Origin of the sequence: Xanthomonas sp. 3793 (genome assembly GCF_024806835.1) — a bacterium.
In the GTDB taxonomy this organism is placed as follows: Bacteria; Pseudomonadota; Gammaproteobacteria; order Xanthomonadales; family Xanthomonadaceae; genus Xanthomonas; species Xanthomonas arboricola_F.
The window spans coordinates 288,356-403,698 of record NZ_JANTYU010000004.1 but is presented as its reverse complement, the minus strand read 5'-3'; the positions used below and the strand labels follow the sequence as shown (position 1 = coordinate 403,698).

At 63.9% G+C, this 115,343-nt stretch carries 96 protein-coding genes and 1 other RNA gene (1 of these 97 cut by a window edge); 44 read left to right on the top strand and 53 right to left on the bottom strand.

The annotated features are described in order from the left end of the window. Window positions 1-48 precede the first annotated feature (48 nt). The 9 genes from FHY18_RS15220 to FHY18_RS15180 all read left to right on the top strand — a co-directional run bounded on the left by FHY18_RS15220 (window position 49) and on the right by FHY18_RS15180 (window position 13,738). Complete coding sequence (locus FHY18_RS15220) at window positions 49-1,419, top strand: pyridoxal-phosphate dependent enzyme (protein WP_259156539.1); 1,371 nt, start codon at window positions 49-51, stop codon at window positions 1,417-1,419. An 89-nt stretch (window positions 1,420-1,508) separates the two neighbouring features. Then, window positions 1,509-2,696: a cystathionine gamma-synthase gene (locus FHY18_RS15215; protein WP_259156537.1), complete on the top strand. Its 1,188-nt coding sequence runs from the start codon at window positions 1,509-1,511 to the stop codon at window positions 2,694-2,696. A 47-nt stretch (window positions 2,697-2,743) separates the two neighbouring features. Then, window positions 2,744-3,538, top strand: coding sequence for an ABC transporter permease (locus FHY18_RS15210; RefSeq protein WP_259156535.1), 795 nt, complete (start codon window positions 2,744-2,746; stop codon window positions 3,536-3,538). Continuing rightward, the gene (locus FHY18_RS15205; RefSeq protein ID WP_259156534.1) at window positions 3,535-4,755 is read left to right on the top strand and encodes an ABC transporter ATP-binding protein; all 1,221 of its coding nucleotides are present in this window, start codon (window positions 3,535-3,537) and stop codon (window positions 4,753-4,755) included. Before FHY18_RS15210 ends, FHY18_RS15205 begins: the two co-directional genes overlap by 4 nt. After that, window positions 4,755-6,041 carry an FkbM family methyltransferase gene (locus FHY18_RS15200; RefSeq protein ID WP_259156533.1) on the top strand — a complete coding sequence of 429 codons (1,287 nt, stop codon included), beginning with the start codon at window positions 4,755-4,757 and terminating at the stop codon, window positions 6,039-6,041. The genes FHY18_RS15205 and FHY18_RS15200 overlap by 1 nt, the downstream gene beginning before the upstream one ends. After that, complete coding sequence (locus FHY18_RS15195) at window positions 6,041-9,697, top strand: glycosyltransferase (protein WP_259156531.1); 3,657 nt, start codon at window positions 6,041-6,043, stop codon at window positions 9,695-9,697. The genes FHY18_RS15200 and FHY18_RS15195 overlap by 1 nt, the downstream gene beginning before the upstream one ends. 43 nt (window positions 9,698-9,740) lie before the next feature. Beyond that, on the top strand, window positions 9,741-10,775 hold the full coding sequence (gene gmd, locus FHY18_RS15190) for a GDP-mannose 4,6-dehydratase (RefSeq protein ID WP_259156529.1): 1,035 nt from the start codon (window positions 9,741-9,743) through the stop codon (window positions 10,773-10,775). Beyond that, window positions 10,753-11,673 carry an NAD-dependent epimerase/dehydratase family protein gene (locus FHY18_RS15185; RefSeq protein ID WP_259156526.1) on the top strand — a complete coding sequence of 307 codons (921 nt, stop codon included), beginning with the start codon at window positions 10,753-10,755 and terminating at the stop codon, window positions 11,671-11,673. Before gmd ends, FHY18_RS15185 begins: the two co-directional genes overlap by 23 nt. Before the next feature lies 1 nt (window position 11,674). Continuing rightward, entirely contained in the window at window positions 11,675-13,738 is a 2,064-nt protein-coding gene (locus tag FHY18_RS15180) for a hypothetical protein (RefSeq protein WP_259156524.1), read from the top strand. Window positions 13,739-13,823: 85 nt separating this feature from the next. Here the strand turns inward: FHY18_RS15180 and rffA are convergent, their stop codons facing one another. The 7 genes from rffA to FHY18_RS15145 all read right to left on the bottom strand — a co-directional run bounded on the left by rffA (window position 13,824) and on the right by FHY18_RS15145 (window position 19,536). After that, window positions 13,824-14,954 (bottom strand): dTDP-4-amino-4,6-dideoxygalactose transaminase, encoded by a 1,131-nt coding sequence (gene rffA / locus FHY18_RS15175; RefSeq protein WP_259156521.1) that lies wholly within the window; start codon window positions 14,952-14,954, stop codon window positions 13,824-13,826. 18 nt (window positions 14,955-14,972) lie between these two features. Beyond that, window positions 14,973-15,596 carry a class I SAM-dependent methyltransferase gene (locus tag FHY18_RS15170; protein WP_259156519.1) on the bottom strand — a complete coding sequence of 208 codons (624 nt, stop codon included), beginning with the start codon at window positions 15,594-15,596 and terminating at the stop codon, window positions 14,973-14,975. Between the two features lies 1 nt (window position 15,597). Next, on the bottom strand, window positions 15,598-15,966 hold the full coding sequence (locus tag FHY18_RS15165; RefSeq protein ID WP_115555341.1) for an EamA family transporter: 369 nt from the start codon (window positions 15,964-15,966) through the stop codon (window positions 15,598-15,600). A gap of 4 nt (window positions 15,967-15,970) precedes the next feature. Further along, a complete protein-coding gene (locus tag FHY18_RS15160; RefSeq protein WP_259156518.1) occupies window positions 15,971-16,765 on the bottom strand; it encodes a GNAT family N-acetyltransferase in 795 nt (264 codons plus the stop codon). Continuing rightward, window positions 16,762-17,673, bottom strand: coding sequence for a glycosyltransferase family 2 protein (locus tag FHY18_RS15155; protein ID WP_259156517.1), 912 nt, complete (start codon window positions 17,671-17,673; stop codon window positions 16,762-16,764). Before FHY18_RS15155 ends, FHY18_RS15160 begins: the two co-directional genes overlap by 4 nt. A 175-nt stretch (window positions 17,674-17,848) precedes the next feature. Then, window positions 17,849-18,790: an electron transfer flavoprotein subunit alpha/FixB family protein gene (locus tag FHY18_RS15150; RefSeq protein WP_259156516.1), complete on the bottom strand. Its 942-nt coding sequence runs from the start codon at window positions 18,788-18,790 to the stop codon at window positions 17,849-17,851. Further along, on the bottom strand, window positions 18,790-19,536 hold the full coding sequence (locus tag FHY18_RS15145; protein ID WP_104615412.1) for an electron transfer flavoprotein subunit beta/FixA family protein: 747 nt from the start codon (window positions 19,534-19,536) through the stop codon (window positions 18,790-18,792). Before FHY18_RS15145 ends, FHY18_RS15150 begins: the two co-directional genes overlap by 1 nt. Window positions 19,537-19,766: 230 nt before the next feature. Between FHY18_RS15145 and rfbB the strand changes: the two genes are divergently transcribed. The 4 genes from rfbB to rfbD are packed head-to-tail and all read left to right on the top strand — an operon-like array spanning window position 19,767 to window position 23,214. Next, window positions 19,767-20,834 (top strand): dTDP-glucose 4,6-dehydratase, encoded by a 1,068-nt coding sequence (rfbB, locus tag FHY18_RS15140; RefSeq protein ID WP_259156515.1) that lies wholly within the window; start codon window positions 19,767-19,769, stop codon window positions 20,832-20,834. 30 nt (window positions 20,835-20,864) lie between these two features. Next, window positions 20,865-21,752 (top strand): glucose-1-phosphate thymidylyltransferase RfbA, encoded by an 888-nt coding sequence (rfbA, locus tag FHY18_RS15135; protein WP_259156514.1) that lies wholly within the window; start codon window positions 20,865-20,867, stop codon window positions 21,750-21,752. Further along, on the top strand, window positions 21,749-22,309 hold the full coding sequence (rfbC, locus tag FHY18_RS15130; protein ID WP_259156513.1) for a dTDP-4-dehydrorhamnose 3,5-epimerase: 561 nt from the start codon (window positions 21,749-21,751) through the stop codon (window positions 22,307-22,309). Before rfbA ends, rfbC begins: the two co-directional genes overlap by 4 nt. Beyond that, complete coding sequence (rfbD, locus tag FHY18_RS15125; protein WP_259156512.1) at window positions 22,306-23,214, top strand: dTDP-4-dehydrorhamnose reductase; 909 nt, start codon at window positions 22,306-22,308, stop codon at window positions 23,212-23,214. The genes rfbC and rfbD overlap by 4 nt, the downstream gene beginning before the upstream one ends. Window positions 23,215-23,318: 104 nt before the next feature. Here the strand turns inward: rfbD and FHY18_RS15120 are convergent, their stop codons facing one another. Together FHY18_RS15120 and FHY18_RS15115 are read right to left on the bottom strand one after the other, a co-directional pair. Next, window positions 23,319-24,722: a mannose-1-phosphate guanylyltransferase/mannose-6-phosphate isomerase gene (locus tag FHY18_RS15120; RefSeq protein ID WP_259156510.1), complete on the bottom strand. Its 1,404-nt coding sequence runs from the start codon at window positions 24,720-24,722 to the stop codon at window positions 23,319-23,321. Window positions 24,723-24,771: 49 nt separating this feature from the next. Continuing rightward, entirely contained in the window at window positions 24,772-26,118 is a 1,347-nt protein-coding gene (locus FHY18_RS15115; RefSeq protein ID WP_259156509.1) for a phosphomannomutase, read from the bottom strand. 133 nt (window positions 26,119-26,251) lie between these two features. Here FHY18_RS15115 and FHY18_RS15110 point away from each other — a divergent pair, with 133 nt between their 5' ends. Together FHY18_RS15110 and FHY18_RS15105 are read left to right on the top strand one after the other, a co-directional pair. Continuing rightward, window positions 26,252-26,983: a CoA transferase subunit A gene (locus tag FHY18_RS15110; protein WP_259156987.1), complete on the top strand. Its 732-nt coding sequence runs from the start codon at window positions 26,252-26,254 to the stop codon at window positions 26,981-26,983. Beyond that, window positions 26,983-27,618, top strand: coding sequence for a CoA transferase subunit B (locus tag FHY18_RS15105; RefSeq protein ID WP_259156508.1), 636 nt, complete (start codon window positions 26,983-26,985; stop codon window positions 27,616-27,618). The genes FHY18_RS15110 and FHY18_RS15105 overlap by 1 nt, the downstream gene beginning before the upstream one ends. A 32-nt stretch (window positions 27,619-27,650) precedes the next feature. On the opposite strand, the gene FHY18_RS15100 is transcribed toward FHY18_RS15105, so the two are convergent. Both FHY18_RS15100 and FHY18_RS15095 read right to left on the bottom strand, forming a co-directional pair. Beyond that, window positions 27,651-29,738 carry a glycoside hydrolase family 99-like domain-containing protein gene (locus tag FHY18_RS15100; RefSeq protein ID WP_259156506.1) on the bottom strand — a complete coding sequence of 696 codons (2,088 nt, stop codon included), beginning with the start codon at window positions 29,736-29,738 and terminating at the stop codon, window positions 27,651-27,653. Then, window positions 29,735-31,384 (bottom strand): electron transfer flavoprotein-ubiquinone oxidoreductase, encoded by a 1,650-nt coding sequence (locus FHY18_RS15095; protein WP_259156505.1) that lies wholly within the window; start codon window positions 31,382-31,384, stop codon window positions 29,735-29,737. Before FHY18_RS15095 ends, FHY18_RS15100 begins: the two co-directional genes overlap by 4 nt. A 125-nt stretch (window positions 31,385-31,509) precedes the next feature. Between FHY18_RS15095 and FHY18_RS15090 the strand changes: the two genes are divergently transcribed. Both FHY18_RS15090 and FHY18_RS15085 read left to right on the top strand, forming a co-directional pair. Continuing rightward, a complete protein-coding gene (locus FHY18_RS15090) occupies window positions 31,510-32,109 on the top strand; it encodes an alpha-ketoglutarate-dependent dioxygenase AlkB (RefSeq protein WP_259156504.1) in 600 nt (199 codons plus the stop codon). 451 nt (window positions 32,110-32,560) lie between these two features. After that, window positions 32,561-32,636: non-coding RNA, sX9 sRNA (locus FHY18_RS15085), on the top strand. 22 nt (window positions 32,637-32,658) lie between these two features. Here FHY18_RS15085 and FHY18_RS15080 read toward each other — a convergent pair. The 4 genes from FHY18_RS15080 to FHY18_RS15065 all read right to left on the bottom strand — a co-directional run bounded on the left by FHY18_RS15080 (window position 32,659) and on the right by FHY18_RS15065 (window position 36,380). Then, window positions 32,659-33,303 (bottom strand): ABC-type transport auxiliary lipoprotein family protein, encoded by a 645-nt coding sequence (locus FHY18_RS15080; protein ID WP_259156501.1) that lies wholly within the window; start codon window positions 33,301-33,303, stop codon window positions 32,659-32,661. Then, a complete protein-coding gene (locus FHY18_RS15075) occupies window positions 33,300-34,226 on the bottom strand; it encodes an MlaD family protein (RefSeq protein WP_005991785.1) in 927 nt (308 codons plus the stop codon). The genes FHY18_RS15080 and FHY18_RS15075 overlap by 4 nt, the downstream gene beginning before the upstream one ends. Window positions 34,227-34,228: 2 nt before the next feature. Beyond that, on the bottom strand, window positions 34,229-35,065 hold the full coding sequence (locus FHY18_RS15070; RefSeq protein ID WP_259156499.1) for an ABC transporter ATP-binding protein: 837 nt from the start codon (window positions 35,063-35,065) through the stop codon (window positions 34,229-34,231). A gap of 85 nt (window positions 35,066-35,150) precedes the next feature. Next, on the bottom strand, window positions 35,151-36,380 hold the full coding sequence (locus tag FHY18_RS15065) for an ABC transporter permease (protein ID WP_259156496.1): 1,230 nt from the start codon (window positions 36,378-36,380) through the stop codon (window positions 35,151-35,153). A 49-nt stretch (window positions 36,381-36,429) separates the two neighbouring features. On the opposite strand from FHY18_RS15065, the gene FHY18_RS15060 reads away from it, so the two are divergent. After that, window positions 36,430-37,689, top strand: a complete 1,260-nt coding sequence (locus FHY18_RS15060) for a threonine/serine exporter family protein (protein ID WP_259156494.1) — start codon at window positions 36,430-36,432, stop codon at window positions 37,687-37,689. Between the two features lie 58 nt (window positions 37,690-37,747). Here the strand turns inward: FHY18_RS15060 and FHY18_RS15055 are convergent, their stop codons facing one another. The 3 genes from FHY18_RS15055 to FHY18_RS15045 form a co-directional block, all read right to left on the bottom strand. Beyond that, entirely contained in the window at window positions 37,748-38,212 is a 465-nt protein-coding gene (locus FHY18_RS15055; RefSeq protein WP_259156493.1) for an H-NS family nucleoid-associated regulatory protein, read from the bottom strand. Between the two features lie 143 nt (window positions 38,213-38,355). Beyond that, window positions 38,356-40,050: a proline--tRNA ligase gene (locus FHY18_RS15050; RefSeq protein ID WP_259156491.1), complete on the bottom strand. Its 1,695-nt coding sequence runs from the start codon at window positions 40,048-40,050 to the stop codon at window positions 38,356-38,358. A 273-nt stretch (window positions 40,051-40,323) separates the two neighbouring features. Beyond that, window positions 40,324-40,722, bottom strand: coding sequence for a DUF4124 domain-containing protein (locus tag FHY18_RS15045; RefSeq protein ID WP_259156490.1), 399 nt, complete (start codon window positions 40,720-40,722; stop codon window positions 40,324-40,326). A gap of 123 nt (window positions 40,723-40,845) precedes the next feature. Here FHY18_RS15045 and pssA point away from each other — a divergent pair, with 123 nt between their 5' ends. The 5 genes from pssA to FHY18_RS15020 all read left to right on the top strand — a co-directional run bounded on the left by pssA (window position 40,846) and on the right by FHY18_RS15020 (window position 45,913). Then, window positions 40,846-41,619: a CDP-diacylglycerol--serine O-phosphatidyltransferase gene (gene pssA / locus FHY18_RS15040; protein WP_259156489.1), complete on the top strand. Its 774-nt coding sequence runs from the start codon at window positions 40,846-40,848 to the stop codon at window positions 41,617-41,619. Between the two features lie 10 nt (window positions 41,620-41,629). Continuing rightward, the gene (locus tag FHY18_RS15035) at window positions 41,630-42,094 is read left to right on the top strand and encodes a DNA polymerase III subunit psi (protein WP_259156487.1); all 465 of its coding nucleotides are present in this window, start codon (window positions 41,630-41,632) and stop codon (window positions 42,092-42,094) included. Next, window positions 42,091-42,573, top strand: a complete 483-nt coding sequence (rimI, locus tag FHY18_RS15030) for a ribosomal protein S18-alanine N-acetyltransferase (protein ID WP_259156485.1) — start codon at window positions 42,091-42,093, stop codon at window positions 42,571-42,573. The genes FHY18_RS15035 and rimI overlap by 4 nt, the downstream gene beginning before the upstream one ends. A gap of 822 nt (window positions 42,574-43,395) precedes the next feature. Next, on the top strand, window positions 43,396-44,529 hold the full coding sequence (locus FHY18_RS15025; protein ID WP_259156483.1) for a pectate lyase: 1,134 nt from the start codon (window positions 43,396-43,398) through the stop codon (window positions 44,527-44,529). Window positions 44,530-44,815: 286 nt separating this feature from the next. Continuing rightward, complete coding sequence (locus FHY18_RS15020; protein WP_259156984.1) at window positions 44,816-45,913, top strand: pectate lyase; 1,098 nt, start codon at window positions 44,816-44,818, stop codon at window positions 45,911-45,913. 280 nt (window positions 45,914-46,193) lie between these two features. Here FHY18_RS15020 and FHY18_RS15015 read toward each other — a convergent pair whose 3' ends face one another. Further along, a complete protein-coding gene (locus tag FHY18_RS15015; protein WP_259156482.1) occupies window positions 46,194-48,167 on the bottom strand; it encodes a transglycosylase SLT domain-containing protein in 1,974 nt (657 codons plus the stop codon). Window positions 48,168-48,439: 272 nt separating this feature from the next. On the opposite strand from FHY18_RS15015, the gene FHY18_RS15010 reads away from it, so the two are divergent. Continuing rightward, window positions 48,440-51,316: a TonB-dependent receptor gene (locus FHY18_RS15010; protein WP_259156481.1), complete on the top strand. Its 2,877-nt coding sequence runs from the start codon at window positions 48,440-48,442 to the stop codon at window positions 51,314-51,316. Between the two features lie 201 nt (window positions 51,317-51,517). Here FHY18_RS15010 and FHY18_RS15005 read toward each other — a convergent pair whose 3' ends face one another. The 9 genes from FHY18_RS15005 to FHY18_RS14965 all read right to left on the bottom strand — a co-directional run bounded on the left by FHY18_RS15005 (window position 51,518) and on the right by FHY18_RS14965 (window position 62,105). After that, entirely contained in the window at window positions 51,518-52,720 is a 1,203-nt protein-coding gene (locus FHY18_RS15005) for an FAD-dependent monooxygenase (RefSeq protein WP_259156480.1), read from the bottom strand. A 58-nt stretch (window positions 52,721-52,778) separates the two neighbouring features. Next, window positions 52,779-53,231, bottom strand: coding sequence for a MarR family winged helix-turn-helix transcriptional regulator (locus FHY18_RS15000; RefSeq protein WP_259156479.1), 453 nt, complete (start codon window positions 53,229-53,231; stop codon window positions 52,779-52,781). A gap of 192 nt (window positions 53,232-53,423) precedes the next feature. Next, the gene (gene betA / locus FHY18_RS14995) at window positions 53,424-55,094 is read right to left on the bottom strand and encodes a choline dehydrogenase (protein WP_259156477.1); all 1,671 of its coding nucleotides are present in this window, start codon (window positions 55,092-55,094) and stop codon (window positions 53,424-53,426) included. A 148-nt stretch (window positions 55,095-55,242) separates the two neighbouring features. Beyond that, entirely contained in the window at window positions 55,243-56,715 is a 1,473-nt protein-coding gene (gene betB, locus FHY18_RS14990; RefSeq protein WP_259156476.1) for a betaine-aldehyde dehydrogenase, read from the bottom strand. A gap of 38 nt (window positions 56,716-56,753) precedes the next feature. Further along, window positions 56,754-58,733, bottom strand: a complete 1,980-nt coding sequence (gene betT / locus FHY18_RS14985; RefSeq protein ID WP_259156475.1) for a choline BCCT transporter BetT — start codon at window positions 58,731-58,733, stop codon at window positions 56,754-56,756. Window positions 58,734-58,867: 134 nt separating this feature from the next. Then, window positions 58,868-59,605, bottom strand: a complete 738-nt coding sequence (locus FHY18_RS14980) for an endonuclease/exonuclease/phosphatase family protein (RefSeq protein WP_046963281.1) — start codon at window positions 59,603-59,605, stop codon at window positions 58,868-58,870. Window positions 59,606-59,654: 49 nt separating this feature from the next. Continuing rightward, a complete protein-coding gene (locus tag FHY18_RS14975) occupies window positions 59,655-60,470 on the bottom strand; it encodes a thiol:disulfide interchange protein DsbA/DsbL (protein ID WP_259156473.1) in 816 nt (271 codons plus the stop codon). A gap of 90 nt (window positions 60,471-60,560) precedes the next feature. Further along, a complete protein-coding gene (locus tag FHY18_RS14970; protein ID WP_259156472.1) occupies window positions 60,561-61,211 on the bottom strand; it encodes a thiol:disulfide interchange protein DsbA/DsbL in 651 nt (216 codons plus the stop codon). A gap of 96 nt (window positions 61,212-61,307) precedes the next feature. After that, the gene (locus FHY18_RS14965) at window positions 61,308-62,105 is read right to left on the bottom strand and encodes a c-type cytochrome (RefSeq protein ID WP_259156471.1); all 798 of its coding nucleotides are present in this window, start codon (window positions 62,103-62,105) and stop codon (window positions 61,308-61,310) included. Between the two features lie 143 nt (window positions 62,106-62,248). On the opposite strand from FHY18_RS14965, the gene yihA reads away from it, so the two are divergent. Continuing rightward, on the top strand, window positions 62,249-62,872 hold the full coding sequence (gene yihA / locus FHY18_RS14960; RefSeq protein WP_259156470.1) for a ribosome biogenesis GTP-binding protein YihA/YsxC: 624 nt from the start codon (window positions 62,249-62,251) through the stop codon (window positions 62,870-62,872). Between the two features lie 154 nt (window positions 62,873-63,026). Here the strand turns inward: yihA and FHY18_RS14955 are convergent, their stop codons facing one another. Next, the gene (locus FHY18_RS14955; RefSeq protein WP_259156469.1) at window positions 63,027-63,722 is read right to left on the bottom strand and encodes a VIT family protein; all 696 of its coding nucleotides are present in this window, start codon (window positions 63,720-63,722) and stop codon (window positions 63,027-63,029) included. Window positions 63,723-63,937: 215 nt separating this feature from the next. On the opposite strand from FHY18_RS14955, the gene FHY18_RS14950 reads away from it, so the two are divergent. Continuing rightward, window positions 63,938-65,302 (top strand): glutamate--cysteine ligase, encoded by a 1,365-nt coding sequence (locus tag FHY18_RS14950; protein WP_259156468.1) that lies wholly within the window; start codon window positions 63,938-63,940, stop codon window positions 65,300-65,302. Between the two features lie 288 nt (window positions 65,303-65,590). On the opposite strand, the gene FHY18_RS14945 is transcribed toward FHY18_RS14950, so the two are convergent. Both FHY18_RS14945 and FHY18_RS14940 read right to left on the bottom strand, forming a co-directional pair. Then, window positions 65,591-67,075 (bottom strand): ATP-binding protein, encoded by a 1,485-nt coding sequence (locus FHY18_RS14945; RefSeq protein ID WP_259156467.1) that lies wholly within the window; start codon window positions 67,073-67,075, stop codon window positions 65,591-65,593. Continuing rightward, window positions 67,072-67,791, bottom strand: a complete 720-nt coding sequence (locus tag FHY18_RS14940) for a response regulator transcription factor (protein WP_326521217.1) — start codon at window positions 67,789-67,791, stop codon at window positions 67,072-67,074. Before FHY18_RS14940 ends, FHY18_RS14945 begins: the two co-directional genes overlap by 4 nt. Window positions 67,792-67,928: 137 nt before the next feature. On the opposite strand from FHY18_RS14940, the gene FHY18_RS14935 reads away from it, so the two are divergent. After that, window positions 67,929-69,029, top strand: a complete 1,101-nt coding sequence (locus FHY18_RS14935; protein ID WP_259156465.1) for a glycosyltransferase — start codon at window positions 67,929-67,931, stop codon at window positions 69,027-69,029. A gap of 298 nt (window positions 69,030-69,327) precedes the next feature. Here the strand turns inward: FHY18_RS14935 and FHY18_RS14930 are convergent, their stop codons facing one another. Next, window positions 69,328-70,500: a TDT family transporter gene (locus tag FHY18_RS14930; protein WP_259156464.1), complete on the bottom strand. Its 1,173-nt coding sequence runs from the start codon at window positions 70,498-70,500 to the stop codon at window positions 69,328-69,330. A gap of 107 nt (window positions 70,501-70,607) precedes the next feature. Between FHY18_RS14930 and FHY18_RS14925 the strand changes: the two genes are divergently transcribed. The 5 genes from FHY18_RS14925 to fghA all read left to right on the top strand — a co-directional run bounded on the left by FHY18_RS14925 (window position 70,608) and on the right by fghA (window position 74,724). Next, a complete protein-coding gene (locus tag FHY18_RS14925) occupies window positions 70,608-71,522 on the top strand; it encodes a LysR family transcriptional regulator (RefSeq protein ID WP_259156463.1) in 915 nt (304 codons plus the stop codon). Between the two features lie 219 nt (window positions 71,523-71,741). Beyond that, the gene (locus FHY18_RS14920) at window positions 71,742-72,017 is read left to right on the top strand and encodes a metal/formaldehyde-sensitive transcriptional repressor (protein ID WP_046963271.1); all 276 of its coding nucleotides are present in this window, start codon (window positions 71,742-71,744) and stop codon (window positions 72,015-72,017) included. 64 nt (window positions 72,018-72,081) lie between these two features. After that, entirely contained in the window at window positions 72,082-73,191 is a 1,110-nt protein-coding gene (locus FHY18_RS14915; RefSeq protein ID WP_259156462.1) for an S-(hydroxymethyl)glutathione dehydrogenase/class III alcohol dehydrogenase, read from the top strand. A 67-nt stretch (window positions 73,192-73,258) separates the two neighbouring features. After that, a complete protein-coding gene (gene gfa, locus FHY18_RS14910) occupies window positions 73,259-73,834 on the top strand; it encodes an S-(hydroxymethyl)glutathione synthase (protein WP_259156981.1) in 576 nt (191 codons plus the stop codon). Window positions 73,835-73,893: 59 nt separating this feature from the next. Further along, window positions 73,894-74,724: an S-formylglutathione hydrolase gene (gene fghA, locus FHY18_RS14905; protein WP_259156461.1), complete on the top strand. Its 831-nt coding sequence runs from the start codon at window positions 73,894-73,896 to the stop codon at window positions 74,722-74,724. 439 nt (window positions 74,725-75,163) lie between these two features. On the opposite strand, the gene FHY18_RS14900 is transcribed toward fghA, so the two are convergent. Next, window positions 75,164-76,573, bottom strand: coding sequence for a PLP-dependent aminotransferase family protein (locus tag FHY18_RS14900; protein WP_259156460.1), 1,410 nt, complete (start codon window positions 76,571-76,573; stop codon window positions 75,164-75,166). 284 nt (window positions 76,574-76,857) lie between these two features. Between FHY18_RS14900 and FHY18_RS14895 the strand changes: the two genes are divergently transcribed. Next, window positions 76,858-77,778, top strand: coding sequence for a DMT family transporter (locus FHY18_RS14895; protein ID WP_259156459.1), 921 nt, complete (start codon window positions 76,858-76,860; stop codon window positions 77,776-77,778). Window positions 77,779-77,817: 39 nt separating this feature from the next. Here FHY18_RS14895 and FHY18_RS14890 read toward each other — a convergent pair whose 3' ends face one another. Beyond that, entirely contained in the window at window positions 77,818-78,156 is a 339-nt protein-coding gene (locus tag FHY18_RS14890) for a hypothetical protein (protein WP_259156458.1), read from the bottom strand. A gap of 86 nt (window positions 78,157-78,242) precedes the next feature. Next, on the bottom strand, window positions 78,243-79,187 hold the full coding sequence (locus FHY18_RS14885; RefSeq protein ID WP_259156457.1) for a DegV family protein: 945 nt from the start codon (window positions 79,185-79,187) through the stop codon (window positions 78,243-78,245). Between the two features lie 485 nt (window positions 79,188-79,672). On the opposite strand from FHY18_RS14885, the gene FHY18_RS14880 reads away from it, so the two are divergent. Together FHY18_RS14880 and FHY18_RS14875 are read left to right on the top strand one after the other, a co-directional pair. Continuing rightward, complete coding sequence (locus tag FHY18_RS14880) at window positions 79,673-80,488, top strand: cellulase (protein ID WP_259156456.1); 816 nt, start codon at window positions 79,673-79,675, stop codon at window positions 80,486-80,488. Between the two features lie 390 nt (window positions 80,489-80,878). After that, on the top strand, window positions 80,879-81,625 hold the full coding sequence (locus tag FHY18_RS14875) for a cellulase (RefSeq protein WP_259156979.1): 747 nt from the start codon (window positions 80,879-80,881) through the stop codon (window positions 81,623-81,625). Between the two features lie 186 nt (window positions 81,626-81,811). Here FHY18_RS14875 and FHY18_RS14870 read toward each other — a convergent pair whose 3' ends face one another. The 7 genes from FHY18_RS14870 to FHY18_RS14840 all read right to left on the bottom strand — a co-directional run bounded on the left by FHY18_RS14870 (window position 81,812) and on the right by FHY18_RS14840 (window position 88,701). Beyond that, window positions 81,812-83,413 (bottom strand): rhamnogalacturonan lyase B N-terminal domain-containing protein, encoded by a 1,602-nt coding sequence (locus FHY18_RS14870; RefSeq protein ID WP_259156455.1) that lies wholly within the window; start codon window positions 83,411-83,413, stop codon window positions 81,812-81,814. A gap of 211 nt (window positions 83,414-83,624) precedes the next feature. Continuing rightward, a complete protein-coding gene (locus tag FHY18_RS14865; RefSeq protein ID WP_259156977.1) occupies window positions 83,625-83,966 on the bottom strand; it encodes a hypothetical protein in 342 nt (113 codons plus the stop codon). 22 nt (window positions 83,967-83,988) lie between these two features. Beyond that, window positions 83,989-84,744, bottom strand: coding sequence for a hypothetical protein (locus FHY18_RS14860; protein ID WP_259156454.1), 756 nt, complete (start codon window positions 84,742-84,744; stop codon window positions 83,989-83,991). Between the two features lie 21 nt (window positions 84,745-84,765). Further along, a complete protein-coding gene (locus FHY18_RS14855) occupies window positions 84,766-85,185 on the bottom strand; it encodes a DUF2809 domain-containing protein (RefSeq protein WP_259156453.1) in 420 nt (139 codons plus the stop codon). Further along, the gene (locus FHY18_RS14850) at window positions 85,182-85,763 is read right to left on the bottom strand and encodes a hypothetical protein (protein WP_259156452.1); all 582 of its coding nucleotides are present in this window, start codon (window positions 85,761-85,763) and stop codon (window positions 85,182-85,184) included. Before FHY18_RS14850 ends, FHY18_RS14855 begins: the two co-directional genes overlap by 4 nt. A gap of 260 nt (window positions 85,764-86,023) precedes the next feature. Next, window positions 86,024-87,304 carry an amidohydrolase family protein gene (locus FHY18_RS14845; protein ID WP_259156451.1) on the bottom strand — a complete coding sequence of 427 codons (1,281 nt, stop codon included), beginning with the start codon at window positions 87,302-87,304 and terminating at the stop codon, window positions 86,024-86,026. After that, entirely contained in the window at window positions 87,301-88,701 is a 1,401-nt protein-coding gene (locus FHY18_RS14840) for an amidohydrolase (RefSeq protein WP_259156450.1), read from the bottom strand. The genes FHY18_RS14845 and FHY18_RS14840 overlap by 4 nt, the downstream gene beginning before the upstream one ends. A 140-nt stretch (window positions 88,702-88,841) precedes the next feature. Here FHY18_RS14840 and FHY18_RS14835 point away from each other — a divergent pair, with 140 nt between their 5' ends. Then, complete coding sequence (locus tag FHY18_RS14835; protein ID WP_259156449.1) at window positions 88,842-89,402, top strand: DUF924 family protein; 561 nt, start codon at window positions 88,842-88,844, stop codon at window positions 89,400-89,402. A gap of 94 nt (window positions 89,403-89,496) precedes the next feature. Here FHY18_RS14835 and FHY18_RS14830 read toward each other — a convergent pair whose 3' ends face one another. Both FHY18_RS14830 and grxD read right to left on the bottom strand, forming a co-directional pair. Further along, window positions 89,497-90,366 (bottom strand): hypothetical protein, encoded by an 870-nt coding sequence (locus FHY18_RS14830; protein ID WP_259156448.1) that lies wholly within the window; start codon window positions 90,364-90,366, stop codon window positions 89,497-89,499. Between the two features lie 97 nt (window positions 90,367-90,463). Further along, the gene (gene grxD, locus FHY18_RS14825; RefSeq protein ID WP_259156447.1) at window positions 90,464-91,390 is read right to left on the bottom strand and encodes a Grx4 family monothiol glutaredoxin; all 927 of its coding nucleotides are present in this window, start codon (window positions 91,388-91,390) and stop codon (window positions 90,464-90,466) included. A gap of 45 nt (window positions 91,391-91,435) precedes the next feature. On the opposite strand from grxD, the gene FHY18_RS14820 reads away from it, so the two are divergent. Then, window positions 91,436-92,233, top strand: coding sequence for a polysaccharide deacetylase family protein (locus FHY18_RS14820; RefSeq protein ID WP_259156446.1), 798 nt, complete (start codon window positions 91,436-91,438; stop codon window positions 92,231-92,233). A 483-nt stretch (window positions 92,234-92,716) separates the two neighbouring features. Next, window positions 92,717-94,834 (top strand): TonB-dependent siderophore receptor, encoded by a 2,118-nt coding sequence (locus tag FHY18_RS14815; RefSeq protein ID WP_259156445.1) that lies wholly within the window; start codon window positions 92,717-92,719, stop codon window positions 94,832-94,834. 721 nt (window positions 94,835-95,555) lie between these two features. Here the strand turns inward: FHY18_RS14815 and FHY18_RS14810 are convergent. From FHY18_RS14810 to FHY18_RS14800, 3 genes are read right to left on the bottom strand one after another with little or no spacing between them, the layout of a single operon-like run. Beyond that, window positions 95,556-96,227 (bottom strand): class I SAM-dependent methyltransferase, encoded by a 672-nt coding sequence (locus tag FHY18_RS14810; RefSeq protein WP_259156974.1) that lies wholly within the window; start codon window positions 96,225-96,227, stop codon window positions 95,556-95,558. A 57-nt stretch (window positions 96,228-96,284) separates the two neighbouring features. Further along, window positions 96,285-96,908, bottom strand: coding sequence for an SGNH/GDSL hydrolase family protein (locus FHY18_RS14805; protein WP_259156444.1), 624 nt, complete (start codon window positions 96,906-96,908; stop codon window positions 96,285-96,287). Continuing rightward, complete coding sequence (locus FHY18_RS14800) at window positions 96,908-98,179, bottom strand: pyridoxal phosphate-dependent aminotransferase (protein ID WP_259156443.1); 1,272 nt, start codon at window positions 98,177-98,179, stop codon at window positions 96,908-96,910. The genes FHY18_RS14805 and FHY18_RS14800 overlap by 1 nt, the downstream gene beginning before the upstream one ends. Before the next feature lie 153 nt (window positions 98,180-98,332). Between FHY18_RS14800 and rsgA the strand changes: the two genes are divergently transcribed. The 3 genes from rsgA to FHY18_RS14785 all read left to right on the top strand — a co-directional run bounded on the left by rsgA (window position 98,333) and on the right by FHY18_RS14785 (window position 101,526). Further along, entirely contained in the window at window positions 98,333-99,424 is a 1,092-nt protein-coding gene (gene rsgA, locus FHY18_RS14795) for a ribosome small subunit-dependent GTPase A (protein ID WP_259156441.1), read from the top strand. Beyond that, window positions 99,424-100,686 carry a flavohemoglobin expression-modulating QEGLA motif protein gene (locus FHY18_RS14790; protein ID WP_104621870.1) on the top strand — a complete coding sequence of 421 codons (1,263 nt, stop codon included), beginning with the start codon at window positions 99,424-99,426 and terminating at the stop codon, window positions 100,684-100,686. The genes rsgA and FHY18_RS14790 overlap by 1 nt, the downstream gene beginning before the upstream one ends. Window positions 100,687-100,845: 159 nt before the next feature. Continuing rightward, the gene (locus tag FHY18_RS14785; RefSeq protein WP_259156436.1) at window positions 100,846-101,526 is read left to right on the top strand and encodes a type 1 glutamine amidotransferase domain-containing protein; all 681 of its coding nucleotides are present in this window, start codon (window positions 100,846-100,848) and stop codon (window positions 101,524-101,526) included. Between the two features lie 580 nt (window positions 101,527-102,106). On the opposite strand, the gene FHY18_RS14780 is transcribed toward FHY18_RS14785, so the two are convergent. Both FHY18_RS14780 and FHY18_RS14775 read right to left on the bottom strand, forming a co-directional pair. Then, window positions 102,107-104,026, bottom strand: a complete 1,920-nt coding sequence (locus FHY18_RS14780; protein ID WP_259156435.1) for an amylosucrase — start codon at window positions 104,024-104,026, stop codon at window positions 102,107-102,109. A gap of 35 nt (window positions 104,027-104,061) precedes the next feature. Beyond that, the gene (locus tag FHY18_RS14775; RefSeq protein WP_259156434.1) at window positions 104,062-106,515 is read right to left on the bottom strand and encodes a TonB-dependent receptor; all 2,454 of its coding nucleotides are present in this window, start codon (window positions 106,513-106,515) and stop codon (window positions 104,062-104,064) included. Between the two features lie 267 nt (window positions 106,516-106,782). On the opposite strand from FHY18_RS14775, the gene FHY18_RS14770 reads away from it, so the two are divergent. Next, the gene (locus FHY18_RS14770; RefSeq protein ID WP_259156432.1) at window positions 106,783-108,108 is read left to right on the top strand and encodes an MFS transporter; all 1,326 of its coding nucleotides are present in this window, start codon (window positions 106,783-106,785) and stop codon (window positions 108,106-108,108) included. A gap of 230 nt (window positions 108,109-108,338) precedes the next feature. Here FHY18_RS14770 and FHY18_RS14765 read toward each other — a convergent pair whose 3' ends face one another. The 4 genes from FHY18_RS14765 to FHY18_RS14750 form a co-directional block, all read right to left on the bottom strand. Beyond that, window positions 108,339-109,370 (bottom strand): LacI family DNA-binding transcriptional regulator, encoded by a 1,032-nt coding sequence (locus tag FHY18_RS14765; RefSeq protein ID WP_259156431.1) that lies wholly within the window; start codon window positions 109,368-109,370, stop codon window positions 108,339-108,341. Between the two features lie 384 nt (window positions 109,371-109,754). Beyond that, window positions 109,755-110,495, bottom strand: coding sequence for an acetoacetyl-CoA reductase (gene phbB, locus FHY18_RS14760; protein WP_259156430.1), 741 nt, complete (start codon window positions 110,493-110,495; stop codon window positions 109,755-109,757). Between the two features lie 128 nt (window positions 110,496-110,623). Beyond that, entirely contained in the window at window positions 110,624-111,952 is a 1,329-nt protein-coding gene (locus tag FHY18_RS14755; RefSeq protein WP_039519049.1) for a CitMHS family transporter, read from the bottom strand. Window positions 111,953-112,166: 214 nt separating this feature from the next. Further along, window positions 112,167-113,360, bottom strand: a complete 1,194-nt coding sequence (locus tag FHY18_RS14750; protein ID WP_259156428.1) for an OprO/OprP family phosphate-selective porin — start codon at window positions 113,358-113,360, stop codon at window positions 112,167-112,169. Window positions 113,361-113,603: 243 nt separating this feature from the next. Between FHY18_RS14750 and FHY18_RS14745 the strand changes: the two genes are divergently transcribed. Both FHY18_RS14745 and FHY18_RS14740 read left to right on the top strand, forming a co-directional pair. Beyond that, on the top strand, window positions 113,604-114,305 hold the full coding sequence (locus FHY18_RS14745; RefSeq protein ID WP_205393770.1) for a response regulator transcription factor: 702 nt from the start codon (window positions 113,604-113,606) through the stop codon (window positions 114,303-114,305). After that, window positions 114,298-115,343, top strand: the 5' portion of a protein-coding gene (locus tag FHY18_RS14740) for a sensor histidine kinase (RefSeq protein ID WP_259156423.1). 340 nt of this gene lie beyond the right edge of the window; the window shows 1,046 of its 1,386 coding nt (coding positions 1-1,046); the start codon lies at window positions 114,298-114,300; its stop codon lies beyond the right edge, outside the window. Before FHY18_RS14745 ends, FHY18_RS14740 begins: the two co-directional genes overlap by 8 nt.

Below are 115,343 nucleotides of genomic sequence, written 5' to 3'. Positions count from 1 at the left end.
GTCGGATAATGACCGGTCTAGCCCGCGCGGCGCAGCGACGATATCCCGATGGCGATTCATTCCTCCGTACTCGAACTGATTGGCAACACGCCGATCGTCAAGGCCCAGCGCCTGGACACCGGTGTCTGCGAGCTGTTCCTCAAGCTGGAGGCGAACAATCCCGGCGGATCGATCAAGGATCGCATCGGGCTGTCGATGATCGAAGCGGCCGAACGGCGCGGCGATCTCAAGCCCGGCGCCACGCTCGTGGAAGGCACCGCCGGCAACACCGGCCTGGGTCTGGCCCTGGTGGCGCAGCAGAAGGGCTACCAGCTGATCCTGGTGGTGCCGGACAAGATGAGCCGCGAGAAGATCTTCAATCTCAAGGCCATGGGCGCCAATGTGGTGCTGACCCGGTCGGACGTGGCCAAGGGCCACCCGGAGTACTACCAGGACCTGGCCGCCAGGATCGCCGCCGAGACCCCCGGCGCATATTTCATCAATCAGTTCGGCAACCCGGACAACCCGGCCGCGCACGAATTCGGGACCGGTCCGGAAATCCTGGCGCAAATGGACGGCCAGCTGGACGCGATCGTGTTCGGCTGCGGCAGTTCCGGCACCATGACCGGCCTGTCGCGCGCCTTCGCCACCGCTTCGCCGCACACCGAGCTGGTACTGGCCGACCCGGTGGGTTCGATCCTGACCCAGTACATCGAAGAGGGCACGGTCAGCGAGAAGTCCGGCAGCTGGCTGGTCGAAGGCATCGGCGAAGATTTTCTGCCGGACATCTCCGACTTCACCCGGGTCAAGAAGGCCTATTCGATCAGCGATGCCGAAAGCTTCCACACCGCGCGCGAGCTGCTGGCCAAGGAGGGCGTCCTCGGCGGCTCGTCCACCGGTACCTTGCTGGCTGCGGCGCTGAAGTACTGCCGCGAGCAGACAACGCCCAAGCGCGTGCTCGTGTTCGTCTGCGATACCGGCAACAAGTATCTGTCGAAGATGTACAACGACTACTGGATGCTCGACAACGGCTTCCTGGAACGCCCGCAACACGGCGACCTGCGCGACCTGATCCTGCGCCCGTACAACAAGCGCGACACCGTGGTGGTGGGCCCGAAGGACCTGCTGACCACCGCCTATCAGCGCATGAAGCTGTATGACGTGTCGCAGCTGCCGGTGATCGACGACGGCGAACTGGTCGGCATCGTCGACGAGAGCGACGTGCTGCTGCATGTGTATGGCGATGAAGCGCGTTTTCGCGACCCGATTTCCACCGCAATGGTCAGCAAGCTCGACCGCCTGGATGTGGCCTCGCCGATCGAGGCGCTGCTGCCGGTGTTCGACCGCGGCCAGGTCGCCATCGTCATGGACGGCAAGCAGTTCCTCGGCCTGATCACCCGCATCGACCTGCTCAACTACCTGCGCCGCCGCGTGCAGTGACCGCGCAATGCCGCGCGCGCTGGTGAGGCGCGCGGCATTGGCCGTTCAGACCTGCTTGCTACAATCGCCCACTTTTTCCGGGAACCTCCATGTCCAACAGCACGACCAAAGGCCACGATGGCGAGCGCGCATTGGCGCTTGCAACGCTGGCGATCCATGGAGGGCAGTCGCCAGATCCCAGCACCGGCGCAGTGATGCCGCCGATCTATGCGACGTCCACCTACGCGCAGTCCAGCCCGGGCGAACATCAGGGCTTCGAGTACTCGCGCACCCATAACCCGACGCGCTTCGCCTACGAGCGCTGCGTTGCCGCGCTGGAAGGCGGCACGCGCGCATTCGCGTTTGCTTCGGGCATGGCCGCCACCTCCACCGTGATGGAGCTGCTGGATGCCGGCAGCCACGTCGTGGCGATGGACGACCTGTATGGCGGTACCTTCCGCCTGTTCGAGCGTGTGCGTCGTCGCACCGCCGGCCTGGATTTCAGCTTCGTCGACCTGACCGACCCGGCCGCCTTCGAAGCCGCAATTGGTCCCGACACCAAGATGGTCTGGATCGAAACCCCGACCAACCCGATGCTCAAGCTGGTCGACATTGCGGCGATTGCCGCCATCGCCCGCAAGCACGGCCTGCTGATCGTGGTCGACAACACCTTCGCCTCGCCGATGCTGCAGCGCCCGCTCGGCCTTGGTGCGGACATTGTCGTGCATTCGGCCACCAAGTACCTCAACGGCCACTCGGACATGGTGGGCGGCATTGCGGTCGTTGGCGACAACGCCGAACTTGCCGAACAGATGGCGTTCCTGCAGAACTCCATCGGTGGCGTGCAAGGCCCGTTCGACAGCTTCCTTGCGCTACGCGGATTGAAGACCTTGCCGCTGCGTATGCGTGCGCACTGCGAGAACGCCCTGGCGCTGGCGCAGTGGCTGGAAACCCACCCCGCCATCGAGAAGGTGATCTATCCCGGCCTGGCCTCGCACCCGCAGCACGCACTGGCCAAGCGCCAGATGTCCGGCTTCGGCGGCATCGTCTCCATCGTGCTCAAAGGCGGGTTTGAGGCAGCCAAGCGCTTCTGCGAAAAGACCGAACTGTTCACCCTGGCCGAATCGCTCGGCGGTGTGGAAAGCCTGGTGAACCATCCCGCCGTCATGACCCACGCCTCGATCCCTGTGGCCCGCCGCGAGCAGCTTGGTATCAGCGATGCGCTGGTGCGGTTGAGTGTGGGGGTTGAGGAGCTAGCGGATTTGCGGATGGATTTGGAGCGGGCTTTGAGTTTCTGACCGCGCGCAGACACCGCTTGCCTCATCTGTAACGAACGGACATCCAAGTGAAAAACATGCTTCTGGCGCTCTGGCGCTACCGCTTCTTCGTATTCTCCTCGATCGGCAACGAATTGCGGTTGCGCTTCATTCGCAGCAAGCTCGGCGGGCTATGGATGATTATCCATCCTCTGGCGCAGGTGTTGATCTTTGCGCTGATCCTGTCGGAGGTGCTGGCGGCGAAGCTGCCCGGCATCGATAACAAATATGCCTACGCTCTCTACTTGATGGCGGGCACGCTTGGCTGGACGTTGTTCGCCGAGATACTTGGAAAATGCCTCAACCTCTTCATTGAAAGCGGTAACCTGATGAAGAAAATGGCATTTCCGAGAATCTGTCTGCCCTTCATCGCAGGAGGGAGTGTGCTTGTAAATAATGCACTCCTGGGTGTTGCGATATTTGGCGTATTTGCCGTGCTGGGGCATGTACCCGATATTCAGGCCCTATGGCTGCCTGTGCTGATGCTAATAACCCTTTGCTTGGGTCTAGGTATTGGCATGGTTCTGGGAATATTGAACGTCTTTATGCGTGATGTGGGGCAAGTTGTTCCAGTAGTGTTGCAAGCGCTTTTCTGGCTTACTCCTGTGGTCTACAACGTAAACATCCTGCCGCCTTCGGTGCAGCACTTCTTTAAGTTGAACCCGCTTTATCCACTGATCACGAGCTACCAGAATGTTCTGGTATTTGGTAAGCCGCCAGAGTGGGCGGGTTTAGGGTGGTTGGTGATTGCCGCCCTGCTCTTGATGAGTTTTGCTTTACTAATGTTTAGAAAGGCAAGTCCTGAAATGGTGGATGTCTTATGAGTGGCATGTTGACCGTAGATGGCATTGGAAAGGCATATCGACGGTGGGGTAGCGAGTGGGCGCGTGTCGCGTCGTGGTTAGGTGTGCCGACGCGACCAGCGGAGGAGCATTGGGTATTGCGCGGTGTGAGTTTTTCGATTGCTTCCGGCGAGACCGTTGGCATCGTCGGTCATAACGGTGCAGGAAAGAGCACGTTGCTCAAGTTGATTACCGGAACAACTAGGCCAACCGAAGGTTCAGTTGTCTGTACCGGCAAGATTGCGGCAATTCTGGAACTGGGGATGGGGTTCAATGCTGACCTGACAGGCCGGGAAAATGCTTATCACTCTGCAGGGTTGATGGGCTATGGTCATGCTGAAATCGAAGCTGCCATGCCTGCGATCGAAGAATTTGCCGAGGTTGGCGAATATTTCGATCAGCCGATGCGCACTTACTCTAGCGGTATGCAAATGCGGGTGTCTTTCAGCGTCGCAACGGCGTTCCGACCAGACATACTCATTGTGGATGAGGCGCTTTCGGTAGGCGATTCTTACTTCCAGCACAAGTCGTTCAAGCGGATTCGCGAGTTCCGTGACCTCGGCACCACGTTGCTGCTGGTCTCCCATGATAGCTCGGCGATTCAGGCGATTTGTGACCGCGCCATTCTGCTCGATTCTGGAAAAGTGCTATTGGATGCAGCGCCGGACGACGTCATGGATTACTACAACGCCCTGATTGCCGAACGGGAGAATGCCTCGCTGGTAGTGAATAAGCATGCGTCCGGGCGAGAGCAAGTGGTGTCGGGCTCGCGCGAGGCGACGGTCGATTCGATCGCGCTTTTCAACGAAGCCGGAATGCCTGTGGAGGTCGTCGAGGTTGGACAGCAGGTATCGCTGCGCGTAGGCGTCAGAGTGCATGCGGACATTGAGCGTCTTGTGCTCGGATACATGATAAAGGATCGTCTGGGGCAAGCGGTTTTCGGTACGAACACGCACTATACGGAACAGCCACTTGGGCAACTGCGCGCAGGGGAGCTCGTCGAGTACGAGGTTCGTTTCAGCGCTGCGTTGGGTCCTGGCAGCTATTCTGTCGCCACTGCCTTGGTCAGCACCGAAACCCATTTGGTCAACAACTACGAATGGCGGGAACTGGCGTTGACATTTTCGGTAATCAATGCAAATAGCCCAAACTTTGTCGGTGTTGCTTGGATTCCTCCCGTAATCGAGGTGCTGCGCTGATGTCAACGTTTATCAGCTACGCGCAGAACTTTGAAGACGTTATTCTCCACCGTGCTTTTTCCGGGGTGGAGAGCGGAGTCTATGTCGATGTAGGAGCCCAGCATCCAATCCACGACTCTGTCACGCGAGCGTTTTATGAACGGGGGTGGCGCGGAATCAACATTGAGCCCGTGGAGGAGTGGCATGCGCTGTTGGCCGTGGATCGTCCCGACGACATCAACCTTCCGGTTGTAGTCGGTGCAAGCTCAGGCGAAGTGACATTTTATCGGGTGCTCGACAGCGGTCTGTCCACGATGGACGCCGCCATGGCGCGAGACTATGCCGCCCAAGGAGCGCGGGTGTCCGAAACCGCCGTGCCTATGCGGACCTTGACCGATGTCATTGAGCAGGCTGCGCTGAGCACGGTTCAATTTCTAAAGATCGATGTGGAGGGTGCCGAAGGCGAGGTGCTGCGTGGGATGGATTTTTCGAAAATCAGGCCATGGGTGGTGGTCATCGAATCAACGATGCCAAACACCCAGACCGACGTGTCGCACGAGTGGTCCCACCTCGTGCTGGATGCGGGATATGACGAAGTCTATTTCGACGGTTTGAACCGTTTCTATCTTGCGCGGGAACATGCCGATCTTTCCGAACGCTTTGCGGTGCCGCCCAATTGCTTCGATTTATTTGTCAGGTACGCCGATTGGGAGCGCGGCGAGCAAGCCAGGAAGCTCGCGCTGGAACTCGATGCCACACGTGACCGAATTACCGAGCTCGGTGAAAAAATCGCTAGCGTCAACGATCAATTGGTTTTCGCTCAGCGTGAGGTAGCTTCATCGCGCATCGCCTTGGCCGAGACGAGAGACACGTTGCGCGAAAGCGAGCGAGTGGCGCATTACTGGTGGCATACGGCGGAAGAGATGCGGTCTGAAATTTCCCTGATCAAGTCCAGCCGGAGCTGGAGATTGACTGTGCCTTTGCGTGTTGGTTTGCGCCAAAGCGCCCAGCTGTTGGTCAGTGCATCTAAGCGCAGGACGCGGCGCTTGCTTATGCGCGCGATACGCTTCGCTCTGATCCGCCCCGCGATCAAAAAGCCGCTCGCGGCCGTTCTGCGAAAGCAGCCTGCACTGATGTTGCGATTGAAGCGGTTCGCCGTTCGCGCCGGGCTTGCGGTCGAGATGGGGCCCTCAGCGGTTTCTGTCGACGGTCTGCCTGCGAATGCCCTCAAGCGAGCGCAGCTCTCGCCCCGTGCCAATCGGATCCTTATCCAACTTGAGCAGGCGATGGCGGAGAGGAAGCGCTGATGCGTATCGTCATCGACATGCAGGGCGTGCAGAGCGAGAGTCGCTTTAGGGGAATTGGGCGGTACTCTGCCGCATTGGCTCAGGCCATGGTGCGCAACGGCAAGGGTCACGAGTTCTGGCTTGCCGTAAATGGGCACATGCCTGGGATTGACGAGTTGCGCGAGGTGTTCGACGGACTGCTTCCGCAGTCGCGGATAGTCTCCTTCACTACCCCAGCCCCTACCCATTGGCAGGAGGGTTGCAATACCTGGCGGCGAGAGGCTGCTGAACGTGTGCGTGAAGCATTTTTGCGCGACCTGCTGCCGGATATGGTGCATGTATCGAGCATGATCGAAGGAGCTCAGGATCAGGTGGTGACGTCGATCGGTCATCAGTCTGGGGTCAGGACTGCTGCCACGCTTTACGATCTGATCCCTTTGCACAATCCCGAGTATCTTGCAGCCGAATGGGTCAAAGACTGGTACAGCTCCAAGATCGCCTCATTGAAGCGGGCCGACCTTTTGCTCGCGATCTCCGAGCACGCACGTGCCGAGGCAATCGAGTCACTGGGACTGGACGTGCAGCGTGTTGTCAATATTTCGTCCGCTGCCTCCGAAATATTTCGTCCACACGTCTTGTCGAATGAAGAGCGGGCAGCGCTCCTATCGCGCCACGGGATCCAGGATCGCTATGTAATGTACAGCGGCGCGATGGATAGCCGTAAGAACGCCGGTCGGCTTGTCGAGGCATTTGCCGGATTTCCTGCCGAAAAGCTCCGCGCCTGCCAATTGGTGATAGCCGGCAAGCTTCCCCCGCTCGAACAGGAGCGGCTACAGCTGCTTGCGCGCCGTTATGGACTTTCCGAAGATCGCATCGTGTTTGCCGGTTACGTTTCTGACAAGGAGCTGGTGCTCCTGTATGCGGCAGCCGAGCTATACGTGTTTCCTTCGCTTTATGAAGGGTTCGGGTTGCCGGCGCTCGAGGCTATGGCCTGCGGTACCGCGACCATAGGGTCGTCCTTGACCAGTGTGCCCGAGGTAATTGGTCGCAGCGATGCGTTGTTCGACCCATGCGATGTGCAAGCCATCAGGAGCAGCATGTTGCGCGTCTTGTCTGACGAAGCTTTTGCGCAGAGCCTCCGTGAGCATGCCGCGGTGCAAGCCGGCAAGTTTTCTTGGGATGCCAGTGCGCGCCGCGCGTTGGAGGCCTTCGAGTCCAGGCACGAAGCGCTGGTACACACACCGCTGTGGCCAGTTGCGGTACAGACAGTGGAGCGTGGTGAGGCGGAGTTGGTTAAAGAGATCGCGGCGCTTGGCAGCGACGCTGCAACACCGGCTCAGCAAGATCTGGTCGATGTCGCTGCAGCGATTGCAGAGAATCAGGTCACTGCGTTGCAAGCGCATCGCTACCACGGCGATCTTCCCCTCCGGTTGCGGTGGCGTGTCGAGGGGCCATTTGACAGCAGTTACAGCTTGGCTCTGGTCAATCGTGAATTGGCATTGGCGCTGAGAGAGCGTGGTAACGACGTCGCTCTACATTCGACCGAAGGGCCGGGCGACTTCGCGGCGGATGCCCAGTTTCTCGCTTCCAGGCAGGATGTCGCGCAACTGCACGCGCGCGAGCCTGCTTTGCCGCCGGCAGAGGCGGATGTCAGCAGCAGGTTGTTGTATCCGCCCCGCGTTGCGGACATGCGCTCGCGGTTCAATCTGCTCCACGACTACGCGTGGGAAGAATCCGAGTTCCCTTGGGAGTGGGCCGACGCCTTCAACGACGCACTGCAAGGGATAAGCGCACTGTCGCACCATGTCGAAAAGATCCTGATCGACAGCGGAGTAAGCATCCCCATCTCTGTGGGCGAAGCAGGGGTCGATCATTGGACGCGCGTGCATAGTGATAAATCATATCCGTGCGAGGGCAAGAAATTTCGTTTCCTGCATGTCTCTTCGTGTTTCCCGCGTAAGGGTGCGGATGTGTTGCTAAAGGCATTCGGTGATGCGTTCAATAGCAGTGATGACGTAACGCTGGTAATTAAAACCTTCGCGAATCCGCATAACGAAATTAGGCGTTGGGTAGAAGAGGCGCGTGGAGCGCGTGAGGATTTTCCCGATGTTCGCATCATCGAAGAAGATCTTTCTGAGCCTCGCTTGAAAAGATTATATGAGACATCGCATGTCCTGGTTGCGCCAAGTCGGGCGGAAGGATTCGGGCTGCCGATGGCGGAAGCCATGATGTCGGGTCTAGGGGTGATTACGACTGGTTGGGGGGGGCAGCTGGATTTTTGCAACGAACAAACCGCTTGGCTAGTGGACTACTCGTTTGAAAGGGCGCAGAGCCATTTCGGGATGTTCAACTCAGTGTGGGCGGAGCCTGATCGCGACCATCTTGCAGAGATCATGCGAGAGCTTCACCGATTGCCTGACGAACAGCGAATGTTTAAGGTTAAAAAAGCTCAGGCGTTGCTTTTAGAGCGGTTCCAATGGGAAAACGTCGCTGCGCGGACCGAAAACCTTGTGCGCCAGATTGCCGCCAGCCCGCCTCGACGTAGCGCGCCAGTGACAGCTTGGGTCAGCTCGTGGAAAACGAAGTGCGGCATTGCAAGCTACTCCGAGCATCTCATCGGCAATCTCGGTTACGGAGTACATATCCTTTCTCCTCATGCAACTGATCAGCTTGAGCCCGATGCAATGAATGTCCACCGCTGCTGGGATTCCTCGGCCCCAGATGACTTGTTGGGACTCGAGGCTTCACTCCACGCAGTCAATGCCGAGGTTGTGGTAATTCAGTTTCAGTACGGCTTCTTCGAGTTCAAGGCGCTGAGTCGTCTCCTGCAAGCACAGAAACGAGCGGGACGCGCCATTGTAGTCATGATGCATGCGACACAGGATCCTGTGCACGTTCCAGAGCGTAAGTTAGCCATGTTGGTTGATGCGTTACGTCTGTGTGACAGAATCTTGGTGCATTCGGTAAGTGATCTCAATCGACTTAAAGTGCTTGGGCTTGTGGATAATGTTGCAATTTTCCCGCATGGAATCGTTGATCTACCCGTCGTGCCGGCCGGGACAAAAAAAACGACCGGGCGTCGATTCCGTTTGGGGTCATACGGATTCTGCCTTCCACATAAGGGGCTGCCGCAGCTAATTGAGGCGGTCGCATTGCTGGTGGCGCGGGGTCACGACGTAAGTTTGAGAATGGTTAATGCCATATATCCAGTCGGTGAATCTGAGAAGCTTGCCGTGGAATTACGTGACTTAGTTTCCCGTCTAGATCTGGCTGAAAGAGTGGAATTTCACATGGACTATCTGCCGGAAGCGCTTTCGTTTGAATTGTTACATGACACTGACCTGATTGTATTCCCGTATCAGGGCACTGCGGAATCATCGAGCGCCGCAGTGCGTTACGGTTTGGCGACCACCCGGCCAGTCGCAGTTACACCAATTGCCATCTTTGACGATGTTGGCGACGCGGTCGTTCGCTTGCCAGGCACGGACCCGGCGCACCTGGCTTCAGGGCTTGCAGCGATAGTAGAGAATTCCAGGCTGTTGGACGAGAGCAACCAGGTAGCGCTGAAATGGCGCGAAGCGCATCGATACTCGCGGTTGGGGCGACGGCTGTCGAATATAATTCGTGCATTGTGCTCCCAGAGAGTTGACGCTTCCTTCCTGTCTCGGTCCAGTTAAATAATATCCAAAAAATGAGTTTTTACTTTAAGAGAGTATGTAAATGAAAAAAGCGATCGTTACCGGTATCAGTGGTCAAGATGGCGCTTACCTGGCGCAGTTGCTATTGGAGAAGGGTTATGAGGTGTACGGCACTTTCCGTAGAACGAGTTCGGTAAACTTCTGGCGAATGGAGGAGCTGGGGGTCGCGTCCCATGCAAATCTACACTTGGTTGAGTACGATTTGACCGACCAAGGTGCAACGTTTGCATTGGTTAGTAAGGTGCGGCCGGATGAAATCTATAACCTGGCGGCTCAAAGTTTTGTCGGTGTGAGCTTCGAGCAGCCTGCCACGACCGCGCAAATCACCGGTGTGGGAGCACTGCATCTACTGGAGGCGATTCGGCTCATTGATCCTTCGATTCGTTTTTATCAGGCATCTACCTCGGAGATGTTTGGTAAGGTGCAGGCTATTCCGCAGGTTGAAGAAACTCCCTTCTATCCCCGTAGTCCATATGGTGTGGCCAAGCTATATGCGCATTGGTTGACGGTGAACTATAGGGAAAGCTACGACATCTTTGGCTCCAGTGGAATACTGTTTAACCACGAAAGTCCGTTGCGTGGACGCGAATTCGTGACTCGCAAAATTACAGACTCGGTTGCCAAGATTAAGCTTGGAAAACTGGAGTGTATGGAGCTTGGAAACCTGGATGCAAAGCGTGACTGGGGGTTTGCAAAGGAGTACGTCGAAGGGATGTGGCGAATGCTGCAAGCGGATCAGCCGGACACATTTGTACTGGCAACCAATCGTACTGAAACTGTGCGAGATTTTGTACGAATGGCTTTCAAGGGCGCAGGAATGCACGTCGAGTTTCGTGGCAACGACGAAAATGAAGTTGCCATTGATCAGTCCAATGGGAAAGTCGTGATGCGCATCAACCCGCGCTTCCATCGCCCGGCGGAAGTCGATCTGTTGGTCGGCGACGCAAGCAAAGCTCGGGCGGTGCTGGGTTGGACTCCCAAGACGACGTTGGAAGAACTGTGTCAGATGATGGTCGAAGCGGATTTGCGAAGGAATGAGCGTGGCTTCTCTTTCTAGTTCTCCACTCAGGGTCTTAGTGACCGGTGCATCGGGGTTTACCGGACGATATGCGTGTGCCGCACTTGAGGATGCCGGTTATCGGGTAGTCGGCTGGGGGAAAGGACTGGATGCCGACGTTGACCTTACCCAAAAGCAACAAGTACTCGAGGCTGCGCTTATGGCGCAGCCGCATTACGTTCTGCATCTAGCAGCTAAGGCGTTTGTTGCGCACGATGACGTTGATGAAATTTACAACATCAACGTATTGGGTACGCGAAACATTCTGAGCGCCCTTGCTACTCTCGCTCATCGTCCGAAACACACCGTATTGGCAAGCAGCGCCAATGTGTATGGAAACGTCGAGGGTAATGTCGACGAGAGCTTTGCTGTCAATCCTCAGAATGACTACGCTGTCAGCAAGTTATCGATGGAATACATGGCTAAGTTATGGGGCGGGCAACTAGCGATGACCATCGTGCGCCCATTCAATTACACAGGCAGAGGGCAGGACGAAAAGTACCTGCTGCCAAAGATTGTTTCGCATTTTCAACGGAGATCAGATTTCATTGAGCTTGGAAATCTGGACGTCATACGTGATTTCAACGACGTAAGGAATGTGGTTGACACGTATGTTGCATTGTTGCCAATGGTTGGAAATGGCGACGTGTTCAACGTTTGCTCGGGGGTCGAGACATCCTTGAATGACGTGGTTCTGACGTTGGAGAGTCTATCCGGACACTCTTTAGATGTTCGGGTGAATCCGAGCTTTATTCGTCCAAACGATGTCCGCCGTTTGGTGGGTGATGGCGGCAAGCTGAAGAAAGTGATTGGTGCGATAGCAGCAAGACCCCTGAAGGAAACTCTGCGATGGATGCTCGAAGCGCCCAATGGAGATCAGGATATGAGGGAGGGGTAGTATGGAAATTGAGAAATTTTGTCGGAGCATGTCTGCATATGTGCAGAGGCCGAAGTCTCAAAGGCTGCTGACTGGGGCTGCATCGGCCTTTTTGGTCTTCAATTTATTAGTTTTGATAGGTTACCTGTTCTTCGGTTATCAAAATACTTTCCACACTGACGCGTCGACCAAGAATCTCCTGGCGCAGGAAATGCTTGAAACTGGCCGCTTTTTTCCTCCTGAGTGGAACTATGCCAATAGAGACCTGATGATTGTTTTTGGTCAGGTCCTGATACTGCCGCTACTTCTTTTTTTCAAGAACGGCTTTGTACTTCACGCTGTTTCCGGTCTGTGCTTCTCGCTTGCAATATTGATTGCCTTGTGGAAGCTGACCGCGCTCCTTTCAACGGTCAAGTGGCAGCGCATTGCTACGATCGCCGTCATAGTGGGCGGTGTTTCACTTTCTTTCTCCGAGAATATTTTCGGGCAGGTTGCCTATGGCGCGGTGCTATTATTGGCCGGACTGCTGATATTGTTGACTTGGCGAACGCTTTGCAGTGAAGGTCATGCGCTGGCCTTAAATGGATTGCTTCTTCTGGGTTTGGTAACGCTTGCAACTTGGAATAATCCGCAGCGAGCCGTTATTTCATATACCCTGCCCCTAGCGTTTTCCGTCGCATGCCATCTATTATCTTCCTGGGGGGGGGCGCTCTTTCGTCAGCGAGTGCGTGCAACAGCTGTTGTGTACCTTGCGATTATTCTCGGTACGGTATGTGGTGCGCTACTTAGCTGGTGGGTCATCTTGAATGTCCAGAATAATAATGGGGTGGCTTCGGCACGGTGGCTTAGTTATGACGGCGGATTTCATAACTTGGTTGAGTCTTTCCAGGGGTTGATGGGGATGTTTGGCGGTATCCCGGATACTGGGGCAGAGGTGGTTTCAGTGGCTGGCGTGTACCAAGCCCTGAGGCTGTTATGTAGTGTTGCGTTGATCATATTGGTGCCCGTAGTGATCTATCACAGGGTGCGGGATGATTCGGCTTCTGTCAGATTCATCGTGCTTTTTACGGTCGTCCAGGCATTTGGATGCCTTTTTCTTTATGTGGCGACCACGATTCCAGACATGAATGACCCGGTTACTTCGGCTAGATATCTCGCGCCGTCTGTGATTTTGGGTGTAGTAATTTTATATACGGCACCGTTGCGGATTGGGAGGCCGTTACAGGGTTTATTCATAGTTTCGACGATGCTTGTTTTGATTTCCAATGGTGTGGTTCGGCCAAACAAGGAAGCTATGCCGATCCGTGCTCGTTCCAATGATCATGCAGACATCGTCGCGGGCCTGAGAAGTAATCAGCTGAAGTATGGTTACGCCAGCTATTGGAACTCTGGAGTCTATACGGTACTTAGCGAAGGTGATTCGAAAGTTCGTCAGATTCTCATTATCGACGGCCTGCCAATTCCCATGCGTCATCTAGGGTCAAATCGATGGTACGAAGCCGAAACATGGAGCGGGCCCAGTTTCCTCCTGCTGGATAAGGCAGAGTCGGAAAAGGTGAATTGGGATGTTATGCGTACATTGATGGGTGAGAAAGAGAGGAAAATTCCAGTTGGAAATTTAACCGCATTCGTATATTCAAAGAATGTCGCAGCAGTGCTGCCAAACTGGAGTCGTAATTTTAAGAGCCCGGTCACCTATCGTGCCACCCCCGGAGCAATGTATAACCAGGGTCATTGGGATGAAGGGAAAAAGGCGGTAATAAGTATGAGGGGTGAAGTCGGCTTCATCGCGTATGGACCTTATATTCACTTGCCCAAAGGTCGTTACCGCGCCGAGTTCCATTTAAGGACGGTGGATGCAGCTAATGGAGTAGAAGTGGGCGTCGTTGACGTTGTGAGCAATAGCGCAACTTCGCGTCTTGCAATTATGCCGATCAAGGCAAGCGCTGATCAGAGTCGCGTCCTTGATTTCACATTAGAGCGTTCTGCCGAAATTGTGGAAATTCGGACATACGCCAATGGAGTTGGAAGCTTGGAATATAAAGGGGTTACATTGACTCCCTTATCGTCTGCTGATGAGAGCTAAATCAGATCCAGCCTGCTGACGTAGGGCAGGTGGGCACTTGGTTGCCCACCTGCTCGATGTGCTGGCGCAGATTAAATTGTTGTAATCATATGGAAGCTAAAGCGGCGTCCGCCGCCTGCATTACCTCTTGAATGTGGGCCTCAAGGCCAACCCAGAGCGGTAGGCGGACGAGTCTACTGCTAATGTCTTCTGTGACCGCAAGGTCACCATGACTGCGGGAAATTTCCTTTCCTTTTGGTGATGAATGCAGCGGCACGTAATGAAATACAGAGGCAACACCTAGATTTCGCAACTTTTCAATAAAGCTTGTGCGGGCGCTCAAATTCGGCAATAGGATGTAGTACATGTGGGCATTGTGCTCGCAGTTATCCGGGACAACTGGACGGCGTAGCACGCCTGCCTGCTCATGCTTATGTGCCCAAGCATGATATCTGTCCCAAATTCCAAGCCTGCGCTGGGTAATTTCCTGGCCACTATCCAATTGTGCAGCGAGAAAAGCGGCTATCAGTTCGCTCGGGAGATAAGAAGATCCGAGGTCGACCCAGGTGTACTTGTCGACTTGGCCACGTAGAAAGCGGCTACGGTTAGTGCCCTTCTCACGAATGATCTCGGCACGTTCCGCATTGGCTGGATCACGGACAAGTAACGCGCCGCCCTCACCAGAGATCACATTCTTGGTTTCATGAAAACTGAGGCAGCCGTAGTCACCAATGCCGCCCAAGGGACGGCCCCGATAGGTCGAGTAGATGGCCTGTGCCGCATCCTCGACTACCGGCAGGCCATGTCGTGCTGCGATCTCCATGATGGTATCCATCTCGCATGCCACGCCTGCGTAGTGGACCACGCATATCGCCTTTGTCCGCGCAGTGATTGCAGATTCGATCTGAGCCTCATCCAGATTGAGGGTGTCTGGTCTGATATCTACGAAGACTGGCACGGCGCCGCGTAGCGCAAACGCGTTGACCGTAGATACAAACGTGAACGATGGAAGGATTACCTCATCGCCAGGTTTCAGGTCCAGCAGGATTGCAGCCATTTCGAGTGCAGCAGTACAAGAATGTGTCAGCAGCGCTTTGGGGACTGCGCAGATTTCCTGCAGCTGCTGATGGCATTTTTTGGTAAACGGACCATCGCCGGAAAGATGGCCCGCACGATGAGCGGCTGCAATGTTTTCAAGCTCGCCGCCGGTCATGAATGGTTTGTTGAACGGGATCAAAAAAATCTCCGGGTAATCCTAGCGGACGCACTCTAGGATGCAGTGAGTGTAAGGAACATAGAGCAGATCTGTGCGTATCCGATATTCGACCCGAGAAAAATGCTGGCGCGCTATGCCTGCATAATTGTCGGGCGTACGAATGTTCTGCCCGCGATCTTTCAAGACCAGCTTTCGCGCGATGGGAGATTGATCAGGTATCAACGTCCCATCCATCGATATGAATCTTCCGCCTGGTTTGAGGCGTTCGTAAGCTGTTTGAATCAGTTTGGACGCAACTTCATCATCCAGATGATGTAGCACCCCCATTGCCAGTACGAGGTCTGCAGACGGTTCGTCGCTTGGCGGACGATAGTCTGCAATATCCATGCACTCGAAGGTGCCCCGATTCGGATGGTTTCGCCTCGCCGATTCCACGTAGGACATCGACAAGTCGAAACCGTGGTAGTCGATGCCTTGGGGCAGATGAGAGAGCAGTTCCCCGGTTCCGCAGCCGATATCCAGCACTACATCACCAGGCTTGGCACGAATGTGATCGTTGGAAAAGTGCTTCCGGGCCTTCTCCGCTCCCAAGGCGGTTTGAAGTAGGTTGTACATACTCGGTGCAGAGAGAATAGCGTGCAAACCATCCGTTTTTTGAGCCATTTTACGCTCCAGCTGATCGTGAGACTACGATGACTCCTGCAATGATCAGAATCGTCCCGGCGATCTTATGCCAGTCCATGGTTTCCCGAAACGCCCACGTGGAGAGAATTGCAACGATCGGAAAGCTCAGGGACGTGAAGGGGTAGGCCTTGCTGAGCGGCATCCGTCCGATGGCCGCCATCCAGCACAGCGACGCCCCGAATGCTGCTGCAAAAGCGCTGATCACCCAGGGATTGAGCAATAGCATGATGATGCCACGCCAGTTGCTGCCGGCAATGGTAGAGTCCGGGTTTAAGCCGACTTGCCATTTTAAAGTGAGCTGGCCGTAGATCGTGAGCAGGATTGTCAAGGCAATGAATACGTAGCTCATAAGATCAGGAGAGGCCGTGTGTTGTAAGGGATAGCGCTGATGCCGACTTCGATGGCATCACGTGGTAGGTGTCGTAAGCGTTGAATAGGGAAAAGCCCAGGCGCGCCCACACTTGTTGCACCCGGTAGTTCCACACCTGAGTGCTGATTATCAGCTCTTTACAGCCTCTTTCGTACGCGTATGCGGCGATCCAGGTCAGCCCTTTGGTATAGATTCCCTTGCCCGCATGCGCAGGGTGGACTGCATTGAGGACAACCTCGCACTGCTGGATCTTGCTGTCGATTGAACACGTGAGAAAGCCGGCTGCGTCTGTTCCGGATACCGCCAGGCAGGTAAAGCGGTCTGTCTGGCCAGCAGCCAGGTAGGCACAGGCCCACTGGATGTATCCCTCAAGGATCTGATCCGGCGGTAGTCTGCGATTGGCGTTGTAGTGGCTGCGGTAGCCACCGAAGCCGTCGCGTGCAATGTGCTGCAGCTCTGCTACATCGGAGGCATCCGCAAGCCGAAACACGACCTCGGCTCCTGTACCGACCGGCGTGGACGAGCTGTCGACGGGCAGGGGCAGGCGGTAGTACACGAGCGTGTCCGCGTGGAGTACTTGAAATCCGCTGTCTGCCAATGCGGAAACCGTCGTGTGTGCGCCGGCAGGCACGCGTAGTACGGTGATATCCAGCATCTGTTCGCCGATCGATTGGGCGATGCGATCGGACATCCCGATATCAGATTCCAATCGAGTACGCCCGATCCTTAATCCAAAACGATCCGTCTCTATGCCCGAAAAAACAACTGGCTCGTTCACGGCTGGTGATCCGTGGTCGTAGAAATCACGTAGTGAGGACGCTGTTTGGCGCTGCTGAAGATGCGTCCTACGTAAAGTCCCAACACGCCTACGCTCGCCAGAATTGCACTTCCAATGAGCCAGACGGAGGCTATGATGCTTGTGAATCCAGCTACCTGCGTGTCGCCGACCCAGTAGCGAGAAATGCTGAAAGCCACGACTCCGATCGATAGCAGCGCGAAGATCAAGGCCGCCCCAACCACCAGGCGAAGTGGCTTATCCGAGTAAGAGAGTGCGATGCTGGCTGCGAGCCTCAGGAGGCGACGCAATGTGTACCCGCTATTGCCTGCATCCCTGGCCTCATGAGTGACCGGTACTTGCGCAGTCTTCAAGCCTGTCCAGCGAACCAGCATCGGCAGAAACCGTTCTTGCTCCGGCATTGCAATGATGACGTCGACGGTCTTTCTGCTGTAAGCACCAAAGTTCGCCGTGGTGTGGTCGTATGTTGCGCCCGTCAACCATCCCAGAAATTTGTAGAAGGCGAATGACCCTGCGCGTTTGAAGGCCTTGTCTTGACGCTGCACACGTTGAGCCAGAGCAATCTCGGTATCGCCGCGCAATGCGGCGAGCAGATTGGGTATTTCTTCCGGGCGATCCTGCAGGTCGCAGTCCATGACGACGACCTTCAAGCCTTTGGAGATGGCAAGTCCCGCAGTGATCGCGGCGTGCTGCCCGAAGTTTCTGCTCAGTCGAACCCCGATGACCGATTCCCGATGCTGGGCGATCTCACTGATACGCGACCAAGCGCCATCGGGACTTGCATCATCCACCAAGATGATTTCGTAACTTGAAGCTATCGGAGCAAGCGCCTGCTCGATACGCTCTACAAGAAGCTCGAGGCAATCCTTACAGCCATAAATGGGCGACACGACCGAAACCTCTGGCCTCGTTGCTGAGGACAAAGGTGTGGCAGGCGGTCGTGATTCAAAGTAAGCAGGCAAACATTCCCCCTAGAATTTCGCCGAGTGCCCGCATGGATCGGGCACCGGCCGTGATCAGTTTTAAAGCCGAGTGATCGGTACTTCTCCGACGCAGAATCGCTGCTCAAAGAGCCGTTTCCAGCTCCGGCAGCAAGGTGAACAAATCCCCCACCAACCCGATATCGGCGATCTCGAAGATCGGCGACTCCGGATCCTTGTTGATGGCCACGATGGTGCCGGCGTCCTTGATGCCGGTCAGATGCTGGATCGCGCCGCTGATGCCGATCGCCACGTAGAGCTCGGGCGCGATGATCTTGCCGGTCTGTCCGACCTGCAGCTCGTTGGGCACGTAGCCGGCATCGACCGCCGCACGCGAAGCACCCACGGCGGCACCGAGTTTGTCGGCCAGGCTGTAGATGTGCTTGAAGTTCTCTGCCGAGCCGACGCCGCGACCGCCGGACACCACACGCTTGGCGCTCTGCAGGTCGGGGCGGTCGGAGTTGCCTGCAGCCAGGCCGATGAAGCGGGTGTGCGTCGGCAGTGCGACATCGATGCTGGCGGACTCGACCGCTGCGCTTCCGCCGGTAGCCGCTTCCGGCCACGAGGCGCTGCGCACGGTTGCCACCACGACCTGGTCGGACGGCGCCTTCACGGTGATGATGGCGTTGCCGGCGTAGATCGGGCGCTTGAAGGTATACGCATCTTCGACCGTCATCAGGTCGGAGATCTGGTTGACGCCCAGCAGCGCGGCCACCACCGGCATCAGGTCCTTGCCGAAGGTGGTGGAGGGGCCGAACACGTGGGTGTAGCCCTGACCGGCGAGCTGGGCGATCTGGGGTCCAAGCACCTGCGCGACGGCGTGTTCGTTGGCAGCGTTGGTCACCGTCAGCACGCGGGCAACACCCCCCAACTGAGCGGCCTGGGCGGCAACGGCCGCAGGTTCGGCGGCCAGCACCACCACGTCGATCGACTCGGGCGATACGGCCAGGGCGGCGCTCAGGGTCTTGGCGGTGGCCGCGTTGAGCTGGCCGTTGAGGTGTTCGGCGACGACAAGAATCTTGGCCATTACAGCAACCCCTTCTGCTTGAGTGCGGCCACCAGCTCGGCGGCGTCCTTGACCATCACGCCGCGGCTGCGCTTGGCCGGTGCCGCGTAGTGGGTGGTGGTCAGACTGTCGTGCGCGTCCACGCCCAGATCGGCGAAGGCCAGGGTCTCCATCGGCTTGCTCTTGGCCTTCATGATGTCCGGCAGCTTGATGAAGCGCGGCTCGTTCAGGCGCAGATCGGTGGTGATCACCGCCGGCAGGTCCACTTCCAGCGTTTCCAGGCCGGCATCCACTTCGCGCGTCACCGTGGCCTTGCCATCGGCAACCACCAGCTTGCCGGCGAAGGTCGCCTGCGGGCGACCCCACAAGGTGGCCAGCATCTGGCCGGTCTGGTTGGCGTCATCGTCGATGGCTTGCTTGCCCAGGATCACCAGATCGGGCTGCTCCTTCTCGACCAGCTTCAGCAGGGCGCGTGCAGCAGTCAGTGGCTGGATGGCCGCATCGGTGACCACGTGGATGGCGCGGTTGGCACCCATGGCCAGGCCGTTGCGCAGGTGCGCGGCGGCATCGGCCGGCGCGAGAGTGGCGACCACTACCTCGGTGGCAATGCCGGCATCGCGCAGGCGCAACGCTTCTTCGAGGGCGATTTCGTCGAACGGGTTCGGCGACAGCTTGACGCCGTCGGTCACCACGCCGGAGCCATCCGGCTTGACCTGAATGCGGACGTTGTAGTCCACCACGCGCTTGTAGGCGACGAGGATTTTCATCGTGTACGAGATCCTTCAGCTATTGCGGGAAGGCCCGGCCGCGGCGGCAGGCTCGGGAGTGCGGCCATTCTAACCGGGGCGACGGCACCATGCGATGGCGTATGGTGATGCGGTGCAGCAGGGTCGAAGGGCGTGCACTGCTCAACGCCGGACCAAACCCGTTGCAGCGTATATCCTGTGCGGCTTGAAAAGCGGAGCGCGGTCGACCGCGCGACTAGGAGAGACGGATCGTGGCAACCTGGCTTGTAACCGGCGGAGCCGGCTTTATCGGCGGCAATTTCGTTCTGGAAGCCGTCTCGCGTGGCATGCGTGTGATCAATCTGGACGCGCTTACCTACGCTGGAAATCTGAACACGCTGGCGTCAATCGCCGACGACCCGAATCACGTGTTCGTCGAGGGGGACATCGGCGATGGTGAGTTGGTCGCCAAGCTGCTGGAGGAGTATCGGCCCGATGCGGTGCTGAACTTTGCCGCCGAGAGCCACGTGGACCGCTCGATCGACGGGCCTGGAGCGTTCATTCAAACCAACGTAGTCGGCACGCTCGCGCTTCTGGAAGCGGTGCGTGATCATTGGAAGACGTTGCCTCCCGGGCCAAAGGACACCTTCCGCTTTCTGCACGTCTCCACCGACGAGGTCTACGGCACGTTGGGAGAGACCGGGAAGTTCACCGAAACCACGCCGTACGCCCCGAACTCGCCGTATTCCGCATCGAAGGCGGCGTCGGACCATCTGGTAAGGGCGTTTCACCATACCTACGGCTTGCCGGTGCTGACCACCAATTGTTCGAACAATTACGGTCCGTACCATTTTCCGGAAAAGCTCATTCCACTGGTCATCGCCAAGGCGCTGGCCGGTGAACCGCTGCCGGTCTATGGCGATGGCAAGCAGGTGCGCGACTGGCTGTTCGTGAGTGACCACTGCGAAGCGATCCGGACGGTTTTGGCCAAGGGTAAGCCGGGCGAAACCTACAACGTGGGCGGCAATTCCGAGCGGCAGAACATCGAGGTGGTGCGCGCCATCTGCGTCCTGCTCGATGAGCTGCGCCCTCGTCAGGACGGTAGGTCGCGCGAAAGCCAGATCACTTACGTCACCGATCGACCTGGCCACGACCGCCGCTATGCAATCGATGCGTCGAAGCTCAAGGAACAGTTGGGATGGGAACCCCGATACACCTTCGAACAAGGTGTCCGCGAGACGGTGGAGTGGTACCTGGCGCATCAGGACTGGGTCGATGGGGTCCTGGACGGAACTTATCGCATGCAACGTTTGGGTGGCATGGTCGACACTCAGGAATGAGCATGTCCTCTACCAATCTATGAGAACCATATGACGCAACGTCGAGGCATCATCCTGGCCGGGGGCTCCGGTACCCGCCTTTATCCCATTACCAAAGGTGTCAGCAAGCAGTTGCTGCCGGTGTACGACAAGCCGATGATCTACTACCCGTTGAGCGTTCTGATGCTCGCCGGGATTCGGGAGGTGTTGATCATCAATACGCCGCATGAGCAGGCGCTGTTCAAGGCGCTGCTTGGTGACGGTTCCCAATGGGGGATGTCGATTTCGTATGCCGTGCAGCAAAGCCCCGATGGCCTTGCGCAGGCCTATTTGATCGGCCGCGATTTCGTCGGCGGCAAGCCGAGCTGCCTGGTATTGGGCGATAACATCTTCCACGGTCACGGGCTGACGGAGATGCTGCGCCGAGCCGATGCGCGCAGCGATGGCGCAACCGTATTTGGATATTGGGTCAACGATCCAGAGCGATACGGAGTGGCAGAGTTCGATGCAGACGGCAAAGTTGTGGGTATCGAGGAAAAGCCGGCTGTGCCCCGTTCCAATTACGCGGTTACCGGGTTGTACTTTTACGACGGCAGAGCTGCCGAATATGCGGCGGAGCTGACGCCATCAGCGCGTGGCGAGCTGGAGATTACCGATCTCAATCGACGCTACCTGGACGAGGGCGACCTGCATCTGGAGGCGCTCGGGCGCGGTTATGCATGGCTGGACACAGGAACACACCAATCGTTACACGAAGCATCCAACTTCATCGAAACGATCCAGGCGCGGCAGGGTCTGCAGGTCTGCTGCCCGGAAGAAATCGCCTTCGGCCAAGGATGGATCGACCTCACCGAACTTGAGGCACTGGCTGCCCCTCTGCTCAAGAACGGGTATGGGCGTTATCTCAAGGAGCTGGCCCTCCGAGGAGCCAAGTCGTGAAAGTCGTCGCCACCGCACTGGCCGATTGCTACGTCATCGAACCCGCAGTCCATGCGGACGATCGTGGCTTCTTCTTCGAGGCCTGGAATCACGAGCGGTTCAAGCAACATGGGCTCAACATGCAGTTCGTCCAGAGCAATGTGTCGTGCTCCGGGAAAGGCGTCATTCGCGGCCTTCACTATCAATGGCCCCGCCCGCAGGGAAAGCTGATCAGCGTTCTGGAGGGCGAGGTGTACGACGTTGCCGTGGATATCCGCGTCGGCTCGCCCAGCTTCGGCCAATGGGAGGCGGTGATACTCAGCAGCGAAAATCGCCGGCAATTCTGGATTCCCGAGGGGTTTGCGCACGGTTTCGCAGTGCTTTCGGAGACCGCGGTCTTCAATTACCTGTGTACCGACGTCTACGTGAAAGAAGCCGATGCCGGGCTGCGCTGGGATGATGCGCGCTTTGCAATCGATTGGCCGATCACTGACCCGATCCTTTCGAAAAAGGATGCGGATGCACCGTTTTTGGATCAGGTTGCCGTTGAGCAGCTTCCGCGCTATCGCTCACCATGAGCATTTTGCTGCTGGGCGCGAACGGACAGCTTGGCCGCGAGCTGCAGCGTGCGCTCGATGGAGTTGCCGAGCTGCAGTTTGCAACCCGTGATGGTGTGCTCGCCGACGGGCGACCATGCGTGGCTGCCGATCTGGATCATCCGGGGCGTTTGCAGAACGTGCTCGACCGGCTGGCTCCGTCTTGTGTTGTGAATGCTGCTGCCTACACTGCGGTGGATGGTGCGGAATCAAATCCCTTCGCGGCCAGACGAGTGAATACGGACGCTGTCGGCGCGATCGCGGCTTGGTGTACATCCAATCGTGCGGCGCTAGTGCATTACTCCACCGATTACGTCTTCGACGGGCAAGGCAGCGCGCCCTATCGCGAAGACTCGCACACCTCGCCGCTGGGCGTGTATGGCGAAACCAAGCTCGCAGGCGAGCAGGCGATCCGGGAGTCGGGTGCCCAACATCTGATCTTGCGCACTGCCTGGGTGTATGCCTCGCATGGTGCCAACTTCCTGCGCACGATGCTGCGCGTGGGTGCAGAGCGCGACGAGTTGCGGGTGGTGGCCGACCAGATCGGTACACCAACGCCTGCTGCCTTGATTGCCGATGTCACCGCGCAGTTACTGCGTCAGCGCAGTCCAGATACGTCGGGGACCTGGCACCTGACGGCGGCGGGCCAGACCAGTTGGCACGGGTTTGCCGAGGCCATCTTCGATCAGGCCGTCGCGGCAGGCTTGCTCGCGCGCGCGCCGCGTGTCGTGCCGATCACCACAGCGGACTATCCGACGCCAGCGAAGCGGCCGGCATACTCGCGGTTGTCGGTCGACAAGCTGCAGAACGATTTCGGTATCGTATTGCCGCAATGGCAGGCCGGCTTGCAGCAGGTGATTGCCGAGTTGGCTGCGGCCAATCGTTGACGGCAGCGCCCGGGTCGCGGTGATGCCGCGGACCAGATCCACAACGAAAGACAGCCGGGAATCCCGGCTGTCTTTTGTTCAGAACAGATAGCGCAAGCGAGCGGTCAAGCTCGGCCGTAGGTATCTTCAAAACGCACGATGTCGTCTTCGCCCAGGTAGCTGCCGGACTGCACTTCGATCAGCTCCAGCGGCAACTTGCCCGGATTGCGCAGGCGATGGGTCACGCCCAGCGGGATGTAGGTACTCTGGTTTTCGGTCAGCAGCAGGACCTCGTCGCCACGGGTGACCTCGGCGGTTCCGCTCACCACGATCCAGTGTTCGGCGCGATGGTGGTGCATCTGCAGGCTCAGCACCGCACCGGGTTTGACGGTGATGCGCTTGACCTGGTGGCGCTGGCCCATGTCGATCGAATCGTAGGCGCCCCACGGACGATAGACCTTGCGATGCCAGGTGGCCTCGGAACGGCCAGCCGTCTTGATCTGGCCGACCACGTCCTTGACCTCTTGGATGCGATCGCGATGACCGACCAGCACGGCGTCCGGCGTCTCGACGACGACCACGTCTTCCAGGCCGACCATGGCGATCAGGCGCGAGCCGTAGGCGTAGGTATTGCGGCAGTCGACCTGGATCACGTCGCCATGATGCGCGTTGCCGTGGGCGTCCTGCTCGGACACATCCAGCAGCGACGACCACGAACCGACATCGTTCCAGCCGGCATCCAGTGGGACCACGACCGCATCGGCGGTCTTTTCCATCACCGCATAGTCGATCGAATCCGACGGGCTGGCTGCGAACGCGTCCTTGTCCAGGCGGGTGAAGTCGGCATCGCGCTTGCCGTTTTCCCAGGCTTTCTGGCAGGCATCGGCAATGGCCGGGTGGAACTTGCGCAGTTCCTCCAGGTAACGCGAGGCACGGAACAGGAACATGCCGCTGTTCCAGTAGTACTCGCCGCTGGCGAGGTAACCCTGCGCGGTGGCCAGGTCGGGCTTCTCGACGAAACGCTCGACGGCGGTGGCGCCCGTGCCGGCACCGGCCTTGATATAGCCGTAGCCGGTTTCGGGCGCGGTCGGCTTGATGCCGAAGGTGACCAGCTTGCCTTGCTCGGCCGCACCAGCTGCTGCCGTCACCGCGGCTTGAAACGCGGCTTCATTCTGAATGACGTGATCGGACGGAAGGACCAGAAGCAGCGGGTCGGCGCCATTGCGCATGGCTTCCAGGGCTGCGACTGCGATCGCTGGGGCGGTATTGCGCCCCTTGGGCTCCAACAAAATGGCTGAGGGCTTCACGCCCAGCTGCTGCAACTGCTCGGCTGCCATGAACCGATGTTCTTCGTTGGCAACCACGATCGGCGCATGGCCTGCGACCGGAGCCGAGCGCAGCCAGGTCGCCTGCAACATGCTCTTGTCGCCGACCAGCGGCAGGAACTGCTTGGGATAGGATTCGCGCGACAGCGGCCACAGGCGCGTGCCGGAACCGCCGGACAAAATGATGGGTAGGACGTCGCTCATGGGCGGGGGAAACTCCAAAGTGCGTCTATGGGTGGGAGAGGAGAGTGAATCAACCGCGCAGCAAGTCGGAAATCTCTTGTGTGCGGCTTTCCAGCAGTGCGGCATCGCCGCGCGTTTCCACGTTCAGGCGCAACAGCGGCTCGGTGTTGGAGCTGCGCAGGTTGAAGCGCCACTGGCCGAAATCCGCACTGATGCCGTCGGTGTAGTCCAGCTCGGGCGACAGGTCGGCGTAGTGTTCCATCACGCGGGCAACCGAGGCCTTGGCATCGGCAACCTTGAAGTTGATCTCGCCGCTGCACGGGAACTTCTGCATGCGCGCTTCGACCAGGTCGGCCAGCGAACGACCGGACTGCGACACCAACTCGGCGATCAGCAGCCACGGGATCATCCCGGAGTCGGCGTAGGCGAACTCGCGGAAATAATGGTGCGCACTCATCTCGCCGCCATACACGGCGTTTTCGCTGCGCATCTTTTCCTTGATGAAGGCGTGGCCGCTCTTGCACAGCACCGGAATGCCGCCGGCTTCTTCGACCTGCTCCACCGTGTTCCAGGTCAGGCGCGGATCGTGCACGACCTTGCCGCCGGGCTGTTTGGCCAGGATCGCCTGGGCCAGCAGGCCGACCAGGTAATAGCCTTCGATGAAGCGGCCGGTGTGGTCGAAGAAGAAGCAGCGATCGAAGTCGCCATCCCACGCGATGCCGAAGTCGGCGCCGTGATCCTTGACCGCCTTGGCGGTCGCATCGCGGTTTTCCGGCAGCAGCGGGTTGGGAATGCCGTTGGGAAAGTTGCCGTCCGGTTCATGGAACACACGCACGAATTCGAATGGCAGATGCGGTGCAAGCAGGTCCACGATCAGGCCCGCGCCGCCGTTGCCCGCATTGACGACCAGCTTGAGCGGCTTGAGCGTGCTGCGGTCGACGTAGCTGAGCAGGTGCTCCAGATAGGCGGTCTTGTCGGTGCGGCTCTGCTCGCTTGCGGTAGGCTCGCCGGCTGCGGCGGTATCGGCAGCAACCGTGTCGCGGATCGCGAACAGGCCGGTATCGGAACTGATCGGCCGGGCCTGCTCGCGCACCAGCTTCATGCCGTTGTAGTCCATCGGATTGTGGCTGGCGGTGACCATCACGCCGCCGGCGGCCTTGAGGTAATCGGTCTGGAAATAGACCTCCTCGGTACCGCACAGGCCGATGTCGATCACCTCGCGGCCGCTGGCACGCAGGCCTGCCGACAGCGCTTCCTGCAAGGCCGGGCTGGCCAGGCGCACATCGTGGCCCAGGACCACGGGCCCTTGATCCAGCTGCGCCGCCAGTGCCACGCCGATCCGGCGGGCCAAGTCCTCGTTGAGTTCATCCGGCACGCGGCCGCGAATATCGTAGGCCTTGAAGGCGGGTAGCGTCATGGGCAATTCCTTTGGTGGGGGACAGCCGAGTTTAGCGGGTGCGCCGTGTCTTGGGTGTGGCGGAATTGCGACCGGGGACAGGGAACAGTCAGCGGCTAGAATGGGCGTTTACATCAGCGAGGCGAGGGCGGTGATGCGCAACGATGGAGAGGGTGAGGCCGGCGGTAAACGCTATGCCGACGCAACGGCGGCGCTGGATGGCGTGCTGGCCGATGGCCAGACGCTGGCGGTGGGCGGCTTTGGTTTGTGCGGGATTCCCGAGGCCCTGATCGCCGCCGTGCGCGACAGCGGGGTCGGCGGATTGACGGTGATTTCCAACAACGCCGGCGTCGATGGATTCGGGCTCGGTCAACTCCTGGCCACCCGGCAGATCCGCAAGATGATTTCGTCCTACGTGGGCGAAAACAAGGAATTCGAGCGCCAGTATCTGGCTGGCGAGCTCGAGCTGGAATTCAATCCGCAGGGCACCCTGGCCGAGCGCCTGCGTGCGGGCGGTGCGGGAATTCCCGCGTTCTACACCGCTACCGGCTACGGCACCATCGTGGCCGAGGGCAAGGAAACCCGGCAATTCGACGGCAAGCACTATGTGCTGGAAACGGCGCTGCATGCCGATGTCGCGCTGGTGAAGGCGTGGCGCGCCGACACCGCCGGCAACCTGGTCTTCCGCAAGACCGCGCGCAATTTCAACCCGGCCTGCGCCATGGCTGGCCGCGTCTGCATTGCCGAGGTCGAGGAAATCGTGGAGCTGGGCACGATCGACCCGGACCAGGTGCATCTGTCCGGCATCTACGTCGACCGGCTGGTGCTCAACACCGCACCGGAAAAACGCATCGAACAGCGCACCGTGCGCGAAGGACAGCACTGATGGCCTGGACCCGAGATCAGATGGCCGCACGCGCGGCACGCGAATTGACCGACGGCGCTTACGTCAACCTGGGCATCGGCCTGCCGACGCTGGTGGCCAATCACATCCCCGATGGCGTGGACGTGTGGCTGCAATCGGAAAATGGCCTGCTCGGCATCGGCCCGTTTCCTGCCGAAGACGAAGTGGATGCCGACCTGATCAATGCCGGCAAGCAGACCGTGACCGCGCGCGCCGGTGCCAGTTACTTCGGCAGCCATGACTCGTTCGCGATGATCCGCGGCGGCCATGTCGACCTGGCGATCCTTGGCGCGATGCAGGTCACCGACCGCGGCGACCTGGCCAACTGGATGGTGCCCGGCAAGATGGTCAAGGGCATGGGCGGGGCGATGGACCTGGTGGCCGGCGTCAAGCGCGTGGTGGTGCTGATGGAACACGTGGCCAAGGACGGCAGCCACAAGATCCTGCCCGAGTGCGACCTGCCATTGACCGGCGTGGGCGTGGTCGACCGCATCATCACCGACCTGGCCGTATTCGATGTCACCGCCGATGGACTGGTCTTGGTGGAAGCGGCCGATGGAGTGGGGCTGGAGGAGTTGCGTGCCAAGACGGGCGTGAGTTTCACCTCGCAGCGATAAGCGAGGCCGATGTCATTGTCCGCAGAGCGCCGTCATGGCGCCTTGCGGGCATAGCGATAAGGCGCTGCCGAGGGAGGTTTGCCCACTCCCAGAACCTGTTCGATCGTTGTGAGCCGGTGTCCGGACTGCGTCACCGTAACGCCAACAAATCGTTCGATCGCATGTGCCAGGGTTCCGTCAATCTGGCCATGCTCGCTCTCGAATTCGCTCGGATGCAGATGCGCGTCGAGCAATGGACGCAGCGCCTCGAGTCGGGCCCAGAACATGCTGCCCGACGCAAACTGGCTCTGTTCTGCAACTGCGGCGCTGCCAGTGCGAACGGCCAGGTAATCCAGGGTGTCGGCATTGGCCCCGACAAAGTCGGCGACCGGCAAGACATGTTCTGCCGGCGCGACCAGCCCGAGCGACGGATCGGTGGCAAACCCATCCACAATTGCGTCGACGTGGCGTTGCGCCAACAGCGCTGCAAGCATTTCACGTCGCCAGGCTTCGCCGTCGCTGCGATGAGTCGATTTTTTTGTATGAAGTTTGACTACCAGTTGTTCGCCTTCGTCGAGCAGTCGATTGGCGACATGCAGAAAAGGAAGAACGTCGCGGCCGCGGTTCTCGAATCCTTCCACCTCAGCGTGCAGCTCACGTTGCGCTACGCGCTGACGAACCTGCTTGACCAGCGTGGTTTCGGTGGTGATCACAAGTCGCAGCGGCATATCCACTTTAACGATCGCATCGAGCATCCCGTCCAAGACGTCCAGGTACCAAGCATGCAAGACGATGCAAAATTTGTGTTGGCCGGGCGTTGCAGTACCTTGGGTCGGAGTTAGCAAGGCTTGCCGTGTAGCCTCCAGCCAGGCATGCCCGAGACGGGTATCGGGTTCGAGCACCGCGCCTTCTGCCCACTCGTTCCAGGCATTGATAAAGACCATGCGATGCCCCGGTGGGGCGTCAGCGAGGCGGTGCTGCACGGTGTGAGATAACCAGTCGCGATATCGGCGAGGCGATGCGTGCAGAAAGACGCGTCCTTTTCCCGAGCGACGCGGCTCATTGTCCCAGCCCGGATTGACGCCGGGGTAGAGCGTGTAGTCGCGCAACGGGCGCTGTTCCATGTCACGCGCCAGCTCTCGCCAATCCAGTACTTCGCCGTTGAAGTCGAGATTTATCAGGCGCTGCTTGGCGGCGACCGACGGTGGGGTACTCATGTTCGGCGGAAGTTCGACGGCAGCATCAAAGCCGATATCGCGTGGATCGGGCCGTTCGAAGCCCTGCACGTAGGCAAGATGGATGTCGCCGATGCCGTTGTCACGACACCAGGCGCGCCAGCGCGCTGCCGTCTGCGCTGGCTCGGGTAGCAGATGAGGGCGGTAGACGAGCAAGAGGGGACGCCCATCCACACGCAGGTACTTCGGGTTGCGCATGTAGGACGCGACATGCGCGATGAAAGCAAGATCGTCATCGGCATCGTGCGCCTGATCGATCAGGATATCGTCGCCGCGCCCGTCCCAGCGACGTGCCCACTTCTCGTTGGCCCAGCAAAGGCAAAAAGGCAGCGTGATCGAGTTATCTTCGTGCCACTGGCGGATTGGCATTTCCAGCAAAGTCTTGCCGGCGAACCAGTAGAAATAGAAGCAAAACGCACCCAGGCCGTAGTCCTGCGCCAGCCGCGCTTGCTCACGCAGGGTCTGAGGATTTCGGAGGTCGTAAAAGCCCAGGTCGGCGGGCAGCCTGGGTTGCTGATGCCCCTCGAATTGCGGAAGAGCGCGGGTCACATTGCGCCATTCGGTGAATCCTTTGCCCCACCAGGCATCGTTTTCCGGGATGGGGTGAAACTGCGGCAAATAGAACGCAACCAGAGTGGCTGGAAGCGTCGCAGGCAAGGTGGCTGGGCGATACCGAACGTGGCCGATCGCAGCTTCATCGCCACGGCTGACGGCACGTCGCGAGGCATCGTAGCCTGCGCGTCCTCGCTCAGGCTCCGGTACCCACCCAGAATGTCTGTCCAGAAACCACATGCGCCAACGGTCGCGCGTTGCCTCGCTCAGCGGCAACGCACGAAACGCAGTGCGCAGCAGCACGAATAATTGTGCGCGCGCGCGTGAGCCCACGGAGCGACCAGATGCACTCACAGGTTCTGGTAGTTCGGCCCAGAACCACCCTCCGGTGTGACCCAGGTGATGATCTCGTAGGGGTCCTTGATGTCGCAGGTCTTGCAGTGCACGCAGTTGGCGGCGTTGATCTGCAGGCGCTTGCCGGAGGGGCTGTCGGTGTCTGCGACCATCTCGTAGACGTTGGCCGGGCAGAAGCGGGTGCAGGGGTTGTCGTATTCCTGCACGCAGCGCGTGGCGCAGATGTCGGTGTCGAGCACCTTCAGGTGCACGGGCTGGTCTTCGTCATGCTCGGTGGCAGCGAAATACACCGCCTGCAGGCGGTCGCGCGGTGCCAGCTCGCGCGTGCCGTAGTCGCGCTTGGGTTGTTCGTAGTCGCCGAGCTTGTGCAGCGCCGACCAGTCCGCCTTGTTCTTCAACGTCCACGGCGAGGCGCCCTTGAGCGCGGTTTCCCAGGCGGCATTGAGCAGGCCGAACCACAGGCCCTTCTTGAAGCCGGGCTTGATGTTGCGCACTTCTTTCAGCTCGGCCATCGCATCGGAGGCGCGCAGCTTGGCGTCGAAGCCTTGCGGTACCAGCTGTGAGTGCACCAGGTGTTCGGCCGCCAGCATGCCGCTGCGGATCGCCTGATGGGTGCCCTTGATCTTGGGCACGTTGAGCAGGCCGGCGGTGTCGCCGATCAGCAGGGCGCCGGGCATTTCCACTTTCGGCAACGACTGCCAGCCGCCGGTGACGATGGCACGCGCGCCGGCCGAAAGAATGCTGCCGCCCTCCAGCAGCGACTTGATCAGCGCGTGGTTTTTCCATTGCTGGAAGGCTTCCCACGGCTGGTACTTCGGGTCGCTGTAGTCCAGCCCGCTGACGTAGCCGAGCGCGACCTGGTTGTTGTCCAGGTGATACAGGAAGCTGCCGCCGTAGGTGCGATTGTCGGCGGGCCAGCCGATGGTGTGCACGATCTTGCCGGGCGTGACGCGGCCTTCGGGCACCTGCCACAACTCCTTGATGCCGATCGAATAGCCCTGCGGGTCGCTGTCTGCGGTAAGGTCGAAGCGCGCGAGCAGGCGCTTGGTCAGATGCCCGCGCGCGCCTTCGGCCAGCACGGTGACCTTGGCGCGGATATCGATACCGGCCGTATAGCCGGGCTTGTGCGAGCCATCCTTGGCCACACCCATGTCGCCGATGCGCACGCCAATCACCTGGCCGCTGTCGTCATGCAGCGTCTCGGCGGCGGCAAAGCCCGGGTAGATTTCCACGCCCAGCGCTTCGGCCTGCGGCGCCAGCCAGGCGCACATCGCACCCAGGCTGACGATGAAGTTGCCGTGGTTGCGCATGCCCGGCGGCACCACCGGGAACTTGCGCGCGCTGTCCTTGCCGAGGAACCAGAATTCGTCGTCGGTGGCGGCCACGCAGATCGGCGGCGGGTTGTCGCGCCAGCCGGGCAGCAACGCATCCAGCGGGCCAGGCTCGATCACCGCGCCGGACAGGATATGCGCGCCGATGGTGCTGGATTTTTCGATCACGCACACACTCAACTCGGGGTTGAGCTGCTTGAGCCGGATCGCGAACGACAGCCCGGCCGGACCGGCACCGACGGTGACGACGTCGTATTCCATGACGTCGCGCTCGACCGTCTCTGACGCTTGCGCGCCGATTCCCGCTTCCGACATTGCTCCGCTCCCGTTGGCTCGATGGCTGGGGCGTATTTTCCGGGATTGCATGTGATGGCGGCAAATCGCGTCGATTCATCCGCCGCTGCCGGTGCGCTCCGACGCGCGTATGCTAGCGTTTGCGCATGAAAATACGCGTTGCACTGCCGCAAGCTCAGATCCACTGGTGTCGCGGCTGGTTGCAGGCCGCGCATGCCGATGCACTGATGCAGGCGCTGCTGGACCAGGTGCAGTGGGAAGTCCATCGCATCCGAATGTTCGGGCGGGTGGTGGATTCGCCGCGTCTGAGCAGCTGGATCGGCGATGCCGATGCCAGCTATCGCTACTCTGGCACGCAGTTTGCGCCGCAGCCGTGGCTGGAGGTGCTGCAGCCTTTGCGTACGCGTCTGCAGGATGAAACCGGCTGCCCGTTCAACAGCGTGCTGGTCAACCGCTACCGCAGCGGAGCCGATGCCATGGGCTGGCACAGTGACGATGAGCCGGAGCTGGGCGCGCAGCCGGTGATCGCATCGCTGAGCCTGGGCGCGACGCGGCGGTTTGCGTTCAAGCATCGCGACGATGCAGCGTTGAAGCAGACGCTGGAGCTGGGCCACGGCGATCTGCTGCTGATGGGCGGCGATACCCAGCGTTACTACAAACACGCCTTGCCGCGCACCGTAAAGCCAGTCGGCGAGCGCATCAATCTGACCTTTCGTCAGATTGCGATGCGCGTGTCCCAGCGATAAGAGCGGCTAGCAAAACGTAGCGAGCGCTCGGCTGGCGGGGAGCGCAGCGGTTTTGTTAGTCGCATCTTGGTGGCTATAGTCAGAAGCTCATGTCAAACGCTGAGTGGGTCGAGGGCGCGGTGCCCTCGCCGCTTGCGGGACACGCCGTAAACCCGTCCCTGGGGCTCCTTGGCGGCATCCATGCCGCCAATGGTCCCGCAAGCGGCGAGGACACCGCACCAGACAGATTGCTGACTGCTTTACTGAAAACCCTGCGTGCCGACCATCTCGATAGGTCCTTGCCCGCTCACCGTCGTGGGACCTTACGCGGCATGGATGCCGCGCAAGAGCTTACATGGACGTACTTGCAGCGTGTCCCTCGATGATGGGCGGGCAAGGGCCCTGCAGTCAGGCAGCAGATCAGCCGCGTTGCGGCAGCCCCTGGCGGGCGCGGCCGGTGCTCGGAACCGGCATGTACCACCCATATGCTCCGGCTCCTGCGCGCCGTCCGTGTCCACCTGGCGGCCGCTGGCTACGTTTTCCTGGCTGCTCTGAGTCTGCCGTTCGCGCCTACAACGAGCGCGGCAGGTTCTGGCTGTCCTGCTGGCCGGTGACCAAGGTCCAGCCGACCAGCTCGGTGGTGACCTGGGTCATCGCCTGTTCGAATGCCGCTGCCACAGCAGTCGTGTCGGTGCCGCTGGATGGGCGTGCGACCAGGAAGGTGCGCGAGGCGGCCACGCGTTGATCTGCCGAATGCAGCAGCTTGGCATTGAGCTCGATCGTGGCCGAGGGCAGCGACTGGCCGGCGTAATCGGCTTCGAAGCGGCGCAGGTCGATCGCCAGCTTGTAGTCCGAGCGGATCCCGGCGCCGATGCGCGCAACCGCGGCGATCTTGCCGGAGTCTTCGAACGCGCGCACCACGCTGTCTTCCAGCATGTCGGTAGCCGGTTGCGCCCAGCCGGCGCCGTGGTAGACCTGCAACTCGCCCGGGGTCGGGCGCACGTTGATGCGCGGGCTGTCGACGATGCGGGCCGCGCTTGGCTTGGCGATCGCCAACTGCCAGGTCACCTGCGGCCAGGTGGGATTGGGCGTGACGCGCACGGTGGGGGCATAGATCGTGGCCGGCTTCTGGTCGCCACCGGTCAGGACCGAGCAACCGCCCAGCGCCAACAGCGAGACGCACAGCAGGGGACGCAACAGGCGCATGGCAGTCATTTCGGTTCGAACTCCTTGGGTGCGTCGCGACCGAGCAGGTAGCGCGCAGGGTTGTTGTCCAGTTTGTCGCTGACTCGGCGCAAGTCGCGGATCAGGCCGCGCAATTCGGTCAGTGTCGGTCCGAGCTGGCCCAGGCCGTCGTTGGCGAAGCTGTTGATGGCCGCACGGTTCTCGCCAAGGATGTTGTCGGCGTTGCCGGCGGCCGAATCCAGCTTGACCAGCGTTGCGTCCAGTTTGTTGAGGATGCCCGGCAGCTGCTGCACCAGGTTCTGGTCCAGCCGCTTGATGGTGCCATTGGTGGTGGTCAGGGTGGTATCCAGATTGCGCGCGGCATCGCGTGCGCTGACGATCAGCGCCTGCATGCCTTCGTCGCGGTCGGCGATGCCGCCGCTGATCTTTTCCAGGTTCTGCAGCGTGGCCGAAATGCTGGCCACGTTCTTGTCGGAGAGCATTTCGTCCATGCGCTCGACGATGCGGTTGGCGGTGTCGGTGATGTTCTGCAATGCAGAGGGCGTGGTCTGGATGATCGGCGCATCGCTCTTGTCGATGGTGGTCAGCGACGGCGCCTCGGGCGTGCCGCCCGAGAGCTGGATGATCGACGGGCCGGTCAGGCTGGTGATGGCCAGCTTGGCGCGGGTGTCGCTCTTGATCGGCGTGGTGGAGTTGACCCGCACATGCGCCACCACCTGGCGCGGGTCGTTCGGCGCCAGCGTCAGCTCGGTGATCGAGCCCACCGCGATGCCGTTGTATTGCACGGGGCTGCCGACCGACAGGCCGGTCACCGCCTCGCGGAACACCACCCGGTATTGCTGCCAGGTGCGGTCGGAGGAGTACTTGGCGGCCCATAGCCCGAACAGCAGCAAGGCCAGGCCTGCCACGATGGTGAAGGCGCCGATCAGGACGTAATTGGCTTTGGTTTCCATGCTCAGGCGGTCTCGGTGGAGTCGGTCTTGGCCGCGCGCGCGGCGCGGGCACGCGGACCGTGGAAATATTCCTGGATCCAGGGGTGGTCGATCTGCTCGACTTCGGCCAGCGGCGCGTTGGCGATCACCTTGCGATCGGCCAGCACCGCGATGCGGTCGCAGATGGCGTACAGCGTATCCAGGTCATGGGTGATCAGGAACACGGTCAGGCCCAGCGCCTGCTGCAGGGTGCGGATCAGGCGGTCGAAGGCGGCCGCGCCGATCGGGTCCAGCCCGGCGGTGGGCTCGTCCAGGAACAGCAGCGGCGGGTCCAGCGCCAGCGCCCGCGCCAGGCCGGCGCGCTTGCGCATGCCGCCGGACAATTGCGAGGGCAGCTTGTCCAGCGCATCGGCCGGCAGGCCGGCCAGCTTGATCTTCAGCAGCGCCAGCTCGAAATACCAGCGCTCCGGGAACTCACCGTGATGTTCCTTCAGCGGGACCTGCACGTTTTCGCCGACGGTCATCGACGAGAACAGCGCGCCGTCCTGGAACAGCACGCCGGTATTGCGGGTGATGTGCTGGCGGTCGGCGAAGCGGCCCGAGCGCGCATCCGCACCCAATACCTGGATGCTGCCGGCGTCCGGCTCGCGCAGGCCCAGGATGCTGCGCATCAGCACCGACTTGCCGGTGCCCGAGCCGCCGACCACGCCCAGGATCTCGCCGCGACGCACGTCCAGATCCAGCTCCTCGTGCACCACCTGGCTGCCGAAGCGATTGGTCAGCCCGCGCACGGAAATCGCCAGCTGGTCGTCGTCGGCCTCTGGGCCGGGATTGGGGAGTGGGGATTCGGGATTGGTCAAGGCACTTTTCTCCCGAATACCAGTGCAAGCGCCTCGCTTCTGCTCTGCACAAATCCCAAATCCCGAATGTCGAATCCCCGCCTCATCACCACCCCATCTTCATGAACCACAACGCCGCAATCGCATCGAGGATGATGACCAAGGAAATCGTCTGCACCACCGAGGAGGTGGTGCGCTCGCCCACCGACTGCGCGGTGCCGCTGACCTTCAAACCTTCCAGGCAGCCGATCAGGCCGATCACCAGCGCAAACAACGGTGCCTTCGACAAGCCGACCAAGAAATGCCGCAACTGGATGGTGTCGTGCATGCGCGCCAGATACATCTGCGGCGGGATATCCAGATCGAATGCGCCCACGGTGACGCCCCCGGCCAGGCCGGCGATCATCGCGATGAAAGTCAGCAGCGGCAGGGTGAAGATCAGCGCCAGCAGGCGCGGAATCACCAGCAGGTCGATCGGGTCCAGCCCGAGGGTGCGGATGGCATCGACCTCTTCGCGCGACTTCATCGCCCCGATCTGCGCGGTGAACGCGCTGGCAGTGCGCCCGGCCAGCACGATGGCGGTCAGCAGCACGGCGAACTCGCGCAGGAAGGCGATCGACACCAGCTCCACCACGTAGATCTCCGCGCCGAAGTCGCGCAGGATGGTTGAGCCCAAAAACGCGATCACCGCGCCGACCAGATACGACAGCAGCACCACCAGCGGCACCGCATCCAGGCCGACCTGCTCCATGTGGTGCACGGTGGAGGTCAGGCGGAAGCGGCGCGGCTCGTGGATCAGCCGCCCGATCTTGACCATGTTTTCGCCCAGAAAGCTGTTCAGTTCCAGGATGCCCTGGCCGACGCCATGGGTGGTGCGGCCCAGGCGGTCGAGCGCGGCGACGAAGCCGTAGTCGCGCTTCGGCTTGGGGCGCTCGTCGTTGAGTTCTTCGATGGTGCACACCAGCGCCTGGTGTTCATCGCGGAAATCGATGGCGTCTTCTTTCAGCCCCAGGCGGCCGGCAAAGCGCAGCAGCTGCAGCACGCCGGCCGAATCCAGTTGCCCGATGCCGCGCGCGTCGATGCGACGCACCCCGTCGGGCACGGCTTGCAGCAGTTCGGCCTGGGGCAGGGCGGTCGCCAGGACCCAACTGCCGGAGAGTCGGACCTGTGCCTGATCCTGCGAGTCTTGTTCGATGCGTGGAGGTTGCGGTTTGATCATGGGTGGCCTGTCCGTGGCGCCAGCATACCGCGCCGGTGTGAGCGAAAGATGGGGACGCGACCGAAGCGATGTCGGTGCGGCCGCCGACGGAGCCGCCGGCCACGCGCGCTGCGGCATACACTGGCGGCCTCGCCGCACGGCGTTTTCCCGATCCGACCCGCCACGCATGTCCGCTGCCACCGTTGTCTTACCGTCCGCCAGCGCCACCTACGCCCAGCGCGTCGCCTTCGTGTCGGAAATTGCCGGGCGCCTGCATTCCTATGGCACCACCGCGCAGCGCCTGGAGGCTGCGGTGGTGGGTCTGTCGCAGAAACTGGGCCTGGATTGCGAGCCGTGGTCCAATCCCACCGGCATCATCCTGAGCTTCAGCGACCCGACCAAGGCGATCGGGTCCAGCGACATCACCCGCGTGATCCGGCTGGCGCCGGGCGAGAACGATCTCTACAAGCTCAGCGTGGCCGACTACGTGGCCGACAGCGTGGCCAACGGCCGCATGAGCATTGCGCAGGGCCACACCGCGTTGCGCCGCCTGGATCGTGAGGTCGACCGGCGCGGCAAGACCTTGCAGGTGCTGGCCTTCGGCCTGGCCGCGGCCGGCGTGGCCGGGTTGTGGAAGTTGCCCTGGCTGGATATCGCCACCGCTGGCGCGATCGGCATGTCGATCGGCCTGCTGACCCAGTACACCGACAAACGCCCCGCCACCAAGGAGGCCGGCGAAGCGCTGGCCGGACTGCTGGCTGGCGTGGTCGCCGCACTGGTGGCCTCGCTGGTCGGGCCGCTGAATCTCAACACGGTGATCATCGCCTCGCTGGTGGTGCTGTTGCCGGGCATGTCGTTGACCAATGCGTTCAACGAGCTGGCCAGCCAGCACTGGGTGTCCGGCACGGCGCGGCTGGCCGGTGCGGTGACCACGGTGCTCAAGCTCACGGTGGGCGCGGTGATTGCGGTGACGCTGACCCAATTGATGGGTCTTCACCCCCAGGTGGCTGCCTTGCGTCCGCAAGCCGGCTGGGTGGAATGGGCCTCGTTGCTGGTGGCCGCTTATGCGTTTGCGGTGTTGTTCAAGGCCAATCGGCGCGATTATTTATGGATCATGGCCGCAGCGATGTCCGGTTATGTCATTGCGCGTTATGCCGGGCATGCCTGGGGCGGTCCGGCCGGAGTATTTGCCTCGGCCATGGCGTTGACTGCCGCCGGGAACCTGTTCGGGCGGGTGGTGCAAAAACCCGGTGCGCTGATTCGATTGCCGGGCATCATCATGCTGGTTCCCGGCAGCGTGAGCCTGCGGGGATTTTTGACCCTGGTGCAGCAACAGGATGTCAGCGTCGGACAAGCCGCATTGTTGGCGGTCACCAATATCGTGATGGCTTTGATGGCCGGTTTGCTGTTTGGGAACCTGCTGATTCCGGCGCGCAAGAATTTATGAGCTGCCAGAAAATCGTCCAATAAAACGCCGGCAATGCCGGCGTTTTTATTGGACTGGATCAAGCGGCCTTGGACTTCTTGGCAGCGCGCTTGGTGGCCGTCTTGCGTGGCGCGGCCTTTTTTGCCGATGCCTTCTTTGCAGCGCCGCCGACCTTGCTGATCAGGAAGTCTTCCACCTTCTTGCCAGCAGCGGTCAGTTCGGCCAGCCAGCGCGGCTGCTTGCCACGGCCGGTCCAGGTTTCCTGGGCATTGGACGGGTTGCGGTATTTCGGCGCAACCTTGCCCAGCTTGCGGCCGGCGCGCGGACCCGGCTTGCCGGCAGCGGCCGGACGACCCGGGCCGGCACTGGCGGCGGTACCAAACAATTCTTCGATGGAATAACCCTGGGCTTTAGCCGCGCGGGTCAGCTGCGTGCGAACCTTGGCGATCGGGGCGCGCTTGGCAACCACGGTCTGCTGCTTCTTTGCATTTTTGATCAGGGCGCCCAGCTGCTTGGCCGACAGGCCAGAAAGATCGATCGACATCACTACTCCGGAAGATTGAGAGAGAAAGAATGCCGGTCCTTGGCAGCGGCGCCATCATAATGTCAGAAAACCCGCATGACAAATGCGCCGAAATAAATCGGCGCCTTGTGTTCATCCAATTGGAGCGTGATTGCCCGGTTTGATCAGCACCCCAGGCGGGAGAATAATCCGGCCTTATCCAGATTTTCCGCCGATTCGGCGGTGCGGGCGCGATATTCAAATGTGCCGGCTGCCAATCCACGTTCCGAGACCACCACCCGATGCGGAATGCCCAATAGTTCCATATCGGCAAACATTGCGCCGGGACGCAGGCCGCGATCGTCCAATGCGGCGTCGAGACCGGCGGCGATCAATTCGTCCAGCAATGCCTGGGCGGCGGCCACCACCTGGGCATCCTGCTTGGGGTTGATCACACATACCACCACCTGCCACGGTGCCATCGGGGCAGGCCAGAGGATGCCGGCGTCATCATGGTTCTGTTCGATTGCCGCCGCCACGATGCGCGAAATACCGATGCCGTAACAGCCCATCTTCATCACCGCGACCTTGCCGCTTTCGTCGATGACGGTAGCCTGCAGCGCCTGTGCGTACTGGCTGCCGAGCTGGAACACGTGCCCCACTTCGATGCCGCGGGCCAGGCGCAGCTCGCCGCCATCGGCGGCGCGTTCGCCGTCGATGACGTTGCGCACATCGGCCACCGTGTCCGGCTCGGGCAGGTCACGGCCCCAGTTGACGCCGGCAAGGTGGGCGCCGGCCACGTTGGCGCCGACCACGAAATCGGCCATGGCCGCGACATCGCGATCGGCCACCACGCGCACCGGGCGGGCGGTGTTCACCGGCCCCAGGAAGCCCGGCTCGCAGCCGAGGTGGTCGCGGATTTCGGCCTCATTGGCCATGCGGTAACCGGCCAAGCCAGCGACCTTGCCGAGCTTGATCTCGTTGACGGCGTGATCGCCGCGCACCAGTACCAGCACGAAGCCGGCGGCGGTCATCACCGCCACCGACTTGACCGTGCGCTGCAGCGCGATGCCCAGCAGCTGGGCGACGTCTTCGCAGGTCTTCTGGGTGGGCGTGTCGACCTGGCGCATGGCCTCGGCCGCTTCCGGACGCGGACCCGGCAGCGCGGCGCTGGCGGTTTCCACGTTGGCGGCGTAATCGGAGGCCGTGGAGAACGCCAGCGAGTCTTCGCCGGAGTCGGCGATGACGTGGAATTCCTGCGACGCATCGCCACCGATGGCGCCAGAGTCGGCCTGCACCGCGCGGAACTCCAGACCCAGGCGGGTGAAGATGCGGGTGTAGGCCGCACGCATGTTGTCGTATTCGCGCGCCATGTCCGCATCGGTGAGATGGAAGGAGTAGGCGTCCTTCATCAGGAACTCGCGCGCGCGCATCACCCCGAAGCGCGGGCGGATCTCATCGCGGAACTTGGTCTGGATCTGGTAGAAGTTCAGCGGCAGCTGCTTGTAGCTGTTGATCTCCTGGCGCGCGAAGTCGGCCGCGGCCTCTTCGGCGGTGGGGCTGTAGCAGAACTCCTGCTGCTTGCGGTCGCTGATCTTGAGCAGCTGCCCGCCGAACTTTTCCCAACGCCCGGTGGCATCCCAGAGCTCGCGCGGCTGGATGGTGGGGAACAGCACTTCCACCGCCCCGGCGCGGTTCATCTCCTCGCGCACGATCGCCTCGACCTTGCGCAGCACGCGCAAGCCCAGCGGCGACCAGGTGTACAGCCCGGAGGCCAGCTTGCGGATCATGCCCGCGCGCAGCATCAGACGGTGGCTGACCAGCTCGGCGTCGGCCGGGGTTTCCTTGGTGGTGTGCAGGTGAAACTGGGAAAGACGCATCGGGCTTCGCTTGGGCGGAAAGCCCATAGTTTGCCAGTGTCGCGCCCTGCCGGTCATCGGCCAGTGGCTGCGTGGCGCTGCGCAGCGGCAGTGGCAGGCGTCCGGCTTGCCTGGTCAGGCGGCGGTGACGCCGGAGCGTCGGCCTGCCGTGTGAGCCCGGCCGCAGTGCCGGGGCTGTGGATGCGTCGCCTTCGATATGCGAAGCGCCAATGGTGCGGTGCGTTGTCTCACTCTCGAATATCCCGACAGCCGCGCACGCTGCGCTAGCTGGATTCAGTTCGCCGGGCCGCCGGTCGTTGCCGGCTTGCAATAGGCCTTGGCGGCGGCTTCGGCCAGGTTGCGCTGCGCGGCGCGGGCATCCGGGTCCAGCGGGGTGCCGGGCTTGCCGTCGCCGGCGCCCATGGTCACCTCGCCCTTGCCGCTGAGCAGTTCCAGGTTGCGACGTGCGGTGAGGCAGTCCGCCGATTCCGGGGTGGCAGCCTCTGGCGCGGCGATGGCCGCAGTGCCGCTGCGGGCGTCGATCCGACGCGATTCGTAGCGCTGGCCGGTCGGCGGCGGGGTTTCGGTGTAGTGGGTCACGCCCTTGGCGTCCTTCCATTTATACAGATCGGTGGCGCCTGCAGTGGCGCTGAGCAGCAGCAACAGGGCGCAAAGCCCGGACGACAGGTGCATGTGGCTTCCCCTGGATGATTCCCCCCGCGATTGCAGCATCCGCGGCCCGCGCTGGCAAGTGATCGCGCGGCGGCGGGGCGGGCGCGCTACCGCCGGACGGACCTCAGGCCCTACACTTGCCGGATGGATGAAATGAGACCGCCCCCGCGCTCGCGCACGATTTACCTGCTGCCGAACCTGTTCACCACCGCCGGGCTGTTTTCCGGTTTCTACGCCATCATCGCCGCCGCCAATGGTCAGTTCGTCCAGGCGGCGATGGCGGTGTTCGTGGCGGCGGTGATGGACGGGCTGGACGGCCGGGTCGCGCGCCTGACCAACACCAGCAGCGAATTCGGCGTGCAGTACGACTCGCTGGCCGATCTGGTCAGCTTCGGCATGGCCCCGGCGCTTGTGATGTACCACTGGTCGCTGTCGGCGCTGAAATACGACAGCAACGTGATGGGCCGGGTCGGCTGGTCGGCCGCCTTCTTGTATGCCGCTTGCGCGGCGCTGCGGCTGGCGCGCTTCAACACCCAGGTCGGCGTGGTCGACAAGCGCTGGTTCATCGGTCTGGCCAGTCCGGCCGCGGCCGGCTTGATGATGTCCTTCGTGTGGGCGTTCGCCGACGACAGCCTGGGCTTCGACGGCGAGCAGCTGCGCTACGTGGCGCTGGCGGTCACGGTGGTATCGGCGCTGTTGATGGTCAGCCGGATCCGCTTCTGGAGCTTCAAGGGCGGCGCGCGTGGCCCGCGTGCCGACCGTGTGCCGTTCCTGGCATTGGCGGTCGCCACGGTGGTGATCGCGTTGCTGGTGATCGACCTGGCGCGGTCGCTGCTGGTGATCGGGGTGCTGTACGCGTTGTCCGGCCCGGCGATGTGGCTGTGGCGGCGCTGGCGGCGCGTGCCCGAGCTGCCATGAGTCTGTACCCATGAGCGAGTCTGCGCACGAACCGGTGTGGTCGGACCTGCAGGTCTCGTGCCTGCAGGCGATGGGGCACACCGTGTATCTGGATCGCGACACCGCCGATGCGCCGCCGGCGCCGGTTGACCTCGTAGAGCACGCGCCGGCGCCTGCACCCATGCGTGAGCCGCGTCTCGCGCCGGCGGCTCCGGCGGCTGCACCGCCGGCACGTCGTACTGCGCCCGCCGCGCCGGCGCAGTCGCATGCGCCCGGCACAGGTTCGGCGGCTGCACCGCAACGACGCAGCCGCGTTGGTCTGCCCGACCGCTTGCAGATGGCGTTGCTGCGCGCGTCCGGTTGCGACCCGGGCGACCCGTCGACGCAAGCCTTGATGGCCTCCTGGCCACTGGCCGAGTTGCGTGGCAACCCGGCCGCCAAGCGCGCGCTGTGGCCGCAGCTGCGCGCGCTGCGTCGCCGGCAGGACCCGGCGTGAGCGCAATGAACGCCCCGCTGCCCACGGCGCTGCGTGCCATGCGCGAAAGCGATCTGGACGTGGTGATGGAGATCGAGCAACGTGCCTATCCGTTTCCGTGGACGCGCAGCATCTTTCGCGATTGCCTGCAGGCGGGCTACCCGGGTTGGGTGATGGAGCAGGGCGGCCAGGTCATCGGCTACGGCATCATCAGCGTTGCCGCCGACGAGGCGCATGTCCTCAACGTCTGCATCGCGCCGGAAGCGCAGTCGCAAGGACATGGCCGCGCATTGTTGCGTGCGCTGATCAAGGGTGCCTGCGACCGCGGCGCGCGGCGCGCATTTCTGGAGGTGCGTCCGTCCAATCCTTCGGCGATTGCGCTGTATCACTCCGAAGGCTTCAACGAGATCGGCCGTCGCCCGCGCTACTACCCTTCCCACACCGGACGCGAAGATGCGTTGGTGATGGCGATCGAGTTGTTCTTCGAAGGGTTTTCCTGAGCGACGCAGCAGCCCCGCCTACGCGGGTTGCCCATCATCGAATCGATTGCAGGCGCCGACCGCACGCATGACGTGTGCGCATACCGACGGCCGTGCGCAGGAAACGTGCGCGCCGGCCTGAGGGCGCTTTGGCTTGGGCCGCTGCAGTCAGTCGCGTACGGGTCCGGGGCGCGCATTGGGTGTTGCATGCGAAAGCGACGCCGGCTGGCATGTTCTGCCGAGTGCATGCAACGCGGCAGCGATGTTGGTCGGCGCGATGTGGTCGATCCCATTGTCTTGACGGCAGCTTGTAGCAGGCAGCGCGCGTGTGCCAGGCGCTTCATCCGGTCAGCAGCATCACAGCGGTTTTGCGTGTGCCGGTTGCTCGCATGGCGCGTCGCGGTTTCCATACTTGCCTCGACCAGAGGCAGTGCGTTCGCGTCGAACGCCTCAAGCGTGCGCGCAACGCGCACGCGCGTGTCATCGGCACGTTGCAACCGATGCTTTTGCCTGGAAAAAGCGCGCAGATGTGATCGCGGCAACACGCTGGCTCGGATGCATGTCCAGCTGCAATGCGACACGCATCATGCTGCGCTGCAGTGTCCTTGGCGCTGTCTCCGCATGTCTTGATTACAACGTTTTGTCTTCTCTGTGGTGTCTCGCAACCGTTTGCGTGACTGCGCGTGCACATCGATGCATTGCCTAGATACAAGCGATTGCGATGCTCCTAGTATCCGTGTCGCGGAACTGAACATTACAGAGATGAAAAGTACGTTCCGCAGTCGCTAGACGAGGGATGCGCCGCCACGCGGCGTATCGAACCCATTCGAGGGAGACATCAAGATGAAGCCGAAATTTTCGACGGCGGCCGCCGCGTCGCTGTTTGTCGGGTCGTTGCTGCTCACCGGCATTGCAAGCGCCGATCCAGCGCTGGAAGTGGCAACCACTGGGTGGGCGACACAGAACGGCGGCACCAAGGGCGGCTCCAAGGCCGCCGCTGCCAACATCTATACCGTCAAGAATGCCGCCGAGCTGAAGGCCGCGCTGAAGGCCAGCGTGGGCAGCAACGGGCGCATCATCAAGATCAGCGGAATCATTGATGTCAGCGAAGGCAAGCCGTACACCAAGACCTCGGACATGAAGACGCGTGCGCGTCTGGATATCCCGACCAAGACCACCTTGATCGGCATCACCAGCAACGCCGAGATCCGCGAAGGCTACATGTACGTCAAGGCCAACGACGTCATCATCCGCAACCTCACCATCGAAAATCCGTGGGACCCGGAGCCGGTCTGGGATCCGGATGACGGCAGCGCCGGCAACTGGAATTCCGAGTACGACGGCCTAACCGTGGAAGGCGCCACCAACGTCTGGGTGGACCACGTGACCTTTACCGATGGTCGCCGCACCGACGATCAGAACGGCACCGCCAATGGCCGACCCAAGCAGCATCACGATGGCGCGATGGACGTCAAGAAGGGCGCCAACTTCGTCACCATTTCCTACTCCGCGTTCAAGTCGCACGAGAAGAACGACCTGATCGGTTCCAGCGACAGCGCCTCCAGCACCGATAGCGGCAAGCTCAAGGTGACCATCCACAACACCTTGTTCGAGAACATCTCCGCACGTGCACCGCGTGTGCGTTTCGGCCAGGTGCATCTGTACAACAACTACCACGTGGGCAGTACCAGCAATAAGGTCTACCCGTTCTCGCACGCGCATGGCGTGGGCAAGGAATCGAAGATCTTTTCCGAGCGCAACGTGTTCGACATCAGCGGCGTGAGCAGCTGCGACAAGATCGCCGCCGACTACGGTGGCAGCGTGTATCGCGACCAGGGCTCGCTGCTCAATGGCAAGGCCTTGAGCTGCTCCTGGAACAGCAACATCGGTTGGACGCCGCCTTACACCTACAGCCTGCTGTCGGCCGACAAGGTGGCTGCGGACGTCAAGGCAAAAGCAGGCGCCGGCAAGCTGTAAGCGATCGCACTTGCTGAAAACGTTGCCACGCGCAGTGCACGACAACGTGCGCTGCGCGTGGCGCGTAGCCATTCCAGAAACGCAGGTGCAACATGTTGAAAATGTACTTTTAAATAATGTACAGAAGCATTAGCATCGGCCGGGTTCGCTAGGGGACTGGCCTGTTGGCCTGGGCGAACGCACGGGGAGCACGCCGCGCAGCGGCGTGTCACGCATCACTCAATCAAGAGACTTCATCACCATGTCGAACGCATCGACTGTTGTGGGACGTACCGTTGTGGGCGTTATGTTGAGCGCCGCGTTGTTGTCGACCACCGCCTATGCAGCAGACCCTGCGCTGGAAGTTGCCACCACCGGCTGGGCCACCCAGAACGGCGGCACAAAGGGCGGTTCCAAAGCCTCTGCAGCGGACATCTATACCGTCACCAATGCAGCGCAATTGAAGGCTGCGCTGAAGGCCGGCGCGGGCAGTAACGGGCGCATCATCAAGGTCAAGGGTGTCATCGACATCAGCGAAGGCAAGGCCTACACCAAGACCTCTGACATGAAGACGCGCGCGCGTCTGGATATCCCGACCAAGACCACGCTGATCGGCGTCGGCACCAATGCAGAAATCCGCGAAGGCTATTTCTACGTCAAGGCCAACGACGTCATCGTGCGCAACCTCACCATCGAAAATCCGTGGGATCCGGAACCGAAGTGGGATGCCGACGATGGCGACAAAGGCAACTGGAATTCCGAGTACGACGGCCTGACCGTGGAAGCTGCCACCAATGTCTGGGTGGACCACGTGACCTTTACCGATGGTCGTCGCACCGACGATCAGAACGGCACCGCCAATGGCCGACCCAAGCAGCACCACGATGGCGCGATGGACGTCAAGAAGGGCGCCAACTTCGTGACCATCTCGTACTCGGCATTCAAGTCGCACGAGAAGAACAGCCTGATCGGTTCCAGCGACAGCGCGTCCAGCACCGACAGCGGCAAGCTCAAGGTGACCATCCACAACACCTTGTTCGAAAACATTTCCGCACGTGCACCGCGGGTGCGTTTCGGCCAGGTGCATCTGTACAACAACTACCACGTGGGCAGCACCAGCAATAAGGTCTACCCGTTCTCGCACGCGCATGGCGTAGGCAAGGAATCGAAGATCTTCTCCGAGAACAATGCCTTCGATATCAGCGGCGTGAGCAGCTGCGACAAGATCGCTGCCGATTACAAGGGCAGCGTGTACCGCGACCAGGGCTCGCTGCTCAATGGCAAGGCCTTGAGCTGCTCCTGGAACAGCAACATCGGCTGGAAACCGCCTTATACCTACAACCTGCTGTCTGCCAACAAGGTGGCTGCAGACGTCAAGGCCAAGGCCGGCGCCGGCAAGCTGTAACGCGCGATGCAGCGCTGCGATGGTTGCAGCGCTGCAGGCCATCACACAACGCCCGCAGCGATGCGGGCGTTGTGCGTTTGCCCGGTTACCGTGGATGCCCGCTTGAGAACAGTCGACGAGGCCAGCACGCAACGCCAGTGCGCTTCAAACGATGCAATCGCCGCGTGTCCTGCAAGCGGCGCGGTATCGCACGTCGATGAAGCAAAGTTCGCGTCGAACAACGCACTGGCACAAACGCGACCGTTGGGCCGCGCGGCCATACCCGTCGGCGCAAGTACGCTCAGTCCTGCGCTGCGTTGCTCGCGCTCTGGCCAGGCGTGCACACCGGTTTCTGGCGCTTGTCCACCAGCTTGCCCATCAGCCGGTCGCTCAGCGGCAGCATGTCGCCGTTGAGGCGCCAGTCGTAGATCACGCTGAAAGCCAGCACACGCGCAACGTACTCGCGGGTTTCCTTGTAGCTGATGGTCTCGATCCAGAAGTCCGGATCGAAGCCCGGCCGTTGCGATTGCCAGCGGCCGGTCGGGCCGGGGCCGGCGTTGTAGGCGGCGATGGTGAGATAGGGCAGGCCGTAGGTATTGAGCAGCTGGCGCAGGTACGCGGTGCCGATGGCGATGTTGGTGTCCGGCTCGTACAGGCTGGCGGCACCTGCGTAGCCGGGCAGGGCGATGCCCTTGGCGACCGCCGCGCCGGTGCCGGGCAATACCTGCATCAAGCCCATGGCGTTGGCAGGCGACCGTGCACGCGGATTGAAGATGCTTTCGGCACGAATCTCTGCGGCAACCCATGCCGGGTCGATGGCGTTCTTGGCGGCTTCGCGGCGAATGCTGTCATCGTGATGCAACGGGAAACGCAACGAATACAGTCGTTGCTCGTCCGGCTGTTTGCCGAGCGCAAACACCGCGCGGTCGAACCAGCCGTTGTCGCTGGCCACTTCCACTGCCAGGCGGCGCTGGGTGTCGTCGAAGCGGCTGGCGGCATCGTTCCATTCGGCCACGGCCCAACCGGGGCGATCGATCTGGAACAACGCAATCGCACGGGTCAATGCCGGGTCGCGCGCCACTGCGGCCTTTGCCTGCGGGCTGTCCTTGGGCTCCCACGGGCATAGCCGATACGGCTGCTGCAGGCGGTCGGCGGCCAGGAAGCCGTGGAAGGTCGGCGACTGCGCAGCGGCGCGATACAGCGGCTGTGCGGCCGCCGCCGAACCGGTCTTCTCGGCGAGGCGCGCTTCGAAATACTGCCAACGCGAATCGGCGCGCTGGCTGGCAGGCATCCTGCGGATGGCGGCCAATGCCGCAGGCCAATCGCCGCGCGACATCGCCTCGCGCGCGCGCCATTCGTGCAGGCGCTCGTCGTAGGCTGTATCGGGCACCGCGTTGAGCCGGCGGGCCGAATCCGGCAGGTAGGACGCCACCGTCCACAACGCGATCTGATACAGCACCTGCCCGCGTTGCGCCTCGCTCAAGCCCAGCGCGCTGGCGAACTGCGGCAGCTGTTGCTCGGCGGCGTCCGGGTCGGTCTTGGCCAGCTTGGCCAGGCCATCGACGGCGATGCGGCGGCTGCGCTCGGTCTTGGGCCAACCCAATGCACGCGGGTGGACCTTGTCGAGAAAGGCGGCGTAATCGGTGGCCAGTGCCAGATCGGCCGCCGGCAAGCCGCGCGCCGCCGCACGCATCACTGCAGGCAGCTGCGCATCGGCAGCGGCTTCCACCCGCTCCCAGCGCAGTGCCGGGCTGAGTTCGCCGCGCGACTCCAGCCCCGCCACCACCGGCTCGCAGGCATCGGGCAGGGCCTTGCCGTTACGCCACAACGTCAACGCATCGCGGCTCCACTGTGCGTCCAGCCTGCCGGTAGCCTGGCGCGCGGTCAGCTGCGCGCAGCGCAGGCCCAGGTTGTCGGTGGCCTTCCAGTTGGCCAGCAAGGTGCTCCAGTCCTGGCGGCGCGCGACCGCCGGCAACCAGGCGCTGCGGAAGCTTTCGGCCACCGGCTGGCCGGCGTAACGCTGCAAGAATCCCTGCGCCTGCGCGTTGGAGACATTGTCGATGTTGCGCTTGAGCGTGGCGAATTCCAGCCAGCCGTACAGCGGATGGCGGCTCAATGCAGAGAGCTGGGCGGGATCGGACTGGCCGCGTTCTGCGGCAGCGATCGCATCGCGCATGGCAGTCAATTGCGGATCCAGGCTTTGCGCATGCAGCGCAGTGCTGCCAAGGCACAACAGGCCGACGAAAACAGTGGCAAGACGGGGAAAATAAGTCATCGCGCGACTATACCGAAGCACGCCTGAGCGCTTGAGTGAACACGTATCGCACCCGGCAGCGTGCGGCACATCGACGCCACCCGGCGGCGACCGTCTGGACGATGCGCTTATGCGTCGGGTGTCGGCATCAGCGCAGACACCACGCACTGCGACGCACATCGCAGTGCTGCATCGCCAGATTGCGGTGCGTTAAGGTTTCGTTTACAACTCGGGATGGACCGCAGGGCACGGGGGCGTGCGGACACTCAAAGATCCTTCTGGAGAGAGAAAGGATGAAGCGTCTGATTGCCCCGTCTCGGTCATGCCTGGCCGTGCAGCTGTCGTTGTGTCTGATTCCCACGCTGGCCTGGGCGCAACAGCCCGACGCCCCCGGCACGCGTACGCTCGATAGCGTGCAAGTCACCGGCACCCGCATCAAGACCGCGGAGCTGCAAGGTCAGGTGCCGATCCAGACGCTCAACCGCGCAGATATCGAACGTACCGGCCTGACCTCGATCGGCGAAGTGCTGCAGGAGCTCACCGCGTCCGGTTCGGCGCTCAATGCCAAGTTCAATTCGTCCGGCAATTTCGGTTTTCCGCCCGACGGCAGCGGCGTGGGGGCGGGTTCGGCGCAGGTGGATCTGCGCCACCTGGGCTCCAAGCGCGTGCTGGTGCTGGTCGATGGCATCCGCTGGGTCAACGAGTCGTCCGCCTCGGGCGTGGGCTCGTCGACCGACCTCAACACCATCCCGCTGGCGATCGTCGAACGCATCGAAGTGCTCGAAGACGGCGCTTCGTCGTTATACGGCTCCGATGCGATTGCCGGCGTGGTCAACATCATCACCCGGCGCAGCTTCGACGGCGCGCAGGTCACGCTCAACTATGGTCAATACGGCAAGGGCGATGGCGCCAACCAGGGCGTGGACCTGGCCTGGGGCACCAGCGGCGAGGATTTCAGCCTGTTTCTGGGCGCCAGCTACGTCAAGCAGGACCCGATCTATGCGCGCGACCGTGCGCAGGCGCGCTTTCCGATCCCGGGCACCGGACTGACCTTCGGCAGCTCGGCCACGCCGGATGGGCGCTTTCAGTTCGTCGACCCGAACACCGGCGCGCGCCAGAACCTCACGCCCAATGCAGGCGTGGGCACGCCGCAATACGACGGCAGCGCTGGGTGCACACGCGGCGACGACTATCACTGCTTCGGCACCGCAGACCGCTACAACTTCGCCGAGCAGAACCTGTTGCTGACACCATCCGAGCGCAAGGGCGTGTTTGCGCAGTTCCGCTATTACTTCAACGACGACGTGCAGTGGTACGTCAAGGCATTGGGCAATCGCCGCGAGTCGACCAACCAGGCCGCGCCGGAGCCGATCTTTCTCGGCCCCGATGCCGGTACCGGCAATCCGCTCGCCGACAACATCGTGATTTCCGGCTTGAATCCGTTCAATCCGTTCGGGTTCGATCTGAACTCGGCCACCAACCTGATCCAGATCGGCCGGCGTCCGGTGGAAGGCGGGCCGCGTCGCTACGAACAGCAGGTGGATACGCAGTACGTCGGCACCGGGCTGGTAGGGACGTTCGAAGCGGCCGCGCGCACCTGGTATTGGGATGTCAACGGCATGTACAGCAAAAACAAGGCCGAGCAGACCAACTACGGCAGCTACAACCTGTTCAACATCAATCTGGCCTTGGGCGACCCGGCCGCGTGCGCGGCGGTGGCCGGCTGCGTGCCGCTGGATATCTTCAGCGGCGCCGGCAGCATCACCCCGGAGATGTTGCGCTGGATCCAGCCGGTGGTGCGCGATCGCAGCCAGAACGAGTTGAGCCTGTTCACCGCCAACCTCAGCAGCGAATTGTTCCAGCTGCCGGGCGGCGCGGTATCGTTTGCCGGCGGTTACGAATACCGCAAGTACGAAGGCTCGTATCAGCCCGATCCGCTCACCGTGGCCGGCCGCTACAACGGCGTGCCGTCGTTGCCGACCTCCGGTAGCTACGACGTCAACGAGGCGTATCTCGAGCTGAACATCCCGATCTTCGCCAACTCGTCGTTGGGCGACAAGCTCGATCTGAACATCGCCGGCCGTTACTCGGATTACTCCACCTTCGGCGGTGAATTCACGCCCAAGTACGGCCTGCGCTGGCAGGTCACCGATGAGCTGGTGTTGCGGACCAGCTACGCCGAAGGTTTCCGTGCGCCCACCATCGGCGAGCTGTTCGGTTCGGCTGCGCGCGCCGATCTGCAATTGTCCGATCCCTGCTCGATCGGCCTGGGCGGTACCGCGCCGCGCGGCAGTGCGGCCAACTGCGCGGCACTGGGCGTGCCGGACGGTTACCAGCAGGCCAACCAGCAGATTTCGGTGACCACCGGCGGCAACGAGCAACTGGATCCGGAGCGCTCGCGCAGCTTTAGCGCCGGCTTTGTGTTCAGTCCGGGCTTTGCCAGCAACGCCAGCTGGTCCGACCGGCTGGACATGGAGGTGACGTTCTATCGCCATCACGTCGATGGCGCGATCCAGGCCATCAACGCGCAGACGCAGCTGGATCTGTGCGTCGATACGCTGGATGCGCTGTATTGCGACGGCATCGGGCGCGCGTCCACCGGCGGCATCAACGCCTTCAACAACCGGCTCACCAACCTGGGCTCGATCAAGACCGATGGTTGGGACGTGGACCTGTTCTGGACGCTGCCGGAAAGCGCATTCGGCCGCTTCAAGCTGTCATGGCAGAACACCTTCGTGGGCCGTTACGAAGCACTGGGCGCAGCCGGGCAGCGGCAGCCACAGGGGCCGGGGATCGAAGTGGTCGACAGTGCGATTCCCGAGTGGACCAGCAATGCCGTGCTGGATTGGTCGCTGGGCAACTGGACCGCATCGTGGACGGCGCGCCACATCTCCAAGCTCACCGAGCAGTGCGGCGATGCGGTGGAGTTTGCGGTGTGCTCGGATCCGTCGGTCGGCACAAATCGGCTGGATGCGATCACCTATCACGATGCGCAGGTGGGATACCGCTTCGACTGGCTCAAGGGACTGCAACTCAACGCCGGCTTGAACAACGTCTTCGACAAGGATCCCCCGATCTGCCTGTCGTGCTCACTCAATGGCTACGACGCCTCCACTTACGACGTCCCCGGCGGGCGTTTCTGGTATGTGCGTGCGGATCTGAAGTTCTAGAGGCGCCGGGCGCTGCGTGGTTCTTCAGCAAGAACCACGCAGGCCGATCGGGTAACTGCGGCGCTGCGGAGGTGTCGTTGTCGCATCAGGCAGGGTCGTGGCAAGGGATGCGCCGCCGATTGCCTGCGTATCGCAGCGGTGCGCTTTAGCGCGGGCGCATTGTCGTGCCGTCGTTGTCGTCGATCGGCGACAACGACCGTTTCAGCGCGGCTGCACCGGCCGATAGTCTGGCAAGGCGATGCTGTTGGAATCGCGCGCGAAGCTGTTGTTGATCACGCGTCGGACAAGCGGGGTGCCTGCCAGGCGCATCGCGCCGCGCAGCAGCCTCAGCCCGACAGCGGAGTGCGGCCAGAGCAGGCGCGGGACGATCTTGGGGACGTTCTGCCCCTCTTTGACGAACGGGCGCATGATCCGTTCGTAGTGCGTAAACGCCTGCGTCGGCGCGCTGGCCTGCGCAAGTTCGCCCGCCAGCACATAGCTGCCGACCATCGCCAGCGTCGTGCCGATACCCGACAGCGATGTGGGGCACCATGCGGCATCGCCGGTCAACACCACCCGGCCGGCGGACCATCGCGGCATGCGCACCTGCCGTAGCACGTCGAAGTAGAAATCGTCGACATCCTTCATTACGTCGAGAATGCGCGGAAATTCCCAGCCGTCGTTGGCAAATTGCGCTTGCATGTAGCGCCGTTGCCGCTCCGGGCTCCACGCGTTCTCGCCCTCGGGCCGCTTCTGCAGGCCGAGATAGGCGCCCAGCTTGCCGTCCAGTGCGGGTTTCAATGTCGCGCCGCGTCCGCCCACCGTGTTGTATTGCCTGGCATACGCACTGTCGTGCGGGAGTTGGGGGATGCTGAAGTACGCGATGGTCATGTCCATCCAGTACGGCACGTTCTCTCCGGGAAACACCAGCTCACGCGTCTGCGCGCCAACGCCTTCGGCGACCACGACAGCGTCGTAGCGTGCGGATCGGCCGCTGTGGAAAGTGACGTCCACGCCGTCCTGGTCCTGGGCAACCTCGCGAATGCTGTCGCCGAAGCGATAGGGCACGCGCTCGCGGGTGGCGTCGTACAGGATGCGCGCAAGGTCGCCGCGACGGATTTCCAGGTCGGCGGTAGGCCCGCTGTCGGTGTCGGACTCGTCTGCCTTGAAGCGCGCAATGACGCGATTGTCTCCGCTCACCCAATCGGTGCCGAGCTCCTTGGTGCTGCGTTCGAATGCGCGTGCTTCCAGTCCCATGCGGCGCAGCACTTCGCGGGCGCTGCCGCGCACGTCGACGTTCTGGCCGCCATCACGAAACGCCGGTGCGCGTTCGACGACCTCGGCTTCGACTCCGTAGGCGTCAAGCCACCATGCTGCAGTGGTCCCGGCGACGCTTGCGCCACTGATGAGAATCCGGGGGGACATGGTGCCGCTCCTGCAGTGAATGTATATCACGCATGATACTTAAATATCATGCGTGATGCTATTCGCCTGCGGCGGATTCCAGGTTGGCGATCAGCCGGCCAAGCAGGACCGTCAGCAGCCCGGCTTCTTCGCTGGAAAATCCCGAGACGCCGACTGCATTGAAGTGGAGCAGCGCAGTGCGCCCGGCGGCGGCTGCGTCTTTGCCGGCATCAGTCAACCGCACGGTGGCGGCGCGTTTGTCGTTGGACGTCGCCTCGCGCGCAATCAGCGCCATCGCTTCGAGCTTGTCCAGCAGCGCGGCCATGGCAGGCTGTTTCACTGCGGAGTGGCGCACCAGGTCCCGCTGCAGCATCGGGCCTTTCCACGACAGCAGCAGCAACGGCGCAATCAGCGCAAGGGTCAGCCCGTGTTCGCGCAGGCGGGCGTCGACACTGCGATTGAAGACGCGCGCGGCATGGTTGGCCAGATAGCCGGGCGCGATGGCGGCTTCCGGGTGGATGTCCGAGTTCATGCGCAAAGCATATCCCACGCGTGCGGGCGACGGTGCCGCGCGGCAGGGGCTGTCGTGCGGCGGGGCAGTGCGGCTGGCACGTAACGGCAAGGCGCATCTTTCGACGAAGGCGCAGCGCCTTGCGATGGGCTGCGACGGATGCGCGACGGGTTAGTGCGTCGCGCATCCACGGGCCTCACTCGTTGCCGATCGTTACCGGCGCACGGGTGCATCGCCGGCGATGTAGTAATCGGCAGTGCTGCGCGGCAACGGTGTCCGTCCCCGCATACGGTCGGCGATCTTCTCGGCAATCATGATGGTGGTGGCATTGAGGTTGCCGGTGATGATGCGCGGCATGATCGAGGCGTCGATGACGCGCAGGCCTTCCATGCCGTGCACGCGGCCCTGGCCATCCACCACGGCCATGTCGTCGGTGCCCATCGCACACGAGCACGACGGGTGATACGCCGTCTCCGCCCGCGCACGCACGAAGGCGTCCAGCTCGGCATCGGTCTTGCAGTCTGCGCTCGGGCTGATCTCGCGTCCGCGATACGCATCGAGTGCGGGCTGGGCGATGATCTCGCGGGTGATGCGGATCGCATCGCGGAATTCCTGCCAGTCCTGATCGGTGGACTGGTAGTTGAAGAGGATGGACGGATGCTGGTGCGGGTCGCGCGAGGTGGCATGCACGCGCCCGCGGCTGGGCGTGCGCATCGAGCCCACATGCGCCTGAAACCCGTGTTCCTTCACCGCATTGCTGCCGTTGTAATTGATCGCCACCGGCAGGAAGTGGTACTGGATGTTGGGCCAGTCGAACTCGTCGCGCGTGCGGATGAAACCGCCGGCTTCGAACTGGTTGCTGGCACCGGTGCCGGTGCCGGCGAACAGCCACTCGGCGCCAATCGCAGGCTGGTTCCACCACTGCAGCGCGGGGTACAACGAGACCGGCTTGGTGCACGCGTACTGGATGTAGACCTCCAGATGATCCTGCAGGTTCTGGCCGACGCCGGGCAGGTCGTGGACCAGTTGGACGTCGAGTGCACGCAGCAGATCGGGCGCGCCGACACCGGAGCGCTGCAACAGCTGCGGTGAGGCGATGGCGCCCGCACATACCAGCACTTCGCGGCGCGCGTGCGCATCGATGCCTTCGCTGCTGTTGCCGACCAGGTAATGCACGCCGATCGCGCGCTTGCCGGCAAACAGGATGCGGTCGGTGGTTGCATGGGTGACGATATGCAGGCCATCGCGCGGCCTGGCCATGTCCAGATAGCCGCGCGCGGTACTGGCGCGGCGTCCGCGTGGGGTGACGGTGCGGTCCATCGGACCGAAACCTTCCTGCTGGTAGCCGTTGAGATCGTCGGTGCGCGGGTAGCCAGCCTGCACGCCGGCATCGACCATGGCGTGGAACAGCACGTTGTTGTCGTTCTTCGGCGTGGCCACGCTGACCGGGCCCTCGCCGCCGTGGTAATCGTTGGCGCCGATGTCGCGCGTTTCGGCCTTGCGAAAGTACGGCAGCACATCGCGGTAGCTCCAGTCCTCCAACCCCGGGCGTTTGGCCCAGTGATCGAAATCGAGCGCGTTGCCGCGGATGTAGCACATGCCGTTGATCAGCGACGAACCACCCAGGCCCTTGCCGCGCCCGCACTCCATGCGCCGGTTGTCCATATGCGGCTCCGGTTCTGTTTCATAGGCCCAGTTGTAGCGGCGGCCCTGCAGCGGAAACGCCAGCGCGGCCGGCATCTGGGTGCGGAAGTCCAGCCGGTAGTCCGGCCCGCCCGCTTCGAGCAGGAGCACCTTCACGCCCGGGTCTTCGGTCAGACGTGCGGCCAGCACGTTGCCTGCCGAACCGGCGCCGATGATGATGTAGTCGTATTCGCGTTGCATGGTGGTCTCCTGATGCGTGTGCGGTGCTGCGGCAGTCAAGGCACTGCGTCGTCGCTGTTCTGGGCGCGGCAATGTGGTGGTGCGCGCAGCGCGTGTGTTGGGCGCAACGCACGCATCCAGCGATGGCGTGCGTTGCAGCGTCGGCCGCTCAAAACACCGATGCGTAGCGTTCCAGCTCGACCTGGACCGACTTGGTGCGCGTATACGCCTGCAGGGTGGCCAGGCCATTCTCGCGACCCACGCCGGACTGCTTGTAACCGCCCACCGGCATCGGTGCGGGTGACTCGCCCCAGGTGTTGATCCAGCAGATGCCCGCTTCCAGGCGATGGATCAGCCGGTGCGCACGCGCCAGATCGGGCGTGACCACACCGGCCGCCAACCCGTAGGTGGTGGCATTGGCGCGCGTCACCGCTTCGTCTTCGTCGTCGTAGGGGAGCAGGCTCAGCACCGGCCCGAAGATCTCCTCGCGCACGATCGTCATCACGTCGCTGCAATCGCTGAAGATCGTCGGCGCCACGTAGCAACCTTGCGCCAGTGCGCCGTCGCGCAGGCGCTCGCCGCCGCACAGCAGGCGCGCGCCCTCGGCCTTGCCTTGTTCGATGTAGTCCAGCACGCGCTGCATGTGCGCGGCGCTGACCATCGGGCCGAAGGTGGTGCGTTCGTCGAGCGGGTCGCCGATATGGATGCGTTGCACGCGTGCCAGCAGCCGCGCTTCGAAGGCGGTGCGCAGCGCACGCGGCACGAACACCCGGGTGCCATTGGTGCACACCTGGCCGGAGCTGTAGAAGTTGGCCATCATCGCGATGTCGGCAGCCAGATCCAGATCGGCATCGGCGCAGACGATCAGCGGGGATTTGCCGCCCAGCTCCATGGTCACGTCTTTCAACGACGAACTCGATGCGCTGGCCATCACCTTGCGTCCGGTGGCGGTGCCGCCGGTAAAGCTGATCTTTTCGATTTGCGGGTGCTCGGTCAGCGCGGTGCCCACGCTGGCGCCATCGCCTGGCAGTACGTTGAATACGCCATCGGGCAGGCCGGCTTCGGTGAACAGCTCCGCCAGCTTGAGTGCAGTGAGCGGAGTGACTTCGCTGGGCTTGAAGATCATCGCGTTGCCGGCCGCCAGTGCCGGTGCGGCCTTCCACAATGCGATCTGGATCGGGTAATTCCACGCGCCGATGGCGCCGACCACGCCCAGCGGCTCGTGCCGCGTGTAGAAAAAGCTCCCCTCGCGCAAGGGCACCTGTACGCCTTGCAATGCCTGCGACACGGCGGCGTAGTACTCCAGCACGTCGGCACCGGTGACGATGTCCACACTGCGGGTTTCGCTCAACGGCTTGCCGGTGTTGAGCGTCTCCAGCTCGGCCAGCGCATCGTTGCGCTCGCGCAGCAGCGCCACCGCGCGCAGCAGGATGCGCGAGCGTTCCACCGTCGTGAGCGCGGCCCATACGCGTTGGCCGGCCTTGGCGCTATCGACCGCAGCATCCAGATCGTCGGCGCCAGCGTTGTGCACGTTGGCCAGCACCTCGCCGGTCGCGGGATTGACGACTTCGAATGTGTGGCCGCCTCGGGCGGGAACATAACGGCCGCCGATGTACAGCAGCTGGTCGGGGAAACGTGGCATGACAAACCTCCTTGGGACGGTCGCCGCAGCGACGCAGCTCAGCGCGTGAGGTGCAGAAACTGCAGGTGACGCTCGTATTGATCGATGATGTCGTTGATGATCTGTTCGCGGCTGTAGCCAACCAGGTCGTAGTCCTGGCTGCCCTCGTACAGATAGACTTCGGCGCGGTAGTAACGTTGGTTGCGGAAGCGTTGCGCCACGAACGACGGGGTGAGGTACCCGCGCATCACCACCTGGTAGCGGAAGCCTTGCTGTTCGCCGTGGTCGACGCTGATTTCCATGTCGCCGTCGTCGATCCGGCTGCTGACCTTCCAGCCTTCTTCCTGCAGCTGTGCGGTCACCGCTTCGATCGCCGGACGCACCTGGTCGTACATGAAGCGGTAGACCTCGTCGCGCGCCGGGAAGTGCATCGCCTGGCCCAGCCGCTGGCGCCAGCCGCCATGATGACGCGACTGCCCGATCAACGGACTGGGGCTATGGAGCTGTGCGCGCTTGCGCTGCGATTCCTCGCTCAGCGCGCGCGACAGGCCCCATGCCATCAGCAGCAACACCGCGGAGAACGGCAGCGATGCCAGCACCACCGCCGATTTCAGCGCGTCCATGCTACCGGCCAGCAATAGACCTGCAGTGACCACGGCAGTGAGTACGCCCCAGAACACGCGCAGCCAGCGCGGGCCGTCGTCGTGCGGCTCGCCGCCGTGCGAGGACAGCGTGGACAGCACCACGGTGCCGGAATCGGCCGAGGTGACAAAGAACACGAAGCTGATCGCCACCGTCACCGTGATCACCGTGCGGCTCCACGGATAGCTTTGCAGCAGCGAGTACAGCACCGTCTGTGGCGCATCGATGGCCTGTTGCGCCAATGCGCCCTGGCCATGATGCAGCAACTGATCCAGCGCGCTGTTGCCGAAGATCGACAGCCACGCCAGGGTGAATCCCAGTGGGATCAACAAAACGCCCAGCACGAATTCGCGAATGGTGCGCCCGCGCGAGATGCGCGCAATGAACAGGCCGACGAACGGCGCCCAGCCGATCCACCAGGCCCAGTAGAACACCGTCCAGTTGCCCAGCCAGTCCGCGCGTCCGCCATAGGCGTAGACGTCGAAACTCTTGCCGACCACGCTGCCCAGGTAGTCGCCCAGGTTCTGCATCAAGGCATTGAGCAGGTATTGCGTCGGGCCGGCAAACAGCATGAACAGCAGCAGCGCGATCGCCAGCAACATGTTGATGTCCGACATCCAGCGCACGCCTTTTTCCACGCCCGATACCGCCACCACGATGGCTGCGCCCATCATCGCCACGATCAACGCGACCTGCACCCAGTGCGTATGCGGCACATCGAACAGGGTGCTCAGCCCGGCATTGAGATGCAGCACGCCAAAGCCCATGTCCGCACCGATGCCGAACACCGTCGCCACGATGCCCAGCGCATCCACGGTGTAACCGATCGGCCCGTTGATGCGCTTGCCGATCAGTGGATACAGCGCCGAGCGCAATGCCAGCGGCAGGTTATGACGGAAAGCGAAATACGCCAGCGCCATCGCCGCCAACGCGAACACGCCCCAGCCATGCAGGCCCCAATGCAGAAACAGCAACTGCATGGCCTGCCGTGCCGACGCTTCGCCGCTGCCGGTGCCGCCTTGTGGCGGCTGCAGATAATGGGTGAGCGGCTCGGAAACGCAGAAGAAGAACAGCGTGATGCTGATGCCGGCGGCGAACAGCATGCCGGCCCAGGAGAGATAGCTGAATTCCGGTTCGTCGTGATCGGCGCCGAGCTTGATGTTGCCGTAGCTGGACAACGCCACGCCGAGCACGAACACCAGATACACCGTCATTGCCAGCAGGTAGTACCAACCGACGTTGCGCGAGGCCCAGGTCTGCGCATTCAGCAACACGCGGCCGGCGTCCAGCGGAAACAGCGCAACCAGCAAGGCGAATGTGCACACCACCGTCGCGGCCAGCACGAACACCGGCCGCAAGGTGCGCACCGGCAACGGCTGCGGCTCGACTGCACTCATACCGACGCACTCATACGATGCGTATCACGTGACGTGCTCCCAACGAAAAACCGCCTGCGTTATCGCACAGGCGGTGTTTAGGGGGTGTCGTCGGTCGAGTTCGCCAGTGCGAACCCGTGGGCACTTTGCGTGCGCTAGCGCAGCAACTGCAGCGGAACGCGGATATCCATGCCCACTGCCAGGTGATCGGAGAACGCGGCAGGAATCGCTTCGGTGTGCTCGATCGCTAGGCTGTCGCTGACCAGGATATGGTCGATCGCCCGGTCCGGGCGCCAGCTCGGGAAGGTATGCACCACGCAGCTCGGCGGCTGCAATCGCGTATGCCGATACAAGGCCTGCATTTCCGGCCGGTCGGCCACGCAGTTGAAGTCGCCCATCAGCATCGCGTTGGGATGCTCGGAGAGCAGCTCGGCGATGAAGGCCAACTGGGACATGCGCGAATTGGCGCCCAGCGACAGATGCGCCACCGCTACCGCCAGCCCATCGCGACCCTGCCCGAACTTGGCAAGCAGGATGCCGCGTCCGCCGATGCGGCCGGGCAGGGCGTGGTCCTGGACTTCCAGCGGTTCCAGCTTGCTCAGCAAGCCGTTGGCGCTGGAGGCCACCCCGCCCATGCGGCGGTTGGGTTGGTGGCTCCAGTAGTGGAAGCCGGCACGTTCGGCCAGATAGTGGGTCTGGTTGGTGAAGCCCGAGCGCAGGCTGCCCGGGTCGGCTTCCTGCAGGCCGACGATGTCGCGGTCGCCGGCCAGCTTGGCGATGCTGTCCAGGCTGGTGCGCTTTGCGCCTAGCGGCAACGCATGCGACCAGCTGCGGGTCACGTAATCGCTGTAACGGCGAGTGCTGGAGCCGGCCTGGATATTGGCGGTCAGCACCCGCAGGGTGCGCGAGTCCGAAGCGTTCACGATGCGGCGGTCGCCCGGCTCACTTGGCCAGGGTGGCGCGTTCGCGCGCGATCAGGTGATCGGCGATGCGCAGCATGTCCGGGAAGCTCTTGCCCTTGACCAGGTACTTGCCGTTGACGATCAGCGACGGCGTGCCGGTGATCTGGCTACGGGTGGCGAACTGCTTGGCGCGGTTGGTCTTGGCCGACACACCGAAGCTGCTCATGGTGTCGATGAAGGTCTTGGAGTCAACGCCGTACTTGGCGTAGAACGCGGCGATGTCCTGCACCGAGTCCTTGCCGCGCTCGCCCTTGAGGGTCTGGTCGACGTGGATGGCCTTGTACAGCGCCTCGTGGGTCTTTTCCTGCACGCCCAGGGTCTCGGCGGCATAGAAGGCACGCGCATAGTCATCCCAGGGGCCACCGAACATCGCCGGCACGTAGACGAAATGCACGTCCGACGGCAGGCCGGCCTTCCATGGACCGACCAGCGGCTGGAACGCGTTGCAGGCGGGGCAGACATAGCCAAAGATCTCGGCCACTTCGATCTTGCCGGCGGCCTGCTGGTACGGCTGGCCTGCCGGGATGTCCACATAGTCGGTACCGGCGATCGGCTCGGGGCCGTTCGGTGCGCGCGGAGCGGCGCTGGGGGCGGCAGCGGGCGGGGTGCTGGCGCTCTCGCCAACCGCAGGCGGTGCGGCGGGGTCGGCGGCCGGCGTGGTAGCGGCCGGCGCAGGCGCCGCTTCGGCAGCCGGCGTGGTGGCGGCAGGTGCGGTGTCGGACGAGCCGTCCTGGGCCTTGCAGGCGACCAGGATCGGCAGCAGCGCCATCAGCGTCAGGGCGAAGCGGGTCTTCATCGGATTGGATCTCCAGCGTGGGGCGAGGAAAGGGCCGGACGGCCGCGGGGCGCATGATGCCACGGCGGCCGTCGGTGGCGGTTACGCGGTTCAGCGCTTGGCAGGGCCGGCGTGCTCGCGGGCGATGAGGTAGTCGGCCACGCGCAGCATGTCCGGGTAATTGCGCGCGTCGATCAGGTAACGCCCGTTGACGATGATGGCCGGGGTGCCGGGCAGCTTGCTGCGCTGTGCGAACTCGCGCGCGGCCTTGAGTTTGGCGTCCACCGCCGCGCTCTTGAAGGTGTCGACGAAGCGCTGCTGCGGCACGCCGTAGTCGGCATAGAACGCAGCCAGTTCTTCCGGCGCCACGTTCTGGGTCGGCACGCTCTGCTTTTCGTGGATGGCATCGAACATGGCGCGGTGGCTGCGCTTGGCCACGCCGAGGATGTCGGCGGCGAAGTAGGCACGCGCAAACGCATCCCAGAACCCGCCGAAGGCTGCCGGCACCGGGGTGAAACGCACGTAGGACGGCTGCTTGGCCGCCCAGGCTTCCAGCGTCGGCTCGAAGTGCGCGCAATGCGGGCAGGTGTAGCCGAACACTTCCACCACTTCGACCTTGCCGGCCAGCGGCGCGTACGGCTGGCCCCCGTCGATCAGGGTGTAGTCCTCGCCCTCGACCGGCGGCGCCGTCTTGTCGGCGGCGCAGGCCGAAAGTGGCACCAGGATCAACAACAGCAGGGACAGGCGGGAAAGCAGATTCATGCAGGCTCCGTGGGGGGATGAGAAAGGAGGCGGGAAACGACGACGCCGGTCGCGGGACCGGCGTCGTGACGCGGTGTGGCAGGTGGGCACCTCAGCTCATGAGCGCGCCGGTGTCCCGACAGGCGTCTGTGCAGCGGCGGCATCGTCGGCACGGTCGTGCAGACCTTGCAGATAGCTGGACAGCGCCTGGATCTCCTGCTCGCTCAGCGGGCGTGCCACCTGCGCCATGATATTGAACAGCGCCGGATTGCGCTCCTGGGTGGTGCCGGCCTGGTATTCCTTCAGGCGCCGCGCTACGTAGTCGGCATGCTGGCCGCCCAGGCGCGGATATGCCGGTCCGGGATTGCCGCCACCGGACGGGCCGTGGCACGCCATGCAGGCCGGCACGCCACGTGCGATGTCGCCCCCGCGGTAGAGCTTTTCGCCGACCTCGTAGAACTTCATGCCTTGATATGGCCCTTCGGCGATCACGGCATCGTCGGCGACCCCGGCGGACGCCTTCTGGGTAGCGAAGTAGGCGCCCAGATCCCGCATGTCCTGCGCGGTGAGGTCCTTGACGAAAGGCACCATCACCGCCGACATCCCGGTATTGCGCTCGCCGCTGGCGATCAAGGCCACCTGATGCGCAACGTAGCGCTCGGTTTGCCCGGCGATGCGCGGGTACATGGCCACCGCCGGATTGCCGTCCGGGCCGTGGCAGGCCGCGCAGGCGGCCGCCTTGGCCTGCCCGGCCTTGGCATCGCCCCAGGTGGTCTTGGCCAGATCCACCTCCAGCGGCGCAACCCGCACGGGCGGTGGATCGGGGATCGGCGTGACCGCCGACTGCGCAAACGCCACGGCGGCAACGACCGGCACGGCGAGGGCGGCGAGGACTAGCACACGAGCATGGCGCATCAGCTAAAGCTCCGTATGGACCCGGCCCGCGCGCGTTGGGTGCTGGCAGTGGCAGGCGTGCTTCGATTATCGACACGCCTTTGCGCCAGGGTCAACGAACAGTGCAGCAAAACCCTCGGGGCCGAACGTGCGATCCTAGCGGGATGTCGCTCCTTATCGAACAAGCCCGCTACCACCTGTCCGCCCATAACGCCCGGCAATTGCCCGACGATGGCGGCTACGAGGTGGCCTTCGCCGGCCGCTCCAACGCCGGAAAATCCAGCGCGCTCAATGCGCTGACCCGCCAGAATTCGCTTGCCCGCGTGTCCAAGACCCCTGGCCGCACCCAGCAGCTGGTGTTCTTCCAGATCCAGCCCGAGCGCTATCTGGTGGATCTGCCCGGTTACGGCTACGCCAAGGTGCCGCAGGACCTGCAGGCGCACTGGCAGGCCTTCATCGACCGCTATTTCCGCACCCGCGAGGCCTTGCGCGGCCTGGTGGTGGTGATGGACATTCGCCATCCGCTCAAGGATTACGACCTGCAGATGCTCGGCTATGCCGCCGAACGCGGCCTGCCTGCGCACGGCTTGCTGACCAAGGCCGACAAGCTCGGCCGTGGCCAGCAGATGCAGACCCTGCAGAAGGTCAAGAAGGAAGTGACCTCGCGCTTCGGCGACAGCGTGACCGTGCAGACCTACTCCGGCGAATCGCGCCAGGGCGTGGACGAACTGCGCGGCATCGTCGGCGGCTGGCTGGGTCTGGAGACGGAGCCGTCCGCGCAGGCGTGATCGAGGCCGGTCTGCATCGGGCGGTCGCGGTCAGCGATGCCCGGCGCAGGCTGGGAGTTCGGGGCAGATCCTGGTGCGGCGCGACGATCGGTCCACTTGCCGGGCGCCGTCGAGGTGCTGGCGGCTACGGGCTCACCCCACGGCCCATCACACTCTAGACCTGCACGCCGAACAAGCTGCCGACCAGACCGGTGGCAAGCATGGCGGCCGCACCCCAGAACACCACCCGTAGCGCGCCGCGCCACAGTCTGGCGCCACCGGCGCGCGCCGCCAGTGCGCCGGTGACTGTCAGTCCGGCCAGTGTCGCTGCGCCGGTTGCCCAGATCTGCCCGCCGGCCGGTGCAAGCAGGGCGGCAACCACCGGCAGGACCGCGCCGGCAATGAATGCTGCCGCCGACGTCGCTGCGGCCTGCAGCGGGCGGGCGCGCGCCGTTTCGGTGATGCCCAGCTCGTCGCGTGCGTGGGCTTGCAGGGCGTCGTGAGCGGTGAGCTGTTCTGCGACACGGTGTGCCAGCGTGGGGTCGAGGCCGCGCCGGCAATAAATGGCAGCCAGCTCGTCCAGTTCGCTTTCGGGAAAGTCCTTCAGTTCGCGGCGCTCGGTCTCCAGGTCCGCATGTACTGTGTCGACCTGCGACTGCACCGAGACATACTCGCCCGCCGCCATCGACATCGCGCCGGCCACGGTTCCGGCAACGCCGGTCGCGAGGACCACCGAGGCGGAAGCGCCTGCGCTGGCCACCCCGACCAGCAGCCCGGCGACCGAGACGATGCCGTCGTTGGCACCGAGCACGGCTGCACGCAGCCAACCGCTGCGGTCGCTGCGATGGGTTTCGGTGGGTTGCGCAGGCATGTCTGGCTCCGTTGGCTACCAGGAGCGTATGCCAAGCCATCGCCATCGGTGTGACCGTCTTGCATCGCATCGGGCCGCGTAGTGCCCATGGATGGAAATCTCAGACCTGGCCGATGACCGCGATTCTTCCATGACCTACGGTTATAGTGCGGGCCTTGCGGTGGTTGGGGAGTATCCCCACATCGTCCCACCCCTTCACGTTTGCGAGCCTGCCCTTGTCGAGTCCCAGCCACGTTGCCGAAACGCCGATCACCGAACGCGCGGAACTGGTCCAGGTCCTCGCCTCCGGCGAGAAGCCCAGCGCAGACTGGCGGATCGGGACCGAGCACGAAAAGTTCGGTTTCCAGCTCGACGACCTGCGCGCGCCCACCTTCGAAGGTGAGCGCGGCATCCAGGCGCTGCTGACCGGCTTGACCCGCTTCGGCTGGGAGCCGGTGCAGGAAAACGGCCACACCATCGCGCTGCTGCGCGACGGCGCCTCGGTGACGCTGGAGCCGGCCGGCCAGCTGGAACTGTCCGGCGCTGCGGTGGAAACCCTGCATCACACCTGCGTGGAAACCGGCACCCATCTGGACGAAGTGGCCCAGGTGGCCGGCGAGTTGCAGCTGGGGTTCCTGGGCATGGGCTTCCAGCCGAAGTGGCGCCGCGACCAGATGCCGTGGATGCCCAAGGGCCGCTACCAGATCATGAAGAACTACATGCCCAAGGTCGGCTCGCTCGGCCTGGACATGATGACGCGCACCTGCACGGTGCAGGTCAATCTGGATTACGCCACCGAAGCGGACATGGTGCAGAAGTTCCGCGTGTCGCTGGCACTGCAGCCGATCGCCACCGCCCTGTTTGCCGATTCGCCGTTCACCGAGGGCAAGCCCAACGGCTACCTCAGCTACCGCTCGCACATCTGGACCGACACCGACGCCGACCGCACCGGCATGCTGGATTTCGTGTTCGAAGATGGCTTCGGTTACGAGCGCTACGTCGATTACCTGCTCGATGTGCCGATGTATTTCTCGTATCGCAACGGCGTCTATGTCGATGCCAGCGGGCAGAGCTTCCGCGATTTCATGCAAGGCAGGCTGCCGGCGTTGCCGGGTGCGTTGCCTACCTTGCGCGACTGGTCGGACCACATGACCACCGCATTCCCGGAAGTGCGTTTGAAGAAGTATCTGGAAATGCGCGGCGCCGATGCCGGCCCGTGGAATCGCCTGTGCGCGTTGTCGGCATTCTGGGTCGGGCTGCTGTACGACCAGACCGCGCTCGATGCGGCCTGGGACCTGGTCAAGGATTTCAGCCCGACCGAACGCCACGCCTTGCGCGACGGCGTGCCCAAGCATGCGCTGGGCTTGCCGTTCCGCAACGGCACCGTGCGCGACCTGGCGGTGGAAGCGGTCAACATCGCCCGCGAAGGCCTGCGCCGGCGCGCACGGCTGAATGGCGATGGTCAGGACGAAACCGGCTTTGTCGATGTGATCGCCGAGATCGCCGAAAGCGGCGTCACCGCCGCCGAGCGCAAGCTCGCGCTGTATCACGGCGCATGGAACGGCGATATCGACCGCGTGTTTCGCGAGTTTGCATACTGAGTAATGCTGTCTGGCCGAACGCGCCGCGATGCGGCGCGATCGGCCGTGCCTGCCTGCGTGGGCGATGTGCCGTCGGTGTAGGGCCTTGTGTGTGCGCGGCTTCCACCCTGGCGCTTGATGTGCGCGGTCGCCGGCATGCTCGGCGATATTGGCCGGCGAGCCCTTTGCCAGCGCTGGATCAGCGCGAAGGCTAGGTGCCGCGATGTTGTGCCGTGACACCTGCGACGATGCTGCCGTGGGCCCTGCGCCCCGATCCGGTGTCGCGGCCGGCTGCGGTCTGGTCTGCCGTCAGCGCCGCTCCGGCATGCAGGGCAGGCGCACGGTCACGCGCAGTCCGCCATGGGCGCGATTGTCCAGGCGCAGGTCGCCGCCGTGCGCCAGCACGATGCTGTGCGCCACCGACAAGCCCAGGCCGATGCCGCCGGTGCCACGGTTGCGCGAGGACTCGCCACGCACGAACGGCAGCAGCAGTTGTTCGCGCTGGGTAGGGTCGATGCCGGGGCCGTCGTCGTCGATCCACAGCACGCCATCCTCGCCATCGCGGGTGAGCTGCAGGCGCGCGCACTTGCCGTATTTCAAGGCGTTTTCGAGCAGGTTCATCACGGCGCGGCGCAATGCCAGCGGGTCGCCATCCAGGGTGATGGTCGGGCCGGGCAGCAGCGCGGCGTCGGCGCCGATATCGGTGGCGTTGTCGACCACGCTCTCCACCAGCAGGCGCAGGTCCAGCGGCGCGCGTTCGCCGCGATGGCGATCGTTCTGGATGAAATCCAGCGCCGCGGAAATCATCGCCTTCATCTCGTCGATATCGGCCAGCGCCTTGTCGCGCAGCGGCGGTTGCAGGTCGTCCAGTCGAAACGACAGCCGCGCCAGCGGTGTGCGCAGGTCGTGTGCGATCGCCGCCACCATGTGGGTGCGCTCATTGATCAGCCGGTTCAGGCGCGCCTGCATCGCATTGAACGAATCGGCGGCGCGGACGATTTCCGGCGGACCGCTGCGTTGCAGCGCGGCGGCGTGAGGATTGCGGCCCAGCCGGTCGGCGGCTTCGGCAAAGCGCTTGATCGGTGCCGACAAGGCCCGTGAGAACCACCAGGCCAGCGGCACGTTGGCGAGCAGGCCGGCTAGGAACAGCAGCACGATATGGGTCTTGAATTCGGCCGACAGCCGCCGCCGCGGCGATTCCACCGTGCGCCAGCGGCCGTCGGGTTGCTGCAGTGCGGCGGTGAAGCCATCCAGCAACGGTACCCCGGGGGTCAGGCGTTCGCTTTCCCAGTCGTCGGGCGCCTGGTCCGGGCGTAGCCCGTTGCCGAACGGCGGGTCGCCGGCTCTGCGGCCGGACGCCCATTCGGGCGACGGGCGTTGCCGGCTGTCGCTGCCTGCAGCATCGGTGGCGTGCGGCTGGCCGGGCAGATGCCGCGGCCGGTCGCCGGCCAGTTGCGGGCTTTCGCGGTCGTCGGCACTGCGATAGAAGCGCACGCGCTGCGTGTCCACGTCCAGCCAGTGCGCCAGCAGCATCTCGGCGAAGGCGTCGCGGACCTGGCCGGGCGGTGCGGACGGCGGCTGTGCGCCGTCGTGCACCTTCAGGGTCTGGGTGCCGGCGGGCATGCGCGTGGACAGCAGCGCCACCACCTCCGGCGGGTGCACGGGCGGCTCGTAGACAGGGGTGCGCATCACCAGCAGGGCGATGCCGATGACCTGGGCGGTGAGCAGGGCCACTGCCAGCAGGACGAACGTGCGGGCAAAGATCGACAGCCCGCGCCGTGCCGGTTTGCTCACAGACGCGAGACGCCCGGCAGCAGCATGTAACCCTCGTTGCGTACGGTGCGAATCAACTCGGTATGGACGCGTTCATTGATCTTGCGGCGCAGGCGGCTGATCTGGCTGTCGATGGCACGGTCGTAGACGTCGGTATCGCGGCCGCGCGCATAGTCCAGCAGCTGGTCGCGGCTGAGCACCCGCTGCGGATGCTCGACGAAGGTGCGCAGCAATGCGAACTCGCCGTCCGAGAGGTTGATGAAGATGCCGGTCGGGTCGCGCAGGTCGCGGCGCACCACGTCCAGTCGCCAACCGGCGAATTCGTAGACGTTTCCGCGCTGGTCGGCCTGCTCGTTGCTGGCCTGGCTGCGGCGCAGCAGGGCGCGTACCCGCGCCAGCAGTTCGCGCGGGTTGCAGGGCTTGGCCAGGTAGTCGTCGGCCCCCACTTCCAGGCCGATGATGCGGTCGGTATCGTTGCCCAGCGCACTGAGCATGATGACCGCCGGCGAACCGCGTTCGCTGGCCAGGGCGCGTGCGGCGCTCAGCCCATCTTCTCCCGGCATCATCACGTCGAGTACGATGAGGTCCGGGCGGCGCTGCGCCATGCGCGTGCGCATGTCAGTCACGTTTTCGGCAACGTCCACCTGGTAACCGTGAGCGCTCAGAAATTCGCCGATGAGCTTGCGCAGGTCCGGGTCGTCGTCGACCACAAGAACGCAGGGTTGTTGCATATCCATGGAGGTCATCGTCGGTGGCGTGGCGTTCGGGCCGCGCAGGGTGGTGGCTACCGGATACATGGTGCTCGCAGGTGCAAGGCTGGAACACCCATCATAATGATCAAATTTGTCAATTATTGGCACATGTGCAAGGCGACATGACGGGACGGGACATCACGCAGGACACCATCGCTTCGACACTGTGCCATCCCGATGGCGAGTGCGCGCATGGCAAGGCGTTTCCGATGATGCGGGTGATCAGCCGCGATAACGGCGTGGGCCTGACCCGCGACATGGTACTGATGGCGCAGACCCTGCGCGCCGGCGGCGTGCCGGTGCAGGAACTGGGGTTCACCAGCCAGCGGTTGCAGGACACCGGGCGCGAGGTGCGCCTGTGGGCCAGTCGCGCGCTGTTCGGGCGGGTGCCGCTGCAGATCTTTTCCGAACGCGTGTATGCGCGTTGCCTGCCACTGGGTCAGATCAACCTGTTGGTGCCCAATCCGGAATGGCTGCTGCCCAAATGGTTGCCGTTGCTGCCGAAATTCGACGCGGTGCTGTGCAAGACCCGCCACGCCGAGCGGATTTTCCAGAGCCTGGGCTGCACCACGCGTTTCATCGGCTTTACCAGTCCGGATCGCTTTGATGCGCAGGTGCCGCGTCAGCGTGCCTTTTTCCATCTGGCCGGGCGCAGTACCGCCAAGGGCACGCGCGTGCTGCTGGAGACCTGGAAGCAGCATCCGGAGTGGCCGCTGCTGACCGTGGTGCAGAACCCGCGGACGGCCGGCAAGCCGGTGGTGGCGCCGAACATCGATCATCGGGTCGGCTATCTCGACGATGCGGAATTACGCCGCCTGCAGAACGCGCACCTTTTCCACCTCTGTCCCTCCGAGGCCGAAGGCTTCGGGCACTACCTGATGGAAGCGCTGAGCGTGGGTGCGGTTACGTTGGCCACCGATGGCGAGCCGATGAACGAACTTGTTACGCCGGCACATGGCGTGCTGATTCCGGTGGGCGAGGTGCGCCAGCGGCGCCTGGCGTCCTACTACTACGTCGACGCAGCAGGAATCGCGCAGGCAGTGGACACCGCGCTCGCCATGCCGCAGGCCGCGCTGGAAGCGCTCTCAGCCAATGCGCGCGCCTTCTATCAGGCCAGCGATGCCGCATTTGCAGCGCGCTTCCGCAGCGCAGTGTTGGCATCGCTGCCGGAGCATGCGCCGCAAAACGCTGTCGGCATTGCGCCGGTCGTAGTCGATCGTTGAGGAAGTGACGCGTCAGGCAGTGCTTGCGGTCGTGCATGACTGTGTGCAGCTGCCGGCTGTGGCGAGGCCCAGCACATCGTGCGCGGCCGCAGGTCGGCATTGCCACAGAGTGCAACGGCGCTGACGTGGATGCAGTTCAGCCTGTTACCTGATTGCGCCGGTGTGGGCCGGGCCTGCTAGGGATGCCGTCATGGCGCCGAACCGATGCGATGCACGATCGTGCAGTTGCCGGCCGGGTCGGGTGTTGCAATGACCCAATCAATGGCAACGGATCGATCCAGCACTCCCGCTGCACCGTTCACCGCGCAGTCGTTTCGCTTTGCAGGTCTGCGATGCAGGGCGACGCGAACAGGTTGCCGCGATAGGCGCCGGCCAGGGTCCTGATCGCCACGAGTGCCCAGACCACACCAAGCACGACGACCAGGACGACGCCAAAACCAGTGAAGAACATCAGCTGCAGCCGTGCGCCGAGCTTCAAGGTGGCCAGCGCGTAGACACCGAGCGGGAAGGTAAAGCCCCACCAGCCCAGATTGAATGGCACCTCCGCACGGAAATAGCGTGCGGTGATCAGCACCGACAGCAGCAGCCACCAAGCGCCCAGGCCCCAGAACAGCAGGCCGCCGATCGTGCCGATGCCTGCGGCGATCTGCCCGAGCCCAGCTAGCCCGTGTGCGGCGAAGATCGCCGGGGCGTCGGCACCCATCACCAACATGCCTAGCGCACCGGTGCCGATCGGGCCGAGCGACAACCAGCTCGATGCTGCCATGCTGGCCGGCGGCAACCGATGCAGGGCCATGCGCAGCAGCAGGATGCCCAGGATGCTCATCGCCACCGGCACCGAATACGCCCACAACGCGTAGCTGGCGATCAGCACCGCGAACCGCGTGCCCGCATCGGCAAGGTGCGGAGCCAGCAACCCGCCGCTGGCCGCCGCCACTTCGGCCGCCACCACCGGCAGCAGCCACACGGCGGTCATCTGCTCGATGCGGTGCTGCTGCCGGGTGAACATCAGATACGGCACGCCCGCCCCGCAGGCCAAGGCCATCGCCACATCCACCCACCACAAGGTCTCGGCCAGCGGCAGCACGGCGCTGCCCCAACGCGGCACGCCGTACAGCAGCAGACCGTTGATGATGGTCGCCAGGCCCATCGGGATGGTGCCCAGGAACATCGAGGCGCCAGCGTGCCCCAGGATCCGCCTGGCTTCATCGAAGAACCGCACCCAGCGCGTGGCATACAACAGCGCGAAGACCGCAAACAACGCAGCGTTGCACATCCACAGGCACTCGCCGACCGCAGCCAAGCCTGGAGCCCGCCACGGCAGTTGCCCGAGCGCCAGCGCGAAAATGCCGGTGCCCATGGTGGCAGCGAACCAGTTCGGGGTGAACTGGCGGATCACTTCGCGCGGGCCGGACAGCGCCTTGAACGGGCGCAGCCTCTGGGTGACGGGCAGTGCAGTCGCAGTAGACATGGCAGCGGGTGGCACGTCGCAGAATGTGATGGCAACAGTGTCCAGTAACAGGACGTAGCTGTAAAACAGGTAATATCGTTATCCAATACGTGTAAAGCAGGTAAGTCGTGCGGCTGACGTTGCGACAACTTCAGATCTTTTGCGCCATCGCCCAACAGGGCAGCACCACCAGCGCCGGGCTGGCGGTGGCGTTGTCGCAGTCGGCCACCAGTGCCGCGCTCAATGAGCTGGAACATGCGTTGGGAACGCAGTTGTTCGATCGCGTCGGCAAACGCCTGGTGCTCAACGATGTGGGCACGGCGCTGTTGCCGCAGGCGCGCAGGCTGCTCGATGGCGCGCAGCAGATCGAGGCGGGATTCGAGCCTGGCGCTGCGGCTTCTACAGGTCGTTTGAAGATCGGGTGCAGCACGACGATCGGCAATCATGTGTTGCCGCTGGTGCTGCATGCGCTACGCAAGCAGACGCCGGCGCTGCGCGTGGATATGGAAAGCGCCAATAGCAGCGCCATCGCGCGCAAGGTGGCCAACTTCGAGCTGGACATGGGGTTGATCGAAGGGCCCTGCCATCTGCCGGAGCTGCGTGCCGAACCATGGTTGGTGGACGAGTTGCTGGTCGTGGTCGGGCGCCGGCATGCATTGGCCAAGCGGGCCAAGGTCACGTTGACCGAGCTGCGCGATGCCGACTGGCTATTGCGCGAGCCTGGCTCGGGGACGCGCGAAGAAGTCGAGCAGTTGCTGCTGCGGCATCTGCATGCATTGTCCGATACCCGGCAAATCGGCAGCTCGGAAGCGATCAAGAACATGGTGGTGCAGGGCCTGGGGGTGAGTTGCCTGTCGCGTTGGGTGGTGGACGAGTTGATCGCAGCGAAGAAGTTGAAGCCGTTGACCGGTGGGCTGCCGCGCCTGACCCGGCGGTTCTTTCTGGTCGCCCACCGCGACAAGTTTTTTTCGCCCGCTCTCGGGCGGTTCCACGCCACCTGCCTGCAGTTCAAGCACGAGCACGAGCAGCGCTCGCAACCTTAGCTGCGACGTTACGATGCTGCGCAAATCGCCTGCGGCGATGCAGCAGGGCGACTGTCGCGGTCGTTTCCCGCCATCGCATGCAACTGCGACGCCGCTGATGTGAGGGCGGTTACTTTCTGTCGAGCGCGGCGTTGGTATCGACTACCGGAACGCCGTCGACATCGCTTTTTTCTTCCAGATGCTTATACTGCCCCCCAGTATTTCGGGTCGAGGGTCGGCATGCCGCATTCGCCGCTGGAAAAGAAGCGCGCGCTGGCGCGGGTACGGCGGTTGCGCGGGCAGTGCGACGCACTTGAGCGCGCGCTGCAGTCGGGCGCAGACTGCGCACCGGTGCTACAGCAGATCGCCGCGATCCGGGGGGCCGTCAATGGGCTGATGTCGCAGGTGCTTGAAGCGCATATCCGTGAAGACTTCGGACATGCCGCTGCGTCCGATGCGCAACGCGCCGAGCGGGTCCAGGACCTGCTCGGGCTGGTCCGGTCCTACCTCAAATGAACTCCCACCGGGCCGGCGCATGCCGCGTCCGTCCTCGAACATCCTCGTCAGGAGCGCTATTCCAATGAAATCCCGTGCAGCAGTCGCATTCGGACCCGGCAAGCCGCTGGAAATCGTCGAGATCGACGTCGCACCGCCGAAGGCCGGCGAAGTGCTGGTCCGCATCACCCACACCGGCGTGTGCCATACCGATGCCTTCACGCTGTCCGGCGATGACCCGGAAGGCATCTTCCCGTCGGTGCTGGGCCACGAAGGTGGCGGCATCGTCGAGCAGATCGGCGAGGGCGTGACCAGCGTCAAGGTCGGCGACCACGTCATCCCGCTGTACACGGCCGAATGCCGCAAGTGCAAATTCTGCCTGTCGGGCAAGACCAACCTGTGCCAGGCCGTGCGCGCCACCCAGGGCAAGGGCCTGATGCCCGACGGCACCACGCGCTTCTCCTATAACGGCGAGCCGATCTACCACTACATGGGCTGCAGCACCTTCAGCGAGTACACCGTGGTGCCGGAGATTTCGCTGGCCGTGGTGAACCCGGACGCGCCGCTGGAGAAGGTGTGCCTGCTCGGTTGCGGCGTCACCACCGGCATCGGTGCGGTGCACAACACCGCCAAGGTCAAGCCGGGCGAGAGCGTGGCGGTGTTCGGCCTGGGCGGCATCGGTCTGGCTGTGATCCAGGGCGCGGTGCAGGCCAAGGCCGGGCGCATCCTGGCCATCGACACCAACCCGGGCAAGTTCGACCTGGCGCGCAGCATGGGGGCCACCGATTGCATCAACCCCAAGGATTACGACAAGCCGATCCAGGAAGTGATCGTCGAGTTGACCGATGGCGGCGTGGATTTCAGCTTCGAGTGCATCGGCAACGTCAACGTGATGCGCTCGGCGCTGGAGTGCTGCCACAAGGGGTGGGGCGAGAGCGTCATCATCGGCGTGGCCGGTGCCGGCCAGGAAATCAGCACCCGTCCGTTCCAGCTGGTCACCGGCCGCGTGTGGCGCGGTAGCGCCTTCGGTGGCGTCAAGGGGCGCACGCAATTGCCGGGCATGGTGGAGCAGTCGATGAAGGGCGAGATCGATCTCGATCCGTTCATCACCCACACCATGCCGCTGGAAGAGATCAATGAAGCCTTCGACCTGATGCATGAAGGCAAGTCGATCCGCACCGTGATTCATTTCTGACCACACGGCCAGGAGCGGCGCGCGGCCGCTTCCGCGCACGTGGGACCGAGACTCCGGGAGGGGCATGATGGCTAACGTGTCGATTCATCCTTCGGTAGATGGTGGCGTTGCGCGGGGCGGTGCAGAAAACTTTCAAGGGGGAACCCTCGAATGCCACTGCGCCAGCGACAAGGTGGTGGTGGAAGTGGGTGCGCAGACCGCACACAACCACGCATGCGGTTGCAGTAAGTGCTGGAAACCCGAGGGCGCCGCGTTTTCGGTGATTGCGGTGGCGCCGCGCGACAAGGTCAAGGTGCTTGCGCACGAGGAAAAGCTGAAGATCGTCGATGAAAGCGCGACGATCCAGCGACACGCCTGCACGGCATGCGGCGTGCATCTGTTCGGCCGGATCGAGAACAAGGAGCATGCGTTCTACGGGCTGGATTTCGTGCACACCGAGCTGTCCAAGCAGCAGGGGTGGTCGGCGCCGGGCTTTGCCGCATTCGTCTCGTCCATCATCGAAACCGGCACCCCGCCGGAGCAGATGGATGGCGTGCGCACGCGTCTGACCGAGCTGGGGTTGACGCCCTACGACTGCCTGTCGCCGGGATTGATGGATGCGCTGTCTGCGCAGGTTGCGCGCAAGAAGGGTTTGTTGCATTGATGGTCCAACCCTGCGGCCGGTGATCCGGCTGCAGGGTTTTCTCTTCGCAAGGAATTTTCATGGAACGTATCGAACACCGCGCCTGTTTTGGCGGTTGGCAGGATGTGTATCGGCATCAATCGCAGAGCCTGGGTTGCAGCATGCAGGTGGGCGTGTATCTGCCTCCCCAGGCCGCCGACGGCCCGCTGCCGGTGCTGTACTGGCTCAGCGGCCTGACCTGTACCGAGCAGAACTTCATCAGCAAGGCCGGTGCGCAGCGCTATGCCGCCGAGCATGGGGTGATTGTGGTGGCGCCGGATACCAGCCCCCGTGGCGACGATGTGGCCGATGCAGAGGGCTACGACATCGGCAAGGGCGCCGGCTTCTACGTCGATGCCACGCAGCAGCCCTGGGCTGCGCACTACCGCATGTACGACTATGTGGTGAACGAATTGCCGGCGCTGATCGAAGCGCACTTTGCCACCACCGGGGCGCGTGCGATCAGCGGCCACTCGATGGGCGGGCATGGCGCATTGACCATCGCCCTGAAGAACCCGGGGCGCTATCGCAGCGTATCGGCGTTCTCGCCGATCGTGGCACCCAGCCAGGTGCCGTGGGGCGAGAAGGCATTCGGACACTATCTTGGCGACGATCGCGACAGCTGGAAGGCGTATGACGCCACCGCCTTGATCGCGCAGGCGCAGGAGCGTTTGCCGCTGTTGATCGATCAAGGTGGCGCGGACGAATTTCTGGAAAACCAGCTGAAAACCCGGCTATTCGAAGACGCTGCCAAGGCGGCGGCATACCCGGTGACCGTGCGGATGCAGCCCGGCTACGACCATAGCTATTACTTCATCTCCAGTTTCATTGGCGAGCACATCGCACATCATGCTGCGGCGCTGCGTGGTTGATCCTGGTTGGGTGAGTCGTGGCTGGTCGAGGGAGTTGTAGAGCGCGTGACCTGAGCTGGCGAAAGGTGGCACGCTCGGCGTTGCTGTGTTGCCTGCGCTTGCGCGATGAGTAAAGCGGCGAGCCGATGTCCTTCTCCCCATTCGCGAGAATGGTGAGCCGCTGGGCTGGATGAGGGGACGGGGGAGTCTCGTGCAGGTGGAACATGCGAATGCTTCGCACCGTACCCTCACCCCAACCCCTCTCCCGTGGGGAGAGCGGCTTGCCACCACGTATCTGAAAGGTCACGTAAGGTCGCGTTACGTAGGTGCGCAATATCGTTCTTCTCCAGGTCCGAGTCCACAGCAAACGACAGCGACAACGAAAGCGCAAACGACAACTACAACTACAACTACAACTACAACTACAACTACAAATCGAAACTTGACGCCAGCAACTAAGCTAGCGCACCACCTGTGTCGCAAGCTTCGCCAACCGACGCATCGCGCGTTCCAGCGGTTCGCTCCACGGCTGGCCGCAGGTCAGGCGGAGATGATCTGCGTAGTCGCCACGGCTGGAGTACAGATGACCCGGCGAGGTGCCGATGCCGTCGGCCAATGCGGCGTCGAACAAGGCCTGGCCACTTCCACCATCGGGCAACTGCAGCCACAGCGATAAGCCGCCCGCCGGGTCGCCGACGCGTGTGCCCTGTGGCCAATGCCGCACGATCGCATCGCGCAGGCGCTGGCCGTTGTCGGCCAGGGTGCGGCGTAGCTTGCGCAGATGCCGTTCCAGATCGTGGTGCGCGAGATAATCGGCCAATGCCAGTTGCGGCAGGCTGGCGCTGCCAACGGTGGAAAAATACTTGGCGCGTACCAGCGCATCGGTCCAGTCGCCGCCGAGCAGCCAGCCCGCGCGCAGCCCCGGCGCCAATACCTTGGAAAACGAGCCGCAGGTGATCACGTTGTTGTGCGTGTCGAAATGCCGTAACGGACGAGGATGCTGACCCGACCAATCCAGTTCGCGGTAGATATCGTCCTCGATCACCACCGTGCCATGTCGGGCGCAGCTGTCGAGCAGTGCGCGCTTGGCGCTGTCGGGGGTGAGGCTGCCATTGGGATTGTTGAAGTTGGGCACCAGCACCGCTGCGCGCGCCGGCGTGCGTTGCAGCAGTGCATCCAGACGGGCGACATCGATTCCCGCGCCGGTAAGGTTGGGCACTTCCAGCACCTTGAGTCGCAAGGCGGCAACGGCTTGCAGGATGCCGTGGTAGGTAGGTGTCTCCACCAGCACTACATCGCCCGGCGTGGTCACCGTGCGCAGTGCCAGGCTGATGGCTTCCATCGCGCCGGCGGTGATCACCACTTCTTCCGCAACCACGCTGGCGGCGCAATGTGCGTAACGCTGGGTTATCTGCCGGCGTAAAGCGGCGTCGCCCTGGGGCGGGGCGTAGTCGAGCGCGGCAGTGCGGTGTCGACGCAACTGCCGCGCCAAGGCCGCGGCCAGCTGCGTGCCGGGCAGTAATGCAGGGGCCGGCGTGGCCGTATGCAGTGGCACCAGGTCGGTACGGGCGACGGTATCGAGCACGCGCTGCAGCGCCGGGTTGTCGACCATGCCGGGTTTGCGTTGCCGCGCTGCCCTGGCCGCGACCGGTGCGGCTGCGGCGATGGTGCGGACGAAATAGCCCGAGCGCGGACGCGCCTGCACCCGTCCTTCGCGCTCAAGCTGCAGGCAGGCCTGCACGGCGGTGGCCACACTGACGCCATGGGTCGCGGCCAGCTGCCGGATCGACGGCAATCGCTCGCCCGCGCGCAGGGTGCCGGCCTCGATCCGCTGCCGCAACTGCGTTGCCAATGCCTCGTACAGCAACATGCTTCCGGCTCCATCTGTACTGGTCAACTTGCAGGGTATCTGAATCTGTCATGGTCGCGCATGGCACTGCAGACTGAACGTGCCCGATGAATGCGTCGGGCCTCTGTCCTGCCTGTGAGGTCGATCGTGCCTAGTGTCTATATCGCCGCTGTTGTTCTGGTTGGTACGCATCGCCACTGCGTCTGCGCTGCGCGATCGCGCGTGCAGCGCAGCGACGCCGCCACATCGGGCAATCGCAGGCATTGGCGCTGCGACAGGCAGGCCGCGTGCGACCGGAGCGTTGCATGAGCGCGGCGCCTGCCGCTTGGCGCGCATCGGCAGGCGCGTCGCGCCGTGCGCTCTGGCAGTTGCTGGTTGCCGAAGTGTTGATCGGGTCGGTTGGCGTATTCGTGCACGAGAGCGGGCAGGACCCGGTAACGGCGGTGTTCTATCGCTGCCTGTTCGGTGCATTGTTTCTCACCGTCTGCGGCTTGATCGGCGGGCAGTTGCGCGGGCTGTGGCACGAGCGCGCGTTGGTGCGCGATGCGGCGATCAGTGGTGTGCTGCTGGTGTTGAACTGGGTGGCATTGTTCGCCGGCATGGCGCGCTCGTCGATCGGCGTGGCGACGATGGTGTATCACGTGTTTCCGTTCGTGATGCTGATCCTGGCGGCGTTGCTGCAGGGCGAGCGCACGCGGCGCGCCGATCTGGGCTGGACGCTGCTGGCGTTTGTGGGCGTGGCGTGTTCGGCCGATCCGGCGCGGCTGTGGCAGGCGGCCGACCGCGGCTATCTGCTCGGGATTGCGCTGACCCTGCTGGCGGCCCTGCTATGCGGCGCATCCTTGTTGATGTCGCGACGCATCAGTCGCGAGCGGCCGTTGGCGGTGGTCACGGTGCAGTGCTGGGTCGGGACGGTGCTGCTGGCCGGATTTTCGAGCAGTGCCGCGTTGCATCCGGGCATGCATTGGGTGTGGCTGGTGGGCCTGGGCGTGATCCACAGCGGGATCGTGTATGTGTTGTTTTATTCGGCGTACCGGCATCTGCCGGTGGCCACGATCGCGGTACTGGCCTTCGTGTACCCGCTGGTCACGCTGCTGCTGGATTATCTGCTGTATGGCCACGCGCTGGTGCCGGTGCAATGGCTAGGCCTGACCCTGATCGTGCTCGGCACGCTGGCGGTGAATCTCAAATGGCGCTGGCCACGTCGCGCATTGGCGCGGGCATGAGCGCGCGCCGCCACGCGTGAAGCATGGCGGCGCACACCGTCAACGCACGTCGCGCATTTCCCAGTGATGGCCGGCCAGGGCCTGCATGCGCTGTTTGAACAGGTCGCCGGGGATGCTGGTGGTGGCGACCAGGTCGATGCGCAGATCGTCCTGCTTGCCGGTGACGGTGGCCGACGGATCGGTGATGCCCAGTGCGGGGTCCACCTCGTCCGGGTCGGCCTGGAGCTGGCGCCAGCGATCGAACCAGGCCGGATCACGCAGTGCGGCCTGCAACTGTTCGGCGAACGCCTCGGCGCCGTTGGCGGTGAAGCTCACCGATGGCGCGCTGCCGCGGGCGAGCTTGGGGTCGGGCAGGCTGATCGAGTAGCTGACAGGCATGGACACACTCCGTTGAATGACGGCGGCACACTAGCCGAGGCGGGGTGAGAACGCCGTCGAAGGCCGCGTGCCGTCAAGCGCTTGCTTCAGGCAGAAAAACCATGCGGTTCGGCGGCGAAGGCCACCGCCAGCGCGCCCTTGCCCACGTTGACCATGCCGGTCAGGCTCATCACGCTTTCGAACAGTTCCACGCCCTGGCTCTGGCAGGCGGCCTGCAACGCGGCATAGCCAGGCAGGGCGTGCAGCTCGGCCAGCTCGCCGCCATAGCCCACGCACACGGTGGGTGTCATCAGGCCCTCGCGGAGCTTGCGCACGGTGAAGCCGAACAGTTTTTCGGCCGACGGCTCGAAGCCCTTGAGCTTGGCCACCGGTTCGGTGACGCCGCGATACGCGCGCAGCACCGGCTTGATATCCAGCGCGCTGCCCAGCGCGGCGCCGATCAGACCCACGCTGCGATCGCCCTTGGTGCGTGCGCGCGCACGCAGGTAATACAGATCGCGCGGAATCATGTAGCCATAGGTGTGCTCGGCCAGTTGCTCCAGCCGCGCGCGGATCGCCGCCACGCCCTGGCCCTGCTCGCGCAGGCGCACCGCTTCCACTGCGGTGATGCCCTGGCCGGCGAACAGGTTCAAGGTATCGATCACGCGCAACGCGAACGGCGAGCTGTGGCCTGCGGCCTGACGGATCGGCTTGTAGTCGTTGAGGATCGCGAAGCTGGCCTGCATGGCGTTGTCGTAGATCTGGCTGCGCAGCTTGGAGATGGTCAGGCAGAACACGTGGTCGTAATCGATGACCAGGCGCTGCAGGAACAGATCGCGGATCTGGTTGACCGAAAACGGCGTGGTTTCCGCCTCATGTCCGCGTTCGGCCACATGCGCCTGCAGAAAGCTCAGCGTGGCCTCTTCATCGCGGTGATCGGCCAGCACGGCTTCGCCGATGCGGACGCTGATCGGCAGCACGATCACGTTGTTGCGTTGGATGAAGTCCTGCGGCAGATCGCACGCACTGTCCACCACGATTCCGATGCGCATCGTCGCCCCCTCCGGCTATTGCGTCGTCTCTATAAGTGCAAACGCTATCGCAAAACCCGCCTGGCGCGTAGACCCATCGGCTGACTGCCTGCGCCGGACCCAGCCCTGGCCCTGGCCAGGCAGCCGTCTACGGCCTGCCCGAGCGGCCAAGTGCCTGGCGAGATGCGGCCACGTCACCGGCCACCGGGCGGCCACCAGGCCGGCGCAGGCCGGGGAGGCATGTGGCTCTGCACCATTTGCGTGCCAGCCCGGGCCGGAACACTGAGCGGTACATGGCGCCTGGCGGGGCCAATGGTGGCGAACTGAGGATCAGGACACGTTCGGGCTGCAAGGTAGCGCCCGTTATCGTGCTTGGCGGGGCTGTCCTGCCGGAATCGCTATAGCTCCTGTCGCGGCGCCGCTGCTAGGGTCGGCCGCAACCGCTGCAGGGCGGTCCCGGGAGCGCCGCACTGGCGCCGTCGCGCCGAACACCATGGAGAGTCCACATGCACACCACCCCATCCAACACCCTCACGCAGACCGCTGCGCAGGCGCCCACCACACGGCGGCGCGCATCGCGCTGGTGGAAGGCCGCGCTGGCAATCGGCCTGGTAGCGCTGGCACCGGCGGCGCTGGCCGGGCCGTACAAGATCTTTGGCAACCACTATGCATGGGTCAACAATTTCAACGATCCCAACAACATCATCCAGGGCACCTTCGGCACCGGTAGCACGCCGGAGCTCACCGTCACCTTCAACTTCGCCGACTACAACCTGTACGGGTATCCGGCGATCGTGCGCGGCTGGCATTACGACTGGAATCCGACCACCGACACGTTGTTCCCCAAACAGATTTCCTCGATTTCCTCGCTGCCGTTCAAGTTCACCTACAGCGCCGGCGGCACCAACCTGGCGGGCGACTTTGCCTACGACATCTTCTTCCGCTGGGACACCGCCAAGGGCAACCCGCAGCTGGAAGTGATGATCTGGGGCGACCATAACTCCTGGCCGATCGGCACCGTCACCGCCACCAAGGTGATCACTGCGGGCGGGCGCACCTTCGATCTGTGGGAAGGCTTCAACTCCGGGGCCGGCTATTACGTCTACACCTTCATCCCGACCGGTACCGCCGGCCAGCCGACGCTCAAGACCAGCGGCAATCTCAACATCGATGCCAAGCCGTTCCTGACCTGGCTGCAGAACAACCGGTCCAAGGACGGCCGTTACAACAACAGCATGTATCTGCATGCGGCCGAAGCGGGGTTTGAAGTGGTGCGCGGCAATGGCTGGGCCAAGGTCAGCGCCACCATGGATGCCAAGTAAGCCCCATGCGTCGCGCATGGGCCGTCAGCGCAGCGGTCGGTCCATGCAGGCGTGTATGGGCAGTGGTCTGCGCGCTGCGACCCGATGGCGGCTGCCGCTGAAAGATGCCGTATCGAACAACGATGTGGTCGTTTGGGCGGCGCATGCAAACGCATGCGTCGCGCATCGGACGAGGCCACGGTGATCGGTCTGCAGGGATGGCCATGTTCGCGCCCCGTCAGTGCGCGGGCATTCGGCGTGGCGCGAAGGCGTCATTGCGCCGGATGTGTCCACGGTCATCGCCCACCCGCTGGCGTGTTGCCAGATGGCGAGCGTGGCCATCCATCCATCATCGGAGTTCACCTCATGCACGTGCACGCTCGTTTCCGTCTGTCCTTGCGTTGCGGCGTTTTGCCGCGCGCCGCTGCACTGGCCCTGGTACTGGTCGCCTCCAGCGCCAGCGCCGCGACCGGCGAGACCAAGGTCTATGGCACGCAATACGCTTACAACAATAATTTCAACGACAACACCAACAACATCAAGGCGACGTTCGGCTCCGGCAGCACACCCAGCCTGACCGTCACCTATAACTTGCCCAGCGGGCAGTTGTACGGATATCCGGCGATCTGTCGCGGCTGGCATTACACGATGAACCCGGCCACCGACAGCTATTTCCCGCATCAGGTCTCGAAGGTAGGCAGCCTGAGCGGCACGCTGGCCTTTACCACCAAGGGCAGCGGACAGACCGGCGACTTTGCCTACGATCTGTTTTTTCGCAAGGACACCAGCAAGGGCAATCCGCAGCTGGAAGTGATGATCTGGGGTGCCAACAATTCCTACCCGCTGGGCACGTTGACTGCGTCCAATGCATTCAGCTCCGGCGGTGTGACCTACGATCTGTGGGAAGGCAATAATTCGGCCGCCGGCTACTACGTCTATACGTTCATTCCGCATGGCAGCGCCGGTAACAGCAATGCGCTTCCGGCCAAGGGCAGCCTCAATGTCGACGTCAAGGCATTTTTGACCAGGTTGCAGGCGCTACGCGGTGGCGACGGTCGCTACAGCAGCGATCTGTATCTGCAGGTGGTGGAGGGCGGTTTCGAGGTCACCGGCGGGATGGGGTCGGTATCGCTGACCGGTTCGATCGCGGCGAAATAAGCGCGGCAATTCGCCTATGCTGCGGTGACGCGGTTGCTGCATGCAGCGTTGTAAGGCATGGCGCCTGCGCGCAACGCGCAATGCACCAGCATCACACGATGGCCGCGCCAACTCGAACCATGGCCACCACTGCAGCTGCGTTCGTGCAGCGGTGGCCATGCAGGCGTTGCCGGCACGCGCGACGATCTACAGCGCCACCAACTGGATGCTGTCGAACACGACCGCCGGGCTGAGGTAGCCGTTATCCGGCGATCCGGATGCAAGCCCGATCTCGATGCGGTTGCTGCCGGCCTGCAGCGCCGCGGCGGGGATGTCCACCTCATACAGCGTGTTGTTGCCGCGCGTGGTGCCACGGGTGATGCCACGCGTCTTGGGCTGGTTGGGGGCGGCAGGAAGCGGTCCATTCCAGCGTGCGTTGACGGCAACCTGCGGGCGCGCGCCAACCTGCGCCAGCGGCACGAAGATCCGCAGGCGATAGCTACGGACGTCATTGGATGCCAGGGTGAAGTCGATGCGGGTCGGGGTGTTGATGCTGCGCCACTGCACGGCGGGAAAACTCCCCACGCTGCTCGATCCTACACTGTAAGTGACCGGCGCCCAGCGCATGCGGGTGTCGGACGGATGCGCACGCGGCAGCAGGTCGGCATGGCGAAATCCGGCCGGCGTGCCGTCGGGCACACCGATCTGCCATTTCACCGTGCCCGGCAAGGCCACGGCCTGCAAGGCCACCTGCGCGGTGGCATTGGCGAAGACTTCCACCTCGCGTTGCGCCACTTCCAGCTCGTTCTGGTACAGGGTCATGCGGTAGCGGCCCGGCCGCACGCCGGCAACCTGATAATCGCCGCTGCCGTTGGCGGTGGCCCAGTACTGCGCCTGGTCGTTGCGCAAGCCGATCACGGCTGGTTGCCCGGACAGCACGCCGCCGACCCGGCCGCTCACCGCACCGCGCCCGCTGCCGGCCAGATAGCCGCTCACCCCCAGCGTGGCATCGACGAAGTCGGTGCTCAGCTGCGCACTGTTCGGTGCGCCGCCATCGGTAAACAACAGGCCGTAGACGCCATGCAGGCCGCCGCGAAACGCTTCGGTCTGGGTGTGGTCGGAATACATGTAGTTGTAGAGCTCATGCGTCACGCGGGTCTTTTGCGTGGCGATGTCCTTGAAGAACGGTCCGCCGGAACTGCGCTCGCGGTTGCCCATCAGCATGAACACCGCAACCCCCGAGCCGCTGACCCCATGCACCTGGTCGTCGATCATGCGGCGCGCCGAATAGAACTTGGAGCTGGTGCGCCCGTCCGGCAGCAGGAAGACGTCTTCGCCTTCGATCACGCTGCCGACATTGGAGTCGGGTTCCTGTTGCGCGTTAGGCAACCTGGCGACGTTCAGGCGCGCGATGAAGCGCAGCTCGCCCACCGGTAGCAGGGTCGGTGCGTAGGTGGCCATGTAGATCGCATTACGGCCCTTGCGTGCGATGTAGTACTGGGTCAGATCGCCGGCCTTGGCCGACACCACGATCGCCCCGCCGACCACGCGCGCGTCCACGCTGGCGCTGCCCAGGCCCGAGGCGATATGCGAGCCCTTCGATTCGGTGGTCTGCAGCTCGTTGTCGCGGTAGCGCATCGACACGATGTCGCCGTTGTTGGCATTGACCGAAAACACCAGCTCGGCGCCGGTGTCCACCACCACGCGGTCGCCACTGCGGGTGAATCCGAAGGCGGCCAGGGCCGGTGCGCTGACGCCGCCGTACAGGCACAGCGCGCATGCCAGCATGCGCAAGCTGGAGTGGAGCATGTTCAGTTCCTCAGTCGAAGCAAGGATGTGGCCACGATGCCGCTGCGCGATGCTAGGGGGGCGCGAGCTGTGCTGCGAGTGCTCAGGATGCAGAGCGTGCACCCGGTTCAAACTTCGGCAATGAACCTAAGTGCGGGTCACGCTTGCACTGCGACCTGGGGTGGAACGCGTTGATGCGTGACTGCGATGGTTGCGATTGGTCGCAGGTGTTCTAAGGCTGCTCGACCTGGCTCAGTGCGTCACGGGCGCCGGCAATGGCGGCAATCCATTGGTGGCGTTTGCCGATCACAAAGCGGTGCTCATCGCCGTTGTCCAACTGCACGGCGAGCGATGTCGGCGCCACCGGCAGCAGCCCGAACAACCGTGTCCAGCGCGGTTGCAGCGTCACGATTGCGCTCAGCGGCACGGCGAGCGAACGCGTTTGCACATTGAACGTGTGCGGCTGGAACAGCAGCGCGTCGGCAGTGAGGATCAGGCGCCCGCCCACGGCCTCGATTCCGCGCTGCAGATTGGCCGGCGCCTGGCGCAGCACCGCGCGTTGGATCGAACGCAATCCGCCGCCTGCAAACATCATGTCATCGGTCTGCATCGCTGGCATCGCACGTGCGGCGCGGCTGCCAGTTCCAGGCGCCTTGCGCGTTGGCCAGACGGACTTGCCAGTGCTGGGTGTCGTCGCTCAGGCAGGTGGCGGTCGCCTGCAGCTGCGTACCGAACCACTGCGGTGCGCTCAGTTCGGCGATGCCGGTCGTGCCATCCCGGCTGAGCAGCATGCTGGTGGTGGAGATCAGCACGCGCTTGTTGAAATCCACAACGCGCCACTGCTCGCCGTCCATGCCGTCGCGTTGCGCAACGGCCAGATAGCGGCTGCGATCCGGCGCGATCACCACCTGGGTGCCGCCGGGGAGCTGCGTGCCGCTGCGGGTGTCGATCAGCACGCCGGAAAACGTGTCGCCATCGCGGTGATGCAGCAACACGTACGCATCGCGGCGATCGCAATAGCGGTACTCGGCGCCGTCCAGCGGCGCATCGTAGGGCGGGCTGTCGTCGAATACCTGCGTGCCTGCATCGGTTGCCACTTCCAGCCGATGCGCGCCCACGCGCCGCACGCGATCGCCCGCGCCTGCGGCAAGGGCGGCGGCCTCGCGCGTGGCATCGTCCAGATCCGGGCAGTGCAAGGTCACTGCGGTGCGGGCAGGCGTGGTTGCAGCGGCAGCGATCGCTCCGGCACTCGATGACGGGGTGGATGCGGTGTCGCGCTCACAGGCGCCCAGCGCAAGCACGGTGGCAATGGCGGCGCAGCGGACGATGGCTGAAGACGGAAGGGTGGGCATGGCGTTCCAGGAAAAACAGGATCAATCGACCAGCGGGGCTGCGGGTGCCGCATGCGGTCGCGGTCGCAACAGCGCATCGCAGCCGACCGCCATAGCGCCGCCAATGGCATACATCAGCACATCGTGCAGCGTTGCGGTGTTGCCGAGCGCGATATAGGCCGCACTGCCGGGGCGCAGACCAAGCCGGTCGACCAGATGGATGGCCTGCAAGCCTTCGATTGCGCAGCCGATGCCGATTGCCAGGGTGCAGGCCCATCCCGGCGGGCAGCCAAACACGCCGCGCAGGCCGCAATAGACCAGCGCCACGGCGAGCACATCGCCCAGGCTGCCGCGCACCCACGCACCGCCGATCCAGCCGGTGGCGATCGCCACTTCGATCAGCAACAGCGCCACCGCCACCAACAGGTAGACCGCCCGCGCGCGCAACGACAGCGTGCTCATGGCGTCTTTGCGGGCTGCCGCTGGCGGCCCATGGTGAAAGTGCTGGCAAGTGGAATGCGGATGCCGCGCTGCCGGTCGTTGACGGTGACCTGCACCTGCCAGCGGCCGGGCGGGTCGCTCGCCTCCGCACGCACGGCCAGGCTGACCTGCGCCAGATACACATGGCGCGGGTCGCCTTCGATGCCCGTCTGCAGGCACGGCGCATCGACAGTGTTCTGCTCGGCATGCCCGGTGGGGTCGATGACGCGGATGCTGCACACCACATCGGCGCGGCGTTGCGCATCCAGCCCCGGATTGGACAGAAAGATCAGCACGAACATCGTATCGCCGGTCGCGACATGGTCGACCTCGTTGAAGTGCGGGGCGGTGTCGCTGGGCGTGTTCCACTTCTGTTGCCAGTCCGCATCCGGTGTCAGCAACAGGCCGGCGCCCATGTCCTGCACGGTCTTGCGGCTGGGCGATTCTGCAACCGACTCGCCCTGGGCATTGATCCACCCCGATTGCGCCATGCCCGACAGCGGCAGCAACCCGAGGGAGGCAGCGATGATGGATGATCCCAGGCGGGGTAGCAGGCGCATCGGCAGTCCTTGCGAGTGATGCCGGCAGGCTGCCGGCGATGGTGGAGACGCAGGCCGATGCACGCGCGTGCCTGCGTCGGCAAAACCATTGCGATACACGTGCATCGACGCAGGCAGCACTTGCAGCAGCTGAATGGAACAAGCGGTCCACAGCGCAGCGGCCGGCGTGAACCAGGCGCAGTGTACGAGGCGTACATGTCGATTCAGAGCGCCGGCTGCGCCTGTCTGGCGCAGCCCAGACGTGGTGTCGTTGGCGAGGCTTATTTCAGATACGCACGCGGTAGTGGCCCAGCCTGCTGCAGGTAGCGGTCGCGCAGTTCGGTCTGGCGCGAGCGCATCGGCATTTCGCGCCCGCCCAACCAGAGCTGTTCGGCGTAGTGCGCAACATCCAGCGGGTCGCCTTCCCACAGCACCAGGTCGGCCTGCTTGCCCACCGCGATGCTGCCGATACGATCGGCCACGCCGAAGATCTCTGCAGGCACGCGGGTCAGACCGGCCAGACCGGATTCCCACGGCAGGCCGTTGGCCACCGCATTGCCGGCCAGCTGGCGCAGCTTGCGTGCGTTGTGCGAGGCATCGCCGCTCTGGCTGAAGCTGACCTCCACTCCGGCCGCGCGCAGGCGCGCGGCATTTTCCAGCGTGGCGCCGATCTGATCGAAGGTGGCCGGCAGATCGGCCAATGCATTGACCAGCACCGGCACCCTGGCCTGCGCCAGTTGCGGCGCCAGCTTCCAGGCTTCGGCGCCACCGGCGATGGCGATGCGCACTTTCTCGCGCTGTGCCCAGCGCAACAACTGGCGGATGTCGGCCGCGCGTTCCACCTGCACCACGATGCGACCTTGCCCGGCCAGATAGCTGGCCAGCACGCGGCGGCCCATCGGGGTCAGCAAGGCATGCGGCGAATCGGCCGGGACGCGGCCGCGCGCTTCGGCTACCAGCTGATCGAGCAGCATCCATTGCGCCGCTCGCGAGCTTCCGGTGAGATCGGACGCCGCCGCGCCGATGCGGATGAATAAGGCATGCGGGCCGACCGGGTCCGGGCTGCCGTCCAGCCGCACGATGCCGCCCTGGCCGGCGATGAAGGCGCCGCTGGTGGTGGCGCCGAGCGCGGTGAAGCCGATGCCTTCCACACGCGCCACCGGCACCAGCACCGAGTCGGGGTTGTAGGCCAGGGTGACGTCGAACTCGGGGCGCATCGGCTGCTCGGCCAGCTTGATGCCGCTGTCCACGGTGCTGTCTTCGCCGGATACCTCTTCGATACCGATCTCGGTGATGCCGCCGAACAAGGCCGGCGTCAGCGGGCGTCCCTTGGCATCGATCACGCGAGCATCGGCTGGCGCGGCGAGGTTGCTGCCGATCGCGCGGATCACGCCGTTTTGCACCAGCACGTCGGTGTGCTGCAGCGTGCCCTGCGCGGTGGCGGTGTGCACGGTGGCATCGCGGATCAGCACCTGCTGTGCGACTGCAGGCACGGCCAGTGCGGCCATCACCAGCGCGGCCAGCGCGCGCAGGCGCGAGCGTGCGAACGCGGCGCGGCTCATCGTGCCACCTCCTGGCCCAGCATGAAGTCCGACACCGGCTGCAGTGCGCGGTCATGCCGGTCGTAGACCTGCGCACCGTCGATGTAGACCTGTTCGGCCAGCGCGTAGGAGCTGAAAGGATTGCCGTTCCACACCACCACATCCCCCATCTTGCCCGGCTCCAGCGCACCGGTCTGTTTCTCGATACCCAGCGCCTTGGCGGCGTTGCTGGTGAGCCAGCGGATCGCGCGTTCGGGCGCGATCTCGGTGCCGCTGCGGCGTGCGTTGGCGATCACCTTGGCGGCCTCCTGGTTCAAGCGCTGAATGCCTTCTTCCGAATCCGAATGCACGATGGCGCAACTGTTGGCCGGCCGGTCGACCATGGCGATGTTTTCCTGGATGCCGTCGAAGGCTTCCATCTTGAAGCCCCACCAATCGGCCCACAGCGCGCCGCAGACGTTTTCCTGCGCCAGCCGGTCGGCCAGCTTGTAGGCCTCCACGCCGTGATGGAAGGCGGCGATGTGGAAACCGAATTCCTTGGACAGGTCGAGCATGGTCGCCATCTCGTCGGCGCGGTAGCAATGGATGTGCACGCGGATATCGCCGTTGATGGCGCCTGCCAGCGTGTCGAGTTTGAGATCGCGCTTGCCGCCGGCATCGCCGCTGCTGTCGTTGTCGCCGCCGCGGCTCCACCAATGCCGCTTCTTCTCGGTCTTCTTCTTCGGTGCGTTCTTCTGCAGATATTCGGCCGCATCGATGAAGGCGGCGCGGTAGCCGGCCACGTTGCCCATGCGGGTGGCGGGGCCGCCCTTTTCGCCGTACACGCGCTTGGGGTTTTCGCCGCAGGCCATCTTCAGGCCCCACGGCGCGCCGGGAAACTTCATGCCCTGGTAAGTGGTCGAGGCCACGTTCTTGAGCGTGACGCCGCGCCCGCCGATCAGGTTGGCCGAGCCCGGCAGGATCTGCAGCGAGGTGATGCCGCCGGCCAGCGCGGTGCCGAAGCCCGGGTCCTGCGGCCAGATCGAATGCTCGGCCCAGACGTTGGGTGTGACCGGTGCGGTCATCTCGTTGCCGTCGCTGTGCGCGCTGACGCCGGGGCTGGGGTAGACGCCCAGATGCGAATGCACGTCGATGATGCCGGGGGTGACCCACTTGCCGGTGCCATCGATGCGACGCGCGTCGGCGGGCGCCTGCAGTGCGCGGCCCACCGCGGCCACCTTGCCGTCGCGCAGCAGCACATCGGCATCGTCCAGCCGCTCGCCGGTGCCGGTCAGCACCGTGGCGTGCTGGATCAGCACCGGACCGGACGCAAGCGCGCGGTAGGTGCTGGGGTAGGGGTCTTGCACAAACCGCGATGCTGCAGACGCAGGCCCGCACAGCAGCGCCGCGCCAAGGGCGGCGAACAGGATGGAACGCATGGATTTCCCCGGTGAAACGAAAACGTAGGCCGCAAACCTAGCCGCCAGCGCCGTGCTTGCCAAGTGCTGAAGGTGCGGTTGCGGCTGCTTCATCACATGCAAGCGTGCATGCTGTGCCGTATTCCTCAGGGGGAGCGTCGATGATTGCCAAAACAGAGCGCAACAAACAGGCCGATGTGGTGCTGGCCTTCTGGGAGCTGGCCGGCTCGGCACGCTGGTTCACGCATAACGATGCGTTCGATGCCAACTTTCGCCAGCACTTCAGCGAGCAGCATTTTGCTGCCGCGCGGGGCGACTATGCGCATTGGATGGCGCGTGCCGAAGATGCGCTGGCGCTGCTGATCCTGCTGGATCAGTTTCCGCGCAACGCGTTCCGGGGCAGTGCGCATGCCTATGCGACCGACGGGCTGGCGTTGCGTTATGCCAAGCAGGCGCTCGACCATGGGTTCGACCAACAGGTGTCTGCGCAACTGCGGCTGTTTTTCTATCTGCCGTTCGAGCACGCGGAAGATCTACAGGAGCAGGCGCGCGCCATGCAGCTGATCGCCGCCCTGGACGATGCCCAGACGACGCATTGGGCGCAGGAGCATCAGCAGATCATCCAGCGCTTCGGGCGCTTTCCGCATCGCAATGCAGTGCTGGGACGCGAGACCACCGCAGAGGAACAGCAGTTTCTCGACGAGGGTGGATTTGCCGGTTGAGCGCTGGCGTGGCGTGCGTGCGCCACGCGGCTTGATGGGATCGGCGCCGGTGCGCAATGGCGCAACCGGCATCGTGCGCGCGCAACAAGGGCGATCAGCAGCCGCCCGGCAATCCTTCCGAGCGCCAGCCGGCGCCTTCGCCGAGCAGCAGATAGAACCCGTAGCTTTCGTAGCCGCTTTCCGACAGCACAAAGTCCAGCGTGCCATTGCCGTCGATATCGCCGAACTGCAGCAGGTGCGTCCGCAGCGGCAGGTCTTCGCAATCATCGCAGCCGCTGGCCGCGCTGCCCCGGCGGAACTGCCAACGGCTGCCGTCGTGCTCGAAGATCGCTAGCACCACGAGTACGCCGGTCGGGTTGTCCAGATTGCCGGTCTTGGTCGGGTGGTTTGCGGTGAGCACCGCCACGCGCCGCTGCGGCTGCTGTGTATCGGTCACGATCTGCAGCGACGCTGCGTCCTGCGCGCGGTCCGCCTCGAAAGCCGCCAGCGCTTGAGCCAGCGCCGCCGGCTTGACGGTCTTGCGCAGCTGCGTGGCGTCGCCCACCTGACGCAGCAACTGTGCCTGTTCGGCAGCGGTAGCGGCGCGGCCGACGAAACGCTTGCCCGGATTCAGATCCACCGTCGACAACAGCGGCGAGTGCGTCAGGGTGGGATTGCCCTTCAAGCGCAGTTTCGAAGTGCCGCCGCACATGCTGTTGTCGTCCACGCTCAGCGCGGCAAGGCGCACGTTGGCGGTGGAAGCGCCGTTATCGAAGGCCTGCAGCGGTTGGTTCACCAACGACTTGGGCAGGGTGGAGTCGTTCGCCACGCCCTTGCCCAACCACACCGGGATGTATTCCAACGGGTCGTCGGACGGCTGGCTGTCGTAGGTCGGCACCAGCAGCACGGCGCGCGTGGGGTCGGCGGCATGTGCGGCCAGTGGCAACAGGGCGGCCAGGGCGAGCGCGATCAGACGGGTGTGCATGTGGCGAAGTCCTTGCGGGTGTCGATCCATGAAAAAACGGGCGCTCCATGGAACGCCCGTTTCGGTATGCAGCGGTGCGTGGCGTCGGTCGCCGCGCTCAGTATTTCGCCACGCCGTTGTCCACCTCGTCCGACCAGGCGTCGATGCCGCCGGTGACGTTGTAGACGTTGCTGAAGCCCAGCCCGCGGAAATGTTCGGCCGCCTGCAGGCTACGGCCGCCGCGGTGGCACAGGAACGCCAGCGGGGTGTCCTTGGGCAGCTGTTCGATGGCGGTGCGCTCGTGCGCATCCAGGGTGCGGAACGGTGCGTTGACCGTGGCCAGCGCACGTTCGTCTGCCGGGCGCACGTCCACCAGGGTCAGCGTGCCCGCCTTGAGGCGGTCGTCGGCGTCGCGCACCGACAGCTCCTGCACCGGCTTGGGCGCGTTGGGGTTGTCGATCGCCAGGCCGCGGCCGCGGATGTCGTCCACCCAGTCGATGGTGATGCCGTCGGCGCGGCGCGCGCTGGCCAGGTCGAACTGCACGCGCAGGCCGTTGGATTCGGCGGCGATGGCGTTGGGGTTGGTCGGCGCCAGCTGGAAGTTTGGCTGGAAGTTCGCATCGATGGCCAGCGTCAGCGACGCATCCGGCGCATCGGCCAGCGCGCCCTTGAGCATCTCCACCGCGGCCGGGGTGATGGTGATCTTGGGCGGGCTGCGATCCGGCGCCTGCAGGCCGAGCATGCTGCTCAGCTCGCCGCTGTCGGCCATCTGCAGGATGATGTCGCTGCCGCCGATCAGCTCGCCATCCACATACAGCTGCGGAATGGTCGGCCAGTCGCCGTAGGCCTTGATGCCCTCGCGGATCTCCTGGTCGGCCAGCACGTTGACGTGGGCATAGTCGATGCCCAGCCCGTCCAGCACGCCGACCGCCTTGGCCGAAAAGCCGCACTGCGGCATGCCGGGCTGGCCTTTCATGAAGAGCACCACGCGGCTGGATTGCAGCAGCGTATCGATACGGGAACGCAGGGCGGGATCGAGGGACATGGCAGCACTTCGGTGAGAGCGTGGAGACCGGGCATTCTACGCCGCATGGCATCATGCGGCATGACCACGCCGGAAACGCTGTATCGCATCCCTTCCCACCCCTACCGCTGGGTGGGCTTGTTCGTCCTCTCGCAGGTCGCGGTGGCGGTGCTGTGGTGGCATCTGGGCTGGGCCTGGGGCCTGCCGGCGCTGCTGGTGTCGCATGCGGTGTTCGTGGTGCCGGTGTTCCTGCCGCGCGCACGTTTGTACGCGCCGGTGCTGGCGCAGCTGCCCGGCGCCGCGCCGCAGGTCTGGCTGACCATCGACGACGGCCCGTCCGACGACACCCCGGCCATTCTCGAACTGCTCGATGCCTACGACGCCAAGGCCACCTTCTTCGTGGTCGGCGCGCGGGCCGAGCAGCGGCCTGAACTGGTGCGCGAGATCGTGCGCCGCGGGCACGGCATCGGCAACCACAGCCATACCCATCCGCAGGCCTGGTTCTGGGCATTGGGGCCGCGCCGCATGGCGCAGGAAATCGGCCTGGCGCAGCGTACCCTGGCCAGCATCACCGGGCAGGCCCCGCGGCTGTATCGCTCGGTGGTGGGCATGACCAACCCCTTCGTCGCCTCGCCACTGCGCGCGCACGGGCTGACCCGCGTGGCCTGGAGCGCACGCGGCTTCGACGGCGTGCACTGCGAGCCGGACGTCACCATCGCGCGCATCGTGCGCGACCTGCGCCCCGGCGCCATCGTGCTGCTGCACGAAGGTGCTGCGCATGGCCACAACCTGGCCATCCTGCGTGGCGTGCTGGAAGCGATGCGGGTGCGCGGGCTGGTGGGGATCGTGCCCGGAGCGAAGTAACACGCGCGGATGTCGCGTTGCCGTAGGCCTGCAATCGGGATGCGGGCGGTGCAATGGCCCGCGGCATCGACGCACGTGCGCCTTGCTGCAGCCAAACGCGGTCGGCCATGCATGGCGTCCACCAATTCCCATACGCGCCGATGGGCTGTCCGGGGCCGTCATTGACGGCGTGACGCGCGGATTCCGTGCCGCAAGCCGATGTGCGTATTGCCGGGCGCCCGCCCGGTACGTCGTGTACCGGAGCAGCCTCTTTGCCGTGGATTGCAGCGCATCCAACGTGCGCCTCTATTGACAGCGCTCCGGCCCGGATCGACCATGCGCGCCCCAGCCAGCTCTTGGGTCGCATCGTGCACGGTGTGGCCGTGCCAGCCTCAGTCGCCGTCATCGACGGCAGTTTCCGATCATGAGGCTGACAGCATGTTCTATCGCCCCGCTTCCGTGCGCGCCGCCGTGCGTGTAGATCTGAGTGTCCCGCGTGCCGGGATGACGCGGTCCTTGCTTGCGCTGGCCTGCGCGTGCCCCGCGCTGGCCGCCGCGCAGGCAAACGCCCGCGATCCGGTCGATCTGGATCGCCTGCAGATCATTGCGCATCGCGGCGCCGCCACCGAAGGTAACGATTCCTACACCGCCGATGTCGCGCGCAGTTCGACCAAGCTGGAGTTGTCGCTGCGCGACACGCCGCAGTCGGTGGTGGTGGTGACGCGCCAGCAGATCGTCGACCGCAACCTGCAATCGCTGCAGGACGTCACCGATACCGTGGCCGGCTTCAATTCGCCCACCTGGGACACCGAGCGCACCTACATCACCGCGCGCGGCTTCGAGGTGGACTACTACCGCATCGATGGCATTCCCACCGACTACAGTGGCGATGTACAGCAGAACATGGCCATCTACGACCGGGTGGAGATCGTCCGCGGCGCCAATGGCCTGACCTCCGGCGCAGGTAGCCCGGCCGCATCCATCGATCTGTTGCGCAAGCATGCCGACAGCGAGGTGCCCACCGGTCGCATCGATCTATCGGCCGGCCGATGGGACCGCTATCGCGGCACCGTCGATGCGCAATCGCCGTTGAACGCCGCCGGCACCGTGCGCGGCCGCGTGGTGACCAGCTATGAGGACAAGCGCTCGTTTCGCGATTACTACAGCAAGCGGTCGTCGCTGTTCTACGGCATCGTCGATGCGGATCTCAGCGATGCCACCAGCGGCTACATCGGCATCAACAAACAGCGCAACGATGGTCGCGGCACCACCTGGGGTGGAGTGCCGGCTTACTTCAGCGACGGCAGCCGTACCCACTTTGCGCGTTCGGATTCCTTTACGCCGCGCTGGGCGCGCGGCGTGGCCGATACCACCAACGCATTCGCCGGCCTGACCCATCGCTTCAACAACGGTGCGCAGCTGCATGTGGAGTATTCGCATCAACGGTTCGAAACCGACTGGAAGTCGGTACTGTTCGGCTATCTCGATTATCCGGACAGGGACACCGGTCTGGGCCTTGCCAGCACCTTTGGAGGGCGCTATCCCACGCTCAGCGCACAGAACAGTCTGGATGCCTATCTCAGCCTGCCGCTGACGCTGTGGGGCCGCGAGCACGAGATCGTGGCCGGCGCCACCTGGATGAATCGCAACCTGCGCAGCTGGTCCAATGCACCGCTGCAACCCTTGACTGCGGAAAGCGTCTACGCCTGGACGGGCACGATGACGCAGCCGCAATGGACCGCGCTCACCAAGGGCGAAGACCGCGATGTGCGCCAGGTTGCCGCCTATGCGGCCGGGCGTTTCCAGCTGAGCGAGACCTTGAAGGCGATCGTCGGCGCACGCATCACCGACTGGAAAAATACCGACCAGCTTGTGCCTGCAAATTCGTACGAGCGCCGCGGCCGCACGACGCCGTACGCGGGTCTGATCTTCGATGTGGACGACCGCCATTCGCTGTACGCCAGCTACACCGGCATCTTCAAACCACAGAACAACCGCGACCGCGATGGGCGCTATCTCGCCCCACTTGAAGGCAATAGCTACGAGGTCGGTGCCAAGGGCGAGTATCTCGGCGGCCAGCTCAATGCCGCGTTGGCGCTATTCCGCATTGAGCAGGACAACCTGGCGGTCAACGACCCGGGGCAACTGGTGCCCGGTACCACCACCCAGGCTTATCTCGCCGCCAAGGGCACGGTCAGTCAGGGCGTGGAGTTCCAGCTCGATGGGCAGCTGTCCGAGCAATGGCGGGTCGCGTTCGGCTTTGCCCAGTTCGATGCCAACGATGCCAGCGGTGTCGATGTGAATCCAACCAGCCCGCGTCGTGAGGCTACCCTGTTCACCAGCTGGCAAACCGGCCCGTGGCGCGTGGGCGCTGGGCTGAGCTGGCAGTCGGCCATCCACGAGCTGATGGCGGGGCCGCAAGGCACGACGCAGCGGCTGACCCAGGGCAGCGTGGTGCTGGCCAATGCGATGGCGCGCTACGACATCAACCAGGCCTGGTCGGCGCAGCTCAACGTGCGCAACCTGTTCGACCGCACCTACTACGCCAACATCGTGTATCAAAGCCAGTTGATCTACGGCGACCCGTGCGATGTGGAGCTGACGCTGTCCTGGAAGTTCTGACCTTGCTCAAGACGACAGGCTTTGGCGGCATCGATGCCGCCAAAGGTCCCGCGACGGTTGGCGGGCAGGGACCAGGCGAGATGGTCGTTGTGCATGGCCTTCAACAAAACAGCCTGCAAACTCTCTGGCGCGGTGCGCTTACCGCTTGCGGCATGGATGCTGCCATCGAGCTTCCACGCACGGATTCACGGCGTGTCCCGTGAGCGGTGAGGGTACCGCGCACTTGGCTAACCAAGCCTTTGCCTGCATCTAAACGACGTAGCGACTCGATGACTTGGTTGTCCCGAAGTGCCTGGTCGGCGCGGGTAGATTCGTTGTAGAGCGGCTGCTCTGCGGCTTGGCTGCATGGTCCTTGCCCGCCCACCATCGCGGGACACGCCGTGAATCCGTCCATGGAGGCTCTTACGCGGCATCCATGCCGCGTAAGGTCCCGCGACGCTGGGCGGGCAAGGACCCGTCGAGATGGTCGGTGTGCTTGGTTTTTCAACAAGGCAACCAGCGGATTCTCTGGTGCGGTGAGGATACTGCTCTCGAACAACGTAGCTCGGGATCATCCGCATCACGTCAACAGCGGCTGTCAAAACGACTGCGCGGCCCGTGCTCGGTGCGGCACGTGCTACGCGTCCAACCCGGTCTCTGCGTGCTATCCACATCCATCCGGCGACCGCGCGTTAGGTCTTGTCAGCCGTTCTGAATCGAGCCAGGCACGTTGTGCACGGCCTCAGCGCGGCTCGGCCACGATCAACCAATTATTGAATGGCGTGTTGCCGTACAACGGCGCAAACGTGGCACGCAGACCGGCGGCATCCAGCTGCGCCTGCAGGCTGTCGCGGGTGGGATAGCTGCGCGGCATACGCTGCATCCAGCCGCTCAGATGCGCCAGCACGTCGGTCACCCGGCTGGTGCGGCCACGGCTGCTCGCATCGCCCAATGCGCTGCGGATCACCAGCTTCGCGCCCGGCGTCAGCATCTGCGCCACGCTGCGCAGCAGGCTGGCCTGCATGTCTTCCTGCAGATATTGCAGCACGTCCAGAATGGTCACGCTGCCGCGGTGTTGCGGCCATGCCACGCTCAGATCGACCACGGCGAACTGCGTATTGCCCAATGCCGAGCGCTGCGCGATGTGTTGCGCGCGGCGGATCTTGGACGCGTCCACATCCACCCCGTGATACGCCAATGCCTGGCCATCGGCACGCAACGCATGCGCGAGCAGGCCCAGCCCGCAGCCCAGATCCAGCACGGGCGCAGTGGTGCTGCGCAATTCGGCCAGCACGCCCGGATACAGGGGATCAGTGCGCAGCTTGGCCTGGGTGTAGTAATAGTCGTAGCGATTGCCCAGCGGATGCGGCGGCAGAAACGCGCGCGCGATCGCCAGCGCCTGCGCGCGGCTCATGGGTTGGGTGGCGGTGCTGTGCAATGTCGTTCCTTGGCAATGAGGCGTGTTGCGCGGCTAGCTTAGAGCATCGCGCGCCGCTGGCAGTGCCAATGCGGTCCAGCGTGCATACATGGCGCCGGAGGGGTGCAGGCCATCGTCGACCAGCATGTCGGCAGCATCGCCGCCATCGCGGCTGGTGGCGGTGATGTCGACAAAGCGCACCGCGCGTGCGGCGCAGCGTTCGGCGGCCACGCTGTTGAAGGCATCGATCTGTGCACCGATCAATGCCGCATCTCCGCCTTGCGCATGCGCAAACGGGGTCAACCCCCAATCGGGAATCGACAGCACGAACACGCGTGCCGCAAGCCCGCCGGCGAACCCGATTGCACGCTGCAACAACGCATCGAACTGGCTGCGGTACTCGTCCAGCGAGCGCCCGCGGTACTGGTTGTTGACGCCGATCAGCAGGCTGACCAGCTCGAACGGCCCCTGCGGCGCGGCCGCATCGAGACCGGCCTGCAGTTCGTCGGTGGTCCAGCCGGTGGTAGCGATGATCTGTAGCGGCGCCACATTCCACCCGTGGGCACGCAGGCCATCGACCAGCTGCACCGGCCAACGCTGCGCAGGGGCGACGCCTTCGCCAATGGTGTACGAGTCGCCCAGCGCCAGATAGCGCAGTGGCGTGCCGGGCGCCGCCATCAAGCGACGCTGCGCGACTTGAGTGGCACCACCTTGGTCACCGCCTCCGCACGCCGGGCCAGTGCGCGGTCGATGCGCGCGAACACATCGCGCATGACGCTGGCTTCCGGCATCAGGGTCACGCGGAAGTGATGGCGGTACGGCACGTTGAAGCTGGAGCCGGGCACCACCAGCACGCCTTCCTCGTTCATCAGGTCGAGCGCGAACTCGTGATCGTCGAAGTTGCGCGCCGCCGCACCGACCACCGCCGGGAACGCATACAGCGCGCCCGCCGGTGCCACCAGCGACAGATGCTCACTGGCCGCACAGGCCTCGATCACCGCACGGCGGGTTTCGTACAAACGCCCACCCGGCGCGCACAGCGCCGAGATGGTGTCCGGGCCGTTCACTGCCGCATCGATGGCGTACTGGCCCGGCACGTTGGCGCACAGGCGCAGCGCGCCGAGCAGATCCATCGCATTGCGCAGGTCGTTGATGCGCGACTGCTCGCCCGACAGCAGCGCCCAGCCCACCCGCCAGCCGCAGGCGCGGTGCACCTTGCTCAGCCCGCCGAAGGTGATGCACGGATGCGCCCCTGCCAGCGGCGCCACCGGTACGAAGGCGGCGTCGTCGTAGAGCACCTGGTCGTAGATCTCATCGACCATCAGCAACAGGTTGTGCTTGGTCGCAATCGCCACGATGCGCTCCAGCAACTCGCGCGAGTAACTGGCGCCGCTGGGGTTGTTCGGATTGATCAGCACGATGGCGCGGGTGCGCGAGGACACCAGCGTCTCGATCTCCACCGGGTCCGGCTGGAAGCCGTTTTCCGGCGCGCAGCGGTAATACACCGGGCGGCCGTCGTTGAGGATGGTAGCCGCCGACCACAATGGATAGTCGGGCGAGGGCACCAGCACTTCGTCGCCGGGGTTGAGCAGGGCGCGCAGCGACAGGTCGATCAGCTCGCTGACGCCGTTACCGACGAAGATACGCTCCGGGTGCGCATCGGGGTGCTGGCGCCGCGCATACGCGGTGGCGATCGCCTCGCGCGCTTCCGGCAGGCCCTGCTGATGGGTGTAGGGATCGGTGCGGCCCATGTCGTCGGCGATCGCGCGCTGCAGATGCTCCGGCGCACGGAACCCGAATGCGCCCGGGTTGCCGATATTGAGCTTGATCAGCTTGCGGCCCTGCGCCTCCAGCTCCCGCGCTCGTCGCGCCAGCTCGCCCCGGATCTCGTAGCGGACTTCGGACAGACGCTCGCGGATGGCGAGCGGCTTTTGCGGGGCAGTGGACATGCGACGGGCCGGTTGTAGGCGTGAGGCTTGGCATGGTAGCGGAAATAGCACAGGCGGGCATGCTTGCATCGGCAACGATGTCAAGGGGCGCTTCAGCCCGCGCGCAAGGCCCGATTGCACAAGCCACTGCGTCCAGCCGGCTAGAATCGCCCGATGAGCGACACATCCCCCAGCTACCCCACCCTCCAATCCATCGGCTGGCCCTGGCCTGGCCCTGCCGAGGACCCGTCCTGGCAGGCGGTGTTTGCCGCGCATCCGCAGGCGTTGCCGGCGCGGGTGGTGGAGCAGCACCGCACCGGCTATGTGGTGGCCGATACGCCGGAGGCTAGTCTCAAGGCCGAATCGTTACCGGAGTGGCAGCGGCCGCGGTTTCCCAGCCATGAGCGGGCGGCGGTCGGCGATTGGGTGCTGATGGAGGGCAAGCGCATCGTGGCGCTACTGCCGCGGCACACCTCGATCAAGCGCGGTGCGGCCGGCGAGCATTACCACCAGCAGGTGATCGCGGCCAATATCGATACGGTGTTCATCGTGTGCGGGCTGGATGCGGACTTCAATCCGCGCCGCATCGAGCGCTATCTGCTGCTGGTCGGCGGCGGCGGTGCCGAGCCGGTAGTGGTGCTGACCAAGGCCGACCAGACCGAATACGCCGAGGATGCATTGGCGGTGCTGGAGGAGCTGGAGGCGCAGAACATCCCGCTGCTTGCGGTCAATGCCAAGGATCCGGAAAGCGTGGCGGCGTTGCGGCCGTGGCTGGGCGATGGCCGTACCGCGGTGCTGGTGGGCTCGTCCGGTGCGGGCAAGTCGACGCTGACCAATACCTTGCTCGGGTCGCAGAAGATGAAGACCAACGCGGTGCGCGAAAACGATTCGCGCGGCCGGCATACCACCACCCATCGCGCCTTGATTCCGTTGCCGACTGGCGCCTGCCTGATCGATACGCCCGGCATGCGCGAGCTCAAGCCGACCGGCGAGGAAGATCTGGCCGAAGGCGGCTTCTCGGATGTGGAGGCATTGGCGGCGCAGTGCCGCTTCAACGATTGCGCGCATATTGCCGAGCCCGGTTGTGCGGTGCGTGCGGCGATCGAGGCCGATACGCTGGATCCGGAGCGCGTTGCCAACTACATGAAGCTGCGTGTGGAAGTGGCCAGCGCGGCCGAAAAACTCGCCACCCGGGTTGCGCAGAACAATCGCGGCAAGGGCTCGGGCAAGCGGCCGGCCAGCGTCGATCGTCCCGGACGGCGCTGATGCCGGCGCGCAAGGGGCCGCCGGACATCGTCCATCACGCGGCGCTGGATGCGCGCCTGGTCAAGGCGGTGCGCGGTGTGCGCCTGCTCGCCCTGGCGAGCTGGCCGCGTGCGTTGCAGGAGCCGTTCCTGCAGAGCGTGGCGCGCGGGCAGCCGGAACTGCCGCAGGTGGAGTACCCGGCGCTGGATTTCGGCGATACCCGGCGCGAGCTGGCGGCGATCGCCAAGCAGGCCGATCCGCATCACCCGTTGGGCGCCTACCTGATCGACTCGACGCACAGCTGGGGCCTGGCTGCCGGCCTGCTGGAATCGCTGGGCACCCCGGCAGTGAGCGATTACTCGGCGCAGCTGTTCGGTGTGCCGGACGATCCGATGCCGGGCAATGGCCCGAGCACGCGCGAGGCGGCGCGGCATTTCATTCAGATCGCGCAGGAGCTGGACCGCGAACTGCTGGCGCCGGAAGAGCAGGTGCCGGTGTCGGCAACCGCATTACGCATGCAATTGCAGAACGATCTGGATGCGTTTTTCGAAGGCCGCGTCATCACCGTCACGCTCGATCCGGATCTGCTCGCCAAGGCTGCGGCAGGCGCGCACCGGATCCGTTTGCGCAGCGGTGCCACCTTCAGCGATTACGACCGCGCGCAGCTGTTCCATCACGAAGCCCTGGTGCATTCGCTCACCGCGCTCAACGGGCGCGCGCAGGTGCATCTACCCAGCCTGGGCATTTCCTCGCCGCGCACCACCGCCACCCAGGAAGGCCTGGCGACGTTTGCCGAGCAGATCACCGGCAGCATCGATATCGAACGCATGAAGCGCATCAGCCTGCGCATCGAAGCGATTGCGATGGCGCGCGCGGGCGCCGACTTCATCGAGGTGTTCCGTTATTTCACCGTCAGCGGGCAGAGCGCAACCGAGAGTTTTTCGTCGGCGCAACGCGTGTTTCGCGGCGTGCCCACTGCAGGCGGCGGTGCGTTTACCAAGGACACCGTATACCTGCGCGGCCTGGTCGCCGTGCACACCTTTTTCCGGCATGCCTTGCAGCGCGACCAGCTGCAGCTGTGTCGCTATCTGTTCGCCGGCAAGATGGCGCTTGGCGACGTGGCGCGCTTTGCGCCCTTGTTCGATAGCGGCGTGCTGGTGGCACCGCGCTGGCTGCCGCCGTGGGTGAGCCGGGTCAGCGGGTTGGCCGGCATGCTGGCGTTTTCGTTGTTCGCCAATCGCATCCGCATGGATCAGTTGCAGCCGCCGGCAATGAATGTCTGAGATGACACACTGCGTTCGATACGTGCATGTGCGCGATCACATGGTGATCGCGTCGGTGAACCTGCGCATGCAAACCCGCGCTGCCTACACGAGGTTGCAACGAGCCGGACTGCACACTGCACGCCTCGCCCGATCCGGGCTACAACACGAGGCAATGCGATGAAAATCTTGATGGTGCTCACGTCTCACGACCAGCTGGGCGATACCGGCAAGAAGACCGGCTTCTGGCTGGAAGAATTCGCCGCGCCGTACTACGTCTTCAAGGACGCCGGTGCCGACATCACCGTGGTCTCTCCCAAGGGCGGCCAGCCGCCGCTGGACCCGAAGAGCGACGAGCCCGATGCGCAGACCGAAGCCACCAAGCGCTTCAAGCAGGATGCCGATGCGCAGAAGGTGCTGGCCACCACGCATCGCCTTGCCGATGTCAAGGCAGAGGATTTCGATGCGCTGTTCTACCCGGGCGGTCATGGCCCGTTGTGGGATCTGGCCGAAGACAAGCAGTCGATCGCGCTGATCGAAGCCTTTGCCGCAGCCGACAAGCCGCACGGCCTGGTCTGCCACGCGCCAGGCGCACTGCGTCACGTCAAGGGCAGCGATGGCAAGCCGCTGGTCAACGGCCGGCGCGTGACCGGCTTCACCAACGGCGAAGAAGAGGCGGTCGGTCTGACCAAGATCGTTCCGTTCCTGGTCGAAGACGTGCTCACCGAACTCGGTGGAAAGTACGAGAAGAAAGCCGATTGGGCGGTGCATGTGATTACCGATGGCACCTTGGTAACCGGCCAGAATCCGGCCTCATCGGAAAAGACCGCGCAGACCTTGCTCACGCTGTTGAAGGGCTGAGCGAGAGCGGCCAGGAAAGATGGCGGGCAGTTGTCAGGTGTGGACGTCGTGCAGGAACTTGCACATACGAGTGGTACATGTCGATTCCGAGCACTGCCCGCGTGAACCTGGCCGCTGCGCAATAGGCTTGTTGGCCGCTCTTGGCGATTGGAACGTTGTTGAAGCAATGAGTTAGTGGTTGGCGTACTGGCAGCAGTGCATTGCGGATGCATGTGGCTGCTGCAGCTTCGAGCTCGATCGCGTCAGTATGGCTGCCAAGTGATCGATTCAGTAAGGCCGCCCAGTGATCGATACGGAATCGGCACGTTACCCATCATGGGCGCGCATCATGGACGGCCCAGTCAGTCCCGCGCAAGCCACTCTCGCGCCGTAGAGCGAGCACGCTTGACGCCACTGCAGTAACGCGAACGCGTTACCGCCACACCCTCTCCCGTCGGGAGAAGGGTTGGGGTTAAGGGGCAGTCGACGCACCGACCAAGATCCCGCACCCTCTTCGGTCAGGCAGAACGCTTCAATCAGCTCCTGCATTGCAGGCAGCGCGGGATGCAGGTCATCGACCGACACCCTGCACCTACCTCGCTCAGTCGATACGCTCCAGCCAGCGCACCGCATACCCCGGCAACGCCAGGCGCAGGTCATCGCCCAGCGGCTGTGTCACCGCATCTGGTTGATCTGCCAATACCTGCCACCGCCCACTCAGCCTGCCTGCAAGCACTACATCGAGCGCTTGTGCGCTGAAGTTGTGGACGGCAATAAAGCGATCGCCGCGCGTCAGCGCAAACAATTGCGGGGTGTCCAACGCCACACTGCCCAACGATTGATCCGACGCAAGCGCCGGCAATGCGGCGCGTTGCTGGATCAATGCGTGCAAACGTTGGTAGACCTGTCCGCTCACGCTGCTGCTGTCGTGGCGCTGCGCTGCGTGTTGCCAGTCCATCGCCGGGCGATGTAGCCAGCGGCCTTCATGCTGCCGATGCGCATCCATCCGGTAACCGATGTCGTTGGGTAATGCGAGTTCGTCGCCCATGTAGATCAGCGGCACGCCCGGCATCGCCAGGGCGATGGCATAGAGCAGCACCAATCGATCCACTGCGCTGCGCAACGCCGCTGCATCGCCGGTCTCCTGCGCCGCCTGGATGCCGGCGAGTGCGGCGGCCATGCCGTTGGTGCCGTGCACGCCGTCGCCGCTGCTCTGGAAACTCTCGCCGCGTGCGTAACTGCCGGACGATTCGTTGGCGTAGAAGCGCGCCACGTCGCGCAACGAGAAGGGCGGCTGCACGGCGTTGCCTGCCGCTTCGTGCTGCAACACGTTCCAGCCGATGTCGTCGTGGCAGCGCACATAGCTCAGCCACGCGCAGTTGGCCGGCAGTGGCGGGCTATGCGCGATGACGTTGTGCAGGATGTCGCCGCGTTGCAGCGCCAGGGCCGACCATCCGGCCGCCATCAGCGTGCTGTGATACGCCAGATGGCATTCGTGGCCCTGGTCTGCGCCGCTGCCGAAGTAGGGAGGCAGGTCGGCCATCGGCACGATGGCCTCGGCCTTCATCGCCACCGATGGCGCGACGATGTCGGCAACCGCACGCAGCGCGACCAGCAAGGTATGCGCTTCGGGCTGGTTCATGCAGTCGGTGCCGGTGCGCTTCCATAGATAGGCGGTGGAATCCAGACGGAACGCTTCCACTCCCAGGTTGGCCAGCTGCAGCATCGCCAACGCCATCTCGCCGAACACCGCCGGGTTGCTCCAGTTCAAATCCCATTGGTAGGGATAGAACGTGGTCCACATCCATTGCGCGGCTTCTTCCACCCAGGTGAAATTGCCCGGTGCGGTATGCGGAAACACCTGCCCCAGCGTTGTTTCGTACTGATCGGGCAGGCTGCGGTCGGCGAAGTGGTGGTAGTAGTCCAGATAGCGTGCATCGCCTGCGCGTGCAGCCCTTGCCCAGGCGTGATCGTCTGCGGTGTGGTTGAGCACGAAGTCCGCACACAGACTGATGCCGGATGCGCGCAGTCGCGTGGTCAGGGCGACCAGGTCGTCGTTGCTGCCCAGGCTGGGCTCGACCTGGCCATAGTCGCTGACCGCGAAGCCGCCGTCGTTGTCGCCGGCGCGTGCGCGCAGGAACGGCAGCAGGTGCAGGTAGCGCACGCCGAGCTCCTGCAGATATGGCACGCGTTCGGCCACGCCCTGCAAGGTGCCGGCAAAGTGGTCCACGTAGGCGCTGTAGCCCAGCATGTGCTGTGCGCCGAACCAGCCGGGCTTGCGGGTGGCATCGAGCTGTTGCAATGCGTGCGGACGTTGTTGCGCGCTGCTGCCGAGGGCGGCCAGCCACTGCGTCAGCCACGCCGCGTAATCGGGACGTTGCCCATACAGCGACTGCAGCGCATGCAGCAGGCGCGGTGCGTGTCGGTCGAAACGCGTCAGCAACGCGGTGGCGCGCTGTGCATCCAGCGACGCGGCAAAGGCCGCGCGCAGAGCGGTGGAATCGGTGAGGGAGGTGCTCATTGGAGGCCGCCGGGCCCGGGCCCGGCGCGGGGTCCTTAGAAGTCGTAACGCAGGCTGAGGCTGGTGGTGCGGCCGGCAATCGAGCGCGCGCGGATGATGCCGTTGGCCGGAATCGTGGCTTCTTCGGCTTCGGTCAGACCAAATGTGTTGAACAGGTTGTTGACGTTGAGCGCAACGGTAAGCGAATCGGTCACGCGGTAGTCGCCGAACAGGTTGACCTGCGTGTAGCCGGGCATCTTCAGCTGGTTGGAATCCTGCGTATAGGCGTCGGTGGTGCCGATCAGATTCACGCCGAACTGGTAGCCGTCGCCGCGATAGCTCGGGGTGAGCTGCCAGACGACATCGGCCTGGCGACGCGGCACATTGCCGGTGTTTTCTGGGGTGATCTGGTCGCGGGAAATCTCCGCATCGGTCCAGGTCAGGCCACCGTTGACGGTAAAGCCCTCGTAGCGGTAGCTGGCTTCCAGCTCCACGCCGTGCGCCTCGTAGCTGCGGTTGAAGAAGCGCTGGCTGGTGACTTCGAAGTTCTGTTCCTGGGTGCGTGCGGAGAACGCGGTGGCGAACAGGCTCAGCCCGTCGCGACGCCACTTCAGGCCGGCTTCGGCCTGGCGTACCACGTTGACGCCCTCATCGGAGGACACCGAGCCATCGTCGCGCACCACGCCGAACAACAGGCGGTCGGCATTGGCGCGTGCGCCGCGGCTGATGCGTGCGAAGGCGCCCAGGTCGTCGTTGATCAGATAATTGGTCCCCAACGAATACGACAGGTAGTTCCAGTCGTAGTTCACCGGGCGTGCGTTGGCGGTGTCGACCGTGGCCACGCGTTGTTCCACCGGCTGGATCACGCCGTCGCCGTTGACGTCCAGGTTCTGCGCGATCGCGGTGCCGCTATAGCGGCCACGCGCATCGCCCATGTCGTAACGCAGGCTGCCGTCGATGCTGAACTTGCCGCTGTCGAAGGTGAGGGCGAGGTACGGCGCGTTGACGTCGTAGCGCACGTCGTAGCTGCGGGTGATGCAGCAATCGCCCCAGAATGGCGTGCCATACGCATACAAACCGTTCTGCGAGCGCGACACGCCGGCCGCGTCGACCACGTTGAGCAGGCGCGAGTCGCGGCCCAGGCTCTGCACGTAGGAGTTCCAGGTCCAGTCCATGTCGATGGTCTGGCGCGAGCTGTAATAGCCCATGCGCAGATTCAGCGTGCGGCCGTCGCCATCGAACTCGCGCGAGAGGCTGAGGTCGTTGGTGACGTTGCCCAGATCGTTGATGGCGACATTGAACAGATGCGTGCGGATGGCGGTACCGGTGTAGGCCTGGCCGGCATTGGGGCCACCGGCTTCCACCAGTTGCGCGCCGGCACCGCCGATGGACGACGCCAGCGAGGCGGCATCGGTAACTTCGGCCGGGAACGGGCTGACGAAGCGGCCGCTGTTGTCGGCGACGCGGAATTTCTCGCTCAGGTTCCAGCCACTGCCCAGGTCGAACCAGGCTTCGGCGCCGATGGTGCGCGAGATCGGATGCATGCCGTCGCCCAGGTCGGTGCGGCGCGGCCGGTTGTTGCCATCCAGGCCGGCATCGGTGCGGAAATTGCGGCTGTACAACGTGTCGTTGCCCGGATCGAAACCGGGGAAGCCGCCCAGGTCCGGCGAGCCGTCGCGGCCACGCACCGAGGTGGGAACCGGCAGATAGCCGGCGGCGCGGTCGTTGAGGTATTTGCCGTACACACGCACGTAGCCGTTCTCGAACAGGCGGGTGAGGTTGGCCTTAAGCTGGCCGCCCTTGTCGGTGGTGTAGCCGGCATCGCGCACGCCGTCGCCCTGGCGGAAGAAGCCGCCGATATTGAACTGCCAGTGCTCGGCGAATGGCGCGCCGTAATTGAAGTCGATGCGGGTGTTGTCGTAGTCCAGGCCGCGACTGACGCCGACGCTGCCGCCTGCGGTGTCGCCGGTCTTGCTGATGAAGTTGATGATGCCGCCGGGCGCATTGCTGGTGAACGTCGAGGCCGAGCCGCCGCGGATGGCTTCGATGCGATCCATCGTGAAATCCGAGCGCAGGAAGATATCGGCGTTACCGAAGGCGATATCGCCGAACTCCATCACCGGCAGGCCGTCTTCCTGCAGCTGCAGGAACTTGGCGCCACCGGAGGCCACCGGCAGACCGCGCACGGCGATGTTGGCGTTGCCTTCGCCGCCGCTGGATTCGGAGCGGATGCCGGGGATGTTGCGGAAGATCTCGGCAGTGCTGCGCGGCGCCGACTGCTCGATCGCCTCGGCGCCCACGGTGCTGACCGACACGCTGGACTTCAACTTGGTGGTGGCGGTGGAGGTGCCGGTGACGAACACCGAATCCAGATTGACCGCCGCGCTGTCGGCGGCCGGCGGAGCGGCAGGTGCGGCGGCGGTGTCCTGAGCCAGCGCGGCAGGCGCGCACAGGCAGGAAACGACCGCACAGGCCAGGGCATGCAGGCGCAGGGTGTGCAAGGTGGACATTGCGATTCTCTCTCTCACAGGTGGTGGTATGCCGACGCCTGCATCGTCCCCTCCCAGGGGCCGGCCATCTGGCCTGCAGTGCGAGCGCAGTAATACGCCGCACTACAATCGATTGCAATCATGCACCGCAGCATTTCGGGCGGAGCAATAAAGTCACGATCAACGTGCAAGCAACTTGTTGCGGCGCAGCGTTACAATCGATTGCATAACCTGCAGGGTACAGTGCGCTGCGGCCACTGGGAGCCGCACCGATGCCCTGGGCCCCGCATGCCGTCGACCGCTCCTCCGCTCTCTTTCGCGCGCATCCTGGCGCTCAATGCCGGTTTCTTCGGTGTGCAATACAGCTTCGGGTTGCAGCAGAGCAACATGAGCCCGATCTACAACTACCTGGGCGCCGATCACGCCAGCCTGCCGTATCTGTGGTTGGCCGGGCCGATCACCGGGCTGGTGCTGCAGCCATTCGTCGGTGCGTGGAGCGACCGCTCGGTGACCCGCTGGGGCCGCCGCATGCCGTACATGGTGCTGGGCGCGCTGGTGTGCAGCCTGTGTCTGCTGGCGATGCCGTTCAGTACGGCGTTGTGGATGGCGGTGTGCCTGCTGTGGGTCCTGGATGCGGCCAACAACGTGGCGATGGAGCCCTATCGTGCGCTGGTCAGCGATGTGCTCTCGCCACCGCAGCGGCCCCTCGGGTATCTCACCCAAAGCGCGTTCACCGGCCTGGCACAGACGCTGGCGTACCTGACCCCGCCGCTGCTGGTGTGGTTCGGCATGAATCAGGACGCCGCCAACGCGCACCATATTCCCTACGTCACCATTGCCGCGTTCGTGATCGGTGCGGGGTTTTCGGCCGCCTCCATCCTGCTGACCGCGCGCAGCGTGCGCGAGCCGGTCATCCCGCCGGCCGAGATTGCGCGCATGCGTCAGCGCGGTGCCGGCCTGGGCGCAACCGTGCGCGAAATCGTCGGCGCGTTGCGCGCGATGCCGCCCACCATGCGTCAGCTGGCGCCGGTGATGTTGTTCCAGTGGTATGGGATTTTCTGCTACTGGCAATACATCGTGTTGTCGTTGTCGACCACCTTGTTCGGCACCACCGACGCCACCTCGCACGGCTTCCGTCAGGCCGGCCTGGTCAATGGGCAGATCGGCGGGTTCTACAATTTCATCGCGTTTCTGGCGGCGTTTGCGATGGTGCCGGTGGTGCGTCGCTTCGGCCCCAAGTACACGCATGCAGCCTGTCTGCTGGCAGCCGGCGTCGGTATGTGGGTGTTGCCGGGCATCGAGAACCGCTGGTTGTTGCTGCTGCCGATGATCGGGATTGGCCTGGCCTGGGCCAGCATGATGGGCAATCCGTATCTGATGCTCGCCGACAGCATCCCGTCCGAACGCACCGGCGTGTACATGGGCTTGTTCAACCTGTTCATCGTGCTGCCGATGCTGATCCAGATCGTCACCCTGCCGCTGTATTACGAGCGGTTGCTGCACGGCGACCCGCGCAACGTGATCCGCCTGGCCGGCGCGCTGATGCTGGCCGCCGCAGTGGCGATGGTGTGCGTGCGCGTCCACAAGTCGAAAGTGATCCTGGCAGATTCGTAGGACTAGCTGGCTGACATCGCCGGCTGCCGAAGATGCGAGACGTGCATGCCTGCCTGGTTGCCAGGGTTGCCGATGACAGTGGACCGACTGGCCGCCCGCCCCCCTCATCCGCCCTTCGGGCACCTTCTCCCGCAGGCGGGAGAAGGAAGCGGGCTGCCGGCCGGTATCTCCTGATCCTCAATCGCAATCCCGAATCCCGAATCCCGAATCCCCGCCTCACGCCTCACGCCTCACGCCGACTCACGCACCACCAGCTTCACCGGCATCTCCACCGACTCGACGGCTTCGCCTGCGATCAGCGCCAGCAGCCGGTCCACCAGCAAGCGCGCGGCCAGGCCCAGATCCTGCCGCACCGTGGTCAGCGGTGGCTGGCTGTAGGCGGCCAGTGGAATATCGTCGAAGCCCACCAGCGAGATGTCCTGCGGCACGCGGTGGCCGGCTTCGACCAGGGCGCGGATGGCGCCCACGGCGATCACGTCGGAGGCCGCAAACAAGCCATCCGGTGGGTCGGTTTTCTTGAGCATGGCGCGGGTGAGGCGGTAGGCATCTTCGCTGACGAAATGACTGCGCGCATGCAGGCGGGTGTCGAATTCCAGTCCATGCCGCTCCAGGGCGTGACGGTAGCCGGCAAACCGCGGCGCCACTTCCGGCAACTGGTCGTCGCCCAGAAACGCAATGCGCTGGCGGCCGCTGGCGATCAGGTATTCGGTGGCGAGCGCGCCGCCCTGGAAGTTGTCGCTGCCCACGCTGATGTAGGCCTGGCCATCGATACGGCTACCCCACACGGCCATCGGCAGGCCGTCGCGAGCGGCTTCGTCCAGTGCGGCATGTTCGGAACTTTGCCCGAGCACGATCACGCCATCGGAGCGGCTGCCGCGTGCGAGCTGCTCCACCCAGCCGTCCTGGTGCCGGTCCAGCTTGGACAGCAGCATGCTGTAGCCGCGCCCGGTGAGCTCTTCGGCCAGCAGCGCCAGCATGGTCATCAGGAACGGATCGGACAGCGGTTGATCCAGCGCGTGCATCATCGGCACCGCAACGCTCACGGTGTTGGAGCGCCTGGCGCGCAGGCTGCGTGCCACCGGGTCCACCTGATACCCGGCATCGGCGGCGATCTGCTTGATGTAGGCGCGGGTGCGCTCTGCCACCACCGGGCTGCCAGCCAAGGCGCGCGACACGGTGGACTCGGACACGCCCGCCATGCGGGCAATGTCGGCCATCTGCGGGCGTGCATTGGGCGTGGTGCGTTCTGGAGGTTTGGCCATGGCAGCGCACTGCGGAAAAGCCAGAGTGTAATCAGTTCGCACTAGAGGCGGGTTGTTCGCGTAGTGGCGGTCGCTTGTGCGCAAAGGCGCTGCACCATTGCGCACACCTGTCCTAGCGCTGTGATCGCGATTGCGATTGCGTCCTGCGTGCCAGTCGGACGCTGCTGCCGGGTGGTGGCTCGCCGGGCAGCGGGACATCAGCAGCCAGGAGCGGCGAACACGAGTTCGCGAGCGGTTGGCAGATCGGGAGGCAGCGTGCAGGACCACAGCGTGGTACCTGTCGATCGCGCGCACGGCGCGGCAGTCGTTGGATCAATCGTTCCGCGCGATCGCAGCTGGCCTGCGGATGCATGCACGACAGCCGCTTGCAGCCAACGGCCGCTGTCAGCCCATGTACAGACCGCCGTTGACCGCGTAGTCGGCGCCCGTCACATACGCCGCGTCATCGGAGGCCAGCCATGCGCACAGGCCGGCGACTTCGACCGGCTTGCCCAGGCGGCGCACCGGCACCGAGGTGGCCAGGCGGTCCAGCACATCCGGCGGAAAACTGCTGATCGAGGCGCTGGCGATATAGCCGGGCGAAATGGTGTTGACGGTGACCCCGCGCGAGGCGACTTCCTGCGCCAGCGCACGGCTGAAGCCATGCATCGCGGCCTTGGCGGTGGCGAAGTTGATCTGCCCGATCTGGCCCTTGTGCGCGCTGACCGAGCCGATGTTGACGATGCGTCCCCAACCGCGCGCGGTCATGCCGTCGACCACCTGCTTGGTGATGTTGAACAGGGAATGCAGGTTGCTGGCGATCACCACGTTCCAGTCGTCGCGGCTCATCTGCCGGAACAAGGTATCGCGGCTACCACCGGCGTTGTTGACCAGCACATCGATCTCGCCGACCTCGGCCTTGACCTTGGCAAACGCGGCCACGGTGGAATCCCAATCGGCGGCATTGCCTTCGGAGGCGACGAACTCGAAGCCCTGCTCGCGCTGTTCGCGCAGCCAGGAGGTCTTGCGCGGCGAATTGGGCCCGCAACCGGCGACTACGGTATGCCCGCTGCGCGCCAGCTTCTGGCAGATCGCGGTACCCACACTGCCCATGCCACTGGTGACGTATGCGATGCGAAGTGTCATTGCTTGAACTCCTTCGGAGTTGGGAGTTGGGATTCGGGATTGGGGATGAGGGGATTCGTAACAGCGGGCATTGGTTCGCTCTGGCTTTTGCGAATCCCCAATCCCGAATGCCGAATCCCGGCGCGCGACTAGCGCGCCAACGGAAACAGGCCAAACAACAACCCGCCCGCCAACATCAACAGGGAAATCAGCACCGCCCATTTCAACGTGAAGCGCTGATGGTCGGCGAAGTCGACCTTGGCCAGGCCGACCAGCAGATAGGTCGATGGCACCAGCGGGCTGAGCAGATGCACCGGTTGCCCGGCCAGCGAGGCGCGCGCCATTTCCACCGGGGTGATGCCGTAGTGGCCGGCGGCTTCGGACAGGATCGGCAGCACGCCGAAGTAGAACGCGTCGTTGGACATGAAGAACGTAAACGGCATGCTGACGATCGCAGTGATCACCGCCAGATACGGGCCCCAGCTGTCCGGGATCACCGCCAGGAAGCTGCGCGACATCGCCTCGACCATGCCGGTGTTGGACAGGATGCCGGTGAAGATGCCGGCGGCGAAGATCAGCGACACCACCGACAGCACATTGCCGGCGTGATTGACCAGGCGACGGCGCTGCTCGGCCAGGTTGGGGTAGTTGATCATCAGCGCCAGCGCAAAGCCGATCATGAACAGCACCGGCATCGGCAGCACGCCGACCACCAGCGCGGCCATCAGCGCCAGGGTCAGGAGCAGGTTCACCCACAGCAGCTTGGGCCGCTTCATGTCCTCGGTGTCTTCCACGCGCGGCAGTGCATCGCTTTCCTCGGGGATGCTGGTGTCCAGCCAGTTGCCGTCGGCCGGCAGGCGCACCACGCCCAGGCGGCGACGTTCGCGCATGCCCAGATACCAGGCCAGCGTGAGGATGCCGGCGATCGCCATCGCCATCGCCGGCACCAGCGGCACGAACACATCGGCCGGATCCACATGCAGGGCGGTGGCGGCGCGCGCGGTGGGGCCGCCCCACGGGGTCAGGTTCATCACGCCGCTGGCCAGGATGGTCACGCAGGTGAGGTTGAGCGCGTTCATGCCCAGGCGCTGGTACAGCGGCAGCATCGCCGACACGGTGATCATGTAGGTGGTGGAGCCATCGCCGTCGAGCGAGATCAGCATTGCCAGGATCGCCGTGCCCATCACTATCTTCAGCGGATCGCCCTTGACCAGGCGCAGGATGCGGCCGACCAGCGGATCGAACAGGCCGGCATCGATCATCACCCCGAAGTAGAGGATGGCGAACATCAGCATCACGCCAGTGGGTGCGATCTTCTTGATGCCGTCGAGCATCATCTCGTTGATGCCGGTGCCGAAGCCGCCCAGCAGCGCGAACACAATCGGTACCGTGATCAGAGCCACCAGCGGCGACAGCCGCTTGCTCATGATCAGGTACATGAAGGTGATCACCATTCCGAAACCGAGCGCGGTCAGCATGCGGGCAAATCCTTTGGGACATACAGCAGGGAGAGGGTGGAGCGCACCGCTGCGCAGCACACGCTGCGGTGGTGTTGCGCAACTGCAAGAACGCCGTTCATTGCGTCACGACCGCAACGGCAAAGGCGGCGGCCTTCGTGCGTGCATGGACGGCGCTGCATCGTGGCGACGCATGCCGACATGGGCTCAAACCGTGGCGCGATGCAGCAGTGCATCAGAAGTCGTACTGAAACCGGCCGGTCACCGCCAGCGTGTGATCGACCACCGCATTCATCGTGCGGTCGCGGTTGCGGCTGTCGATGACATTGAGCATCACGCGCAGATTGGGCTTGAAATACCAGTTGCCACCCAGCGTCCACGACTGCGTGCTGGCATCGATGAAGTTGGGCTGTCCATCCAGGTGTTGGTCGCCACGCATGTAGTCGTAGCGCAGCGCCAGTTCGAACGCGCCGCTGGGCCGATTGGGCGTGGCGATACGGCTGAAACGCCCGGTCTTGCGGTCGTAGCCGCGCGATTCGCCGGTGACGAACCAGCTGACCAGGCCGTAGCTTGCCAGGACCTTGGCATGCTGGCTGCCATCGTCGAGCAGGCCGCCGCTGAATTCGCTCTGCCACGACCACGGGCCAAGTACCTCGGCATATTCCAGCGACCACTTGTCGAAGTCGGTATCGCGTCCGTCGGCAAAGCGCGCCAGGGTGATGCGGCTGTTATTGGCCAGGTCGTTTTCCGGGCGCGGGCGGATCAACAGCGATGCCGCACCGTCGCTGCCTGGATGCGAGTAGCGCTCATGCGCCAATGAAATGCCGAGGTGACGCAGCCGCGCTTGACCCATCTCCGGCGCAAAGGTCAGGCGTGTCCCCAGCGCGCCGCCCTTGGTGGAGGAGTTGTCGATGCTTTCCAGGCTGTAGAGCGCCGTGGACCAGGTGGCATCGGGGCGATTGGCCTGCCAGGAAATGGCCTTGCGATAGATCGGCGCCAGCGTGGTGGAGGCATAGCCACGTTCCAGGAACGGGCCATAGTTGGAACCGGTGCGGTCGTCCAGGGAGAAGTACTGCTTGAACTGGCCCACGGTCAGCGTGCCGGCAGAAAACTTCCTGGCGATGTACACATCGCGCGCCAGGATGCCGCGGCTACCGGATTCGTATTGCAGGCCGGCAAATTCCGCCTCGGCCTTGTAGTTGAAGCCATAGAACTTGCCTGCCACATCCAGCCACACACGACGGAACTGGGTGTCGTTGCGCTCGGGCGTGCCGCGTTCATCGTTGTCGAACACGGTGAAATCCCAGTGCACGCGCCCGCCCACCTCGGCAGTGACCGGGCCGGCGTCGTCGGCCGCGTGCGCCGCCGGTGCCAGGCAGATCGCAGCGCAGGCGGTGATGGCGCGCAGACGCAAGGTGTCGTTGCTCACAGACCCTCCCAGGTACATGTGTGAATCACGTTCAGCGATGCACCACGAGGACCGCCGTGGCGCGTTGGCTGCAGCCTAGTCCCATGAAGCTGTCATGGACCTGTCGTTGGGGGCGGGGATTGGGGAGTCGGGATTGGGGATTGGCAAGAGCCAAAGAAGCTTTTGTCTGCGTGGCCTGTTACCTTCCGGCCGCGGCCAACCGCCGTTGCGAATCCCCAATCCCGACTCCCCAATCCCAGCCTCATGCGCCTGCTGCTAGTCGAAGACAATGCCGACCTCGCCGATGCCATCGTGCGGCGCATGCGCCGTAGCGGGCATGCGGTGGACTGGCAGGCAGACGGGTTGGCGGCGGCCAGCGTGCTGCGCTATCAGAGCTTCGATCTGGTGGTGCTGGATATCGGCCTGCCCAAGCTGGACGGATTGCGCGTGCTGGCCGGGATGCGCGAGCGTGGCGATACCACGCCGGTCTTGATGCTCACCGCGCGCGATGGCATCGAAGACCGCGTGCAGGCGCTGGATGTGGGCGCGGACGATTACCTGGGCAAGCCGTTCGATTTCCGCGAATTCGAGGCGCGGTGCCGTGTCTTGCTGCGGCGCAATCGCGGGCAGGCCAGCGAGGTGGTGCAGGTCGGCGGGTTCGTATTCGACAACGCTGCGCATACGGTGGTGCTCGATGGCGCGCCGATCGAACTGCCCAACCGCGAATACCGCCTGCTGGAAATCCTGATCGGGCGGTTGGGCCATGTGGTGGGCAAGGACGAGATCGGCAACGGGCTGTTCGGCTTCGACGACGATGCCGGGCCCAATGCGATCGAGCTGTACGTCGGCCGTCTGCGTCGCAAGCTGGCCAGCGCGCCGCTGCGCATCGTCACCGTGCGCGGCGCCGGCTACAAACTCGAAGAAGCCGACCCGCATGCGCCGGTGGAGCCGGGCAGCGATGGCTGAGCCGCTGACGGTGGCGCCTTCGATCCGGCGCACCTTGCTGCTGTATCTGGGCTGCCTGTCGCTGCTGGGCGCGGTGGTACTGTTCTTTGCCGCGCGCGATTACGGCGAGCGTGCGGCCAACCGCTCCTACGATCACCTGCTGGTGTCCTCGGCGCTGTCCATCATCGATAGCGTGGCGCTGGTCGGCGGCGATTGGCAGGTGGATCTGCCGTATGCCTCGCTGGATCTGCTGGGCATGGCGCCGGAAGATCGCGTGTTTTATCGCGTGTTCGATGCGCAAGGCCGCACCATCACCGGCGAAGACAGGTTGCCGCTGCCGGCGCGCGCGCCCGGCGACGAGCGCCCGGTCCTGTTCGATGCGCAGTACAGCGGCGAGCCGGTGCGCTTTGCGGTGGTGATGCATCGCGTTGCCTCGGCCTCCGGGCAGGGCGAAGTGCGCGTGCAGGTGGGCCAGACCCGGCGTGCACGCGATGCGGTGGCACGCGACGTGGTGCTCAATGCCCTGGTCGCGATCGGCGTGTTGTCGCTGCTGGCGTTGGGGCTGGTGTGGTTGGGCGTGTACCGTGCCTTGCGTCCGTTGCAGCGCATCGAGCGCGACCTGTCGCGTCGCGAGCCATCGGATCTCAAGCCGCTCAACGTGCCGGCGCCGCAGGAAATGCAGTTGATGGTGACCGCGCTCAATCGTTTCATGGCGCGGCTGTCGTCCAGCAACGAGACCTTGCGCGCGTTCATGGCCGAAGCTGCGCACCAGATGCGCACGCCCCTGGCCGCGTTGCGCGCGCAGGCGCAGCTGGCCATGGACGACGACGATCCGCGCGACATGCAACGCAGCCTGGCCGCGATCGAGCGCAACGCCAGCCACATGAGCCGCCTGCTCAATCAATTGCTCAGCGATGCCAGCGTGATCCATCGCTCGAATCTGCAGCGCTTTGCCACGGTGGATCTGGCCGAGGTGCTGCACCAGGCCTTGCACGAAGCGTTGCCGCGCGGCGCGGGCGCGCCGCGTGTGCAGCTGGCCATCGATCCGCAACCGGCGCT

What these genes read in the sequence shown, in the direction of transcription:
- FHY18_RS15035 (WP_259156487.1), top strand. Translation starts at nt 41,630, where the DNA reads ATGAGCGAGTCTGCGCACGAACCGGTGTGGTCGGACCTGCAGGTCTCG.
- FHY18_RS15060 (WP_259156494.1), top strand. Translation starts at nt 36,430, where the DNA reads ATGTCCGCTGCCACCGTTGTCTTACCGTCCGCCAGCGCCACCTACGCC.
- FHY18_RS15170 (WP_259156519.1), bottom strand. Translation starts at nt 15,596, where the DNA reads ATGGCTCAAAAAACGGATGGTTTGCACGCTATTCTCTCTGCACCGAGT.
- FHY18_RS15165 (WP_115555341.1), bottom strand. Translation starts at nt 15,966, where the DNA reads ATGAGCTACGTATTCATTGCCTTGACAATCCTGCTCACGATCTACGGC.
- FHY18_RS14900 (WP_259156460.1), bottom strand. Translation starts at nt 76,573, where the DNA reads ATGTTGCTGTACGAGGCATTGGCAACGCAGTTGCGGCAGCGGATCGAG.
- FHY18_RS14955 (WP_259156469.1), bottom strand. Translation starts at nt 63,722, where the DNA reads ATGCCTGCGCAACCCACCGAAACCCATCGCAGCGACCGCAGCGGTTGG.
- FHY18_RS14840 (WP_259156450.1), bottom strand. Translation starts at nt 88,701, where the DNA reads ATGCGTTCCATCCTGTTCGCCGCCCTTGGCGCGGCGCTGCTGTGCGGG.
- FHY18_RS15220 (WP_259156539.1), top strand. Translation starts at nt 49, where the DNA reads ATGGCGATTCATTCCTCCGTACTCGAACTGATTGGCAACACGCCGATC.
- FHY18_RS15205 (WP_259156534.1), top strand. Translation starts at nt 3,535, where the DNA reads ATGAGTGGCATGTTGACCGTAGATGGCATTGGAAAGGCATATCGACGG.
- FHY18_RS14915 (WP_259156462.1), top strand. Translation starts at nt 72,082, where the DNA reads ATGAAATCCCGTGCAGCAGTCGCATTCGGACCCGGCAAGCCGCTGGAA.
- FHY18_RS15115 (WP_259156509.1), bottom strand. Translation starts at nt 26,118, where the DNA reads ATGACGCTACCCGCCTTCAAGGCCTACGATATTCGCGGCCGCGTGCCG.
- yihA (WP_259156470.1), top strand. Translation starts at nt 62,249, where the DNA reads ATGTCGCTCCTTATCGAACAAGCCCGCTACCACCTGTCCGCCCATAAC.
- FHY18_RS14770 (WP_259156432.1), top strand. Translation starts at nt 106,783, where the DNA reads ATGCCGTCGACCGCTCCTCCGCTCTCTTTCGCGCGCATCCTGGCGCTC.
- FHY18_RS14880 (WP_259156456.1), top strand. Translation starts at nt 79,673, where the DNA reads ATGCACACCACCCCATCCAACACCCTCACGCAGACCGCTGCGCAGGCG.
- FHY18_RS14820 (WP_259156446.1), top strand. Translation starts at nt 91,436, where the DNA reads ATGGCATCATGCGGCATGACCACGCCGGAAACGCTGTATCGCATCCCT.
- FHY18_RS14860 (WP_259156454.1), bottom strand. Translation starts at nt 84,744, where the DNA reads ATGCCCACCCTTCCGTCTTCAGCCATCGTCCGCTGCGCCGCCATTGCC.
- FHY18_RS14800 (WP_259156443.1), bottom strand. Translation starts at nt 98,179, where the DNA reads ATGTCCACTGCCCCGCAAAAGCCGCTCGCCATCCGCGAGCGTCTGTCC.
- FHY18_RS15185 (WP_259156526.1), top strand. Translation starts at nt 10,753, where the DNA reads ATGAGCGTGGCTTCTCTTTCTAGTTCTCCACTCAGGGTCTTAGTGACC.
- FHY18_RS14755 (WP_039519049.1), bottom strand. Translation starts at nt 111,952, where the DNA reads ATGCTGACCGCGCTCGGTTTCGGAATGGTGATCACCTTCATGTACCTG.
- rfbD (WP_259156512.1), top strand. Translation starts at nt 22,306, where the DNA reads ATGAGCATTTTGCTGCTGGGCGCGAACGGACAGCTTGGCCGCGAGCTG.
- FHY18_RS14850 (WP_259156452.1), bottom strand. Translation starts at nt 85,763, where the DNA reads ATGCGCCTGCTACCCCGCCTGGGATCATCCATCATCGCTGCCTCCCTC.
- FHY18_RS15110 (WP_259156987.1), top strand. Translation starts at nt 26,252, where the DNA reads ATGCGCAACGATGGAGAGGGTGAGGCCGGCGGTAAACGCTATGCCGAC.
- phbB (WP_259156430.1), bottom strand. Translation starts at nt 110,495, where the DNA reads ATGACACTTCGCATCGCATACGTCACCAGTGGCATGGGCAGTGTGGGT.
- gfa (WP_259156981.1), top strand. Translation starts at nt 73,259, where the DNA reads ATGGCTAACGTGTCGATTCATCCTTCGGTAGATGGTGGCGTTGCGCGG.
- FHY18_RS14765 (WP_259156431.1), bottom strand. Translation starts at nt 109,370, where the DNA reads ATGGCCAAACCTCCAGAACGCACCACGCCCAATGCACGCCCGCAGATG.
- FHY18_RS14775 (WP_259156434.1), bottom strand. Translation starts at nt 106,515, where the DNA reads ATGTCCACCTTGCACACCCTGCGCCTGCATGCCCTGGCCTGTGCGGTC.
- FHY18_RS14975 (WP_259156473.1), bottom strand. Translation starts at nt 60,470, where the DNA reads ATGAAGACCCGCTTCGCCCTGACGCTGATGGCGCTGCTGCCGATCCTG.
- FHY18_RS14935 (WP_259156465.1), top strand. Translation starts at nt 67,929, where the DNA reads ATGACGGGACGGGACATCACGCAGGACACCATCGCTTCGACACTGTGC.
- FHY18_RS14835 (WP_259156449.1), top strand. Translation starts at nt 88,842, where the DNA reads ATGATTGCCAAAACAGAGCGCAACAAACAGGCCGATGTGGTGCTGGCC.
- betB (WP_259156476.1), bottom strand. Translation starts at nt 56,715, where the DNA reads ATGCCACGTTTCCCCGACCAGCTGCTGTACATCGGCGGCCGTTATGTT.
- FHY18_RS14815 (WP_259156445.1), top strand. Translation starts at nt 92,717, where the DNA reads ATGACGCGGTCCTTGCTTGCGCTGGCCTGCGCGTGCCCCGCGCTGGCC.
- FHY18_RS15065 (WP_259156496.1), bottom strand. Translation starts at nt 36,380, where the DNA reads ATGCCGCAGCGCGCGTGGCCGGCGGCTCCGTCGGCGGCCGCACCGACA.
- gmd (WP_259156529.1), top strand. Translation starts at nt 9,741, where the DNA reads ATGAAAAAAGCGATCGTTACCGGTATCAGTGGTCAAGATGGCGCTTAC.
- FHY18_RS15015 (WP_259156482.1), bottom strand. Translation starts at nt 48,167, where the DNA reads ATGACTTATTTTCCCCGTCTTGCCACTGTTTTCGTCGGCCTGTTGTGC.
- FHY18_RS15105 (WP_259156508.1), top strand. Translation starts at nt 26,983, where the DNA reads ATGGCCTGGACCCGAGATCAGATGGCCGCACGCGCGGCACGCGAATTG.
- FHY18_RS15000 (WP_259156479.1), bottom strand. Translation starts at nt 53,231, where the DNA reads ATGAACTCGGACATCCACCCGGAAGCCGCCATCGCGCCCGGCTATCTG.
- FHY18_RS14970 (WP_259156472.1), bottom strand. Translation starts at nt 61,211, where the DNA reads ATGAATCTGCTTTCCCGCCTGTCCCTGCTGTTGTTGATCCTGGTGCCA.
- FHY18_RS15005 (WP_259156480.1), bottom strand. Translation starts at nt 52,720, where the DNA reads ATGTCCCCCCGGATTCTCATCAGTGGCGCAAGCGTCGCCGGGACCACT.
- FHY18_RS15145 (WP_104615412.1), bottom strand. Translation starts at nt 19,536, where the DNA reads ATGAAAATCCTCGTCGCCTACAAGCGCGTGGTGGACTACAACGTCCGC.
- FHY18_RS15095 (WP_259156505.1), bottom strand. Translation starts at nt 31,384, where the DNA reads ATGTCGGAAGCGGGAATCGGCGCGCAAGCGTCAGAGACGGTCGAGCGC.
- FHY18_RS14885 (WP_259156457.1), bottom strand. Translation starts at nt 79,187, where the DNA reads ATGCGCATCGGAATCGTGGTGGACAGTGCGTGCGATCTGCCGCAGGAC.
- FHY18_RS14940 (WP_326521217.1), bottom strand. Translation starts at nt 67,791, where the DNA reads ATGGATATGCAACAACCCTGCGTTCTTGTGGTCGACGACGACCCGGAC.
- FHY18_RS15020 (WP_259156984.1), top strand. Translation starts at nt 44,816, where the DNA reads ATGTTGAGCGCCGCGTTGTTGTCGACCACCGCCTATGCAGCAGACCCT.
- pssA (WP_259156489.1), top strand. Translation starts at nt 40,846, where the DNA reads ATGGATGAAATGAGACCGCCCCCGCGCTCGCGCACGATTTACCTGCTG.
- FHY18_RS14830 (WP_259156448.1), bottom strand. Translation starts at nt 90,366, where the DNA reads ATGCACACCCGTCTGATCGCGCTCGCCCTGGCCGCCCTGTTGCCACTG.
- FHY18_RS14810 (WP_259156974.1), bottom strand. Translation starts at nt 96,227, where the DNA reads ATGAGCCGCGCGCAGGCGCTGGCGATCGCGCGCGCGTTTCTGCCGCCG.
- FHY18_RS14930 (WP_259156464.1), bottom strand. Translation starts at nt 70,500, where the DNA reads ATGTCTACTGCGACTGCACTGCCCGTCACCCAGAGGCTGCGCCCGTTC.
- FHY18_RS14920 (WP_046963271.1), top strand. Translation starts at nt 71,742, where the DNA reads ATGCCGCATTCGCCGCTGGAAAAGAAGCGCGCGCTGGCGCGGGTACGG.
- FHY18_RS14965 (WP_259156471.1), bottom strand. Translation starts at nt 62,105, where the DNA reads ATGCGCCATGCTCGTGTGCTAGTCCTCGCCGCCCTCGCCGTGCCGGTC.
- FHY18_RS14895 (WP_259156459.1), top strand. Translation starts at nt 76,858, where the DNA reads ATGAGCGCGGCGCCTGCCGCTTGGCGCGCATCGGCAGGCGCGTCGCGC.
- FHY18_RS15090 (WP_259156504.1), top strand. Translation starts at nt 31,510, where the DNA reads ATGAAAATACGCGTTGCACTGCCGCAAGCTCAGATCCACTGGTGTCGC.
- FHY18_RS14745 (WP_205393770.1), top strand. Translation starts at nt 113,604, where the DNA reads ATGCGCCTGCTGCTAGTCGAAGACAATGCCGACCTCGCCGATGCCATC.
- FHY18_RS14855 (WP_259156453.1), bottom strand. Translation starts at nt 85,185, where the DNA reads ATGAGCACGCTGTCGTTGCGCGCGCGGGCGGTCTACCTGTTGGTGGCG.
- FHY18_RS15215 (WP_259156537.1), top strand. Translation starts at nt 1,509, where the DNA reads ATGTCCAACAGCACGACCAAAGGCCACGATGGCGAGCGCGCATTGGCG.
- FHY18_RS15150 (WP_259156516.1), bottom strand. Translation starts at nt 18,790, where the DNA reads ATGGCCAAGATTCTTGTCGTCGCCGAACACCTCAACGGCCAGCTCAAC.
- fghA (WP_259156461.1), top strand. Translation starts at nt 73,894, where the DNA reads ATGGAACGTATCGAACACCGCGCCTGTTTTGGCGGTTGGCAGGATGTG.
- FHY18_RS14790 (WP_104621870.1), top strand. Translation starts at nt 99,424, where the DNA reads ATGCCGGCGCGCAAGGGGCCGCCGGACATCGTCCATCACGCGGCGCTG.
- FHY18_RS14890 (WP_259156458.1), bottom strand. Translation starts at nt 78,156, where the DNA reads ATGCCTGTCAGCTACTCGATCAGCCTGCCCGACCCCAAGCTCGCCCGC.
- FHY18_RS15080 (WP_259156501.1), bottom strand. Translation starts at nt 33,303, where the DNA reads ATGACTGCCATGCGCCTGTTGCGTCCCCTGCTGTGCGTCTCGCTGTTG.
- betT (WP_259156475.1), bottom strand. Translation starts at nt 58,733, where the DNA reads ATGAGTGCAGTCGAGCCGCAGCCGTTGCCGGTGCGCACCTTGCGGCCG.
- rfbA (WP_259156514.1), top strand. Translation starts at nt 20,865, where the DNA reads ATGACGCAACGTCGAGGCATCATCCTGGCCGGGGGCTCCGGTACCCGC.
- FHY18_RS14870 (WP_259156455.1), bottom strand. Translation starts at nt 83,413, where the DNA reads ATGCTCCACTCCAGCTTGCGCATGCTGGCATGCGCGCTGTGCCTGTAC.
- FHY18_RS15055 (WP_259156493.1), bottom strand. Translation starts at nt 38,212, where the DNA reads ATGTCGATCGATCTTTCTGGCCTGTCGGCCAAGCAGCTGGGCGCCCTG.
- FHY18_RS14780 (WP_259156435.1), bottom strand. Translation starts at nt 104,026, where the DNA reads ATGAGCACCTCCCTCACCGATTCCACCGCTCTGCGCGCGGCCTTTGCC.
- FHY18_RS15010 (WP_259156481.1), top strand. Translation starts at nt 48,440, where the DNA reads ATGAAGCGTCTGATTGCCCCGTCTCGGTCATGCCTGGCCGTGCAGCTG.
- grxD (WP_259156447.1), bottom strand. Translation starts at nt 91,390, where the DNA reads ATGTCCCTCGATCCCGCCCTGCGTTCCCGTATCGATACGCTGCTGCAA.
- FHY18_RS15050 (WP_259156491.1), bottom strand. Translation starts at nt 40,050, where the DNA reads ATGCGTCTTTCCCAGTTTCACCTGCACACCACCAAGGAAACCCCGGCC.
- rsgA (WP_259156441.1), top strand. Translation starts at nt 98,333, where the DNA reads ATGAGCGACACATCCCCCAGCTACCCCACCCTCCAATCCATCGGCTGG.
- FHY18_RS15075 (WP_005991785.1), bottom strand. Translation starts at nt 34,226, where the DNA reads ATGGAAACCAAAGCCAATTACGTCCTGATCGGCGCCTTCACCATCGTG.
- FHY18_RS14785 (WP_259156436.1), top strand. Translation starts at nt 100,846, where the DNA reads ATGAAAATCTTGATGGTGCTCACGTCTCACGACCAGCTGGGCGATACC.
- FHY18_RS15195 (WP_259156531.1), top strand. Translation starts at nt 6,041, where the DNA reads ATGCGTATCGTCATCGACATGCAGGGCGTGCAGAGCGAGAGTCGCTTT.
- FHY18_RS15045 (WP_259156490.1), bottom strand. Translation starts at nt 40,722, where the DNA reads ATGCACCTGTCGTCCGGGCTTTGCGCCCTGTTGCTGCTGCTCAGCGCC.
- FHY18_RS15180 (WP_259156524.1), top strand. Translation starts at nt 11,675, where the DNA reads ATGGAAATTGAGAAATTTTGTCGGAGCATGTCTGCATATGTGCAGAGG.
- FHY18_RS14805 (WP_259156444.1), bottom strand. Translation starts at nt 96,908, where the DNA reads ATGGCGGCGCCCGGCACGCCACTGCGCTATCTGGCGCTGGGCGACTCG.
- FHY18_RS15025 (WP_259156483.1), top strand. Translation starts at nt 43,396, where the DNA reads ATGAAGCCGAAATTTTCGACGGCGGCCGCCGCGTCGCTGTTTGTCGGG.
- FHY18_RS15120 (WP_259156510.1), bottom strand. Translation starts at nt 24,722, where the DNA reads ATGAGCGACGTCCTACCCATCATTTTGTCCGGCGGTTCCGGCACGCGC.
- betA (WP_259156477.1), bottom strand. Translation starts at nt 55,094, where the DNA reads ATGCAACGCGAATACGACTACATCATCATCGGCGCCGGTTCGGCAGGC.
- FHY18_RS14845 (WP_259156451.1), bottom strand. Translation starts at nt 87,304, where the DNA reads ATGAGCCGCGCCGCGTTCGCACGCTCGCGCCTGCGCGCGCTGGCCGCG.
- FHY18_RS15200 (WP_259156533.1), top strand. Translation starts at nt 4,755, where the DNA reads ATGTCAACGTTTATCAGCTACGCGCAGAACTTTGAAGACGTTATTCTC.